Below are 115343 nucleotides of genomic sequence, written 5' to 3' on the forward strand. Positions count from 1 at the left end.
TCCGGAATCGCCGTCTCGATCCCGGTCTCGATCTCCGTTATCGCACGAGCGCGACGCCTATTCTGAACCGCGTCATGCGCCGATCATAGTCGAGCAGGTTCTCGCCATAGCCAACGAAACTCTGTCCGAACAGATAAAGGTCCGGACCACCCCCCAGCAGACGAGGCAGCGGATAGGAGAGATCGGCACTGAGCGCGCCCTTGCCGCTCGAAAAGTTGAACCGGGTGGAGGTGGAGAGGCGCAGTCCTTCATCCTCCCCGATCTCCACGAATAGCCCCGTGATGCCGCGGTATCGGCGGATATCGGGATTGTCCGACTTGTCGCCGACGAAAAGCGCCAGACGTGGTGCGACCGAGAGGCGATAGTCTCCGCCGAGCGGGATCGCCGCCATCGGCGCGACATAGACGCTGTTGATGCTGCGCGACGCCGCGCCGTCGCGCCCGTTCGATTCATGCCGGATACCGCCCTGCGCGCTCACCGAGATGCCGTTCGACAAAGTGGCGGAAGGGGTCAGATAGAAGAGTTCGGGCTGATAATCGACATTGCGGAACGGCGAGGAGTTCCCGCCCAGGTCCCAGAACATACGCTGGCTATAGGCGAAGTGAAGCCCATCACGCCAGGACCCCGGCAGCCCATCAGCCCGTCTCGATCCGAACAGCTGGTATTTGAAGCTGATCTGGATCCTTGCCTCACTGTTGGTGCCAGGCCCGTAGACGGCGTAGATCGGCTCATAGGCCGAGAGATTGACGAGAAAGGCATTGCCAGCCGAACGGTCGGCGGGCGGCGGCGCCGCTTCCCGCTCCGGCTCGGAAGGCGCCTGCGGTGCGGATATGGCTTGCGCCACTTGCGTCGCCGACCGCAAAGCAACAGTGATCTGCTGCGAACGCCACGCCGGAATGGAAAGCGTCGCGCCATCCAGCGTCAGGTCGGAAGGCGCGCGAAAGCAATAGCGAGCGCGCATGAACCCGCCAGGCGGCACGGTCAGGCTGGCCGGGACATTCGCAGCGCGTTCGAGCCAGACGGTCCGGACAGATCCGGCAGCCCCGATCCGTGCCTCGATTCGGTCGGGCAAGGATACCGTTTGTGGATCTCGGTCCCCGTTGAGCAATCGCAGATCGACCAGAATGGCGCCGTCCTGGTCGCGCTGGCCGGCGTCGCCGATCAGGATCTCGACCGGCGAGGCGGCATGGGCCGTCGGCGCGAGGAGAATCGATGCGCCAGCCATGAACCAGAAGTGCGGACGGATCGTCATGCGCGCAGGTGCCAACCGCTGTCGCCTGCACCACGGACCGGATAATCGGACAGCCGCGTATGTTCGCGCGCGATCCTGGCGTTGCGCCGCGGTCGCTTGCCCGGCGGGAGGGCGAGGTGAAATGTCCGGTCGGAGAAGACCTGGAGGAGCATTGCGGGCGGAAAAGCCGAGGCGAGCCGGGTAACCGCGGCGCGAATGAATGTCTCTGCAACGTCTTCCAACGGGTCTGGTGGCGAAGTGGCGGCGGATGTGTCCATGTTCCTCATCTCCAATCGGACATGCCCTTCCATCGCCTGACAGCGAGGAACACGCACTACGCGATGACGTAGCCTGACTCAGCATCCTCCCCTGAAACCGCCTCCGATTATACCATCGTTATCAAGCGGCTACTCTCATCTTACCACCACGCATGTCTTTCCGAGAGTCGCCAATTTCACAGAACGGTACTGCAGGGGAGAGATAAGGCGCAACCCCGGCCATCAGTATATTTGCGCCTGGCCCGACACAGAATATGTCCTTCGCCATCCGATTTGTGACGATCCTGCCGCTCCAGCCGTCGTCCATTCGTCACGCTTTCCCGGATGGAAAGAGGAACGAATTAGCGTCGATACGAAACGCATAAGTATAGTTCCCGATGGCGGGGTGGTGCTCCGGCGATGCACATGAACCGCATATCCCGTGGTGATCGGGAATCCAAAACGCCAGGGAGAGGTGCCGGATCGGCTTGGCGACGCCCGTTTTGGGCGGCGGCTTTCGTGCGCTCTGGAGAACCGGATGTTCGACTTCAATGACAAGGTCGCGATCGTGACCGGAGCCGCCAGCGGGCTGGGCGAGGCCATCTCCCGTGAGTTGGCCGCCTCCGGCGCCCGGCTCGTGCTCGCCGATCTCGATATCGACCGCGTACACGCTCTCGCTGCCCAGATCGATGACGGCAGGGCCTTTCCGCTTCGGACGGACGTGGCGAACGCCGCGGATGTCGAGGCGATGGTGGCTTTCGCGGTGAAGACCTTCGGCCGGCTCGATCTTGCCGTGAACAATGCCGGCGTCGGCGGCGCCTCCGCTCCGGCCGGTGAATATGATCTTGCCGAATGGCGGCGCGTGCTCAGCGTCGACATGGACGGCGTGTTCTACGGCATGCGCTATCAGATTCCCGCGATGCTCGCCTCGGGCGGCGGGGCGATCGTCAACATGAGCTCGATCTGCGGCATGCTCGGCCTGCCCGGCACCATCGCTTACGCGGCTGCCAAGCACGCCGTGGTCGGCATGACCCGGACCGCAGCCGTCGACTATGCCCGCAAGGGCATTCGCATCAACGCGGTGGGGCCAGCGGTCATCGATACGCCGCTGATCCGGGCGCAGGGCGAACCGTCGCCCGCGCTGATTGATCAGCATCCCATTGGTCGGCTCGGCCGGCCCGAGGAGGTGGCGGCGCTTGTCGCCTTTCTGCTCTCCGATCGCGCCTCGTTCATGACCGGCGGCTACTATCCCGTCGATGGCGGCTATCTCGCGCAGTGACCGCGTCGCCCACTCCCTTTTCATCAGCACCAGCAGCAAGGAATTTCTCATGTCCCGTATAGCGCTTATCACCGGCGGCGTGAGCGGTATCGGCGCCGCGACCGCACGACTCCTCAAGGCGCATGGCTACACCGTCGTCGCCAATTATTTCGGCAACGAGGCCGAAGCCCAGGCGTTTCACGACGAGACGGGCATTCCGGTCTATGGCTGGAACGTGGGCGATTTTGCCGCGAGCCAGGCGAGCGTCGCCAAGGTCGTGGCGGAGGTCGGGCCGGTCGACATCCTCGTCAACAATGCCGGCATCACCCGCGACGGCACGCTCCACAAGATGAGCGAGGAGCAATGGCGCAGCGTGATCGACGTCGACCTCGGCGGCTGCTTCAACATGTGCCGCGCGGTGATCGAGGGCATGCGTGAGCGGCGCTTCGGCCGGATCGTCAATGTGAGTTCGGTCAACGCGCTGTCGGGGCAGTTCGGCCAGACTAACTATGCCGCCGCCAAGGCGGGCGTGATCGGCTTCACCAAGGCGCTCGCGCTCGAGGGCGCGGCGCGCAACGTCACGGTCAATGCGATAGCGCCGGGCTATACCGACACCGCCATGGTCGCCGCGGTATCGGCGGAGGCGATGAAGGCTGTTCTTGGCGCCGTTCCCGTGGGCCGTCTCGGCACGCCCGATGAGATCGCGCGCGGCGTCCTCTTCCTTGTCGAGGACGAAGCCGGCTTTGTCACCGGCGCCACGCTTTCGATCAACGGCGGCAAATACATGGCCTGAAGCGGCCGAATGGAAGGAGAAGATTATGACCAGGAATGTTGTTCTTTGCGCACCCGTGCGAACCGCGATCGGAAGCTATGGCGGCAGCCTCAAGGACATGGCCGCGCCGAGACTCGGCAGTATCGCCATTGCCGAGACGCTCAAGCGCGCCGGCGTAACCGGCGACGCGATCGATACGGTCGTCATGGGCCAGGTGGTGCAGGCCGGGGCGAAGATGAACCCGGCGCGGCAGGCGGCGATCGGTGGCGGAATCCCTGACACTGTGCCGGCGATGACCGTCAACCGGGTCTGCGGCTCCGGAGCCCAGGCGATCGCCACTGCCGCGCAGGAGATCATGCTGGGCCTGACGAATGCCGCTGTCGCGGGCGGGATGGAGAATATGGACCAGGCGCCCTACCTTATCGAGAGGGGCCGCTGGGGTTATCGCATGGGCGACGGCAAGCTTTTCGACAGCATGCTCCATGACGGTCTCAACGACGCGTTCGTCGACCAGCATTCGGGCTGGGTGACCGAGGACCTCGTCACGAAATTTCAGATCTCGCGCGACGCCCAGGACAGTTGGGCAGTGCGCTCGCAACAGCGGTTCAGTACGGCCCAGGCGGCCGGCAAGTTCGACAGCGAGATCGTGGCGGTCGAAATTCCGGGACGAAAGGGGCCGACCAGCTTTTCGCGGGACGAGCAGAACCGACCGGATGCGACGCTCGAAAGCCTCGCCCACCTCAAGCCGGCCTTTCGTCCGGAAGGAACAATCACGGCAGGCAATGCGCCCGGCCTCAATACCGGCGCGGCGGCGATGATCGTGGCGAGCGAGGACTGGGCCAGCCAGCACGGCGTAGCTCCGGTCGGTCGGCTGGTCGCTTTCGGCGTGGGTGCGGTGGAGCCCGGACTGTTCGGGCTGGGGCCGGTCCCGGCCGTGCGCCAGGCGCTCACCCGTGCGGGCTGGTCGGTGTCGGATCTCGAACGGGTCGAGATCAACGAAGCCTTTGCCGCGATCGCCATCGCCGTCGTACGGGAACTCGGGCTGCCGGAGGACATCGTCAATGTCGAAGGCGGGGCGATCGCCCATGGCCATCCGATCGGCGCGACGGGCGCGGTGCTGACGACGCGGCTGCTCGAGTCGATGCGGCGCGACGGGCTCAGGCGCGGGCTTGTCACGCTTTGCATCGGGGGCGGGCAGGGCGTTGCCCTGGCTCTTGAAGCCGTCTCCTGAGCGAAGAGGCTTGGGGCGGCGATCGATCTTCCATCGACGCTGCCCTGGCCCGAACGCAACCGACAAGGTGTCGCGTGCCCATGCTCATCGCGAGCTTTCTGGAAAACCCACTCTCGCAGGGGAACCGGAGAGCCGTGGATAGCGGCACGTCTGTTCATACGGGTGGCGGTCCGGTGACCGGTCGACCAGGCGAATTGCAGAGCTCCGACGGTACGGCCCAAGGACTCTCGATTGTCGGGATCGAAAAATCATTCGGCGCCCGAAAGGTTCTCCACGGCGTTTCGCTCACCGTCAAACCGGGCGAGATCGTGGGGCTGCTTGGTCCCAACGGCGCCGGAAAGACGATCTGCTTCTATGCGATCGTCGGCCTGACGAGCGTCGATGCCGGCAGGATCCTGCTTGGCGGAGCGGATGTCACGGCGCTTCCGATGGACAGGCGCGCGGCACGGGGTCTGGGCTATCTTCCGCAGGAGCCATCGGTCTTTCGGGGAATGACGGTGGCGGAAAACATCACCGCGGTGCTCGAGTGCCGCACGGACGATCCCGCGGGGATCGCGGCGCGCCTCGATGATCTGCTCGCCGAATTCAGCATCGCCCATGTCCGCGATACGCCGGCTCCGGCTTTGTCAGGCGGAGAACGCCGCCGCACCGAGATTGCTCGTGCGATGGCCGCGAAGCCGGCCATCATGTTGCTGGACGAGCCCTTTACCGGCATCGACCCCCTGTCGATCGTCGATATCAAGCTGATGGTGCGCGACCTCAAGCAGCATGACGTCGGCGTTCTCATAACCGACCATAATGTCCACGAGATGCTCGAACTGGTCGACCGGGCCTATGTCATCCATGAGGGAAGGGTGCTGTTCGAGGGGACGCCCGACGCGGTGCTTCACAATCCCGATGTGCGCAGACTCTACCTTGGTGAGGACTATGAGCAGTGACCTGTCCTTTGGTTGATCATAGCGCTCCGTTGCCGTCGGTCAGCACAGGCCATCTTTGACGGCGTCTTGCTCGTGCTCATGCATCGGGGCGACGCCATGGTGCCAGATTTGCGGTCGGAGTCCATGTCCAACAGGATCGAACATGGAGTTAACCGGAACAGTCTTCGTCCAGGAAGGGCATTCCGCGCGCGATGAGATTCATGGTGCGCTCAAGATAGTCGGATTTGGCGCGAGACGTGTTTTCCAGCTCATGCCGCAGGAGAATGCGCTGCCGCGGGCTTGTGACGAACGCGTCGAAGAGGAAGGCCGCCAGGAACGACAGGTCGACCGAGCTGTCGCTGCCGTCGTTGCGATGGGCCTGCTCGAGAATTGACTGGATGATCGCAATTCCCGCCTTGGCTCCCATCGAAGGCTTGGCCTGGCCGGCTTCCGATTCATGATCGGCGATCCAGTTGATCAGGGAATCCAGGCCGATAACCTCACGCTTGAGCGATGCATCCAGGATTTTCCTGCCGACATGGAACAGCTTGTCCCGCGTCGAGCCGGCCGGAATGGTCGATGCGATCGGCCTGAGATGATGCGCGATTCCATGCTCGACGGCAGCGACAAGCAGCGCCGTTTTGGACCCGAACCGGGAATAGAGCGTGCGCTTGGAGACGCTGGCGGCGATCGCGATCCCCTCCATGCTGGCGCCTTCCACGCCATGGGCGATGAACTGTTCGAGCGCCACATCAAGAATATGAACGCCCAGTAGCGCCGCGATTTCCTGCGTCGGCCGGCCCCCTTTGGGGTCACGCGGCGGCAGGCGCCTGGCACGTCCGGTTGATGTTGCTCTTGTCATAAAACCGTCTCTAACCCGATCATCCAGGTCTTGCATGAGTTTTGACTTGATCCGGTATCGCCAGGAGGCGATAACAAAACCGCTAAGTATACATACGCATTGTCCGGGGAGGAGCTGTGGGGGAAACCTCGCGGCGCATCTGAAACAGGAACGGACCTGGACGATCATGACGGATATCGCACTTGTAACCGGTGGCACGCGCGGGATCGGCGCGGCCATCGCCCGATCGCTGAAGGCCGAAGGCCATGAGGTGGCGGCCGTCTATCATGGCAATGACGCCGCCGCCGCCCGGTTCAAGCAGGACACCGGCATATCGGTGTTCAAATGGGACGTTGCGGACGAGGCGGCCTGCCGGGACGGCGTGGCCCAGGTCGAAGAACGGCTTGGGCCGGTGTCCATCCTCATCAACAATGCGGGCATCACCCGCGACGGGGTCTTCCACAAGATGAGCTGGGACAATTGGCGGTCCGTGCTGGCGACCAACCTCGACTCGATGTTCACCATGACCCGCGCAATCATCGAGGGCATGCGCGAGCGGCGCTTCGGCCGGATCATCAACATCTCGTCGATCAATGGGCAGAAGGGCCAGATAGGGCAGGTCAACTATTCCGCGGCGAAGGCGGGCGTGATCGGCTTCACCAAGGCGCTGGCTCAGGAAAATGCAGCGCGCGGCATAACCGTCAACGCGGTCTGCCCCGGTTATGTCGACACCGACATGGTCGCCGCCGTCAAGGAGGAGGTGCGCGCCGGGATCATCGCCGGCATCCCTGTCGGCCGTCTCGGCGACCCCGACGAGGTCGCGCAAGCGGTCTCCTATCTCGCCTCGCCAAAGGCGGCTTTCTGCACGGGCTCGGTGCTTACCATCAACGGAGGGCAATATATCGCCAATGGCTGAGCCTCGTCTGCCATCGTGCGTAAGGACAATCCCTCATATCGCAGCGCAGCATCGCAACGGAAACTGTTTTTCCTCCCGCCTCGATTCTCGAAAGGACCTGGCCCATGAGCTATCCCCTCGATCAGATTACCGCCCTTGCCAAGGCCAATGGCGAGCTTGTCCTCAAATTCGCCGAGATCGCCCGGAGCGGTGGCGAGGACTATGCACAGATCGGCAGCAAGGCGGCGACCCTCTTCGTCGATCAGTTCAAGGAACTGAAGCCGGGGACTGTCCCGAGCTTCAGGAGCGACGCGGTCACGAGCCTGCTCGGCGAGGTCGAAAAGAGCCGGGAGGCCTCGGTGAGCAAGATCAAGGCGGCCGTCGACGAATGGCAGGGTAGCTGGAAAGATCTGCTCTCGCAGACGACCAGCCAGCAGGAACTGACCGGAACCATCCAGGCGTGGTTCCAGCCCCTGCTCAAGAAGTCGGCGGCCGAGCCGGAGAAGGCGAAGGTTCCCGCGGCCCCGGTGCGCGCGCCTGCGAAAGCTACCGAGACAGCCTGAGGGTCGCATCTCACGGCGAACAACGGCTCCCGCCCGGTTCCCGGACGGGAGCCGGCTATTTGAAGACCGAACCAGGGGCAGTGCGCGACGATATGGCCGTTCCGGAGATCATGAGGGCCAGATACCGACGGCCAGCTACAAGCGTTGCCTGTCTCGCTGCGTCCATGCTTCTGGCCGGCTGCTCGTTCGCGCCGGCACACGTCCGTCCGCCGCAGCCCGTTCCGCAGGGCTATGCCGCATCGGCCTCCGACTCGTCGTCCATCGCCCGGGTCGGCTGGTACGATTTTTTCCATGAGGAGCAGCTTCGGGCACTGATCGCTGCGGCGCTGGAGAACAACCGCGATATCCGGATCGCCTCGGGGCGTGTCGCGGAAGCGCGGGCGTCTTGGCGGATCCAAGGCTCGGCGCTCTATCCCCAGTTCGATGCCGTGGCGACCGGAACGCGGGGACGAACCCCTGCCGATCTGTCGGTGACGGGCCAGGCCGTGACGGGCAACCAGATCTATGCGCAGCTGAGCGCCGGCTGGGAGATCGACTTCTGGGGCCGGCTGCGCAACCTCAACGCGGCGGCGCGCGCGCAGTATCTGGCGACGGAAGAAGCTCGACGCGCGATCGCTACCGACCTCATCGCCCAGGTCGCCAACGGCTATCTGCTCGAGCGCGAATATGAGGAACGCGTCGCGCTGGCGAGCCGGACGATCACGACGCGCGAGGACGCGCTTCGGATCCTGCGGCGGCGTTATGAGGTGGGCTCGGGCTCCAAGCTCGAGATGACGCAGGCGCAGACCCTGCTGGCGCAGGCGCAGACGGCGCTGCAGGCGCTCGATCAGGATCGCGAGGTCAATCGCAACGCGCTGGCACTGCTGGTCGGGCGTCCGGTCGACATCCGGCCGGGGCCGCTCGGCCTTGCAGCAGCCGCGCCGGAGGTCGTGCTTCCTCCGGGCCTGCCGTCAGAGCTTCTCGTCAACCGGCCCGACATCGTGGCGGCGGAATATGTGCTTCGCGCAGCCGAAGCGAATATCGGCGCCGCGCGCGCCGCTTTCTTTCCGAATATCAGCCTGACCGGCGCCTTCGGGACGGCGAGCAGCGAACTGGACGGCTTGTTCAAGGGGGGAAGCCTTTCCTGGAATTTCACGCCGACCCTGAGCCTGCCCTTGTTCAATGCCGGACGCCTCAAGGGCAATCTCGACGTGGCGAAGGCCCGGCAGGTGATTGCGATCGCGGATTATGAAGGGACGGTACAGGCCGCGTTCCGCGATGTGTCGGATGCCTTGGTCCGGCGCCGGCAGCTCGGCCTCCAGATCGAAACGACGCGCACCATGCTCGCGGCGCTCCAGGAGCGCGCGCGCCTTGCCCAGTTGCGCTTCGATAACGGGCGCTCGGCCTATCTCGAAGTGCTCGACGCGCAGCGCGACCTGTTCGACACCGAGCAGGCGCTTGTCCAGCTTCGCCGCGCCCATCTCGGGAGCGCCGTCGCCCTCTATGCGGCGCTGGGCGGGGGCTTCATCCAGAATCCAGCCTTCGACATCAACGCAGCTGAAACCGGGAATCCAGCACAATGACGACGCCCCAGAAGAAATGGTTCATCAGGGGCGCCATCGCCGTGGCCGTCATTGCCGTCGCTCTGACCCTGTGGCAGCTGCTCAAGCCCGGCGGCCTGCCGGACGGCATCATTGGCGGCAATGGCCGGATCGAGGCGATCGAGATCGACATTTCCGCCAAGACCCCTGGGCGGATCCGCGACATCGTCGCCGACGAGGGCGACTTCGTGAAGGCGGGACAGGTCGTCGCGCATATGGACACCGATGTCCTCAACGCCCAGCGCTCCGAGGCACAGGCGCAGCTCGCCCAGGCGCAAAACGCGATCCTGATCGCGCAAAGCCAGGTGTCGCAGCGCCAGAGCGAGCGCGCGGCCGCCTTTGCCGCCGTGCGGCAGCGTGAGGCGGAGCTGAGCGCCGCGCGCAAGCGGCTCGCTCGCTCGGAAACGCTGGCGCGCGAGGGTGCGACCGCGGTTCAGGAGCGCGACGACGATCAGGCGCAGGTCGAAGGCGCGACGGCCGCCGTCGAGGCGGCGCGCGCGCAGCTGGCTGCGGTCGATGCGGCCATCGGCACCGCGCGCAGCCAGGTGATCGGCGCGCGCTCGAACGTCGATGCCGTCCGCGCGACGATCGAGCGGATCGAGGCCGATATCCGCGACAGCGACCTGCGCGCTCCGGTGGCCGGAAGGGTCCAGTATCGCGTGGCCCAGCCGGGCGAGGTCGTCGCCGGCGGCGGGCGGGTGCTCAACCTCGTCAATCTCGGCGACGTCTACATGACCTTCTTCCTGCCCGAGACGGTGGCGGGACGCGTGGCGCTGGGGAGCGACGTGCGGATCGTGCTCGATGCCGCGCCCGACTATGTGATCCCCGCCAGGGTCTCGTTCGTCGCCGATGTCGCGCAGTTCACGCCCAAGACGGTGGAAACGGAGAGCGAGCGGCAGAAGCTGATGTTCCGCGTCAAGGCGCGGATCGATCCCGCTTTGCTCGATCGCCATATCACCCAGGTCAAAACCGGGCTTCCCGGCATGGCCTATGTGCGGACCAGCCGCGATGCCGAATGGCCGGCGAAGCTGACCGTCAACGTGTCACGATGACTGAGCCCGGAATATCGGACGGGGACTCGCCCCGGTTGGCGGCACGCCTTTCGGGCGTCGCCCTGGATTATGGCAGGACGCGGGCGCTCGATGGCATCGATCTGGAAATTCCGGCCGGACGCATGGTGGCGCTGATCGGTCCCGATGGCGTCGGCAAGTCCACCCTGTTCTCGCTGCTCGCCGGCGCGCGCGTGATCCAGGAAGGCAGTGTCGAGGTTCTCGGCGGCGACATGGCGGACCGGCGGCATCGCGAAGCGGTCTGTCCACGCATCGCCTATATGCCGCAGGGCCTCGGCAAGAACCTCTATCCGACCCTCTCCATCGACGAGAATCTGGAGTTTTTCGCGCGCCTGTTCGGGCAGGATGCGCAGGAGCGCGAGCGGCGGATCGCCCAGCTCACCGAGAGCACCGGCCTTGCGCCGTTCCGCAAACGTCCGGCGGGTAAGCTTTCGGGCGGGATGAAGCAGAAGCTCGGGCTCTGCTGCGCGCTGATCCATGATCCGGATTTCCTGCTGCTCGACGAGCCGACCACCGGCGTCGATCCACTATCGCGCGCGCAGTTCTGGGACCTGATCGATCGCATCCGCGCCGACCGGCCGGGCATGAGCGTGCTTGTCGCCACCGCCTATATGGAGGAGGCGGCTCGGTTCGACTGGCTGGTGGCGATGGATGCGGGGCAAATCCTCGCAACCGGCATGCCGGCGGATTTCTATCGACGCACCGACACCGACGGGTTGGAGCAGGCGTTCATCGCGCTGCTGCCCGAGGAGCGGCGGCGCGGGCACAAACCGGTGATCATCCCTCCGCGCAACGAAGGGAGCGATGCCGAGATCGCGATCGAGGCCAAGGGACTGACGATGCGGTTCGGCGATTTCACCGCGGTCGACCATGTCGATTTCCGGATCGAGCGCGGCGAGATCTTCGGCTTCCTGGGTTCGAACGGCTGCGGCAAGTCGACGACGATGAAGATGCTGACCGGCCTGCTCAAGGCGAGCGAGGGCCAAGCGTGGCTGTTCGGGCGCGAAGTCGAGAATGACGACGTGGCGACGCGTCGGCGCGTGGGCTACATGTCCCAGGCCTTCTCGCTCTATTCCGAGCTGACGGTCCGGCAGAATCTCGAGCTGCATGCACAGCTCTTCCATGTGCCGGCGGAAGAGATTCCCGCCCGGGTCGAGGAGATGGCCGGACGCTTCGACCTGACCGACATCATGGACGCGCTGCCGGACGCGCTCCCGCTCGGCCAGCGCCAGCGCCTCAGCCTCGCGGTCGCGATGATCCACAAGCCTGAAATGCTGATCCTCGACGAGCCGACCTCGGGCGTCGATCCGATCGCGCGGGATCAGTTCTGGCAGATGATGATCGACCTGTCGCGGGGCGACAAGGTGACGATCTTCATCTCGACCCATTTCATGAACGAGGCCGAGCGTTGCGACCGGATTTCGCTGATGCATGCCGGCAAGGTGCTGGTCAGCGATACGCCGGCGGCGATCGTCGAGAAGCGCGGCAGCACGAACCTCGAGGATGCGTTCATCAGCTATCTGGAGGACGCGGCGGGCGGAGATGAAAGGGCGGAGGCGGGAGTGGCGGCCGCGGCGCCGGCCACCGAGACAAAGGCTGAGCCTGCTTCGTCCTTTTCCCGCACCTTCAGCCGCCGACGGATGCTGAGCTATTCCCGGCGCGAGGCGCTGGAGCTTCGTCGCGATCCGATCCGCGCCACGCTCGCCCTTCTGGGAAGCGTGCTGCTCATGTTCATCATGGGCTATGGCATCAGCCTGGATGTCGAGAACCTGCCGTTCGCGGTGCTCGATCGCGACGGGACGACCACCAGCCAGAATTATGCTCTGAATCTTGCGGGATCCCGCTACTTCATCGAACGCCCGCCGATCACCGATTATGCGCAGCTCGACCGGCGCATGCGCGATGGCGAGCTCAGCGTTGCGATCGAGATTCCACCGGGTTTCGCGCGCGACCTGCGCCGCGGCGATCCGGTCCAGATCGGCGTGTGGATCGATGGCGCCATGCCGATGCGGGCGGAGACCGTGCAGGGATATATCCAGGCACTGCACGCGCAATGGCTGGGAGAGATGGCCGTGCAAGAGCTTGGCGCTCGGCCCTCGGCGGGCCTCATCAATATCGAGACGCGCTACCGCTACAATCCCGACGTCAAGAGCCTGGTCGCGATCGCGCCGGCGGTCATCCCCGTCCTGCTGCTGTTGTTCCCGGCGATGCTGACGGCGCTCAGCGTCGTGCGCGAGAAGGAGCTGGGCTCGATCATCAACTTCTATGTCACGCCGATCACGCGGATCGAGTTCCTGCTCGGCAAGCAGCTTCCCTATGTCGCGCTCGCCATGCTCAACTATGTGCTGCTGGTGCTGCTGGCGCTGCTCGTCTTTCGCGTGCCGATCACCGGCAATGTGCTGGCGATGACGGTGGCGGCCTTGCTATACACGCTGTCCGCGACCGCGATCGGGCTGCTCTTCTCGATCTTCATGCGCAGCCAGATCGCGGCGCTGTTCGCCACCGCGATCGGCACCATCCTGCCGGCGGTGCAGTTTTCCGGGCTGATCAATCCGGTCTCGTCGCTGGAGGGCGTCGGCGCGTTCGTCGGGCGCATCTTCCCGACCACCCATTTCGTCACCGTCTGTCGGGGCGTCTTCTCCAAGGGGCTGGGCTTCGGCGATCTGGGTCAGCCGCTTCTGGCGCTGGCCGTGGCAGTACCGGTGCTGCTCGCACTGTCCGTCGCGCTTTTGAAAAAGCAGGAGGGCTGAGATGCGGCATATCGCCAATATCGGACGTCTGGGCGTCAAAGAACTGCGCAGCCTGTGGCGCGATCCGATGATGCTGGTCCTGATCGTCTACGCTTTCTCGCTCGGCATCTATGTGGCGGCCTCCGCCATGCCCGAGACACTGAACAAGGCGCCGATTGCGGTTGTCGACGAGGATCAGTCGCCGCTGTCCAGCCGGATCACCGGAGCGTTTTACCCGCCACACTTTACGCACCCGGCGCTGCTCGCCTTGGGTGAGGTCGATCCCGCCATGGACGCCGGGCGCTACACCTTCGCGCTCGACGTGCCGCCCGATTTCCAGCGCGACGTCCTCGCCGGCCGCCAGCCGACCGTCCAGCTCAACATCGACGCCACGCGGATGAGCCAGGCGTTCACCGGCGGCGGCTATATCCAGCAGATCGTCCAGGGCGAGGTGTCGGAGTTCATGAAGGGAACGCGGGCCACGGCCGCGCCGCCCGCCGATCTCGCCCTGCGGGCCCGCTTCAACCCGACGCTCGCGCAAAGCTGGTTCGGGTCGGTGATGGAGATCATCAACAACGTCACCATGCTCTCGATCGTGTTGACCGGCGCCGCGCTGATCCGCGAGCGCGAGCATGGCACGATCGAGCATCTGCTGGTGATGCCGATCACGCCGTTCGAGATCATGGCGAGCAAGGTCTGGGCGATGGGGCTGGTCGTCCTGCTCGCCTGCGCCTTCGCGCTGCTGGTGGTGGTCGAAGGAATATTGAAGGTGCCGATCGAGGGATCGATCCCGCTGTTCCTGACGGGTGCGGCGCTGCATTTGTTCGCCACCACGTCGATCGGCATCTTCATGGGCACGATCGCGCGCTCGATGCCTCAGTTCGGTCTGTTGCTGATGCTCGTGCTGCTGCCGCTCCAGCTGTTGTCCGGCGGTATGACCCCGCGCGAGAGCATGCCCGAGTTCGTGCAGACGGTGATGCTCGCCGCGCCCACCACCCATTTTGTGAGAATGGCGCAGGCGATTCTCTACCGGGGAGCGAGCTTCGACGTGGTCTGGCCCCAGTTCCTTGCCATCGCCGTGATCGGTGCAGTGTTTTTCCTGATCGCGCTCGCGCGGTTCCGCCGGACGATCGGAACGATGGCATAAGCAGGCACATGGTGATGGCCGCCTCAGTAACACTACCAATATGCCCAACAGCGCGGCTGCGCGAAACTTTTCTCACCACAAAGGGGAGAATCTCCATGCACGCCCTGGACAGAATTCGTCAGTCGATCGACGTCATTTTCCTGTATGGATTGACAGCAGGTCTGGTGATGGCGATCGCCGCAATCATCATGGCGAAGCTTCCCGAATGAAAAGGAAGACGCGTCTCAGGCGTCTTGCGCCGCTCGTTCTGAGTGTTCTTCTTGGGCTTTCTATTCACACCGCCGCCCAGTCGGCGCCCGCTGCCGCCGAAGCGACCGCCCCGGCGGGCTTCCGCCTCGATTCCGACGTGACCTTGGTGCATGTGGGAAGCGGTGCGCGCTTTCCCCATATGCTCGCCGGATTCACCCGCGTAGCCGAGCAGGGATATGATCCCAGCGGCCAGTATGTTTCCGTCGAATATCGTTCGCCGGTGCGCGGTTCGACGATCGTTGCGCGCATCTCGCTGGTTCACATCGAGCAAATGTCGGCGAAGGAGCATTATACGATCATGAAGTGGCTCGCACGCGGCTATTTCGATGAAAGCACGCCGCTGTCCGAGGGACCGGTTGCTCTTCCTGACATGCCAAAGGATGCCGTCTGGCGCGGGCGGTTTCGTGGCGTCCGCGAAGGCGTTCCTTTTGAATTCAGCCTCACGACGGTCGATTTAGGCTATTGGGGCGCTCGCGTCGCGACGGCCTATCCCGAGGCTGATCAAGGCGAAGCCGAACAGCGGCTCGACACGCTGATCAGTGGGTTGCGGGCGTTGGCGCCGTCCGCACAGCGCAAGTAGAGTCGATCTCATCGGAGGCGTTGCCGCCCAGCTCCCAGGGCTGGGGCAGGAAACGCCGTCGCGCGATCAGAGATTAGGTTGGATCGATTCGATTGCATATTATGTATGCCGACGATCCACTCGCTGACATTGCCCGAGCCCAACGACTCGATGGACGCCAAAGGCGAGACGATCGGAACGCCCTCCAAGCAAAGAAGAGGAAGAACCATGCTCGCAATCACCGGAGCGACAGGACAACTCGGACGGCTCGTCATCGCAGCACTGCTCAGGACGGTGCCGGCTGGCGAGATCGCGGCCCTGGTGCGTGACGTCGACAAGGCGTCCGACCTCGCTGCGAAGGGGGTCGTCGTGCGCGAAGCCGATTATAACCGGCCGGAGACCCTCGGCCCGGCTCTCGCGGGCGTCGACAAGCTGTTGCTCATTTCGGGGAACGAGGTCGGACACCGCGTGCCGCAACATAAGGCGGTTATCGACGCCGCCAAAGCCGCCGGCGTGAACCTCATTGCCTATACCAGCGTGCTGCACGCGGATACGTCACCGCTCGGCCTTGCCGAGGAGCATCGCCAGACCGAAGCGCTTCTCCGCGAAAGCGGAATACCCACCGTCTTGCTGCGAAACAGCTGGTACACCGAGAACTACACCGCCTCGATACCTGCCACTCTCGAGCACGGCGTGGTGATAGGCTCCGCCGGAGACGCCCGCATCGCCTCGGCCACCCGCGCCGACTTTGCTGAGGCATCCGCTGCCGTACTCGTGGCGCAAGAGGATCAGGCCGGTCGCATCTACGAGCTGGCGGGCGATGAGGCCTATACGCTCGCCGAATTCGCGGACGAACTCTCTCGTCGAGCGGGCAAGCCGATCATCTTCAAAAACCTGAGCGAAGCTGATCACAAGGCGGCGCTGGTTGGAGCCGGTCTTCCGGAGCCGGTTGCTGCGATGCTCGCCCAATCGGACGCGGCGGCGGGCCAGGGCGCCCTGTTCGACGACAGCCATGACCTTGGCAGGCTGATCGGCCGGCCGACCACGCCATTGAAGGACGCGATCGCCGCGGCGCTGGCAGGTTGATGCCGGGCCTCGACGGTTAGCTGGCGCGCAGTGTTTTGCTGACCAGCACCAGGGTCGAGTCCCCAGGATATTCCTCTACCGAGAACCCCATGTCGCGTTCGAGTTCGATCGCGGCGACATTGGCGCGGCTCTCGATCGATTCGATTTTCGAGAGCCCCCGCGCCTCGGCCTGATCGGCCACGAAGGACAGGAGAGTCCATCCGATGCCTCGGTGCCGATAGTCGGCGTCAACGGAGATCGCCACCTCGCCCCGCTCGCCCGCTGCATCGGAGACGAGCATCGCGCTTGCGACCACGGCGCCGCTCTCGGCATCGAACGCGAGGAAGCTTACCGCGTTGCCGTCATCTATCGGGGTCAAGGCGCGGAGTTGCTCTGGCCCGATTTCATTCAGCCCAGACAGGAACCGAAAGCGCAGATCCTCATGGCTCACATGGTGGAACAAGTGCGTCAGGATCGGCCCGTCCGTCGAGCCCGCCTGCCGCACGTAAAGGCGAAGCCCGCTCCGCGTCACGAGTTCCACGGTCTTTTCATTCATCTTTCTGGCCCTTTCCGGATGGTGGATTGGAGGACGCGCTGCGGCTGGTTTGCGCCGTCCAGTCGACGAGTTGTGCGGCATAACGGGTCACCGCCCGGTCGAAAGCCGGCACGATCCCGCTCGTGCTGTTCGCAAGCGCTGGTTCCTCGACCGAGAAACGGCGCGACGCGACCGGCTGTCTGTCATCGGCACCAAACAGGGTCACCTCCCCGGCGATGACGACGGTGGGCGGGGTCTTGCCATCGGCTTCCGGCGTGTATCGCGCCTCAAACCTGTCGATGGTGACCTGCAGGGCCTGCGAGGCTCCCGTCGCGCTTCGGGGCGAAGCGAGGCGGAGGTCGGGCGCGCGCGCACCGAACTGCCGCGTCAGCGCCTGCGTGAAAAGATCGGGGACCGATGCGACCCAGCGGGCGTCCTTGATATAGAGCGCCTGCGCGCCGCGCGTGGTGAGGATGCGATCGCCCTCGATTTCCGGTGCGAAGCGAAGCCGCAACAGCGAAAGCGGCCGGCGGGCGACCGCCGCCTGCGGGGCGGTGTCGTTCGTCCGCTCGATCACGCCGAAACGGAAGAGATCATCACGCTTGCCACCCCCCAACAGGCTCCCGCAGCCGGCCAGCAACAGCGCTCCCATCAGGGTCGCGGATGTCCGATATCCAGGGGAATGCCTCATCGCGGTAGCTCCAGTTCCTTGCCACTGTCCTTGCCCAATGCCTGACGGGGATTTTGCCGGATCTGACGGATGAGCCCGTCCAGGGATTCGGCCGTCTCCTGCAGGCTGCGCATCGTGGCGTTGATGTTGGGGAGAGTGGTCGTGCCGATGTCGCCGCTCTGGGTATCGAGCTTCGCGATGACGCCGCGGGCCTCGTGAACCGCGACCTTGAGTTCGCCAGCCGCCCCGGAGATGTCTGCAAAAGCGCGTTTGCCGTCGCCATCGGCGATGTGACGGACGGATGCCGCCGCTCCCTGAATATCGGTGGCGGCGCGGTCGAGCTTGGTCAGCGCCGAGGCGGCGTTGGCGATCATGGTCCGGTTCGCCGCAAGCTCCCCAGTCGTCGTCCTGATGTCGTGGATGGCCGCGCCGACATCGGCAATGTTGCGATCGGAGAGCAGCTTGTTCACGCGGGTCAGGGCTTCGGTCGCGCTCGCGACCATCTGCCCTCCTCCCTGCAGCAGCGACGAGAGCGCATTGGGCTTGCTCGGAATGACCGGGCGCTTGCTATGATCGACCTTCCGTAGAAGCGGCTTGATCGCGGTCCCGGCGCTGATCTGGACGATGCTGACTCCCGAAATGCCCTGCGTTTCGGTCGACGCCATCGAATCCACGCGCACGGGCGTCCCGCGGTTGACCTCGATATCGGTGACCACACGGTTGGGATCGCGCTCGTCGAGCCTGATCCGCTGGATCTGACCGACCTTGATGCCGTTGAACTGGACCTCCGCCCCCACGCTCAGCCCCCGCACGGGACCATGAAAGACGATCTGATAGGGATCGTGCTCCCGTCTGAACTGCGAGCCGCCCAGCCACACCACGAACACGAGCGTCGCGATGAGCAGCACAATCGAGACGGCGCCCACCAGGGCATAATTGGCGTGGCGTTCCATCAGCCTTCTTTCTGCTTCTTGGCGGCACGGCCGCGCGGCCCCAGGAAATAGCTTTTGATCCAGGGATGGTCCGATTGCTCGAGCTCGGCGACCGGCGCGACCGCGACGATCTTCCTGTCGGCGACGACGGCGACCCGGTCGCAGATGGCATAGAGCGTGTCGAGATCGTGGGTGATCATAAAGACTGTGAGACCGAGCGCTTCGCGCAGCGTCTTGACGAGGTCGTCGAACTCGCCCGCCGCGATCGGATCGAGACCGGCTGTCGGCTCGTCGAGGAACAGGATGTCGGGGTCGAGGGCGATCGCACGCGCGACGCCGGCGCGCTTGCGCATGCCCCCAGACAGTTCGGAGGGTTTCAGGGCACCGGCATTGTCGGGCAGGCCGGCAAGCTTGATCTTCAGCCGCGCGAGATCACGCACAAAGCCCTTGGACAGATGCGCGTGCTCCAGGAGCGGCGTCTCGACATTTTCCTGCACCGTCAGAAAAGAGAATAACGCTCCCTGCTGGAACATCACACCGATCCGCCGTTCGATATCGGCCTGCGCATCCGCATCGTCGATGTTCCGCCCGAAGATTTCGACGGTCCCGCCATCGGGCCGTTTCAACCCAAGAATGGTATTGAGCAGGACCGACTTGCCGGAGCCCGATCCCCCAACGACGCCGAGTATTTCGCCGCGCCGGACCTCGAGGTCGAGATCCTCGTGGATCACCTTGTCACCAAATGTGGTCCTGAGGCCGCTGACACGGATCGGCGCATCGCCGGCGTCGGTGGGCGATGGCGCGCTCACAGGTCCAGCACCATGAAGAGCACCGCGAAGATCGCATCGAACATGATGACCATGAAGACCGACTGGACCACCGCCGAGGTGACGTTGCGGCCGAGGCTCTGGACATCGCCGCCGACCATCAGGCCATGCCGGCAGCCCGCCGAGGCGATCACCAGCGCCAGGAACGGCGCCTTGCTCATGCCGACCCAGAAATGCGTTATGCTCACGGTCTCGAGCGTGCGCTGAACGAAGAAGACGGGGCTGATGTCGATCGTCGCCCAGCTGACCAGCAGGCCACCTGCAATACCGCCGATATCCGCGCAGAAGGTCATCAGCGGCATCATCAGCAGCGCTGCGAGAACCCGTGGAATGACAAGGGCGTCGAAACGGTCGACGCCCATCACCTGCATCGCATCGGTTTCCTGGTTCATGCGCATCGAACCGATCTGCGCGGCGAAGGACGATGCGGACCGGCCCGACAGCAGAATCGCGGCGATGACCACGCCGAACTCGCGCAGGACCGCGACGCCGACCAGCTGGACCGTGAACACCTCGACGCCAAGCGTCGTCAGCAAGTTGGTGCCGACAAGTGCGATCACCGCGCCGATGAAGAAGGTCATGATGAAGACGATCGGGAGCGCGTTGATGCCCGCGTCCTGCATCATCGCGACCAGCGGCGTCAGACGCAGACGGCGCGGGTGCACGACCGTCCGGCCGAGGGCCACGACCAGCCGGCCCGCGAATTCGAGCATGTCGTAGGCATCGCCGCCGAACTGGACGACCTGGCGGCCGAACCGGTCGAAAAAGCCTGTCCATCCCTCGAGACCCTGCTTCGCCGGGGCTTCCTTCTCAAGCGCAGGGCGCACGAGGTCGATCAACCGCCGCAGATCTTCTCTCGGGCCGCAGTCGATATCCGCGCCGGTTGGCATGGACCGCAGCAACGCCAGCGCCCCGGCCGTATCGACCCGTCCCAGTTCGGAGACGTCGAGGCGCTGCGCGCTCCCGGATTTCGTGGCCAGGCGACGGGCAGCGTCGCCCAGGTCGAGCGCCGTCCAGTCACCGCTGGGGTGAAGCGTGGGGACATCGGTGTCGTCGAGGCGCCAGTCGGCCGCGGTCACCGGACGAGCGCCACGCCGATGCGCAGGCGCGTCGTTCGCCGATTATAGTCGAGCAGGTTCTCGCCATAGCCGACAAAGCTCTGGCCGAAGGGATAGACTTCCGGTCCGTCGCCGAGCATGCAATTCAAGCAGACGGCCGCCGCGTCGGCAAGGGAATCCGCGTGCTGCCGGTTGAAACCCGTCATGCGAGCAGGTGCAGGCCGCTATCGACCGGGATGACCGTGCCGGTGATCCGCTTGGCAGCATCGCTGACCAGGAACGCTGCCAGCGCGCCGACATCGTCGACATCGACGAGCCGGCCTTCCGGGACGGCCGCCGCGGCGCGCTCGATCAGTTCATCGAAGCGTTCGATGCCGCTCGCCGCCCGCGTCGCGATCGGACCCGGGGAAATCGCATGGGCGCGGATGCCCTTGGATCCCAGTTCGGCGGCGACATAACGGGTCGCGCTTTCCAGAGCCGCTTTTACCGGCCCCATCAGATTATAGTGCTCGACCACCCGGTCCGATCCGTAGAAGGTTACGCACAGCAGGCAGCCTCCGTCGGGCATCAGCGGTTCGGCCAGTCGCGCCATGCGTAGGAAGCTGTGGCAGGAAACATCCATGGCGATTGCGAAGCCTTCCGCAGAGGAATCGACGACGCGGCCATGAAGATCCTCCCGCGGCGCGAAGGCGATCGAATGGAGCAGGAAATCGAGGCCGCCCCATTTCGTGTTCACCTCGTTGAACAGCGCCTCCAGCTCGCCGGGAACGCGGACATCGCAAGGCGCGGTCCATTCGACCCCCAGCCGTTCCGCGACCGGCGCCACATACTGTTCCGTCTTGGCGTTGAGATAGGTGGCGGCGAGCCGTGCCCCGCAACGCGCGAACGCCTCGGCACAGCCGGCCGCGATGCTGTGTTCATTCGCAATGCCAACGACGAGCCCGCGCTTGCCGGCAAGATCGACCAGCGGTTTCATGATTGTCCTCCTGCCGGGGTCAGCGCGGCGAGTGTGTGAATGGCGATCATGCGTTCCTCGTCGGTCGGAATGACACGAACGACGATCTCGCTGTCCGCCGTGCTGATGACTGGCGCGTTGCGCGCATTGGCGTCTTGGTCGATGGCGATGCCGAGCCAGGCCAGTCGCTCGCAGATCGCCGCACGGATGACGGGATCGTTTTCTCCGATCCCGGCCGTGAAAACGATGCCGTCGAGGCCGCCTAACGAAAATATGAGGGCCGACGCTTCTCGCGCCGCGCGCAAGGTAAAGAGGTCGATCGCCTCGGCCGCGCGCGGATCGTCGCTCTTGTGAAGTGCGCGCATGTCGCTGGAGATGCCGGACACGCCGAGCAGCCCCGACTGGTTGTAGAGCAGTGCCTCGACGTCGGTCGCGCTCATGCCCTCTTGCGTCTGGAGATGGATCACGACGCCGGGATCAATCGTGCCGCAGCGCGTTCCCATCATCAGCCCGTCGAGCGCTGTGAACCCCATCGTCGTATCTACGCTGCGGCAGTCCCGCATCGCGCAAAGGCTGGCACCGTTGCCGAGATGGGCGGCGATCACACGCCTCGATGCGAGCACCGGATCGGCCTCGCGGAGCGCGCGGGCGATATATTCATAGGACAGGCCATGAAACCCGTAGCGCCGGATACCCTTGTCGTGCAGCGCGCGCGGCAGCCCGAAGCGGGTGGCGACCTCGGGCAGCTCATGATGGAAGGCGGTGTCGAAGCAGGCGACCTGCGGCAGATCGGGCGCGAGCGAGCGAATGGCCCGGATCGCGGCGAGATTGTGGGGCTGATGGAGCGGCGCGAGCGGACATAGCGCTTCCAGCCCGGCAAGCAGGGCGTCGTCGACGACAAGAGGGTGGAAGAACTTTGTCCCGCCATGGACAACGCGATGCCCGACAGCAACGATGTCGGGATCTGGCAGATGATCCCCCGCCCACGCGAACAGGTCATGCAGCAGGGTCTCGTGGCCGAGCCCGCTGCCATCGTCCCAGTTCCGGTCGATCAGGATAGTTCCGTCCTTATCGCGCGCGACGAGGTGCGGCGCGGTGCCGATCCCCTCCAACTTGCCGGCGGCGGCATGCTGAGGGCCGTCCGGCCCCAGCGTGAACAGCGCGAACTTGATGCTCGACGAGCCGGAATTGAGGCTGACGACGGCGCGGCTCATGTCAGAGCCTTGCCTTCGGGCAGGCCCGGCGAAGCCTTGGTGGCGGCGCGCGCCAGCAGCACGGCCAAGGCGCAGGAAGCCAGGCGTGTTCGCGCGGAGTCGGCGCGGCTGGTGAGCACGATCGGTACCCGGGCGCCCAGGACGACGCCCGCCGCGTCCGCACCGCCCAGAAAGGTGAGCTGCTTGGCGAGCATGTTTCCGGCCTCCAGATTCGGGACGACCAGGATCTCGGCCTTGCCCGCCACGGGCGAGACGATCCCCTTTTCCTTGGCCGCCGCCTCGCTGATCGCATTGTCGAACGCCAGCGGGCCATCGAGCACGCCGCCTGAAATCTGACCGCGATCGGCCATCTTGCAGAGCGCGGCGGCGTCGAGCGTCGATCGCATCGACGGATTGACCGTCTCCACCGCCGACAGGATCGCGACCTTGGGACTTTCGATCCCGATCACATGGGCGAGGTCGATCGCATTGCGGATGATGTCCGCCTTTTCCTCAAGGCTCGGCTCGATGTTGATCGCGGCGTCGGTGATGATGAGCGGCGTCGGGTGGTCGGGCACGTCCATCAAATAGGCGTGGCTGATGCGCCGCTCCGTCCGCAGGCCAGTCGAGGAGGAGACCACCGCGCTCATCAGTTCGTCGGTGTGAAGCGATCCCTTCATGAGCAGCTTCGCTTCGCCCGAACGGACAAGCGCCACCGCGGCGGTCGCCGCGGCATGGCTGTGCGCGGCGGGGACGATGCGATAAGCGGAGATATCCTTCCCCGCTTCTTCCGCCGCCGCGCGGATTCGCGCTTCCGGCCCGACCAGAATCGGCAGGATCAGACCGGCTTCGGCGGCGTCGACCGCCGCGGTGATCGCCGCGGCGCTGCAGGGGTGGGCGACAGCGGTCGGCGGCGCTGCGTCCGCCCTCGTCCGTTCGATCAGCTTGCGATAGCCGTCATGGTCGGAGATGCGAACGTCGGGAAGCGCTATCCGTGGAAGGCGGATCTTCTCGGTCGGCGCCCTGACCTCGGCCTGGCCCGTAATGACCTCGTCGCCATTCTGGTTGACGCAGCGACAATCGAGCAAAAGCACATGATGCTCGGATCGTTTTTCGGTCACGGTCACCGAGGTTGTGATGGCGTCGCCCAGGCCCACCGGCCGGGTGAAGCGCAAAGACTGGCTGAGGTAGATTGCGCCCGGTCCCGGCAGCTCGGTGCCGAGCACGGCCGAAATCAGGCCGCCGCCCCACATGCCGTGGGCGATCACGCGGTGGAACAGGTCGGTCGCCGCATAATCGGCGTCGAGATGGGCCGGGTTCACGTCGCCCGAGACGAGCGCGAAGAGCTGGATATCCTCTTCCCGCAGCGTGCGCGTGACGCTCGCCGTATCGCCGACGGCGATCTCGTCGAAGGTGCGGTTTTCGATCATTTCCGGGACGGCCATCCCTCAATGCTCCAGCACATAGCGGCCGGGGGCGTTCTCGATCACCGGATAGTCCTTGTCCGGCGCGCCCAGCGGCGGGGGGGCGGCCGGCTCGCCCGAACGCGCGCGCAGCCACTCTTCCCAGGCGACCCACCAGGACCCGTCGCGCACGGGCGCATGCGCCATCCAGTCGTCCGGATCGAGCGCGGCGCCGTCCGTCTCGCGGGTCAGGATATGATAGCGCCGCCCCTTGTGCCCGGGCTCGGAAACGATCCCCGCATTGTGCCCGCCGCTGGTCAGAACGAAGCAGATTTCGGCATTGCTGAGCATGTGGATTTTGTGGACCGACCGCCAGGGCGCGACATGGTCGCGCTCGGTGCCCACTACGAACATCGGCTTGCGCAGCGCGCCCAAGCTGATCGTGCGGCCATCGACCTTGTAGCGCCCCTCGGCAAGATCATCGTCCAAGAACAGGCGGCGCAGATACTGGCTGTGCATGGCATAGGGCATCCGCGTCCCGTCGGCGTTCCAGGCCATCAGGTCCGACATGGGTTCGCGCTCGCCCATCAGGTAGGTGTTAAGGATCCGCGACCAGACGAGGTCGTTGGAGCGCAGGATCTGGAAGGCGCCGCCCATCTGAGCCCCGTCAAGATAGCCGCGGCTCCACATCATGTTCTCTAGCACGTTGAGCTGCGCCTCGTCGATGAACAGGCCGAGCTCGCCCGGCTCGCTAAATTCGGTCTGCGCGGCGAACAGGGTGATGGTGGCGAGCCGTTCATCCCCGTCGCGCGCCATCGCCGCCGCCGCGATGGACAGCAGCGTGCCGCCGATGCAATAGCCGACGGCGTGAACGGCCGGCGCCCCGGTGATCGCTGTCACCGCGTCGAGCGCCGCCATCGGGCCCAGGCGCCGATAGGCCTCCATGTCGAGGTCGCGGTCCGCGCTGACGGGATTGTGCCAGGAGATGATGAAGACCGTATAGCCCTGCCCGGTCAGCCAGCGGACCAGCGAGTTCTCCGGCGACAGGTCGAGAATGTAATATTTCATGATCCAGGCCGGCACGATCAGAATGGGTTCCGGCCGCACGGTGTCCGTGGTCGGCGCATATTGGATCAGCTCGATCAGCTCGTTTCGGTAGACGACCTTGCCGGGCGTGGCGGCGACGTCCTTCCCGACCTCGAACGCTTCGGTCCCCGCCGGCGGCTCGCCGCGCATCGTGCGCTGCATGTCCTCCAGCAGCAGCCTGGCACCCTCGACAAGGCATTGCCCGCCGGTCTCGAATATCCGCTTCTGGAGGACGGGATTGGTCGCGACGAAATTGGTCGGCGCCATCGTGTCGAGGATCTGCCGCGTCCCGAAGGCGACCATGTCTTCATGATGCCTCGTGACGCCCACCACGCCGGTGGTGGCCGCGTGCCACCATTGCTGGTTGAGAAGGAAAGCCTGCGCGATCAGACTGAAAGGCGCTTCCTTCCAGGCCGGATCGACGAAGCGACGATCCTGCGGCAGCGGCTCGATTGCGGGAGCGGCGTCGTGGTCACCGATGCTGCGCACCGCATATTCGCCGAGCCGCATGAATTTGCGTGTCGTCTTGGCCGCCAGCTGCAACTGCTTGCCCGGCGAGCCGGCAAGATGCATGCCCCAGTCCGAAAAGGCTTGGAAGATCGTTGCGGGCGACAGGCCGTGGGTGATCTGTGCGATGCCCGCGATCGCGGCCCGGTCCAGGGTTTCGGCAATGCCGTCGAGCGGATCGGACGCGTCCTGACGTGAATGCGCTGCTGCCATCTTGGAGCTCCTGAAAAAATCCTGTCTCTACTGCGGCTGAACACGCGCAAGCGCATTACGTAAATGCCCCATGCCGCATGTCCCACGGCATTCCATTGCTATCACTTTCGCCTGTATTCTCAGGTATTTTGGGCCAGGGCGTGATCCATGCCTTGGAAAAGAATCGCACCTTCGCAACGGCAATAAACGGTACTGCAAAGGTTAGATACAGCGCAAGTCCGTCGGTTGCTCCCGAACATTTTCGTCAGCGATCCATCGCCGCGCGCGTCCCCTGAAAAGCAGCTTGCCTTCATGGATGACATAGGTGCGACACGGCGGAATTGATCTTGGTAAACCCAATGATCGAGCAGAAGCAGACGGTCTTGCCCAGCCGTCCTTACATTGTGACCCTATAGTGCGGCACCAGATCGCGACCGGACAAATGCTCTCCGTACGGTCATCCAGAGCGCGCTTCTTGCCGCTGTCGCCAGGGGGTTCGCAGGATCGGTCGCGGATGGATTGAGATCGCTCCCCTCGGAGGGGAAATCAGCAGTGGCGCTATCCGTCACTTGGGAAATCTACGTAGTTCAGAGCGGCGACGTTGCCGTTAGACCGAATCGACCGGACGATTCCGGCAGTCCTTGGTTTGTTTGGCACGAGTGACACATAGGCCCACCGACCCGCAGATTCCTCACGCTGTGATCCTCCTTGTCGAGAGCGACACCGGATTGAGGCGCGCGTTGCACCTGTTGTTTATGGCTCGCGGCTATAGCGTGAAAGCCTATGCAGAGGAGACCCGCCTCCTGGCAGATCCGATGAGAGAGGAGGCAGCTTGCCTGATCGCCGAGCATCGGCCCGTTCATGTGGATGGAATCGACCTTCTGCGTCAGCTCCGGGCGGCGGGCTGGCAGCGCCCGGCCATTCTAACCACAGCCGATCATTCCGCGGAGACCGAACTCTGCGCACGCGGTGCGGGCTACGCGCATATTCTCCACAAGCCGTTCGCGCACCATGTGCTGCTTGGCCTTGTCGATGGAGTCCTGCCTCTGGGTCTCGGTTAGACGCAGCAATAGGCAGGGGTACGCGCTCCCATGCACGCGCTGCAGCGGCCAACGCCGCTTCGCCGCTCACGAAGATGGGGCAGGGGAGGCGCGGGGCGGGGCCGTCAATCGCGCGACAGCGTCAGCGAGCGCATGCTCGCGCAACGGTTTCTCGATGACGATGCTGAAGCCCTCCTTCATCGCCCGCTCGACAAGATCTGGCGAGCCATAGGCGGTGACGAGGATGGCCGGTCCCCGCCATCCGCGCGCACGAAGCGATTGCAAGACCTCCAGACCGTCCATTTCGGGCATGCGATAGTCGGTCACCAGGCAGATCGCGTCGTTCACAAGCGGATCGGCAAACATGGCCGTGCTCGATGCGTAAGAGCGGATGTCATAGCCTCGGGCGTGAAGGAGAAGCTGGAGAGAGCGGCGGACGGCCGGCTCGTCCTCCACCAGTAAAATCTTAGGGCGCTCCACCGGGAGAGGTGCAACAGTGCCATTCATGATCGTCTCGCATTGATCCGGTTCCTAACGTCGACCGGATGCAAGGAATCGCAGGAAAATCGCGGCAAGTCGCTACGTAGAGGTCCTATGAGCGGTCGTCGCCGAGATTGGCGGCGAATGCGATACGCAGCGCATCGGACAGGCTACGGACCCCCAGTTTCGTCATCAGATTGGCGCGATGCACCTCGACGGTCCGGGGCGATATGCCGAGATCATAGGCGATTGTCTTGTTGGGTAAACCTTCGGCCAGTCCCTTGAGCACGTCCTGTTCGCGTCCGGTCAGCGCGGAGATCATCACGGCCGCGTCGGCCGCCCTTGTCGCCCGTTTGTCGCTGCCGTCGAGCCGTTCGAAGGCGGCGGCGATAGCATCTAGTAGCACGGCCTTTTCGAAAGGCTTCTCGATGAACTCGACTGCGCCTGCCTTCATGGCCCGCACCGCAATCGAGATATCGCCGTGCCCGGTCAAGATGATGACGGGCATGGCGACGCCGCGCTCGAGAAGCGCCTGCTGCACCTCCAGTCCGTCCATCTCGGGCATGCGGACATCGAGAAGGATGCAGCCGGGCTCGGCGTGCCGCACCTCGCGCAGGAAGGCGACTCCGGACGCGTAGCTCGCCACCGTGAAACCCGATGTTTTCAACATGAATCCGGCTGATCGCCGGATCGCCTCCTCATCATCGACGATATGGATCATACGTCTTTCGGTCATTCGATAGTCTCCGGCTCGGCTTCGACGAGCGTGAAATGAAACTGAGCCCCGCCGCCGGGACGTGGCTCCAGCCATATCCGACCGCCGTTCGCCTCGACGATGGTGCGGCAGATCGAGAGCCCCAGACCCATGCCCTCGCTCTTCGTGCTGACGAAGGCGGTGAAGAGCTGTTCCGCGACTTCAGGCGAAACGCCCGGGCCAGAATCAGCAATAGTTAGCCGAATGAAGCCAGCTTTGTCACGGCGGGATGCAATCCACAGATGCCGTTCGGACGATTCCGCCATGGCCTCCACCGCATTGCGAAGGAGATTGATTAGCACCTGCTGGATCTGCACCTTGTCGAGAAGCACTTTCGAAGCGTCGGGAGCGAGATCGAACTGGGCGTCGATACCCTTCTCCCTAGCGCCCATCAGCCCGAGCGCCGCCGCCTCGCCAATGAGGGTGGGAAGATTCTCGACGGTCTTCTCAACCTCCCCGCGCGCAACGAAGTCGCGCAGCCGCCGTACGATCTGTCCGGCGCGCAGAGCCTCTCGAACCGAATCATCCAGGGCTTCGCGGATCATCGGCAGATCCTCGGGATTGGCTTCGGCGAGCAGGTCGCGCACCGCCTCCACATAGTTGGCGACGGCGGTGATCGGCTGGTTCAGCTCGTGGGCGAGCGTCGAGGCCATCGTGCCCATCGCGCTCACCCGGGCGACATGAATCAGCTTGGACTGCAGTTCATCGAGGCGCTCCTGGGTCTCCTGGCGTTCGGTCAGGTCCCGGATGAAGCCGGTGAAGACGCGCTGGGTCTCGCCAATGGCTTCGCCCACAGATAGTTCCATCGGGAAGGTCGAACCATCACGTCGCGCGCCGATGACGACGCGCCCGATCCCGATGATCCTTCGCTCGCCGGTTGCAAGATAGTGTTCGAGATAGCTGTCATGGCGTTCACGATCGGGCGACGGCATGAGCAGGCTCACGTTCGATCCGCGAATCTCAGCCTCTGAAAAGCCGAACAGCCGTTCGGCCGCGGCGCTGAACGAGAGGATGATGCCGTGTTCGTCGATCACGATCATCGCATCGGGGACCGTCGAGAGGATCGAGCGGAGATGGCTGGCGCTGGCTTTGTGCGCACTCTCGGCGGCGCGCTCCCCCGTTGCATCGCGGACCACCTTGCCGAAGCCGCGCAAGGCTCCGCTTTCATCACGCAGCGCAGTGATCGAAACATGCGCGAGGAACTCGGAACCATCCTTCCTGAGCCGCCAGTCTTCCTCCTCGAATTTGCCCTCGTCGCGCGCGCGTTTGAGGTCGGCTTCGGGCTTGCCGGCCTGGACGGCGTCCGCCGGGTAGAAGATCGAGCAATATTGGCCGACGACCTCTTGCTCTCTCCAGCCCTTCAGCCGCTCGGCGCCGTCGTTCCAGATCGTGACGCGGCCTTCGGGATCGAGCATGTAGATTGCATAACCCTGTGCTCCGTCGATCAGCAGGTTAAGTTCGTCGGCGATCTCCGAGAGCTGGTTCTGGCGTCTCCTGTCCCAGGCTGCACGCCGCCGTCGCAAGGACGCGTTGCGAGCGTCGAGCAGGGCGATGCCTGCGGCCACCAGCAGCGAAAGCAGCAGATCGAAGGGTTCAAGACCAGGCAATGGGCGCAATAGGGCAAACAAGGCCCCGACCAGAATAGCGAGAATAGCCGCGCCCGTTGCGGCGCCCGTTCCACCCAGCGCGGCTGCAACGATGATCGAAAGGATGAGCAGCAGATAGGGGCTGTGGTTGACGCCCCCCGCGCGGAGAGCAAGATCGGCGGGTACGGCGAGGAGAACGGCCACGATGCCAATCGCATAGCCCCAGCGGGCCTGCCGTGTTGAGCTATCCTGCGCGTCACTTTCCATATGGAATCCCGTCTGGCTTTGATCCATCCTCTCTGGTTGCACCTTGATTATATTCCGAGCGTCGGAACTCGTCAGTTGACTACATCAGAAAATGCTACTCGATAGAACAGAAGGACTTTTTGGAATGAGATCGTAGCCCGTCTTCGCAACTCCACTGCCGTCCTTCTAAAAGCCTCGAATCGGCCCAAGACCCTCGCAGGTTCCGTCTCACTTTGAGACCTTTATCTGGCAACCTTGCCTTGGAAAAGCATCAAAACATCCGCGATGCCAGGCATCGTTCGGGTTCGCAGCCGAGTGCAATCCTGCCAACAGTGGGCGCCAACGCATCGGTCGATGCGTGAGCAAGCCAAGAGGCATCGCGGGTCATGAGGCATACGTCATTGGCCGTCCCGTGCCTGCCGCGCGTCCCGCCAGTCGGGACGGTTGATCGCGCGCAAACATAGGAAAACGCGCCCGGCGTATTTCCCGAAGATTTTGTATTCCGCAGGCCGCCCGACCGAAGCCGAGAACCCATGTTTGCCGCGCGATGCGGACCCCTCTTCACGATCAAGATCGGACGGGCGAGGAAAGGCTATGCCGATCGCCCCTGCTTGTCCACAAGATACGACCGTGTCGTTTCCCGAATGACTGTCCGTCCGCAGAACCGATATTGGCAACGAAGATGATCGCCGGCGCATCGTTAAAACCTTCCGTATCAAGCCGCTGCATCGACCCTGGACGCTGTGGCCGCCATAAGGTCTGGTGGCAGCCTTTCAGATCTGATGCGATCGGAGCAGTTTCAGGATGTCGGTGGCGTGACGCTGGGCGAAGTCCTTGGCAATTTCCGCCAGAATATGACCCTGCATAGTCGGGTCGAGGTCGCTGCGAAGCACGCCCAGCATGCGCGGCGGCGCGATGAGGATCAGCGGCCTGCCCTGCCTGCCCAGCGATGCCACCGCCTGCAACGCCTCCTGTCCGAAACGGTCTTCCCGGCGCTGGTGATAGTCGGCATCGGCATAGGCGCTGCGCGTCGGCACCGCGCTGCCGAAGCTGCGCCCCGGAGCGTCCGTGGCCATCGCGCGGCTCGGCGGATTCTTCATCGCCTGCTCGTGCAGAAGCTCCAGTTCGGGCGCGGCGTCGGTGCCGCGATTGCGAAGCACCTGCACATGGCCGCCATCGACAACCAGAATCGTCGTATCGTGGGGAATAAGCATCGTCTCTTCCTTATCCTGGGGCCGGACCCCGTGCGCCTCGCATGGCGGTCGGACGCCCGGGCGAGCCGTGCGAGTGACCGAAAGGTGTCGCCTCTCGAACCAGCCGGACCACCTCCTCGTCCGTCGTCTGATCGAACACGGCATAGTGTGTTCCAACGGCGTAGAAAGGATCGGGCTGTGCCAGACAGACGATGTCATCGCACTCTGGCGAAATCTCGGCGATGCTGTCGCTAGGCGCGACCGGTATGCCAAGGACAAGGCGTGCCGGCCGATTCTTGCGCAGTCCTTTGAGGGCAGCCTTCACCGTGCCCCCGGTCGCGATCCCATCGTCGATCACGATGACCGTGCGGCTCGTCACCTCCACCGGGACGCGACCGCCGACATAGGATGAGCGCCGTCGCTCGATTTCCGCGAGCTGCCGCCGCATCTCGGCCCTGATATAGTCGGGGCTGGGCGCCAGCTGGCGGACGATGTCCTCGTTGAGCACGAGCTGCGGTTCGGCACCATCGACCACCGCGCCGATGCCCAACTCCTCATAGCCCGGCGCGCCGATCTTGCGGACGAACAGTAGGTCCAGTTCCGCATCAAGCGCCTTGGCCACCTCGAACGCGACCGGCACGCCGCCGCGGGGCAGCGCCAGCACCAGTGGATGCGCCCCCGCCAAGGGGGCGAGCACGATCGCCAGTCTCCGGCCGGCCTCGCGCCTGTCGTGAAACTCAGGTTTATGGCCGGCCATGGTCAAGCCTCCTGGAAATGTTGCCGGAACCATCGCGCGGCGTGGTCGATCACTGCGTCGAGCGTGCCTGGCTCTTCGAACAGGTGCGTCGCTCCCGGTACGATCAGCAGCTCGTTCTCGGCATGAAGATGGCGTTGCGCGATCCGGTTCAGCTCGATCACCGGCAGGTCCCGGCTGCCCACGATCAGCAGCGTTGGCGCGCGGACATGCGCGAGCGCGGCCGAACCCGCCAGATCCGGCCGGCCACCGCGCGAGACAATGGCGGCAATGCGTGCGTCGGGGCCGGACGCGGCCAGCAGAGCCGCGCCCGCGCCCGTGCTCGCGCCGAAATAGCCCACCGGCAGCGCCGCCATTCCTGGCAGCAATCTCACCCACCCGGTGGCGGCCTTCAGCCGGGACGCCAATAACGGAATGTCGAACACATTGACGCGGTCCTGCTCCTCGGCCGGAGTCAGCAGATCAATCAGCAATGTCCCAAGCCCCGCGTCGCGTAAGCCTTGCGCGACATGAGTGTTACGCGGGCTGAGCCGTCCGCTGCCGCTGCCATGGGCGAAGATGACGATCCCCTTGGCAGCGACGGGCACGCCCAGCAGCCCCTTGAGCCCATCGGGCTGAACGGTGACGGGAACCGGATCGTGGGCGGCGAGGGCGATCATCGTCACAGTCCGAAGGGCCAGGTTGCGGGCGCGCCATGGGGATGCTCATGTCCCAGCGGGGTCACCGCGGTCGTTTGCTCAAACCAGACCCAGGCATCGAACTGCTCAGCCAGGACCGCCTCGAAATAATGGCTGAGGCGCTCGGTTTCCGGGCGGTACAAGACGCCTATGGCGCGCTCGAGCAGGGCTCGCGCAGCAGCCCGGCGAGATTGGGCTTCCTCCGCCAATCGGTCAGCGTCCGCGCCAGTCCCGTGGACCGAAACGCATGCTCGTAGCTGTCGGCACGTGCCGACCGCACGGTCTTGATCTGCATGTCGGCGCCCCAGTCGCTGGCGGCGGCGACCGTGCCGGTATCGGTGCCAAAGCCGATCGACACCGCTTCCTCGCCATAGGCCATGCGGCAGAGCTCACCGATGTTGAATTCGCCCTGCCAGCCCATCGCGGTCGCGGCGGCGTTGCCGACATGGCTGTTATGCGCCCAGACGACAGCCTTGGCACCATCGCCGCGATGGGTGAGCAGCGCCTGCAACGTTTCGAACATATGCCGGTCACGCAGGTTCCAGCTCTCGGTCGAGCTGCGGTACATGGCACGGTAATAGCGCTCGGCAGCACGCACGATACGCGCGTTTTGTACCGCGTCGAACCAGGCTTCGCCGTCTCCGTGCAAATATTCGAGCCGATGGGTCAGAAGTTCATGAAGCTGTGCGACCGCGCGATCCTCGCAACTCGGACGGCCGCCATGAACCACGGCGCGGCCATAATGCGCCGGTTCATCCTGCCATGGTGTCAGGCACCCATAGCGCCGGCGGGCATTCCCGGCGGCCTCGGGATCGACCGTGTCGAGATAGGCGAGCACTGCGTGGATCGACTCGCTGAGGCTGTAGACATCCAGACCATGGAATGACGCGCGGCAATCTTCGTCAAGCGATGCATTATGCCCCCGCATCCAGTCGGCAAATTCCAGCACCTCGACATTGCGCCACATCCAGGTCGGAAAGCGCACGAAGCTGTCGCCGCGTCGGGGGCGCGGTGCTTGATGCCGGACATAATCGTCGATCTGCGCGGCGTCCGGCCAGTCGGCCTCGACCGCCACGATGGTAAACCCGTGGCGCTCGACCAAGCGGCGGGTGATTGCGGCGCGTGCGCGGTAGAATTCGGATGTACCGTGGGTCGCCTCGCCCAACAGGACGACGCGCGCATCGCCGAAACGATCGAAGGAGGCCCCGAACGCGTCAACGCGCTCGGGTGGCGGCAGCGGCTCGGCGTGGCGGCGCAGCGCTTCGATCAGCGCCGCCGATGCCTCCTTGCCAATACGGTCGTGCAGCGCTGCGTTCGGCATGAGAGTTTCCTTTTCAGGCCTTGTCCGCGTTCAATGCCCAAGAAGGAGCGGCACCGGACTCTCGGCGAGCATCCGGCGGGTCACGCCGCCGATCAGCCGCTCGCGCAGGCGTGAATGGCCATAGGCGCCGATAATGCAGTAGGCTGGTTGCCGGTCCCGACAGGCGGCGAGAAGCGCATCCGCCACCGTCCATTCCAGCGGAATATCACGGTCGATGCGGGCATGGATGCCATGGCGTGAGAGATAGGCGGCGGCCTCTTCCGCAGGCGGTCCATCGGTCTTGCCGATCTCAACGATCGTCACGCCTTTCGTGAGGGCGAGGAGCGGCGTGACCGCGCGAAGCGTCTCGGCGACAGCGGGAGCACCGTTCCAGGCGACCAGCGCCTGTCCATGGGCATCGAGGCTGCGGAACTGTTGTGGAACCGCGAGGACTGGCTTTCCGGCGCGCATAACGACGTCGGAAACGATCGCCCGCATGTCGGGAGGCTCATGATCGGCGAACATCGTGTTGAGCACGATGATGTCGGCGAGCCCCGCCTCGGCTTCCAGCAGACCGGCAATGTCGCCGGTCGCGTCAGCCCAGTCCCATGCGATGTCCTCGACTGAAAGGCGCGCCTCGATCCGGTCGCGATTAACCGCTTCCCGGTTGCGCGCGTCGGCGAGCAGGGCGACTTCGGCATCGGCCATCATATAGTCTGCGCCGACCAGGATTGGCGCCTGGACAATGTCGAGGCATGTGAGATGCCCGTTGGTCGCGCGGACAAGATCGAGCGCGGCCTGGAAGCGAGCCTCTTCACCGGCGTCATCGTGAATCAACAGCAGAACATTCTTCATATGAATCTCCAGCGCATGCCCGCCATCGAGGCGGAGTCGTAGCCGAACAATGGCGGTCACGTTCGCGACAATCATTACGTGAGGATACGGAGGAAGAGTTCGCGGTGCGCCACTGCGTAGACTTCCGGATGCCGAACAGGTCGTTCGTTGCGTACGACTCCGACGTTCTCCGGCCAGACCCCGGACAAAGATTAAACCCAGGAGTCCCTGATGAAGCGGTCCATCCAAACACGCCGAAACCTGCCCGACGGCGCCAACCGTTTGCGGATTGGTATAATCATGCTGTGCGGCGTGGTTGCGAGCCAGATCATGGTGTCGATGGCGACTGGGGCTGACCCCCTACCTCATTTGTCGGCGGTCTTCAGCACACGGCAAGTCCATCCCCAAATCGATGCGCGGGCATCCACGATCATGGCGCATTCCCGGTAATAGAACTCCCAGACCGAATAGCCAGTCAGCGGCTCTAATCGCTGTCGAAATTTCGGCGCGTGATGCCCAAGGAGCTTCTCGCTTGATTGTCCGCAGTCCTGGTGGCGCGCGCTCGGAGTGGCTACTTCTGGCCTGTGGATCTTGGCCAGTTCCACGCCGGTTTTGTTCATACCGTCTGAGGCGAGCCGTTGGTATCGATAGCCACGCGGGCGTCCTCGACGGCGGGCACCTCAAGGTCTAGCCCACATGCGTCGATCGCCGGGTAGGCGACATAGAAATCGAATGCCAACCCACAGATAATGTCACCGGGTCGATGTGCTCGCCGGCCGGGCTTCCTGCATAAAATGCGAAGAGGAAGGATCGCCAGGAACGGACAGGCGCGGACTTCACGTTCATCTTGAGCGATTATCGAAGCTGGCCGCCGGGATGTCCCGACGGCCGTCTGCTCGTGTGCTCGCTGCGAAGGTCAGAAAGCGACGATGATATTGTCGTCGACCGTGGTGACGCCGGGAGCGGCCCAAGCCGCACGCTCGGCGATCTGGCGCTCGTTCCACGCCTTGACCTTGCCGCCCAGCGTCACCTTGCCGCCATCGGTGAACACCGTCACCGATGCCGCATCGAGATCGGCATTGCGCTTGAACGCCGCCATGATCCGGTCCTTGATATCGCCCGACGTCGGCAGCTTGCGCACCTCGATCAGATTGCCGACGCCGACGACGCCGTTGACCTTGCCGACGACCTTCCGGGCCTCGTCGCTCTGGTAGTGCCAGTCGACCGTCCCGCTCAGCGTCACCCAGCCATGCTCGACCTTCACCGCGATCTTGTCGTCGGGGATCGAGACGTTCCAGGCGAACATGTCGAGGATGCGCTTGGCGATTTCATGATCGGCCGTCTTCGGATCGGAGGCGAAGCGCACCTTGATCTCCTCGGCGAGCGCCTTCACGCCAGCCACGCGCCGTGCCGCCTTTTCCGCCGCCAGCTTCTCGGCATAGCTCTTCACGAAACCCGACAGCGTCACCACGCCGTCGGTCACGGCCACCCCGATATCCGCATGATCGACGCTCGGCTCCCACTCCAGCTCCGCCATCACGTCACGCTGCAATTGACTGTCGCTCTTCATCTCAGCTCTCCTTGGCTCGCAAAATAACCGTCCCAGGTGGGTCGGCAGCTCATCGACGGCCATAAGCCGGGGACCATCGGCAAGTTCATCGCAGGGTCGCCAATGGATTGACCGCGCATCGGGGAATCCCTGCAACGTCCCTTGTCTGTTGCCTGGCGCTGCCACAGAATCCGTATTGTCCCGGAGGGACCAGGGTATGCCATCATCCCTGCAGGCCGGGGCTCGACTCCTTGGCCAAGCGACAAATTTCAGCCGAGTGCGGCCGCAGGACGGCGCCCGAAGATGGTCGGCTAGGTAAACTCCCCAATATAGGCGCCGATGGACCGCCTTTATCCTCAATAAGACTCGGCGAAGGAGGTCATCATGAGTGACAAGAGCACCATCCGGGCGAGCTGGCCGTCCGGTGGTCCAGACGCAGCAGCGGCGATGCTTGCCGCCCAACGCCTGTGGCAGTTGCCGCTGACGCTCTACACGAGTTGGTGGAATGTGGGCGTGGAGACACTTTGGCCACATATGCCGCATCCGCACCATCACGACGAGCATGACCAGCTCGTGGTTCCCGAACCGATCGAGGCTGAAAGCGAACATGCCCTGTTCGCCTGACGAAAGGTCTTTCCCTCGTCACGGGATCGACCATCTTTAACCTTAGGAGAAGCAAGATGAACGGTGTGACCAATGTTCCAGTGACCAAAACGCGTCCGGCGTCATCGTTGCGCGATCTCGCAACCCAGATCAGCGAGCCGGTCGGCTGGCTGCGATCGGAGATCGACCGCCTGTTCGACGATTTCGGCAGCTCCAGCCGCAGCCTTTTCCACTTCGCTCCGCGCGGCGCCGTGACAATCGTGCCGGCGCTTGAGCTGGTCGATGACGAGAAGGCCTATCGTCTTACCGCGGAGCTTCCCGGGCTCGATGAAAAGGATGTGGAGATCAACGTCGCCGATGGCGTGCTCAGCATCTCGGGCGAAAAGAAGGAAGAGGAAGAGCGCAAGGAGAAGGGCTTCCTGCTCAACGAGCGCCGCTATGGTTCCTTCCGGCGCCAGATTTCGCTTCCCGCCGATGTCGATGCCGAGGGTATCAAGGCGCAGTTCAAGGACGGAGTCCTGACAGTGACGCTGGCCAAGGACGAGAATGTGGCGGCACGCACGCGCAAGATCGCGATCGAGAAGGTCTGAGCCAATGGCGACGACATCGCCTGGCCCCGGCACGCCGGACGACCAAGCCGATGTCGTCGCCTTCCTCGACCAGGGTCACGCCTTCGAGCGAACGCGCCCCACGCGCATCGATACCCACTGCGCCAGTATTTTCCTTGTCGGCGACCGCGCCTGGAAGCTCAAGCGCGCGGTCCGGTTCGGCTATCTTGATTTCTCGACCTTCGACAAGCGCCATGCCGCGCTCGAGGCGGAGCTTCGCCTCAACCGCCGAACCGCGCCCGATCTATATCTCGCGCTTCATCCGATCACGCGGGAAGCCGGCGGTCGACTGGCGATCGACGGCGCCGGTGACGTGGTCGACTGGCTGCTCGAGATGCGACGCTTCCCCGATGATGCGCTGCTCATCCATATCGCCGATCACGGCCAGCTCGATGAGCGCCTGCTGATGCGGCTGGCGGACCACATAGGCGCTTTTCACTCGGCAGCGGAGGCTGATCGGGCTCACGCGGGTGCGATATCGTTCCGCCGCGTCATAGACGGCAATATTGCCAGCATGGGGGCCTTTCCCGATATCCTCGACCCGGACAAGGCGAAGCATCTCGGCGACAGCCTGCTCCAGATGACCGATGATATGGCACCGCTGCTCGGTGCCCGAGCGCGGGAAGGCCGGGTTAGACATGGTCATGGCGATCTCCATCTCGCCAACATCGCGCTGATCGACGGCGAGCCGACCTTGTTCGACTGCCTGGAATTCAGCGTCGAACTGGCCACGATCGATGTCCTCTACGATCTCGCCTTTCTCCTGATGGATCTCTGGCATCGCAACCTCCGCACCGAGGCGAACATCGTCTTCAACCGCTATCTCGATCTGTCGCCGGCGGATGAGAGCGGGATCGGGCTGCTGCCCTTGTTCCTGTCGGTTCGCGCCGCGATCCGCGCGCATGTGCTGGCAGCGCAGAGCCTGCGTGCTCCTGAAGACAGGGCGCTCGCGCAGAATGCGCGATCCTATCTCGAACTTGCGCTCGCCATGCTGGTGCCCGCTCCCCCGCGGCTGGTAGCGATCGGCGGACTCTCGGGAACCGGCAAGTCCAGTCTCGCACGTCGGCTCGGCGGCGCGATCGGACGCGCGCCCGGTGCCAGGATCCTTCGGAACGATGTACTGCGCAAGCGCCTCGCGGGGCTGTCTCCCGAGGCAAGGCTTCCCCGCGGCAGCTATTCGGCGCAGGCCGCCGCCCGGGTCTATGAGACAACTGACAGGATGGCCGCATCGGCGCTTGCGCTCGGTCAATCCGTCGTGGCCGATGCGGTGTTCGCGCAGCGTGTCGAGCGCGAGAGGATCGAGGCGGTCGGGCGGCAGTCGGGTGTTCCCTTCGATGGTCTCTGGTTAGAAGCGGCGGCAACCGCGCGGCTCAGCCGGGTCGGGACGCGCGGCGCCGACGCGTCGGATGCCGATGTTGCAGTCGCGCAGGCCCAATCCCAGCTGGAAATCGGCGATCTCGGCTCGTGGCATAGGGTCCATGCGGACGGATCGCTGGACGAGGTGGCTGCGGTGGCGTGCGCCAAACTGGGACTCTGCTGACGGAAACGCCTCACCTCATGCCGGTAGGCATGTTGGCCGCAGCCTTTGTCCGCGCCCGCTATTCGTCTTCGCCGGTTATAACTGTGAGCCGCCGGCCGGTTTCACTCCTTGCGAGACTGTCGTTGGTAACCAGCACCGTTGCGCCCTCGGTCAGGATCGCTGCGACGGAACGCCGGAATTCCTCGGCGACGCGCAATCGGTTCCGATCCTCGGATGGCGCCGTCTGCTGCGCCGGCGATGCCTCGCCGGACAACGGGATGTGCAGCCAGTGAAACCCGGTTTCATCGATAGCGCGCAGCGTATAAGCCGTCGTTCGGTCGACGGCGGTGTCGGGTGCTATGGGTGCGGATCCGATCTGGCGGCCGTTGCGGAGCACGATCATTCGTCGATCCGCGGTGCTGATCACGATGGATACAGATCCCGAGGGTGACAGTTCGGGACGCCATGTGAACGGCCCGGAAGGTGGAGCGTCGTCGATGTCGGAGGCGGTCGGCCGCATGGGATCGGGTACCGGCGCGACACGCGGCACTGCCGCCTCTTTCGTGATGACGACGGTCAAGCCGAGGCGGGTGACGCCATAGAGAAGCCTGGCGAAGCCCGGCGGCAGGCGGATGCAGCCATGCGACGCGGGATAGCCAGGTAGATTGCCGCCGTGCAGAGCTACGCCGCCCCAGGTCAGGCGCTGCATATAGGGCATCGGCGCATCGTCGTAGAGGTTGGACTTGTGGTCGACATGCTTTTGCAGGATCGTGAACAGCCCCGTTGGTGTCTCATGTCCGGGCTTTCCAGTCGAGACCGTGGAGACGCCGATCGGTACGCCGTTTCGGTAGGTGACGGCCCGCTGGTTGGCGAGGCTGATGATGATCAGCACGGGGCCGGCGGGAGCAATATCAGGCGCCCAGATATATTCCCCCGGCTTTAGCCGCTCGACCGTCTCAAGGACCGAACTCGTATCCAGCGTCGGTTGCTGCGCGGACAGCGGCACGGACAGCATGCCAAGGAGCAATGCCGACATCATGGCCATCCCTATGCTGCGACCCAAACGCGTCGAGGTTCGCGAAATCGGATATATCGCCAAGCTCAAACACGGCATGGCTCGCGTAGCAGAAGCATACGTGCCGGCCGAACGCATCTCATTTGATCCTCGATAATCTGTCATGTCGATCCTGCGGACAACGATCCGTATCTGGACCCGTCGCACGCGAGAATGATGTGATCGGCACCGTCCTGGGATTGGTATTATCCCCTAGTTATCCGCGCCGCCCTAACCTCTAGCGTGCGATTTCAAACGGGATCGTAGCGAAAACGAGGAGGGCGTGGTGAAATCGATACTTCTGCATATCCATGACGATCACGGACAGGCGGAGCGGCTTGCCGTGGCGCTGGACCTTGCGCGCACCCACCAGTCACATATCACCTGCGTCCAGGTCACTCCGTTCAACAGCTATGTCGTCGGCGACCCCTTCGGCGGCCTTTATGCCTCGTCACAGCTGCTTGAGGCCCTTCAGGCGCGCGACGATGAGGAGCGAGAACGCATCGAGCAGCGACTGAAAAGCGAGGATATCTCCTGGGATTGGGAGCATGCCGATGGCAATGCCGCCGATGCGCTGGTGAGCCGCGGGCGCCTGGCCGACGTCCTCATCCTGAGCCGCCAGAACAAGGGGCAGGATGACACGCCGGAGCCTCTGCCGATCGTCGCCGACGTGGCCATACACGCGCGCGCACCGGTGCTGGTCGTGCCCCCGGGCACGACCAGCTTCAACGCCAACGGGCCGGTCGTCATAGCCTGGAACGGATCGATCGAAGCCGCGCACAGCCTGCGCCTGACGCTTTCCTTCTTGCGGCTGGCGAGCGAAGTCCACATTGTCACCATATCGAGCGATACCAGCGAATTTCCACCGATGGACGCAAGCCGATACCTCGCCCGGCATGGTATAGCTTCTCAGCTGCACGAATGGCCCCAAGAGGGGCGCACTATCGCGCAGACGCTCTTGAACGCAGCGCGAGAACTGGCCGCATCTTCCCTCGTGATGGGAGCCTACGGACACTCCCGGCTGCGTGAGACGGTGCTCGGCGGGGTGACCCGCGATCTCCTGTCCGACACATCCGTTCCGCTGCTGCTGGCGCACTAGCATTCGCGCGCAAGGCGCCACGAGAATATACGGTAGCGCGGATCTGCGCGACAGGAACTCTGCGGGAATACCATAATCTAAGTACAGCTACGGAATGTTACGCAAGCGTGCGCGCGGCATACGGACCCGGGAATCGTCGCCGGCCAGCGTTGTTGACACGCAATAGAGGAAGCCCGCTTTCGCAGGTTGAGCCGTCGATCGTCCGTAAGCCCTTCCGTCAGGACTATCCGAATGCGGCTATTGGACAAATTGCTTTTACGCCTCATCAGGACTGGTGAGCTCATCCTGTTCGAGGCGGACGGCACGCGCCATGACTATGGATCTCCGCAAGAAGGGCGCGCGCCGGTGACGATCCGGTTCACCGATCGCGGCGTGCCGCGTGCTATCGCCAGAAATCCGCGTCTGGGGGCAGCCGAGACCTGGATGGATGGCAGGCTCCTTGTGGACGGTGATGACATTCTCGGCCTCGTGGACCTCATCCAGTCCAACACAGCCTGGGAGAAGGAGGAAGGCGACGCGTTGCGCGGCAACCTCTTTATGAGCGTCGCCCATTCGCTGATTTCCCGGCTGGACCGGCTCAACTGGAAGCGGCGCTCGAAACGCAACGTTGCACATCATTATGATCTCGACGGCCGCCTCTACGATGTCTTCCTCGATTCCGACCGCCAGTATAGCTGCGGCTACTTCACCGACGTGACCACGAGCCTCGAACAGGCGCAGACGGACAAGAAAGCGCATATCGCCGCCAAGCTTCATCTCAGACCAGGCCAGCAGGTGCTCGATATTGGATGCGGCTGGGGCGGCATGGCACTGTACCTCAATCGCGTGGCAGATGTCGACGTGCTGGGGATCACGCTCAGCGAGGAACAACTCGGGGTCGCCCGCCGTCGCGCCGACGAGGCCGGCGCGGCCGACCGTGTGAAGTTCGAACTGGTCGATTATCGTGACGTAACAGGGACATTCGATCGCATCGTCTCCGTTGGCATGTTCGAGCATGTCGGGCCGCCTTATTATCGGCGTTTCTTCGAGAAATGCCGGTCGCTGCTGGCGGAGGACGGCGTGATGCTGCTGCACACCATAGGCCGCATGGGCAAGCCGGGTAGCACCGATCCCTTCACCACCAAATATATCTTCCCCGGAGGCTATATTCCCGCGTTGTCGGAGATCGTCGGCTCGAGTGAAATCGTAAAGCTGATCGTCGCCGACGTGGAGACGTTGCGGCTCCATTACGCTTATACGTTGGAGCACTGGTATCATCGAACGGTCGCGGCAAAGGAGCGGATCGAAGCGCTATATGATACCCGCTTCTACCACATGTGGACGTTCTACTTGGCCGGCGCGCTGGCGGCTTTCCGGCATGGAGAATTATGCAACTATCAAATACAATATATTCGTCGTCGCAACGCACTTCCGATTGTTCGCGACTATATGAGGGCCCTTCCGGAGAGAAAATGAGGCTTTCCCATTCGGCGCACGGCTTCAACCCGGCAAGATATTGAAAGCGCAACGAGCGCGGATTGGTTCAGGGACCGCTAGTGTTTCAACCATTCAGCACCCGTGCAGTCAGCGGTACGTGAAGTCCCCGCGAGCATTTATCCCCGCTGCTTCGGTAACGGTCCTTGCCGCGACAACCGCGCAGACCGGTCAGACGACGCCTCTGCGCTACCGATTCAGATAACCTCCGTAGATACCCGTATTTCGGGTATCTCCCGGATGGGTCACCGTGGCCAGCATAGGAAATCGCGGCGTCGCAACGGGCCAGAAGATTGTGCTCGAACCCCCGGTGCAGGGCGTGGTGCCGCCAGTAACGACGCGCGCGGGAGTAAGCTGCCAAGACAACAGGAGGCCGGAATATGTCGACATCGAACGCACTCTTCCCAGTCCGCGCCGACACGCAAGCGGGAACCTGTCACGTCGTCGCGTGCCTCGATCGATCCGAGCACGCGGCCGGCGTCGTTTCCCATGCATTTGCGATCGCCCAGGCGCTCGAGGTTCCGGTAACGCTGCTGCAGGTGCTGGAAGGCCAGCCGGGAAGGGAGATGCGTCCTGACCCGATCGAATGGGACTTGCGTCGGCACGAAGCAAGGCGTCTCCTTGGAGGGCTGGCGGCGGCACCCAAGCCGTCGACCAAGATTGCAGAGGTCAAACTTGCAGAGGGTGCAACTGCCGAGGAAATCTGCCGATTCACCTGCGGACAGCCCGATTGCCTTCTCGTACTTGGCACCCAGGGCGAGAATGGCGCAAGCCAGAAAGGCATTGGCGGCACGGCCCATAATGTTCTCGATCGGGCGCCCGGTTCGATCCTGCTGGTCCCGATCGCGGCCTCCGCCGCGCCGGCGCCGAGCTATCGGCGCATCCTTGTGCCCGTGGATGGATCGACCTGGGCCGAAAGCGTTATCCCGCTTGCGGCACGGCTTGCCAAATCGGCGCAAGCGGAACTGATCCTCGCGCACGTCGTCCCGACGCCGGAACTCACCGAAACCAGGCCCCTCGAGCCGCGCGATCTCGAACTCCAACGGCATGTTGTCGAACGAAATGAAGCGACGGCGCGCGCCTATCTCGACCATGTTCGGACATATGTAGCGGCCATGGGGCTGACAGTTCGGGCGATCTCGATGCGCAGCGAGGATGTTCGCGCTGCTCTGGCCGGGTTGATCCGCGCCGAAGCGGCCGACCTCGTCGTGCTGTCGGCGCGCGGCCATGGCGGCCGCCATCACATGGACGTTCCCTATGGCAGCGTCGCCGCCTACCTCATGACCCATTCGCCGGCGCCGATGCTGATCGTTCGTCCATCCGTGACTTCAGTGGAGCCGATGGTGCTGACGAAAGTCCAGAATGCGCGCCTCCCGGCCGTAGGTCCGGTCTGAGAATGGCGGATGTCGAGGATGCGGACCCGATAGTCGCCGCTGCGCACGAGCTTGCGCGCCGTCACCGTCTTGTGGGCTTGGCCCGCAGAGCGGCACCGCTGACAACCTGGTCGCAGTTGCCGGCATTGCGTGCATGGCTGAGTATGGCCCGGATCGCCGCTGGCGCCGCGGAGCCGCAAAGCAGCTCGGCGGCCGAATGGCTGCTCGACAACGATTATCACGTTCAACGCGCAATCCTCCAGATCAAGGAGGATATGCCGGCCCAGTTCTACCGGCGCCTGCCCGGCCTCGCGGGTGAGGCGGCGAAGGGCCTGCCCCGCATCTATGCCCTGGCCCATGGGCTGCTCCACGCGTCGCATTTGCAGATATCGCTCAATACCGCGATCCCGTTCATCGAACGCTATCAGGATGAAGAGCCTCTGAGCATTGCCGAGCTCTGGGCGTTTCCGGCCATGCTTCGCCTGGCCTGCCTCGAGCTTCTGATAACAGGCTTCGGACGCATATTCCCGGACGTGGCCCCGCCGTTCGAGGTGGGTCCTGATGCCACCAAATCCGCCGCAGCGGACGATACAGAATGCGTCTCGCGCGCGATCGCCAACCTCGCGGTGATCTCGACGATCCAGTGGAAGGACTTTTTCGACCGGACAAGCCGCGTCGAGGCGATCCTGAGGCTCGACCCTGCCAAGGTCTATCCGCACATGGATTTCGACACGCGCGACCGTTACCGGCACGCAATCGAGCAGTTGTCGGACCATGGCGGCCTGCCAGAGTTGGATGTCGCCGAACGCCTGCTCGTTCAATGCCGGGCCAATGCCGACGTGCCGGCCGATCATGTCGGCTACTGGCTGGTCGGTGATGGCCGGCCGGCGTTCGAGGATGCGATCGACGTGCGGCCGCTGGCGCTGGAATCGATCGGCCGCAGGCTCCTGCGCTATCCCGCCGCGCTTTATACGGCGGCGCTGTTCCTGGCCGGATTCGTCAGCTTTGTCGTTCCGGCGCTCTACCTTGCCTTAGTCGAGGCGACCGCAATTGGGTGGCTGCTGGGCATCGCGCTCACCACGCTGCCGGCTACCATCCTGAGCGTCACGTTCGTCAACTGGGTCGCGACGCTGCTCGTGTCGCCCCAGGTGCTTCCGAAACTCGATTTCGAGAAGGGGATCGCCGACGATTGCCGGACAGCGGTCGTGATGCCGGTGCTTGTCGCGCATCCGGCGGACGTGGCGGCGCTCCTCCAGCGGCTGGAAGGCCACTATCTCGGCAATCCCGATCCAGGGCTGCAGTTCGTTCTGCTGAGCGACCATGCCGACGCTGACAGCGACAGCCTTCCTGGCGATGCGGATGTCGAGGCTGCGCTGGAAAATGGCGTGAAGCGCCTCAACGACACCTATGGCAGCGCGGGCAGCGGCCCTTTCCATATGCTGCACCGGCCGCGTCTCTATAATCCCGCCCAGTCGGTCTGGATGGGCTGGGAACGCAAACGCGGAAAGCTGGAGCAATTCAACGGCTATATCCTGCGCGGCGATCTCAGCCCTTTTTCACGCACCGCCGGCCGCATCGAAGCACTTCGCGAGGTTCGGTTCGTCGTGACCGCGGACGCCGATACCCGCCTGCCGACGGGCGTCATCAATCGGATGGTGGCGACGCTCGCCCATCCGCTCAACAAGGCTCGTTTCGATCCGCGCACCGGGCGGGTGGCAAGCGGCTACACGATCCTCCAGCCGCGGGTCGAGATCGCACCTGAAACCAGCGGACGATCGCTGTTCACGCGCTACTTCGGCGGCGACACCGCGATCGACATCTATTCACGCGCCGTATCCGACGTCTACCAGGACCTGTTCGGCTCAGGCATATTCGTCGGCAAGGGCATCTACGAAGTCGTCGCCTTCGAGCGCAGCGTCGAGGGACGAATTCCCGAGAACAACCTGCTCAGCCATGACCTGTTCGAAGGGCTGCATGGTCGCGCGGCGCTCGCCAGCGACATCATCGTCTATGAGGGCTTTCCTTCCGGCTATCTCGATTACCGCCGGCGCTGGCACCGCTGGGTGCGCGGCGATTGGCAGCTGCTGCCCTGGCTGCTTCCCCTGGTACCGGGCCGCGCGGGAACGCGCCTCCACAACCGTCTCACCTGGTTCGACCGGCTCAAGATCTTCGACAATCTTCGCCGCAGCCTCGTGCCGCCCAGCCTCGTCGCCCTGCTGCTGGGTGGATGGTTTATCCTGGGCGGCAATCCCTGGATATGGACATCGCTGGCCATCGTCGCGCCGGCAGCCTATCTGTTCACCGACGTCGTCACGGGTCTCGCGCAAGGCCGCCGCCGCGGCGTTCTCCAGGGTGTCCTGCGACGTCTGGGCGATGAACTCGGACGATGGGCGCTGTCGATCGCCTTCCTGATCAGCGATGCCGCCATCGCGCTCAATGCAATACTGATCACGCTCTGGCGGCTTGCCACCGGGCGTGGGCTGCTGGAGTGGACATCGGCCGCGCACACGACAGCGCACTTTGCCGCGCTCGATCCGCGACGGGCGGCCTGGCGCGAGATGTGGGTGTCGCCCGTATTCGCGCTTGCTGCCGGCTCGGGACTGGCGCTGACACATGCAGCGGCCCTCCTGCCCGCCGCGCCGCTTCTGATGCTATGGGTGCTGGCTCCGGAAATCGCGTACCGGATAAGCCGTCCGCGCCGCTCGTCGATCGAGACGCTGGGCGCTGAAGACCGTCTGTTCCTGCGCAGCATCGCGCGGCGGACATGGTTGTTCTTCGAAACCTTCGTGAGGCCGGAGGACAACTGGCTGCCGCCCGACAATTACCAGGAGCCGCCCGAGGAGGAGATCGCCCATCGGACGTCGCCGACCAATGTCGGCATGATGCTGCTCTCCACGCTGACGGCCTGGAAGCTGGGGCATATCGGTGTGACCGATCTCGAGATGCGACTGCGCAATGCGCTGGACGCGCTCGACCAGCTCGATCGCTACCGGGGACATATGCTCAACTGGTATGATACTCGTACATTGCAGCCGCTCGAGCCGCGCTACGTCTCCACGGTCGACAGTGGCAATCTGGCCGTCAGTCTTATCGTCGTGAACGAGGCGTGTCGCGATGCTGTTCGAGCCCCCGTGCTTTCCCCTGCACTATGGTCCGGTCTCGACGACACCCTGGACCTGCTTGCCGGCGCGCTTGCGGCCGATCGCGCCGACCCGGATCATGCCTGTCGTACTCTTGTTGCGGCGATGCGTGACGCCGCAACTGCGGCGCGGGACGACAGCGCCTGCTGGGGCGACCGGCTGGACGCGCTCTGCGATCGGGACTGCCCCGAGCTGCAGGAAAGGATCCGCAATGGCATCGCCAACGCGGGGACACTTCCGACGAACGTGATCCGCGATGTTCAGCTGTGGCTCGAGCGGGTTGATCATCATCTGCGCAGCATACGCCGCGACGTGCAGATGTTCCTCCCGTGGCTGCCGCTGTCGACGCGCCCGCCCGCCGATTGCGCCGACATCGCCGCCCGGATTGGCCCCATGCTCGCGGGCGAGCGCACGCCTGCCGAAGTCGAGGCCGCGTGCGAGGAGGCAAGCGCGCTGCTGGACGCATTCGGCGGCTCCCTCGCCCCTTGCGAAGCAAGGAGCTGGGCGGAAGAGCTCGGTTCGGCTCTCGCCCGCGCCGTGGATGCCCACAAGACCATGGGCGACCGGCTGGATGGCATCGCTCGACGAGCGGGCGCCTGGGCCCATGGCATGGATTTCGCCCTGCTGTTCGATATGAGCAGCCGGCTGTTCCATATCGGCTACAATGTCACCGCCGACCGCATCGATCAGCACCATTATGACCTGCTGGCGAGCGAGGCACGGCTCGCGAGCTTCTTTGCCATCGCCAAGGGCGATGTGCCTCCCGAGCATTGGTTCTTCCTCGGCCGCCCGATCACGAAGAAGGCCTCGGGCCTGTCGCTGGTCTCGTGGAACGGCTCGATGTTCGAATATCTCATGCCGAACCTGTTCCTGCGCAGCGATCCCGCAACACTTCTCGGCCAGAGCGACCGGACCGCCGTCGATCTTCAGCATGCCTATGGGGTCAGGCATGGCATCCCCTGGGGTATATCCGAATCCTCCTTCGCCTCGATGGGCCCCGATCGCGTGTATCGCTACCATGCTTTCGGCGTCCCAGGGCTGGGCCTGCGCCGTGGGCTCGCGCGCGATCTGGTGGTCGCCCCCTATGCGACTGTGCTCGCACTCGCTGCACGAACGGTCTTGGCAGTCCGTAACCTTCGTGATCTCGCGGGGCTGGGCATGCTCGGGCGATACGGCTTCTACGAGGCCATCGACTTCACAACCGAGCGCGTGCCGGAAGGAGAGCGCTTCGCGATCGTCCGATCCTATATGGCGCACCATCACGGAATGAGTATGGCCGCTCTCGGCAATGCGCTGTGCGGCGATATGTTCGTCAGCTGGTTCCACGCCGATCCCCATATCCGCACGATCGACCTCCTCCTCAACGAACGCATTCCCTGGGATCTCCCGCCCGAGATTTCGCGCATCGAACTCCGCGAGCCGCAGCCCGTTGCCGAGGGCGCGATCCCCCGTCTCCAGCCCTGGAACCCTGGCTCCATCGGCGGTTCCACCGCGCTGCATGCGATCGGCAATGGTCGTCTGACCAGTCGTCTGGCGGCGAATGGGGGAGGGGGGCTCTACTGGCAGCGTTATGCGCTCACCCGCCCCGATCGGATCCCTGGCGACGCCGGGCTCTGGATCTATGTCCGCGATCGGGAAACCGGCGCGCTCTGGTCGGCGACGCCGGAGCCGGTGCGCGCGCCAGCGACCGAGGCGCGCATACTCTTTCAGGCGCACCAGGTCGAATATCATCGTCGGGATCACGACATCGCTTTGACCATGGCTGTCGGCATCCCGCACGGGGACGATCTGGAGATCCGCCGGGTCACTGTCGTCAACGAGAGCGACCGGCCGCGAACGCTCGACTTCACGAGCTATGCCGAGGTCATGCTCGCGCCGCCGCTCGACGGCGCACGCCACCCGGCCTTCAGCAAACTCTTCGTCGGCAGCGAACTGCTTCCGGGTGCGAACGGCCTGCTGTTCACGCGCCGACCACGCGATGCTGGTGATCGTCCCCCCGTGCTGCTTCACCGGATCATCGCCGACGACAAGGGCTTCACGCCGCGGGGCGTCGAAACCGATCGCGCGGCCTTCTTGAAGCGCCACGGTGATCAGGCGAACCCCGCCGCGATGCACTCCGATGAACTCAATGGCACGACCGGCTGGACCCTCGATCCGATCCTGGCGATGCGCGCCGAGCTGGAGCTTCCGCCGCACGGGAGACGCGAACTCGCTTTCGTCACGATCGTCGCGGGCTCACGGGAATCCGCTCTGGAGATCGCCGAGCGCTATGCGACTTTGACGGCACTCGAATGGGCCATGAATGACGCCGTGGCGGATGCGGCACGTGAGATGCATCAACTCGGACTTGGCCCCGACCGCGTGCGGGACGCGCAGATGTTGCTGTCCGCGTTGCTCCAGCCCGTTCAGTCATCTACCGGCATGCTGAATGCGCTTGTTGCCGACCGTCATGGCAGAGGCGATCTCTGGGCGCTTGGAATATCGGGCGATCATCCCATTCTGCTGGTGCGCGCAGGCGACGGCCAGCGAACCGCCCTGCTACGGTTTCTTGCGGCAGCCCAGCAGCTGTGGCGGAGGCGCGGCATCGCGATCGATCTCGTGATCATGCATGAAGGAGCAGCGGGCTATCTCGAACCCGTCCGCGAGCGGTTGATCGAGCTCCTCCGCGAGGCGGGCGTGCAGGAGCAGCTCGGACAGAATGGCGGAATCCACCTCGTGGGGATCGGGCACGGCGACACCGATCGCGCCCAATTTCTGGAACGCGCCGCGCAGATCGTGCTCGACGAAGCGGCGGGTGCGCTCGGCGACCAACTCGCGCGCGCCGAATCTCCCCAGCTTCGGAGCCCGCGCTTCGAGCCGGTCGGCAGCACCGGGGCGTCGCCAAGCGCCGGTTCGGGGTTGCTCCCGCTCAAGGAGCTGACGTTCGACAATGGTCGCGGCGGGTTCACGCCGGATGGCGAAACCTATGTGATCCACCTGGCGCCGGACGAGACAACCCCCGCGCCCTGGTCGAACGTCCTCGCCAATGACGGCTTCGGCACGATCGTCACCGAGGCCGGTCTCGGCTTCACCTGGGCGATCAACAGCGGCGAAAACCGTCTGACCCCATGGAGCAACGATCCCGTGCGGGATCCTCAGACCGAGATCCTGTATCTGCGCGACGAGGAAAACGCGCGCCTGTGGACCCCGACGCCGCAGCCCGCAGGGAATGCAGCGGCCTGTCGCGTGTCCCATGGCGCAGGCTTCACAAGTTGGGAAAGCAGCAGCGAAGGCCTCGAACAGGAACTTCAGGTGTTCGTCCCCGTCGACGATCCGATCAAGATCGTCCGGCTGCGGCTTCGCAACCTGTTGCCCCATGCCCGCCGGCTCACGGCGACCTATTATGCCGAATGGCTGCTGGGCGCCGTTCACGGCGAACCGGCCCCGCTGCGGACCGCGCACTATGATGCCGAAGTCCATGCACTGATGGCGAACAACCCGTGGAACGAGGAATTCAGCGAGCGGACAGCGTTCCTGACAAGCAGCCATCCACCGCACAGCCTGACGACATCGCGACGGGACTTCATGGGACGCGAGGGCAATCCACGCCGGCCCGAAGCGCTTCTGAACTGGGATCTAGGCGGCCGCCAGCATTCAGCCGGTGCGGATTGCTGCAGTGCCTTGCAGGTCCATCTGGATATCGCCCCCGGGCAAACCGCCGAGGTCGTATTCGTACTGGGGCAGGGGGATCACCGTGCCCACGCCCGAACGCTGGCGCTGCGGTGGCAGGATATGGCCGAGGTAGAGCGTGCCTTCCAGCAATGCCAGCACGATTGGGACAGGCTTCTGGGCGCCGTGAAGGTGACGACGCCTGATCCCGCGTTCGACATGCTGGTCAACAGATGGCTCCCCTACCAGACAATCAGTGCGCGTCTTCGGGCCCGTGCTGGCTTCTATCAGGCCGGCGGGGCCTTCGGCTATCGCGATCAACTTCAGGACGTGCTCGCCTTGCTTCATGCCGATCCCGATCTGGCGCGACGACACATTCTTTCGGCCGCAGCACACCAGTTCGAGGAGGGCGACGTCCTCCACTGGTGGCATCCGCCGCTGGATCGGGGTGTCCGGACGCATTGCTCGGACGACCTGCTCTGGCTGCCTTATGTCACTGCCGCCTATGTGGAGGCCACGGGCGACGTGGGCATTCTCGCGGAAGAGGTGCCGTTCCTGCGCGGTCCTCCGCTGGCAGGGGACGAGGCCGACCGCTACGCGCGATTTGATATCACGGACGAACGCAGATCGCTGTTCGAGCATTGCGAGCGCGCGCTCCAATGCGGTCACCGGCTCGGGGGCCATGGGCTGCCGCTGATGGGCACCGGCGACTGGAATGACGGCATGAACCGCGTGGGCGAGCAGGGGCGGGGCGAAAGCGTCTGGCTGGCATGGTTCCTGATCGCCACGATCGATGGGTTCGTTGGCCTTTGCGGCCGGCTGCAGCGCAGTGATCTGGCTGAACACTGGAAACCCCGTGCGACGGCGCTCGCCAAGGCGGCCGAACAATCCGCCTGGGATGGCGAATGGTATTTGCGGGCCTTCGACGACGACGGTCGGGCCTGGGGCTCGGCCGCGGACAGCGAGTGCCGGATCGACTCGATCGCTCAATCCTGGGCAGTGCTGTCTGGCGCCGGCAGTCCAGAGCGGATCGCGCGCGCCATGGCTGCGGCCCAGCAGCATCTGGTCCGCGACGACGATCGGCTGGTCCGACTTCTCTCGCCCCCCTTCGATGCGACGCCACGCGACCCCGGCTATATCAAGGCCTATCCACCCGGCATCCGGGAAAATGGCGGCCAATACACGCATGCCGCCGTCTGGCTCGGCATCGCCCTTGCCCGGCTTGGCGATGCCGAGGGCGCGATGCGGGTCTTCGATCGCATCAACCCCATCAACCAGACCCGCTCGAGCGAAGACGTCGCGCGCTATCGAACGGAGCCCTATGTGCTGGCCGCGGATGTGGCCGGGACGCCGCCGCATGTCGGCCGCGGCGGATGGAGCTGGTACACGGGCGCTGCCGGCTGGACATGGCGACTGGCCGTCGAGGAAATATTGGGGCTGCGGCTGGTGGAAGGCAGATTGCATCTCGCGCCGTGCCTGCCGGCGGGGTGGAAATTCTTCGAGGCAACGATCACCAGGACGGCGGGCAGTCTGCATATCCGGGTCGAAAACCCAGATGGGCTTGCTTCAGGCGACGCTCGCATCACGGTCGATGGTGCAGAATGCTCCAAGGACGGAATCCCCTTTCCCTCTGAAGGCGAGACGCGCGAAGTCCAGTGTCTTCTGGCTCGCCGCATTGCTTTGGCATCCTGATTCCACAGGACGCGGCGGTTGCTGGCGCGTCCTACACAGCTCTCGAGCAATGGATGAAGCAATAATCCCGGCTCTTCCAGTGCGGGAATGGCAAAGTTCCATGCGCCTCGACTGGTGGAGAACGATATTCGATCATCCACCCGGTCAGCGTCGTCACCAACGCACTTCGGCTCAACCCGCAGCGGCTATGAACATAGGCGAGGCCTGGAAGGCGAGCGGGGTCTCGCAGCGGATGATCCGCCATTGCGAGATGATCTCCTCATACCCGCCGCACCGCGGCGGGACAGCGGGTACCGTGACTATCCAACGCCGACGTGAACCGGCAGCGGTTCATCGCCAATGCACGTGATCTCGGTTTTTCGATAAAGGAGATCGAATTCGCCCGCAGACTTTCGCCTTACCATTTCCTGGAACTGGAGAGCCAGCAGGACTGGCGATTACGCGCGCGGATGGACAAGTCGTTCGAGCGAAGCCTGGTTCAGCATCCGCGTCTGGTGTTGACGTTTGTGACGGCGGGACCCCGACCCGAAGGCGAGTCCCAGAAACGACCGCCGTGCGGGCTACCTAGGGTCCGGACTCGTTACAGCCACCAGATGACGGCGGCGGCGAAGCTGATGGCGCCCATGAAGTTTTGGATGTTGCGATCGAAGCGGGTTGCGATGCGGCGCCAATCCTTGAAGCGACAGAACATGCGCTCGACGACATTGCGTTGCCTGTAGATGGCACGGTCGTAATCGTATTGGATCTTGCGGTTTTTGCGCGGCGGAATGACCGGCTCGGTGCCGCGCTCGATCAGCCATTCCCGCAGCGCCTGGCTATCGTAGCCTTTGTCGGCGACGAGTTGGGCGGATGGCGGCATTGCTTGGATACAGAGCTGTGCGACCTTGCAATCGTGCACGTTTCCGGGCGTCAGGAGCAGGACGCAGGGCCGCCCTCTCTCGTCGCAGACGGCGTGGAGCTTGGTGTTGCGTCCGCCTTTCGTGCGGCCGATACCATGAGCCAAGGCCCCCCTTTTCCGCCGCCTGCGCAGCGATGAACCTTGATGCAACTGCTGTCGATGAACAGCCGGTCCGGCGCATCTCCTGCTCCTGCCAGCGCGCTGAAGAGGCCTTCCCAGATGCCGCGCTCGGACCAGCGGACGAAGCGGTTGTAGAGGGTCTTCCTGGGGCCATAGACGTCGGCACAGTCAGCCCAGCGCCCGCCACTGCGAAGCGCATGGACGATCCCACTCAGCACACGACGATCGTCCACGCGCGGCTTACCGCGCACATCGGTGGGCAACAGCGGCTCGATCCGGGCCCACTGTGCATCGGAAAACCAAAAGAAATCAGCCATATCACCGCCTCCTCAATGAGACAGTGAATCATGATCCGAGGTACAAGGGAATCCTGTTATTGGGTCCGGACCCTAGGCAGATGCTCGTCTACTACGTATCAATACGCGCTGTCTGGCCATCATATACGTCGCATGCTTCTTTGCAAGTTCAGCGCGTTGCGCGGGATGGCAATAACCTTTGCAGCGCATCTCGGTGTTGCTGCGGCCTTGATCGTCGCATCATCGATGCTGGACGCCATCGCACTGCCATTCGCGTGTGTTCGAGCCGTAGTGAAGGTGATCCATGCGACCGACCCCATTGAAGCTTGTTCCGCCCGCCCTCGCCCTGATTCTCACGGTGATCTGGTTGCTCAGCCTGCCCGACGGTGCGCTGGCGGGCGACTTCTGGGCCATTCGACACCAGCTCATCTATCTCACCGGTACTCTCGCCATCGCGTTCATGTCGGCGGGAGTGGTTCTTGCCGCGCGTCCCGTTCAGATCGAAGGCGCGCTTGGCGGGCTCGACAAATTCTACCGTCTCCACAAATGGCTCGGCGTTGGCGGGCTGCTCTTTGGGCTGATCCACTGGCTGCTTGAAATCCTCCCGCGGTGGATGGTTGATCAAGGCTGGCTCTCGCGCGCCAACCGGCCAAGAAGCAGTGATCCTCGACCCGATGCCAATATCCTGGACAGCCTGCGCGGTGCTGCTACGGAAATGGGTGAGCTTGCGCTCTACTTGCTGATCGTGTTGGTTGCGCTCGCGCTCTGGAAGCGTTTTCCGTATCACTGGTTCTTCAAAACCCACAGGCTGACGGCGCCCATATTTCTCGTGCTGGCGTTCCACGCTGTCGTGCTGATGGATCGCGCTTATTGGACCGCTCCGCTGGGCCCTCCAATGGCGATCCTGCTGGCGGCGGGCGTGGTAGCCGCGGCGACAGCGTTGTTCCGGCGCATCGGTCATTCGCGCCGCGCTGTAGGGGAAATCACCAGTCTGGTCCGCTATCCGGGCAATGCGGTGCTGGACGTGACAGTCGATGTCGGAACAGCCTGGCCCGGTCACCAAGCTGGACAATTTGCCTTCCTTAAGGCCAACGATCGGGAAGGCGCTCATCCCTTCACCATCTCCTCGACATGGCACGATGACGGCCATCTTGTGTTCAGCATCAAGGGACTAGGCGACTATACGCGCAAGCTTCCGGATTTGCTCCGACTAGGTCAGGCTGTGACGATCGAGGGCCCTTATGGGCGCTTTGACTTCCAGAGCGACCTGACCCGCCAGATCTGGATTGCTGGCGGCGTGGGCATTACGCCATTCATCGCGCGTCTGCAGGCACTCGCACCGATCCGGAACGGCAGCGACGTTGATCTGTTCTATTCCACTGCGGCGCCCGACGACGACTTCATCGCTCAGGTTCGCGATCTCGCCACTCGAGCTGGCGTTCGCGTCCATTTGCTTGTTACGCCTCGTGATGGCTTATTGACGTTGGACAGGCTGACCGAACTGATCCCCGACTGGATGGAGGCAGACATCTGGTTTTGCGGCCCGGCGCAGTTCGGAAAGAGCCTCCACGAGGCGATGGTTGCGCGCGGCCTGCCCAAGACACGCTTCCATCAAGAACTCTTCGAGATGCGATGATCAGCGATGCAGGCGACAAAGGGCCAAGAAAATGAATGACATTGCTAGGGTCCAGCCACCGCCATTCCTCCCCAGACCCAATCCGGGTCCCCTGTTTTCACGGGCATTTTTCACGGCAAGGGGAAGGAGACAAACCTCGACCATCTGTGCTGTCACTCTGTCGCGTCATTCCACGCGGCAAACGGCCCGGCGACGCCATGGTCATTTAGCATCATCCAGAATTCACACGAAGTGGATAAGCAAATCCTCCCCCCAAGGTACTAGGCGCAGCTTCCTTGCGGCGGTTCGCCCGTCGGAAGGCGGGCGTTCAATTGATCCACCGCGACTGCGGTGGTTGGCGGGGGACGAGGCCGGCGGGCGCGGCGGGATGGCCGATGATTATCGGGGCAACCGGCACGAAATCGTCAGGAACGCCCAGCGCATGCTTGCCGTCCGCAGTCTCGAGCCACCGTTGGGCAAAGCCGATCCAGCAGGATCCCAGGCCCTGTCCGTGCGCCGCCAGCATCAGATTCTCGGCCGCCAGGGTGGCATTTTCGATCGCCCATGCTCCGGCGCGTGCCGAGATAGTGATGAGGACCGGCGCATGATAAAAGATGTGGAAATCCGGACTTCCGAGAGTCTCGTGGAGATGTTCCGGAAAGGATCCGCTCGGCATCGTCTCAATCATATGGGCTTTGGCCGCCGCAGAAATCCGATCGAGCAGCGATGTGTTCTGGATAATGGTGAAGTCCCACGGCTGTTCGTTGACGGCGCTCGGGGCCTGGATGGCAGCATCGATCACGTTCTCCAGCAGGTCTTTCGAGACAGGAGCCGCTGTGTAGGCGCGTGTCGCGCGGCGTCCGTAGATCGCTTCGGTCAGGTCCATGTGATGCACTCCGCAATAGATTGAAATCTTGGTTCGTCCGATGCCGCGGGCGCGGGTCGGCAATCGTGCGCCGCGGCCTTTTGGCCGGTCCAGAGTCGATCGGAAATGCGGAAGCTCCAATCCGTATAAGAACGGAGTGTCCAAGGCGCCCGAGGGACTAGACTGGCTGTAAGATTCTCCCTTTTTGAGCGGCTGCCGGATGGATGTGATCGATATGGCTGTGAGGCTGACAGCGAGGAATAGGGCACTCTACCGTGGCATTTCGGGACCGCCACATGCGCCGGAACAGCATCTTGCCTCCGCGCGAGATGTGGCGTGACGGAGCTGAATACAGCGATCGATCAGGCTGCGTCGCCTGGTATCCCGGCTGGGAACGCCGGTCTGGTCATTCAAACCTCTGAACTGTCCAAATCCTTCGACGGCCGGGTGGTGGTGGACCGGGTGGATCTGCAAATCCACAGTAGGGAGATTTTCGGACTTATCGGTCCCAACGGTGCGGGCAAGTCGACGCTGATCAAGATGCTGACGACCTTGCTACCGCCGTCGGCTGGCAATGCCCGGGTCGCCGGCTATGATCTGGCCCGGGAACCAAGGGCAGTGCGCAGCCACATCGGCTACGTACCCCAGCTACTATCGGCCGACGGCGCCCTGACCGGCTACGAGAATCTTCTTCTCTCGGCGCGGCTGTATCTCATTCCTCGGGCTCAGCGTTCACAGCGGATCAGGGAAGCCCTCGAACGGACGGAGCTGACCGATGCCGCCGGTCGGCTGGCGCAGCATTATTCCGGCGGCATGCTGCGCCGGCTGGAGATCGCCCAGAGCACGATGCATCGGCCGGCGCTGCTCATCATGGACGAGCCCACGGTCGGTCTCGACCCGGTGGCCCGCAACACGGTGTGGGCCCATGTCCGCAATCTCCGCGACCGCTATGGGACGACGATCCTGCTGACGACGCACGTCATGGAGGAAGCCGACGCCCTGTGCGACCGCGTCGGCATCCTGCACCATGGGCGGCTAGAGCACGTGGGAACGCCGGCCGAGCTGAAGGCCGGGATCGGCCCGGACGCCACGCTCGACGATGTCTTTGCCCGGATCGCGGGCGGCGACGAGCAGACGGGCGGCAACATGCATGACGTTCTCCAGACGCGCCGGAGCGCGGCCGAGCATGGCTGACATCCTCGTCCGGATCGGCAACTATGCCACGGAAGTCCATGCGGTGGCTGACGCCGAAGTGCGGAAGCTCCGGCATGATCCGACCGAACTGCTCACCCGCGCCATCCAGCCGGCTATCTGGCTCCTATTGTTCGGCGAGGTGATGGCGCAGGTCCGCGGGCTGGCCAGCGGCAATGGCCGGTATCTCGATTTCCTGGCGCCCGGCATTCTTGCCCAGAGCGTGCTGTTTGCGGCGATCTTCTATGGCATCGCAGTGATCTGGGAGCGCGACCTTGGCGTCCTTCATCGCTATATGGTCAGTCCGGCGCCCCGCAGCGCCCTCGTCCTCGGCAAGGCGATTTCCTCAGCCGTGCGGGGGCTGTCACAGGCGATCATCGTCTATGTGCTTGCACTTGCGCTCGGCATCGCGATCGATCTCCATGTCCTGCACCTGCTCGGCGTCGCCGCCCTGATCATCCTCGGCTCGGGCCTGTTCTCGACATTTTCGCTGATCATCGCCTGCATCGTGCGGACTCGCGAGCGATTCATGGGGATCGGGCAGGTGTTGACCATGCCGATCTTCTTCGCCAGCAACGCCATCTATCCGATCGAGATCATGCCGGGATGGCTCAGGGCGATCTCGCTGGCCAATCCGCTCACCTATGAGGTCGATGCCCTGCGCGCACTCATGCTGACGGGCGAGGCGAGCAAGTTTGGGGTGGGCACCGATTGCATCGTGCTCGTCGCGATCTCCAGCCTTCTCGTCCTTATCGCTACGCGCATGTATCCTCGCATGACGATGTAGTGGCCGCACGCTCAAGAGCGCGTCGTCCCGGGGTTGGCACCCGGCCATGGGAGGCGCTGGTGATTTGGACAGAACGCCGGGCCGTTGTGCGACACCGCGCAGCATCGGCAAGACGGCAACGAGGGAACAACGGCAATGCCTGCAATCGCCGCCAACAATCGCGAACCAATGCGGCCATTCCCGTTGCCGGAGGTTTACCAGCTGCTCGAGCCCGGGCCGGTTGTCCTGCTGACGACGGCGCATCAAGGCCGAAGCAATGTGATGACCATGTCATGGCATATGATGGTCGAGTTCACGCCGCCGTTGCTGGCCTGTATCGTCAGCAGTGCCGACTTCAGCTTCACAGCACTGCGCGCGACAAGGGAGTGCGTGATCGCCGTCCCGGCCCTGGATCTTGCGCCCAAGGTCGTGGAGATCGGCAACTGCTCCGGCCGCGACATCGACAAGTTCGCCGCGATCGGACTGACGCAGCTTCCCGCTGCGCTGGTGGCGCCGCCACTGGTAGCGGAATGCTTCGCCAATCTGGAATGCAGGGTCGACGAGACACGCCTGGTCAACAAATATAATCTGTTCATTCTGGAGATCGTTGCAGCCTGGAGCAATCCGGCCCAGAATGATCCGCAGACGATCCACCATCGCGGCTACGGCAGGTTCGTTGTGGATGGTGAGACGATCGTGCTGCCGTCGAGGATGCCCTGATCGTCCACCTGGGAGCAGAGGTGAAGGATTTGGGGTCAATAACGTATGGCGCATCATCCGCGTGCGGGGGATTCTCCCAATGTCGAGAGGGGCTAAATGCCTGCACACAATTAGGAATCCTGGCGCATCGCCCATGAGGAATGCCCGCGCGGAGTAGGCGGGTTCAATCTCTTGCATCCACTTTGGTCCACCGTCGTTCACCCGCGGGAGCGTCTCGCGCGCGGCCTATGTTTCCGGATCGGGACAGATCACCGCAGCACCGGTCAATCGACCCTCGCGCAGCCGTCGCAATGCCTCGTTCGCGCGCTCCAGTGGAAAAGATTCGGTCACGGTCCTGATCCCCGCCCTTTCCACCATCTCGAAAAAGGAAGTGCCATCCTCGCGCGTCAGATTGGCGACGGAGAGGATCGCGCGCTCCCCCCACAAATCGGCGTAGGGGAAAGCAGGGATGTCACTCATGTGAATGCCCGCGCAGACAACGCGGCCGCCCTTGCGCACGACCTTTAGCGCGGCCGGCACCAGCGCTCCTACCGGCGCAAAGATCAGTGCGGCGTCGAGTGGAACGGGAGGGGCCGCCTCGGACGACCCGGCCCAGATGCAGCCGAGCGACCGCGCGAACGCCTGTCCGTCCTCATCGCCGGCCTTGGTGAAGGCATAGACCTCGCGCCCCTGCCATGTCGCGACCTGGGCGAGGATGTGCGCAGCCGCGCCAAAACCGCACAGCCCGATCCTCTGCCCGTCGCCGGCGAGACGCAGCGCGCGCCAGCCGATCAGACCGGCGCACAATAGCGGCGCGGCCTCCACGTCAGTGAAGCGATCCGGCAGCGGGAAGCAATAGCGTGCGTCCGCGACGACATGGCTGGCATAGCCCCCATCGCGAGTACAGCCGGTAAACTCCGGCTGATCGCAGAGATTCTCGTGACCGCTCCTGCAAAAGCTACAGACGCCGCAGGTGTGGCCGAGCCAGGGGACACCGACACGTTGGCCGATCGCGAAACCTGCCGTTCTCGCGCCCATAGCAATCACGCGTCCGACAATCTCGTGGCCCGGGACGATCGGATAATGGGCCGGGATTTCCCCGTCGAGCACATGGAGGTCGGTGCGGCAGACGCCACAGGCCACCACCTTGATCAGGAGCTGCGCCGGACCGGCAACGGGCAGCGGCCGCGTGACCATGCGCAACGGCTTGCCGGGTCCGTCGAGTTGCATGGCATGCATTTGGCCCATGTCACGATCCTATCGTTGGCGTTGCCGTCAATTCTCGCACGACTCGTCGGACATCGCGCTAGGTAGACTTACGCAAGCGGCCCCCCGCCAGCACCATTGTAAGCGCAAGACCAAACGCTTCGGTTTCAGAGTGGACTGCTCCCTTGGATGAACCTCGTTGGCTTACTCGCCTCAAGGCATCATTGGGCAGTCTTGCCATTCTGGCGCAGCCACGCTTGCAGGGCATCGATCTCACGGTTCTGGTCCGTAATGGATTGCGTAGCCATCCGGCTCACGGCGCCCTCAGGCTTGCCGGCGAGGACTAGCCGCGACATCTCCACCGCACCGCGATGATGTTCGATCATCTTGCGGACATAGGTTTCCGTCGCGTCGGCGCCGATCGCATGCATCATTGCCATGTGCATCTTCATCTCGACATGCGGGAAAGGATTGGCAGCGGTCGGTTCCATCATCGGCATCTGACCCATGCCCTGCATGCCACCGCCCATGCCGCCCATCGAACCGCCTGCCGCGGTGCCATCGTCATGTTCGCTGTGGGTGCCCGGTGGGGGAGCCGGTTGCGTTGGAGCGGGCTGCACCTGACCGTGGTCATGGTCCATAGCGGGCATCGGCCCGGTCTGGGCGGACGATGGAGAACTGGCCAAAGTGAGGGCCATACAGGCTGCGAGGGTGACTGCTTTCATTGTTCTGCTCCTGTGAAGTCGTTCCAGGCCATACGCAGGCGGAGCATTTGCCCCTCCAATCTCCGCGATTTTATTTCAGGAGCGACTTGGAGCAGTCGTTGAAGACGCGCTGCGTGGTTATGTGCCGCCGGACGTGGTCGCCAAAATAGGTCGACTGGTTCGGCTCGGACCGACCCTAGCTCCGCCCTCCGGTGGTGCTGCGGGTAAGCCTGGAAGAGGCTAACGCCGCGCTCGAGGCGGGACGGGAGCAGGACTCTTGAAGGCCGATGCCCTTCTCGACAGCAACCTGCTCATCGCGATGTTGGCGGAAGCCCACGATCATCATGCGCTCTCTCCGGACTTGCCGATCGGTGAGAGGCGCAGCGAATACGCCGTCGCCGCATACAGTCACGCCGAAGCCTGCAGCACTTTGAATCAGCGGGTCAAACGGGCGCAATACCGGTTCACGGCCGAGGAAGTTTGGGCGGCGTTGGAGAGCGTGCGCGCGGTGACGGTCTTGATCGGATTGAAGCTGGCGCAACCGTTCGACGCCGTTCGTGCTTTCGTGCAAGGCGATCGTTCACCACGTTCCGGTGATCGTCACCTGGAATGTCGGCCACATGCGGGGCCTATTTCCTTCGCTGACTATCGTGACACCCAAGGACGTTGGAAAAGGTCTCGTTCGCTGGGAAATGTTGCATGATCCGACCTATCGCGCTGGCTGCCCCAGGATCACTGAACCGACCTCTTTCCCCGCTAGAGCATCGAGGTTGCACGGATGCTGCCGCCACCCTTCATGAACGATGGGCAGCGCATATGTTTGGCCAGCAGGTCCGGTTCGTCGGCAATGACAAGGATACCTTCCGCCGACCCGGCTGTTGGCGCGCTCGCTTCGAAATGACGAGGCAGGTCGATCACAGACGAATGACCCGCAATCGCAAGGCATTGGTGATGACGCTTACCGATGACAGCGCCATGGCGGCCGCTGCAATGGCAGGCGAGAGCATCCAGCCAAAGGTTGGATAGAGCGCGCCGGCTGCGATCGGAATGCCCGCGACGTTATAGGCGAAGGCGAAGACCAGGTTCTGGCGAATGTTGCGCATCACGGCGCGCGACAACCGCCGCGCGCGCAGGATACCGTTGAGATCGCCTTGCAGCAGCGTAACCCCCGCGCTTTCTATGGCGACATCCGCTCCCGCTCCCATGGCAATCCCGACCTCGGCTGCCGCCAGCGCCGGGGCGTCGTTGACGCCGTCGCCTGCCATGGCGACGCTGCGGCCGTCGGAGCGCAGCTTCTGCACAACGCTGGCCTTGTCTTCGGGCAGAACCTCGGCCTCGACATTATCGATGCCAAGGCGGGCCGCGACGGCAAGAGCGGTGGTTCGATTGTCCCCGGTCATCATGACGATACGGATGCCGTCAGCCTTTAGCTCGCGGACGGCTTGAGCCGAAGTTTCCTTGATAGGATCGGCTATGCCAAGAAGTCCGGCAAGCTTGCCATCGACGCTGGCAAAGATCGCCGTCGCGCCCTCGGCGCGCATCGCCTCGGCCGCTTCGTTGAGCGCAGCCGTATCGATCTTCTGCTCCCCCATGAACCGCAGGCCACCAAGCAGGATATGCTTGCCCGACACTGTGCCGGTCACGCCGCGCCCGACAGGCGAGTCGAAATCGCTCGCCTGTTCGAGCGCCAGCTTGCGGTCCTGCGCGGCGCGCAGAATGGCGTCAGCCAGCGGATGTTCGCTGCCCCGTTCGAGACTGGCCGCAAGGCGCAGGATCTCGTTCTCGTCCCATCCGCTGACGGTGCGGATACCTGTCACAGCGGGTCGACCTTCGGTCAGCGTTCCGGTCTTGTCGACCACCAGCGTGTCGATCTTCTCGAACCGTTCCAGCGCCTCGGCATTCTTGATGAGTACGCCAGCCTGTGCGCCGCGCCCGACGCCAACCATGATCGACATCGGCGTGGCGAGACCAAGGGCACAGGGACAGGCGATGATTAGCACCGAAACGGCGGCAACAAGGGCATAAGTCAGGCGCGGGTCGGGACCGAACACCGCCCAAGCGGCGGCCGCGATCAGCGCGACCGCGATCACTACGGGCACGAACCAGCCAGAGACCTGATCGGCCATGCGTTGGATCGGCGCACGGCTGCGCTGCGCCTCGGCCACCATCTGGACGATCCGCGAAAGCAGCGTCTCGCTCCCGACCTTCTCGGCGACCATGACGAAGCTGCCCGTCTTGTTGAGCGAGCCGGCGATGACCTTGGCGCCCGCTTCCTTGGTCACCGGCATGGATTCGCCGGTCACCAGTGATTCATCGATCGATACTCGTCCTTCGGCGATGACGCCGTCCACCGGCACCTTCTCGCCGGGCCGAACCCGTAGATGATCGCCGACAACCACGAGGTCGAGCGTGACTTCCTCGTCTTGTCCGCCGGCGGTAACCCTGCGGGCGGTCTTAGGCGCCAGATCAAGCAGCGCCTTGATTGCGCCGGAGGTGCGCTCACGCGCGCGCAATTCCAACACTTGGCCGAGCAGGACCAGGACAGTGATGACGGCGGCCGCCTCGAAATAGACCGGCACCGTGCCCATCGAATCCCGGAAGGCGGGCGGAAACAGCGATGGCGCGAAATGGGCAACGAGGCTGTAGACATAGGCGACGCCTACCCCCATGGCGACCAGCGTGAACATGTTGAGATGGCGAGATTTGAGCGAGGACCAGCCGCGCGTGAAGAACGGCCAGCCCGCCCACAGCACGACCGGCGTTGCGAGGAAAAACTGGATCCAGTTCGATGTCTGCTTGCCCACGAACATCATAAGGCCGGTCAGATGCCCGCCCATCTCCAGAGCAAAGACCGGAATGGTCAAGATAAGCGCCACCCAGAAACGGCGCGTCATGTCGGCGAGCTCGGGGTTGGGGGCGCTGTCGGCCGATACCATTGCCGGCTCGAGGGTCATGCCGCAGATCGGGCAGGAGCCTGGTCCGATCTGCCGCACCTCGGGATGCATCGGGCAAGTGTAGATGACAGCGTTTGCGACCGCACGGGCCGGTGGCACGTCTTTCTTGTCCAGATACTGGCCCGGGTTTGCGACGAACGTCGACAGGCATCCTGCACCACAGAAGTGGTAGCCTTGACCCGCATGGGTCGCATGATGCTCGGTCGCTGCCGGATCGACCTTCATACCGCACACCGGATCAACGGCAGTGGCCGTACCGCTCACTTTCTTCGTGCCGCCGCCACAGCAGCCCGCACCATGATGATGCGCCTCGTGATCAGTCGATGTCATATCGATTCTCCTTCAACGCAGCGTCATGTGGGATCTGACATCATGTCAGGGTCAAGCCCTCATTTGCCGGAACGCGGTTCATCTGGGGCTTGGGGTTCGCCATTTCGGAAAGAAGCCGCCGGTGCGCGCCATATATTGGCGATAGGCATCGCCAAATTCTGCGATCGCAACCTTCTCTTCATGGTGGGCAAGGCGGACGTACATGACGACGAGAACCGGATACATGGCCAGCGTCAGCAGCGTCGGCCATTGCAGCAGGAATCCGGTCAGAATGAGGATGAAGCCGACATATTGCGGGTGCCGGAGCCGTGCATAAATGCCGGTGATCGCCATTGCGTGGTGTTGCTGCGCCGCATGGAGCACGGCCCAGCCGACCGAGATCATCCAGAAACCACCGCCGATTAGGACAAAACTGGCGATGTGGAATGGACCGAAATGCGGGTTGAGCCGCCATCCGAACATCATCTCGAGCAGATGGCCAGCATCATGCGAGAACCAGTTGACGCTGGGATAATGCGACTGGAACCAGCCCGCGAACAGGTAGATGGTGAGCGGGAAGCCGTACATTTCGGCGAAGAGCGCGACGAGAAAGGCGCTGAACGCGCTGAAACTGCGCCAGTCCCTTGCCGATTGCGGTTTGAAGAAACTCAGAGCGAACAGAATGAACACCATCGAGTTGACGAAGGCGAGGCCCCAGAGGCCGAAGCCCTGCATTTGATGCGCGCCCATGGTGCCCTCCATCATTGCACACCGGCGTCGCCGGTCCTCTGTGATTTGCTTGAAGGAGTCCCGCCGCCATGTTTGTGACCATGGTGCATGAAGAGGTGCATGACCGGGCAGGACAAGAAGAGCAGGAATGGCAGCGCGTTCAGCACATGCGCGGTATGCTCGGTGAAGAGATAATAGCCCGCGACGATGGCGAACCCGACGAAGATGAGTTTGGCGCGGCCCGACATCTTGCCGCCGTAATGGGCCTCATGATCCGACATGGGGTGTTCCTTCGGGAAGAGGGGAGGCTTGGTGGCACGCATTGCCGTGCGAAGGGGCGCTGAAGCCGGTCACCAGCCTGGCTCCAGGATTCCGAGCCACGCAACCTGTCCAAGGATCAGGACTGCGGCGGCGAACTCCACAGCGATGGTAGCCCCGATCCGCCCCAGCGCCGTTCTCGAGGCCGGAAGCACGCTCGATCGCAGGAACAAGCCGAAACCGGTGGAGCGCAGCCAGAGCCAGCATGAGGCTGAACAGCGCAAGCTTGCCGCCCATCAGAACCATATAGGTCGAGCCGAAGGGAGGGCTAAAAGGTTGTGCGCCCAGGACGGTCAAACCGTTGACCATGCCGGTCGCGATCAGCAGCGCGACGACAATCGACCCCACGATGCCGAAACCGTTGAGGGATCGCTGCGCGACCGCCAAGTCAAAGAGCGAGGCCGTTGGGCGACCCACAATGAAGAGAAGGCAGGCAATGGCGCCAATCCATGCGCCTGCGGCCATAAGATGCACGATGTCGGAAACGAGATGTGGCCATGCCAATGCGCCTTCGGTGGCGACACCCTGCCCGTTCAAGACCAGCGATGCGAGGGCGATACCGCTGAGCGCCGCCACGCCTGCCATCGTGTCTGTTCGACGCGCCGGTGCGAGCAGGGCAAGGCACAAGGCCAGCATGGTTGCGGCAAGCCGCAGCGCGAAGGCCCAGCCAACCGGAGTGTTCAGCAGGATCGAACGGGCAAGTTCGAGGTCGAGGCCGTCGATCGACGTGCCCGACATGCTGGCCAGCAACAGGGCAAAGCCGACGATGTTCAGGCCTGCGGCACATAGGCTGAGCGGAACCAGCCATGCTCGGAACGGGATCAGGCCCCGTTGCGGCGCACGCAGGGCGTAGAGGCCGAAGAGCGGGACGCCGAACAGGAGCCCCTCGATCGCAAAGAGGCCGAAGCGGACAGCAATGATCGGCCCCTCGGACATGGCCTTCAGCTGACCGTGAAGGCGAACTGGTTTTCGACCCGGTGGGTGTCTGCGGCTACCGCATGCCAGGTCACGACATAGCTACCGCGCGGCAATGCACTCGCGAAAGTCGCGATGAGGGTCTTGCCATCCGAGGAGAGTGTCGTTTTCACTGCCGGCACAGACGTCATGGCCATGTGCGCCATATGATCCGAGTGCGACATGCCAGCCATGCCGGCAAGCGTGATCTCAAGACCGGTCAACTGGGGCAATAGCCGTTCGGTGAAGCGCAGCATGACATGCCGGGTCGACGCGACGGATGCCTGGGCGGCAGGAATCGACGCAACCAGCCTCGGGTGCGCCAGCGCGGGCATGGTCGTCGTCATTGCGGTGGCAGCGAGGGCAGTGGCGATGATTTTGATGGCCTTCATGAAGCGCTCCTCGGATATCCCGCTGTCCATACGCAGGCCGAGCGCTCACCCCTCGGATCGTGCGGCTATTAATTTGAGGGGTCGGAGTATTCCTTGCGTATGACGAAGCGCGCAGTTCGGAGAAACAGAATGACAGATATAGAAAACGCGCTCGCGCGCCTGCGAGCGTTGCCGGTGGATCCCCGGCTCAACGCGATCGATGCAGCGGTACTCGATGGCTTGAATCAGCAATTGGCTGGCGATCGCTCGTCCGGGCGGCTGTTCGTCACGGCCGCCGCCGTCGCGCTTGTGACCGGCATCCTGGGATCGAGCTTTCCGGGTGAACCCGCAACTGCGGCAACCACCGCCTTTCCGTTCGGCGCTCCAGCAGCGCTCGCACCGTCAACATTGCTGGCGGGCGTGCAATGACCGATCGGTCCCGCTTCCTGTTCGTTATATTGATCGCATTCGGCGCGGCATTGGCGGGCGTCTTTGTCGGCCGCAGCTATATCGTGGCGCCGCCCCCGGTCGAAAGCGAGCTCCATCAACTGCTCCACGAGCAGCTCGATCTTGATCCCACTCAGGAAACCAGGATCGAGGCAATCGAAGCCCGGTTCGCCATCCAGAAACAGGCGCTCGAACTGGAATTGCGCGCCGACAATGCCCGTCTTGCCCAGGCCATCCAGACCGAACATGGCTACGGCCCGCAGGTCAGCGCTGCCATCGACCGCTCACACAAGGCGATGGGTGAACTGCAGAAGGAGACGCTCGAGCATATCTTCGCGATGCGTGGCGTGCTCCGGCCCGAGCAGGCCACGCGTTTTGACGACGCAGTGGTCAAGGCGCTGACCGTCGAGGCAAAATGAGCCTCGATCTCGCCGAATGTTCGGACGGCGAACTGGCGGCGCTGGCGATCGGGGGGCGGCAAAGCGCTTATACCGAATTGATGCGCCGGCATCGCGAAGCCATTTTCCGCTTCGCCCGCGCGCACACCGCCGATGACGATGCGGCGCTCGATATCACACAGCAGACCTTTATCGCCGGCTTTGCGGCGCTGAAGCGCTACGATCGGTCGCGACCGATGAAGCATTGGCTGACCCGCATTGCGCTCAACAAATGCCGGGATTGGGGACGGCGCCGGAAGGTGCGTGCGCTCTTCGCCTTTGCTGCGCCCTTGGAAGGCGCGCCCGATCCGGTTGACCCGTCCGCCGACGTCGAGCGCGAAGCCAGTGACCGCCAGGAACTGGCCGAAGTGATGCACGCAATGGTCAAACTGCCCGCCAAGCTCAAGGAGGTGCTGGTGCTGCGCGCCGTTGAGGGTGCATCGCAAGCAGAAGCTGCCGCGATCCTGGGCATCACCGAGAAAGCCGTCGAAACGCGGCTTCATCGCGCGCGGAACAAATTGCAGGAAGTTTTGAGGGCCTGAAGCGCGATTTGCGTATTGGCGCACAACAGATCCCGACACAGGCAACCCTTCCATGACGACCTCTCCCGCCTCGCTCCCGGCCCTTGATCGCCGCGCGCTTTTGCGCGGCGCGGGCCTTGCCGGTGCCGGACTTGGGCTGGCCGCGTGGATGCCCGCCTGGGCGCAGCCGGTATCGCGCGGCATCGCCAAACCCTTGCCCGAGCTTTCGGGCGACAGCATCTCCTTGCGGGTCGCGCACGAGACGGTGAAGGTCGACGGCCGGCAGGCACATGTGATCGCCATGAACGGCACCGTTCCTGCCCCATTGCTGCGCCTGCGCGAAGGGCAGACCGTTCGAATCACCGTCGATAACGGGCTGGATGAGGAGACGTCGCTGCACTGGCATGGCCTGCTGGTGCCCTTCCAGATGGACGGCGTCCCGGGCCTGAGCTTCCCCGGCATCCCCGCGCGCTCATCCTTCACCTATGAGTTTCCGATTCAGCAGTCCGGCACCTACTGGTATCACAGCCATTCGGGTTTGCAGGAAGCGATGGGGCACTACGGCCCGATCGTGATCGACCCCAGGGGCGCCGATCCAATCGCCTGTGATCGCGAACATGTCGTGATGTTCTCCGACCACAGCTTCGTGCATCCGCACACGCTGTTCACCAAGCTCAAGCAGGAGCCGGGCTACTATAACCGACAGAAGCAGACGCTGGTGGGGCTGCTCGGAGGAAAGGACCAGAAGCACGCCGATCGCCTGGAATGGGCGCGGATGCGGATGGACCCGACCGACATCCTCGATGTGACGGGTGCGGCCTATACCTATGTCGTCAACGGCTATGGTCCGCAGGACAATTGGACCGCGCTGTTCAAGCCAGGCGAGCGGGTGAGGCTGCGGCTGATCAACGCCGCCGCCATGACGATCTTCAATGTTCGCATCCCGGGCCTGACGCTGACAGTGGTGGCCGCCGACGGGCAACCGATCCGCCCGGTCGCCGTCGATGAGCTGCAGATGACGATCGCGGAGACTTATGACGTCATCGTCACGCCGACCAAGGATCGCGCCTACACCATCGTCGGCGAGGCGATCGACCGTTCAGGCATGGCCCGCGCCACACTCGCGCCACGCGAGGGCATGGCCGGCGGAGTCCCGCCGCTGCGCCAGCGGCCGCTCCTGACGATGGCGGACATGGGCATGGGCGCAATGGACGCACCCGGCGGCCACGCGGGACACGACATGGCAGGCATGGATATGCCGGGGGTGGACATGCCCGCTATGGATCATGACGCAGGCGCCGCCGCACCGACGGAGCACGGTTCCGCTGGCGGTTCGGGGCATTCGATGAAGATGCGCGATGGCGCCAATGCACCGCAGGTCGTGCTGGGGCCGGGCGTGCAGACGATAGCGCCGATGCCGATGGATCGCACCGGCGAGCCCGGAGTCGGCCTTGAGAAGGTTGGCCACAAGGTCCTGGTCTATCGCGACCTCGTCGCACTCGACCGCAATCCCGACGTGCGCGGTGCGGCCCGCGAGATCGAACTGCACCTTACGGGCAATATGGAACGCTATATGTGGTCCCTCGACGGCCAGACGCTGTCGGAAGCGCGAACGCCGATCCCGGTCCGTACCGGCGAGCGGGTGCGCATGACGCTCATCAACGACACGATGATGAACCACCCGATCCACCTGCACGGCCACTTCTTCGAGCTGGTGACGGGGCAGGGTGATCATTCACCCCGCAAGCACACTGTCAACGTGCCGCCAGGCGGCAAGGTCAGCTTCGACGTGACCGGTATCTATGGCGACTGGGCTTTCCATTGCCACATGTTCCTTCACATGCATGCGGGAATGATCCGCGTCGTGCAAGTCCGCGATGCGGGAGATCCCGCGTGAACGCGTTCAGGTTCCTGGGGCTCTCGCCGTTCCTGTTCGCAGCGTCGGTATCGGCCCAGACGATGGATCATTCAGGCCATCAGGGCCAAGATATGTCCGGCATGGCGATGCCGACACAGTCCGATCCGCACCCTGGGCATGCAATGCCTACTCCGATTGAGCCTCCGAACGGCCAGGACATGCCCAACATGGCTATGCCTGCCGCCGTACCAGCCGAACCGGCCGGCCCAGCGGGCACAGACCTCGAACCTGGCAACCTGCCGCCACCGCCGGTGGCGACTGACCGCCCAGCCGATCGCTATTTCGATCCACGCGCGATGGCCGCCGCCCAAGCCAACCTGCTCGGCGAACATGGGGGGATGACCTTCCACAAGGTCCTGTTCAATATCGCGGAATATCAGGCGCGCGAGGCTCGCGATGGCTATCGCTGGGACGCCAGCGCCTGGTTTGGCGGCGACATCGACCGGCTGGCGCTCAAGTCGGAGGGGGAGGGCAGTTTCGGCGAGGCGATCGACCATGGCGAAGTTCAGGCGCTATGGTCGCATGCGATCGATCCCTATTGGAATGTCCAGGGCGGCATCCGGCAGGATGTCGGCAGGGGGCCGGACCGCACCTATGCCAGTATCGGGATAGAGGGTCTCGCGCCCTACTGGTTCGATCTGGGGGCTTCAGCGTTTGTGTCCACCAGGGGTGACCTGCTCGCGCGAGTCGAGGGCGACATCGACCAGCGCATCACCCAGCGGCTGATTCTCCAGCCCCGCGTCGAAGCCAATTTCGCCGCACAGGATATTCCCGAAAACGGCATCGGCGCCGGCCTCTCGACTCTCGAGCTCGGATTACGGCTTCGCTACGAGGTCGCCAGGGAATTCGCGCCCTATATCGGCGTTTCCTGGGACCGCAGTTTCGGTGACACTAAGCGGATGGCGCGCGCGGCGGGCGAACAAGCGTCATCAACGAGCCTCGTGGCTGGGATTAGGTTCTGGTTCTAGCCCTACCGCCAGCCCGAAGCGCGCGGTCCGAACGTGGCGCTACGTAGGGACAGACCGATCAGCAAGAGGGCGACCCCCTGGAACAGCAGGTCGATCGACAGAATCAGTCCGAGTACCCAGATCGAATTGACCGGCCAGCCGAGTGCTATCACCAGCGCGGCCGCAATGCTCGCGACGGCCGAGACGGTCATCCATCCCCATCCGGACGGCGTGCGCGTTGTCAGTGCTATGAAGAGGCGCAGCGCGCCGGAGAGCCCGAGCGAGACGGCGAGGAACAGGGTGAGCAGGGTGGCCGCGAACAGGGGATCGAGGAACATCGCGACGGCGGCCGCAAGATAAAGCAGGCCGCTCAGGAGCCAGAATGCGAACCGCGCCCATTTTTTGACGCCGAAGGCATGTATGATCTGGAACGCGCCGGCGGCGAGCATGACGGCGCCGACGTAAAAAGTCGCTGCAACGGTCGTGATGAACAGATTCGCGGAGGCGATGGCTCCCAGCAGGATAAGTGCGATGCCGAGCACCGTGAACCAGCACCATGCGCCGCGTTGCTCCAGCGAAGCCGGACTGTCGCCGAAGCGCGATCCTTGCGTGTTGATCATGATGTTCGTCTCCTCTGGGTGTGCGGTCCAACGCCCAACGACTGCTTGCTAGGCTCCGGCAATGTCCAGCACACTCCGTTTATCTACGGATTGGCGCCCCGAGGGTCAGTTCGGCGCATCATCCAGACAATGTCGGCGCGAATGTCGACGCCGTCGCAGGAGTTGCCAGATGTCGCCGCCGATGTGGAAATCCCGACCCATGGCTTGTGACCATATGTAGCCAGCCAGAGTCTACCTTGGCGGCGGCGCGATCGTGTTCCTTGCGACGGCGGTTTTCCTGATCCGTGATGCGAATGTCCGGGACTCGATATCACCATTTTCGAGTAGCTTCACCGCCTGGTGGCAGGGGTCGCCCGGGCGATGAGCTGCTGCATGGCGACCGGATGCTCGAAAGCAAATCTGTGCACCTACGACCTGTTATCCGAGATTTTGACGCTCGACGAAAGCCGGACGGTCACCTCGAAAATATTCGAGGGCGCGGCCGTCTTGATGCCGTGAACGGCGATGCACGCCATATCGACCAGCGCATCTCGCAACGATATCGTCGCCTGTCAGAGTCCAATACCGCGCATTCACGCGATGATGATGTCGTTCCGCACATCGGTCACGCCCGGTGCGGCCCATGCCGTCGCCGCGGCGACTTGCCTGTCATGCGGCGAGTGAACCGTTCCGGCGAGCACGACATTCCCCTCCTGCGCGCTGACCGTGATGGTCTTCGGGTCGAAGAACCAGGAGCGATGGAGTGCGTGCATGATCTCGTCGCTGATATTCGAGACATCGACCTTGCGCTTGATCGTGATCTGGTCGGACATGCCGATCACGCCGAGCAGCCGCCGGATATCCTGTTCGGCGCTGTCCCTCTGATAGTGCCAGTCGACCTCGCCGGTCAGGGTGATCCACCCTTTTTCAACCTGTACCTTGATGGCGTCGCGTGGAACGGACACATCCCAGGCGAGTCGATCGATCGCGGCAGCCGCGATGTCATCGTCGTCACGCTGGTCATCGAAAGTGAGCCGGATCTCGATCTCCTCGGCCACTGCCTTGACGCCCTTCACCCTGCGGGCCGCAGCCTCGGCTGCCTGCTTTTCCGCGAAACTCTCGACATGGCCCGTGAGCGTCACGACGCCAGCGTTCGCAGTGACACCGATATGGGCGGCGGTCACGCTCGGTTCCCAGTTCAGCTCGGCGAGCACAGACTGTTGAAGATGACTATCCTGGGACATGATATTCTCCAAAGCGATCGACAAAGGGAAGCTGCGCGTCTTGATCGACGACCTTCCTTACGGGTGTCATGTGACAGACAGGCGCAAACTACCTTCGCTGCGACGGAATTTGACTCCTGTCGAAGCAACTCGTCGCGCACCGGCCTTCTAAACCGGGCTTGCAGGGCCGGCATTCCGGAGTTTTACTGGCGGGTCGTCCACGCATAAGCATCTGGGATCGGCTTTCGCATCGCCGAGATCCATCGCGCCCGTTTTGATGCGCAAGCACGGCGTTACGAGTCTCTCGGTGTTCCTGGACGTCGCGTTCCAGTATGCGACATGCCGGTGTGAGAGAATCATCTCTAGCCAGCCTCACGGGAAAGCCGAAACCCGTCGGAGGTCACGAGACATCGACAGGATTCGCCCCCTCCGTTGATTTACGGATAGGTTCGGCGCGAGTCCGGGTTCAAATCGCTGGTCTTGATCATCGGCCCTGGAGGGATGCGCCCAAGGCGCACGCCGACATTTCACCTTAGAGAGGTTTGTTCATGAAAGCGCTCGTTTATCAGGGTCCCGGCGCCAAGGCGCTCGAAGACCGGCCCAAGCCCGAAATCCGTGACGCCGGCGACGCGGTCGTCCGCATCACGCGGACGACGATCTGCGGGACGGACCTGCATATCCTGAAGGGCGACGTCGCGACCTGCGCGCCGGGCCGCATCCTCGGTCATGAAGGCGTGGGCGTGGTCGAGGCGATCGGCGCGGGCGTCACCGTCTTCAAGCCGGGCGACCGCGTGCTCATCTCGTGCGTCACCGCCTGCGGCCGGTGCGACTATTGCCGTCGCGGCATGTATTCGCATTGCACGACGGGAGGCTGGATCCTCGGCAACACAATCGACGGCACCCAGGCCGAATATGTCCGCATCCCCCATGCCGACACCAGCCTCTACCCGGTCCCCGAGGGCGCCGACGAGGAGGCTCTGGTGATGCTGAGCGACATCTTGCCAACCGGCTTCGAATGCGGCGTGCTCAACGGCAAGGTCGCGCCCGGGAGCAGCGTCGCCATCGTCGGCGCGGGTCCGATCGGGCTTGCGACATTGCTGACCGCCCAATTCTATTCGCCCGCCCAGATCATCATGATCGACCTCGACGACAACCGGCTCGAGGTCGCCCGCCGTTTCGGCGCGACGCACACCGTCAACAGCGCCGACGGCAAGGCGGCAGATGCGGTGAAGGCGCTGACCGAAGGGCGCGGCGTCGACGCCGCGATCGAGGCGGTCGGCATCCCCGCCACCTTCCTGCTGTGCCAGGATATCGTCGCGCCGGGCGGCGTGATCGCCAATATCGGCGTCCACGGCTCCAAGGTCGATCTCCATCTGGAGCGGCTCTGGTCGCACAACATCTCGATCACGACGCGGCTGGTCGACACCGCGACGACGCCGATGCTGCTCAAGACGGTCCAATCGAAGAAAATCGATCCCAAGCTGCTGATCACGCATCGTTTCGCGCTGGCGGACATTCTTGATGCCTATGACACCTTCGGCCGCGCCGCGGCGACCCAGGCGCTGAAAGTGATCATAGAAGCTTGACGACCGGGACCGATCCTGACCCTCTGCCGCGCTATCGCTCCAATCTCCAGGGCGAGGTCGACGGCGCGGCGGTCTATGCGGCTTTGGCCGAGAGCGAGGCCGACCCGAAACTGGCCGAGGTGTTCCACCGGCTCGCCGCGGTCGAGCAGGCCCATGGCGAGTTCTGGCGCAAGCGGATCGAAGCGGGCGGCGGCCATTTCTCGCCCACCCCTTCCGCAAGTGCGCGCGTGCTCGCCTGGCTCGCCCAGCGGTTCGGGCCAGCCTTCGTCCTGCCCGCGCTCGCGGCCAGCGAGGAGCGCGGCAGCACAGCCTATGACGCACAGCCCGAGGCGAAGGCCGCCGGGCTTCCCGCCGATGAGCGATCGCATGCCGTGCTGATGCGGGCCGCCGCCGGCAAAGGAGGTCTTTCAGGACCGACGATCGCGCTCCTCGAGGGACGCCACCGCGGCGGTGGCAACACATTGCGCGCCGCCGTGCTCGGAGCCAATGACGGCCTCGTCTCCAATTTCAGCCTGGTGATGGGTGTGGCCGGCGCCGCCGCGGCGGACAATACGCTGTTGCTCACGGGGCTTGCCGGTCTTGTCGCGGGCGCCTGCTCGATGGCGATGGGCGAATGGCTGTCGGTCACAAGCTCGCGCGAACTCTACCAGAGCCAGATCGCGACCGAAGCCGAAGAGTTGCGCGAGGTTCCCGAGGAAGAGGAGGAGGAGCTTGTTCTGATCTATCAGGCCAAAGGCATCGCCGAACCACAGGCGCGCGCGCTGGCGGAGCGGCTGCTGGGCAATGAAGGAACCGCGCTCGACACGCTGGCGCGCGAGGAGCTCGGGATCGATCCGGATCAGCTCGGCGGGTCCGCCTGGACGGCCGCGACATGGTCGTTCCTGCTCTTTGCGACCGGCGCGATCATCCCGGTCGCGCCGTTCCTGCTGCTCTCGGGGCGACCGGCGCTGATCGCCAGCCTGGCCGCCAGCGGCCTTGCCCTCGCGCTGATCGGCGCCGGCACGAGCCTTTTCACCGGCCGTTCCGCGCTGTTCTCGGCGGCGCGCCAACTCGTCATCGGGATTGCCGCTGCCGCAGTCACCTATGGTGCCGGGGCAATCGTCGGCGTGTCGCTCGGCTGACGGCCACGATGAAGCCGTCGCCAAGAGCCCGCGGCGTGAAACATCAATATGGAAGGACGCGAGCATGGGGGATCGACCCCTAAGTAACATTCCCGATTCTCCGGGCGCTTCCTGAGAGGGACAAGAATTGCGTCAACGGAGGGCGCCATGCACAGTGTCTCACTTCACCGGGATCCGGATATATCCACGCGTGAGACTATTCACGATCTGCGCAACCTCTTCGGCGTCGTGGCCTCCGCGCGGCACATGCTGGACGACAGGCCGACGGGCGATCGGCGGACATTGCTGCTCGACGCGATCGAGGACGCCGCGTTGCGCGGGGGACGACTTACCAGCGCGATGCTCGGGCAAGGCCGATCGGGAGGCGCCGCGACGCGCTTCGACCTCAACGAGCATCTCGCCGGCCTCGGATCGCTGATGCGCGCGCGCGCCGGTCGGCACGTCGAAATCCGGTTCGAACCGGCCGCCGGCCCGCTTCCGGTGAAGCTCGATCCCGCCGATCTGGACGCCGTGATCCTGGAGCTGGTCTCCAACGCCTGCGCGGCGTTCGTGAAGCCGGGCGTCATCCGGATCCGGACCAGGCGGCTCGGAGGCCGTGTCCGGCTCATCGTCGCCGATAATGGCCGCGGCGTGAGCGCCGCCGAACTCCACGCGGCGCTGCATGGATTCGAACAGTCCTCCGTAAACGGCTCCGGCCTCGTCCGCGTCCGGCATTTCGTCGAGACCGCCCATGGCCGCCTGCGTTTTCGAAGCCGCGAGAACCGCGGCTCCATCGCTTCCCTGAACTTGCCGCTGGTCCTCAAGGTCGCCGGCGCTGAGACCGCCGCGACGGCCCCCGCCCGGTGGAATAGAATGACCCGCAAGGAGATCAGACATGAAAAGCGACAGTCAATTACAGCGTGACGTTCTCGATGAGCTGGCGTGGGAGCCGAGCATCGACCACGCCGATATCGGCGTGGCCGTGACGGACGGCGTCGTCACACTTTCCGGATTCGTCAAAAGCTATCCGCAGAAGATGGCGGCGGAGAAGGCAACCCGGCGCGTTGCTGGGGTCAAGGCGCTCGCCGAGGAGATCAAGGTGCGCTTCGCCTCCGATCCGAAGACGGCCGATCATGAAATCGCCAAGCGCATCCTCGACATGTTCTCCTGGAACGTCTCGATCCCCGACGACAAGATCGCGGTGAAGGTCGAGCATGGCTGGGTGACGCTGAGCGGCACGGTCGACTGGTATTATCAGAGTGATGAGGCCAGAAAGGTCGCCGGCAAGGTCAACGGCGTCATCGGCGTCAGCAACTTGATCGAACTGCACACGCTGCCGACCTCCGGCGACGTCAAGGATCGGATCGTGGCGGCGATCAAGCGCAACGCCGATCTCGACGCCGCTTCGGTCACCGTGTTCACCGATGGCGGCAAGGTGACGCTGGGCGGCAAGGTCAGGGCGTGGAACGAGCGGCAGATCGCCGAGCGCGCTGCATGGGCCGCTCCCGGCGTGACCAAGGTCGAGGATAATATCGTCGTCGTCTGACCTTCGTCTGGCGAATGGCGGAGCGGCTGCCGACGATTTCCGGCGGCCGCATCCGCGCCATCTCTTCTGAATTTGAAGCTTCGTTGATCGCGGCGCCATCCGCGCCGATAGGCTGCTCAGCCAACGTCCGGATGAATGCCGCCCAGAATATCGTCCCAAATACTGTTTTCGTGGCGGCAAGTCCTGCTTGGGTTGCTTCGCTTGCAACGCGTCGGACACTCTCCGCCGAAACAATGGACATGGGCAAGTTCGAGTGGGAGAAACGACCTGTCCCCAGCCGATCCAGGACAATGATCTGATACTTCATGACTGACGACCTCACACTCGCCTTCCACGGAGCAGCCCGTACTGTCACTGGCTCATGCATGGAATTCTGCCGTGACGGGAAACGGTTGCTTGTCGATTGCGGGCTCTTCCAGGGTTCCCGTACGCTCGAAGCGCTCAACCGGAGTGCCTTCCCGTTCGACGCGGAGGAGGTCGACGCGGTCATCCTGACCCACGCCCATATCGATCATAGCGGACTATTGCCCAGGCTCGTGGCCGAAGGCTTCACGGGCGAGATCTGGTGCACGGCGCCAACGGCGGATCTGCTCGAGTTCATGCTGGCCGACGCCGGGCGCATCCAGGAGAGCGACGCAACCCGACGCAATCGACGCAAGGATCGTGCGGACCAGCCGGAGATCCTGCCGATCTTCACCGAGCAGGACGCAGTCGCCGCGTGGCGGCAGGCCCGGTCCGTTGACCTCGAGACATGGTTTGAGCCTGTCCCTGGGTTCAGGGCGCGCCTTTGGAACGCCGGGCACATCCTGGGCTCGGCGTCGGTTGAGCTCGATGTCGGTGGGACGCATGTCCTGTGTTCCGGTGACCTTGGTCCCGAGCATAAGGCGTTTCAACGCGATCCCGAGGGTCCCTCGGGATTCGATCATGTCATCTGCGAATCCACCTACGGCGACCGCAAGCGCGACCATCTCGCCATCGGCGAGCGCCGAAGCTTGCTGGAAGCCGAGATCAAGGAGGCGCTGGCCCGCGGTGGCAATCTCATCATTCCGGTGTTCGCGCTCGAGCGCACGCAGGAACTGCTGCTGGATATCGCCGCGCTGATCGACGCCAACCGCATTCCATCCACCCCCGTCTTCGTCGATTCCCCTTTGGCCAATCGCGCGACCAGCGTGTTCGCCAAATATGCCGGGTCGCTCGAGGACATGGAGGGCGAGAATGTCTTTGGTCACGCGGCTTTTCATTTCGTCGATGATGTCGCGGAATCGATCCGGCTGAACAGCTTGTCGGGCGCCATTATCATGGCGGCATCGGGCATGTGTGAAGGCGGCCGCATCCGGCACCATCTCAAGCACAATCTCTTCCGACGCGAATCCACGCTACTGTTCGTCGGCTTCCAGGCGGAGGGTTCGCTGGGCCGGATCATTCTTGACGGCGCCGAGCGTGTGCGCATTTCGGGTGAGGACATCGTCGTGCGCGCCCAGATTCGGCACATCGATACCTATTCGGCGCACGCCGATCAGGACGATCTGCTGGCGTGGATGGAGGCGCGGCGTCCTCTTGGGGGCAGTCTTTTCCTCTCGCATGGGGAAGCGACGGCGATCGAGACGTTGCGTCGCATCACCCAGGCCCGCGAATTGAGCGCTTCCATCATCGTGCCGGAGATGGGCGAAGTGTTCCGGCTGCCCGTCGGCACGCCCGCAGCCCGGATCAAGACCGGAGACCCGGAGCTTCAGCAGGCCGTGGGTCGCGACTGGCAGAACAGCTACGCTGATTTCGCCGCCGGCCTGAAACGCGAACTGGCGGAAATACAGGATGCCAGGATCCGTCAGCAGGCGCTCGACGATATGCGGGCTGTTCTGGAGAGCTACAAGAAGGTCCGGGACAAGCGCGCCGCCCGGCGGCATTGAGAGACGATGATCCGAGGGACTCGCGCTGGCTCAGGCCATCATCGTGCCTGTCTCCACGAAGCGCTGGTGCCATGACAGGGCTTCGGCCAACAGGGACGGAGAGTGCTTGCCGTAGGATGACCGCAAGGCCCGCTCGAAATAGTCGGACAGCGCAGGCTTGTAGCGAGGATGCGCGCATTTCTCGATGATCAGTCGCGCGCGCTGCTTGGGCGAGAGACCGCGCAAGTCGGCCAGGCCCTGCTCGGTCACGAGAATCTGGACGTCCTGGTTGATGTGGTCGACATGGCTCACTTGCGGCACGATGGCGGAAATCGCGCCACCCTTGGCGAGCGAGGGCGTCATGAAGATCGACACATAGGCGTTGCGGGCGAAATCGCCCGATCCGCCGATGCCGTTCTGGATGCGCGAGCCCATGACATGGGTGGAATTGACGTTGCCGTAGATGTCGGCTTCGATCAGCCCGTTCATCGCAATGCAGCCCAGCCGCCGGATCAGCTCGGGATGGTTGCTGATCTCCTGCGGACGCAGCACCATCTTGCCCCGAAAACGCTCCATGTCGGCATTGAGCCCGGCGGCGGCCTCGGGACTGAGCGAGAAGGCCGTCGCGGATGCCATCCGCAGCTTGCCGGCGGCAAGCAGGTCCAGCATCCCGTCCTGGATCACCTCGGTATAGGCGGTCATGTCCTCGAAAGGGCTGTCGACAAGGCCGGTCAGCACGGCGTTGGCGATGTTGCCTACCCCCGACTGGATCGGCAGCAGGGACGCGGGCAATCGGCCCTGTGCGACCTCATGGCGGAAGAAATCCAGCAGGTGACCGGCTATGGTCAGCGCGTCCTCGTCGGGCGCCTTGAACGGCAGATTGCGGTCGGGCGCGTCCGTTTCGACGATGGCGATGATCTTGGCGGGGTCGCACCGGAATCCGGTCTCGCCGATCCTGTCGTCCGGCCGCACGAGCGGGATCGGCACGCGGTGCGGGGGCAGGGCGGTGCCATAATAGATGTCGTGCATGCCCTCGAGCGCCGGGTTCTGCCAGCTGTTCACCTCGAGGATGACCTGGCTCGCCCTGTCCAGCCACGTCTTGTTGTTGCCGACCGACGACGAGGGGATCAGCGAGCCGTCCGGCCGGATGCCACTGATCTCCACCAGCGCCGTGTCCAGCGGACCCAGGAAGCCCTGCCACGCCATGGGTGCGACCTGGCTCAGATGCATGTCGAAATATTCCATCTCGCCGCGGTTGATCTTGTCGCGGGCGATCGGGTCGGAGTTGTAGGGCAGGCGGAATTCGATGCCATCAGCCTTGGCGAGCGCACCGTCGAGTTCCGGACCTGTCGACGCGCCGGTCCAGACGCGGAGCGAGAAGGGGTTGCCTGCGGCATGCTCGGCCTCGATCCGCTCGGCAAGGGCGAGCGGGACCGCCTTGGGATAGCCCGAACCAGTAAAGCCGCTCATGCCCACTGTGGTGCCGGGTGCGATCAACCGGGCGGCATCCTGCGCGCTCATCAGCTTCGACCGCAGCGCTTCGTAACCAATACGTCGTTCCTTCACCGTCCCGAATCTCCGATCGTGTTCAAACTGCCTGCAAGCATTCATGATACCGGGCCCGTGCGCCAGCGCCGTGCGTCCGCATGGGCGCTTACGGCCCCGGCCTATCGCTCCGCCGCGATGCCAATTGCCGGCATTTCAAACCATCCCGATAAGATCGAGGGTCGCGGTCATGCAGCCACGGCGGCCTCGTCATCAACGCGCGGACCTCGCTGGCCGCAATGCGAACCGCTTGAGGAACTCCGCGCTTGCCAGATAGCCGGCCACCAACAGCGCGATGGCGCCGAATATGGTTGCACCCGGTATCGCGAAGCCGAGCAGACCGGCCGAAGGCAGCAGCGGCAGCAGCAGCGCTGCCGCCAGGCCGGCCAGCGCGGTGACCGTCAGCACGATGTGAGGCCGGCTCGACCAGGCCGGGCGGGATGTACGGATCACGAACACGACGAGGATCTGCGTCATCATCGATTCCATGAACCAGGCCGTGCGAAACTCCGGGATGCCGACGTGGAAGACGCCGAGCAGAAGCGCGAAAGTCGCGAAGTCGAAGAGCGAGGAAAGCGGTCCCATGATCGCGGTGAAGCGTACGAGCCCCCTTATGTCCCATCCCTGCGGACGCGCCAGATCGCCGCTGTCCGCGGTGTCGAACGGGATGCCGATCTCGGAAAGGTCGTAGAGAAGGTTGTTGAGCAGCACCTGCACCGGCGTGAGCGGCAGGAACGGCAGGAACAGCGACGCGATCGCCATGGTCAGCATGTTGCCGAAGTTGGAACTCGTTCCCATCCGGACATATTTCATGATGTTGGCATAGGTCCGTCGCCCCTCCGCGACACCATCGGCGAGCACGCCGAGATCGGGCGCGAGCAGGATCATGTCGGCCGCCTCGCGGGCCACATCGGTGGCGCCGTCGACAGACAGGCCGACATCGGCGGCGCGGATCGCCGGCGCGTCGTTGATGCCGTCGCCGATGAAGCCCACCGTGTGACCGCGTGCACGGAGAGCGCGGACGATCCGCGTCTTCTGGTCGGGCGTGACCCGAGCGAAAAGGTCGACCTGTTCCACCCGGGCAGCTAGTGCTGGATCATTCAGCTTCGCGATCTCTTCGCCGGTCAAAATACCTTCGACCGGCAGGGCGAGCGCCGCCACGAGATGCTGGATCACGGGCGCCGCATCGCCCGAAATCACCTTGATGCGAATGCCCGCCGCTTCGAGCCGGGCGACTGCGGACGTGGCGCTCGGTTTGGGCGGGTCGACGAACACGCAATAGCCCGCGAACACCAGCTCGTCCTCTCCTCGGGCGTCGATTCGCTCTTGCCCGGCCGCCGGTTTCCATGCGATCGTGAGCAATCTCAGCCCCTGCGCCGCGCGATCGTCGCGCAGCGCGCACAGACGGGCGCGCAGCGCATCGTCGAGCGGCACGAACTCTCCCGATCGGTCCTGCGCTCTTGTGCACAAGGCGAGCAGCGTCTCGGGCGCGCCCTTGACGATCTCGATCCGCTCGCTTCCCTGCTCGGCAAGCACCGCGACGCGCCGCCGCTCGAAATCGAACGGCCGTTCATCCAGCTTGCGCCAGCCCTCGAGCGAGCGGCCGGTCATGTGGAGCAGCAACGCCTGGTCGAGCGGACTTTTCAGGCCGGTCTCGAAGCGGGCGTTGACCGCCGCCAACTCCGCCACCCGCTCGTCATCCTCGCCGTCGATGCCCGGGTGGCCGACGAGTGTGATCCGCGCCTCGGTGAGCGTGCCGGTCTTGTCGGTGCACAATATATCCATCTGGCCGAGGTCGTGGATCGCGGATAGCCGCTTCACCACGACTTTGGCTTTCGCCATCCGCTGAGCGCCGCGCCCGAGCGCGACGGTCATGATCATCGGCAAAAGCTCGGGTGTCAGGCCCACCGCGAGCGCCATCGCGAACAGGAAGGATTGCAGCGGCGGCCGCCCGAGCGCGAGATGGGCGAGCAGCACGAACAGCACGAGGAAGATCGTGAGCCTGACGATCAGCACGCCGAGCTTGTGGATGCCATGCTCGAAAGCAGTCGTCGGCTGTTTGCCGGCGAGCGAACGCGCGATCGCGCCGAAGCGCGTGCGCAAACCGGTCTGGACGACGAGCATTGTCGCCGTGCCGCCAATGAGCGATGTCCCGTGGAACAGCGCGTTGCGCGCGTCGGCCGGCGTCTCGGCGACCATGACGGGCTCGATCTGCTTTTCGACCGGATAGGGTTCGCCGGTCAGCAGCGCCTCGTTCACCTGCGCGCCGTTCGCCGCCAGGACGACGCCATCGGCGGGGACGAGATCGCCCGCCGCAAGCATGACGATATCGCCGGCCACCAGTTCGCGCACGGGCAACTCGATCGGCTTGCCGTCGCGCAGCACGGTCGCATGAAGGGCGATCGCCCGCTTGAGCGCTTCCGCCGTCGCTTCGGCCCTGTGCTCCTGGACGAGATCGAGGGTGGTAGACAGCGCGACGACGAGGAAAATGATGGCAAAGCTCGCCATGTCGCCGGTGGCCCCGGCTATGCCGGCGGCCACGAGCAGGATAGCGATCAGCGGATTGCCGAGGCGGCGCAGGAGGTCGAGCAGGAGATGCCGCTGCTTCGCCGCGGAGATCTCGTTCGGCCCGTCACGGTCGAGACGCGCGGCAGCCTCATTCGACGACAGCCCGTCGCAGGTCGCGGCGAGCGTGCGGAGAGAATCGTCGGGCGTGGCTTGCCAGAACGCCTGCGGCTCGGTCACCACCGCTCCCGTCCGCTGAACCGCAGCAACGACAGGAACAGGTTCAGGAAATCGAGGTAGAGCGTCAGCGCACCCAGCACCGCAGCGCCATTGCGCCCATCCGCGGCGCCCTCCTCATATTGACGCTTCAGCCGCTGTGCATCGAATGCGGTGAGCCCTGCGAACAGCAGGATGCCGACGCCCGAGGTGAGCAGATCGACAGTGCCTGAGCGCACGAACAGATTAAGCAGCATCGTCACGATGAGCCCGACGAGCGCGATCGTGAAGAAGGCGCCCAGGCCCGACAGATCCTTGTGCGTGACAGTGCCCACCAGAGCGAGCACGGCAAATCCGGCCGCAGCGGAAACGAAGGTGTAGCCGACGCTGTCGCTGCTGTAGGTGAGCAGCAAGCTGCCAAGCGACAATCCGACGAGCGCGGTGTAGAGGATGAAGATCGCGCTGGCCGTCGAGGCAGACAGCCGATCGACCCGTGCGCCGAGCAGGATCACCAGTCCCAGGGGCGCCAGCGTCACGATCCATCCAATGATGGTGAGCCCGTCGGCAGTGAACAGGGCGTCCGCGAGCGATCGGCTGTAGGAGGCCAGAAGGGCGAACGCTGCCGATAGGATCACGCCGCCGGCCATGTGGAGATAGACCGCGCTCATATAGGCGCCCAGCCCACGATACCCGCCGTTCGCATTGCCGGATGCCGGCCACTCAAATTCGTTGCTTCGATGGAGCATACGCCGGTCCTCGCCTTGGGTAAAAGCTACACTTCTACCCTGTGTCGGCACGTCGCTGCGACCAATCCGCAAAGCTACGTAAGCTGACGGGCGGCCCGGGTCCGTAGGCTTACCTAATTCGTGGCGCTGCCGAAGTCCCTATGAGCCAAGTGACAGGCAACGAGGAGCAGGCAGTGGTTTCGCTATCGACGCCCGACGGAACGGCAACAAAATGTGCTGGTGGTCCATATGACGGATGGGCCGAACTGTTCCTTCGCCCCACGAGAGCGGCCGTTGCAACCCTTACAGGCGGGCTGGCGCCGTCGTCGCTCGGTGAGGCCTTCGCAGACTGGGCGACGCATCTCGCCTTATTTCCAGGTAGCCAAATGCATATTGTTGCCGAGACCGTCCGCGAATTTATGTCGCTCGCCGGTGGTGAGTGGCGGACTGCTGCGTCCGCAGGCGCACCCAAGCCCCAAGCCGGCCCTCCAACGCGGGAACACCGCTTCGACGATCCTTCCTGGGAGGCATGGCCTTTCGATCTGATACGTCAGTCCTTTTTGCACAGCGAGAGGTGGTGGGATGAGGCGGCGTGCGATATTCTTGGGGTTACAGCGCAGCATCGGGCAATCATGCGCTTTTCGATCCACCGGATACTCGACATGCTGGCGCCCTCGAACTTTGTCGCCACCAATCCGGTCCTCCAGCACCGCATCATCGAAACCCAGGGCAAATGCCTGGTCGATGGTGTGGCAACCCTGATCGAGGACTGGCTCCGCTCGCTTGCGGGAGAGCGGCCGGCCGGCGCCGAATGCTATCGTCCTGGCGCCGACGTGGCGATCACGCCGGGCAAGGTAGTTTATCGGAACGATCTGATCGAGCTCATCCAATATGCGCCGACAACGCAGGCCGTCCGTCCGGAACCGTTGCTGATCGTTCCGGCATGGATCCTCAAATATTATGTTCTCGACCTGTCGCTTGAGAATTCCCTGGTGCGCTGGCTCGTCGGGCAGGGACAGACGGTGTTCATGATTTCATGGCGCAATGTCGGCGAAGGCGGTCGCACGCTCGACCTGGAGGATTATCGTCGGCTGGGTATCATGGCGTCGCTCGACGCGATCACCGCGATCACCGGCGGGAACAGAGTTCACGCTACGGGTTACTGTCTCGGGGGAACCTTGCTCGCGATCGCGGCGGCGGCGATGGCGCGCGATGGCGATGATCGTTTTGCGTCGATGACGCTGTTCGCCGCGCAAACCGATTTCAGCGAACCGGGCGAGGTCGGCCTGTTCATCGACGCGGCGCAGCTCGATTTTCTTGAGACGATGGCGCGCGCACGGGGTTATCTCGACAGCGCGCAAATGAGCGGCGCTTTCCAGGCGCTGCGCTCGAACGAACTTGTCTGGCCCTATTTTGTCCGCGACTATCTCATGGGCGCACGCGGCCCGATGAGCGACCTGCAAGCCTGGCACAGCGACGCCACGCGCCTGCCATTTGCAGCGCATAGCCAGTATCTTCACTCCCTGGCTCTTGCTAACGATTTGGCCGAGGGACGGTATGAGGTCGATGGTCGACCGATCCCCCTCGAAAATATCCATGTACCGGTTTTCGCGGTCGGCGCCGAAAGCGACTATGTCGCGCCCTGGCGCTCCGTCTACAAGATCCATCGGCTGATGGGTACGGAGGTGACATTTCTGCTCACCACCGGCGGCCATGACGACGGAATTGTATCCGAACCCGGCCATCCGGATCGATTCTATCGGTTGCTCGCACGACCGGCAGACGCGGACGGCGTCGATCCTGAAACCTGGATGGCCCGGACATCGTCAGAAGCTGGTTCGTGGTGGCCGGCATGGGCCGCCTGGCTCGATTTGCATTCAAGCCCTCCAGGCGTACCGCCGCCGCTCGGCGGTTCTGGCGTGAACGCTGGAACGCTCGGGAACGCGCCGGGCAGCTATGTCCTCGAAAGCTGACGAGGCGACCGCCACAAAGCCGTCGGGCGCATGGCGGTCCTGGTTTCTCGGCATCATCCTTGTGGCGGCGCTGGTCGGAGCGGTGCTGCATTTCGGCGAGATCGAGAATTTCGGCCGGCTGGTCGCTCGCGCCAATCTCTTCTGGTTGGCTCTTGCCGTCCTGTTCCAGCTTTCGACCTATGCCAGCGTGGCGGCTGGCTGGGCGGCGGTGCTGCGCAGCGCCGGCGCCTCGCGGCCGCTTTCCTGGTTGATGCGCATCGCGCTCACCAAATTGTTCGCGGACCAGGCGGTGCCAAGCGCGGGAATGGGGGGCAATGTCCTCCTCGTCGACCAACTCGTGCGGTTGCGCGTGCCGCGCGGGACGGCCGTGGCGGCGCTGCTTGTCTCGATGACAGGATATTACGCCGCCTTCGCCTTCTTCGCGGTCGCCATGCTGGTCCTGTTATGGCTCCACGACAAGGCGACGCCGCTGATGGCCGGTATGGTCACCACATTTCTGCTGGTGGCGCTCGCCATTCCGTCGCTCGCGCTCTGGCTCAGACATCGCGGCAGCCAGCCCTTGTCGCCCCGGCTCGAACGGGTGGGCGTGGTCCGTAACCTTTTGGAGATCGTCGGTCAGGCCCCGGCCCATCTGATCGGTGATCGCCCGCTTTTGCTTCGCGTCACGGGCTTCAATGCATTGGTCTTCCTTGCCGACGCCGCGACGCTCTGGGCCTGTCTTGACGCGCTGGGAGGACCCGCCGGTTTCGGAACTGCGTTCATTGCGCTGATCATGGCTTCGATCGTCGTGACGCTGGGCCCGATCCCGCTGGGCCTCGGCAGCTTCGAGGCGACGTCGACCGCAACGCTCGGTCTCCTGGGTGTGCCGATCGAGAATGCCTTTGCCGCCACCATGCTGCTGAGGATCCTGACATTGTGGCTGCCGCTTCTGCCCGGTCTTATGATGATGCGCTCGGTACTCAGGCGGCGTCCGCATCGGTCTAGGCGATCGTCTCGAACCAGCCCGCCCGGCAATCTTCCCGATTCTCGTAAGGTTTAGTACTTATCTGTGAAGTGGCTCATATCATGCTTATCATGGTCTTGATCAGCAAACAGATAGTGGTTCAAGACAAGCGTGACATTCATTTCCAGGCGCCATCTGCTTCTGGGTGGCGGTGCCGCTGCTTTGGGCATGTTACAACAGACGAACGGGCTTGCCGCCCTGCCAGGACCAGTTCCTCCGCGCCCGGCCTTGCTTCAACGCGCATTGAGTGCGCTGGACCGCCACCGCGCGACGATAAAGCATCGCGACGTGATCGGTATCGTGGATTTCAGCCAGGCGTCGCGCATTCCCCGGTTCCACCTCGTCGATGTGATGAGCGGGCGAAGCCAAAGTCTGCTGGTCGCGCACGGGCGCGGATCCGATCCGGATCATAGCGGTTGGGTCGAGCGCTTCTCGAATTCACCGGGCTCGGCGGCGTCTTCAGCGGGCGCTTATCTGGTCGGCAACGGCTATTCAGGCAAGCATGGTCGCTCGCAGCGCCTGATCGGCCTTGACCCTGAGAACAGCAACGCCGAGGCGCGCGCCATTGTCATCCATGCGGCATCCTACGTATCGGATGATATAGTTCGTGCCACCGGCAAGCTCGGGCGAAGCCAGGGGTGCTTTGCTGTTGCACAGGCCGATATAGCCCAAATTCTCGGCCGGCTCGGCCCGGGCCGAATGATCTACGCGGCCAAGCTTTAGTCAAGCGACCAAGCGTTCGCGGTACGCCGCCGTCGGTGAGGTCCGGACTCGGCTTCCCTGCACATTTCATCTCTTGTGCCGCCAAGAAGCTGAACCAGAGGGCCTGGCTTCGCGCCCGTGCACAAAGCCGTTCTCAATCATGGTCGCCATCGGGAACCCAGATGCTATGGGAATCGATCTGCAATTTCAGCAGCGCCCGCGAGGCTTCCGATCGCGCATCGATCTCGGATTGGCGAGCGTCGTTCGCCTGGCGGCGGGCATAGAGCAGGTCGACCAGATCGATTTGGCCCAGTTGATAGCCGCGCTCCGTCCGCCCGGCGGCGTCGGAAGCGCTCTGCGCCGATGCCTGCGCGCTTCGCCACGCTTCCAGCCGGGTGCGCGCATTCGACAGGTCGGCGTCGGCGATAGCCGCGACCGATCGCTGGATATTGGCGAGTTCGAGACGGGCGGCGTTTGCCTCCGCCGACGCCTGGGAGGCGGCTGCCCGGCGGTAGCCGCCTCCCAGCGGGATGGACGCCACCACGCCCGCGCCCCGCTCCATGCCGCTACGCTCACTGAACAGGCGGACACCGAAAGAGGGATCGGCGATCCGATCCGCTCGAACCCGTCGCGCAACGACGGCCAACCGCTGCGCCTCGCGGTCGGCGGCGCGGATCTCGTGACTGCGCTCGATCACCAGCGTCCGCATGGTTTCGAGTTTCTGTGGCGGCAGTTCGGGCAAGGCGAGTTCGGCTGGCTCGGGAGGAAGCGGTATCTCTGGAAAAGTTGCGACCAGGATCACGCGCGCCTGCTCGCGTGCAGAGAGAGACGCAGCGGCCTGGGCTTGAGCCTGCGCCAGTGCAGCGGAAGCCTGGTCGAGATCGAGCGCCGAGGCATCCCGTAGCTGAACGCGGCGACGCAAGGCGGTCAGGGCCGCTTCCAGCGAGCGCACCGTGTCGAGGTCGTTGCGATAATGGCTGCCGGCGGTCAGCCAGTCATGCCAGAGCCCGGTCAGGACCAACGCCGCCTGATGGCGCGCATCCTCCATCTGGTTCTCCGCAACCTCGACGCCCAGCGCGCCTGACTCGCGGTCGAGCGCCGCCTTGCCGGGGAGACGGAAGGGACGGGAGAGGGTTGCATCAAACTCGTCATAGCCGCCTTCGCGGTCAACGCTGCGGCGAATATAGCTGCCCGCGATAACCGCTTCATGGGTGCCCTTATACAGCATGTCCCCGCGCGCACGGGCGACTTCAACCCTGGCGGCGGCGGCCATGACGGTCGGATGGTTGTCGAGCGCTTCGTTGACCTTCTCGACCGGCGGGAGGTCCGCGCGCTGGGCATGGAGCATGCCAGGCGCCAGCAGCGAGAGCATGGCGAGGACGAGAATGAACGGCCTCATGCGAGCCTGCCCCGCGCCACGACCGGAACGGCGCGCCAGCGAACCGGCAGGTCGCGCCTGGATTCGGCCACGGCCCGAACCAGTTCGGTCATCGCATCGTCCGCTACGATCAGCTCGATCGCACTTCGATCAAGATTGCCCATCACGCGCTCGGCGGTGCGTGCGTCGCTGAAATCCCGGCCGCGCACCGCGATATCGTGGATGTGGATCGGCGCCTGTGATGCCGCGCGGATCGCCGCCACGACGGTTTCGACATCGCGGGTCGCGCAGTGAAAGGTCAGGAGCAGGTCAGGCATTTTCGGTTTCCCTGGCACTTTCACCAAAGCGCTCGAACAGGATGGGCAGGAGGACCAGCGTCAGCAGCGTCGAGGTGATGAGCCCGCCGATGACGACGATGGCGAGCGGGCGCTGGATTTCCGAGCCTGGGCCGCTGGCGAACAGCAGCGGGACGAGGCCGAAGGCGGTGATGCTCGCCGTCATCAGCACCGGGCGCAACCTGCGCTCCGCGCCCAGACGGACGGATTCTGTCATGCTGCGCCCTTCGGTGCGAAGCTGCCGGAAATAGGCGACCAGCACGAGACCGTTCAGCACCGCTATCCCCAGCAGCGCGATGAACCCGACCGAGGCCGGCACCGAGAGATATTCCCCCGACGCCCAAAGCGAGACGATGCCGCCCACCATCGCGAACGGGATGTTAAGCAGGATGACGATCGAGGCGCGCAGCGACCGGAGCGTCGCTAGCAGCACGAAAAAGATCAGCAGCAGCGCCACCGGGATGACGAGCATCAGCCGGGCCGAGGCGCGCTGCTGGTTCTCGAACTGGCCGCCCCAGACGATGCGATATCCAGCCGGCAGCTTGACTTTTGCCGCTACCGCCGCCCTGGCTTCGTCGACATAACCCACCAGGTCGCGGCCCGAGACGAACGCCTGCACCAGCGCGAAGCGCGAGCCGTTCTCATGGTCGAGCTTCACCGGCCCCTGGGTCCGCTCGACCCGCGCCATGTCGCTGACGCGAGCGAGAATGCCTTCGGGCGTGCGCAGTTGCAGGTCGGCGAAGCGCGTTGGGTCCGAGCGCAGGCTTTCGTCGCCGCAGATCATGATCGGAACGCGCTTCTGACCTTCCGCGACAATGCCCGCGTGAATGCCCTCGACCTGGGCGCGCAGTGCATCCTGCATCCGGTCCACCGGCATGCCGAAACGCCCGGCCGCCGCGCGATCGATGTCGAGCTGGAGATAATCGACACTGTCGTTGGCGACGGTCAGCACTTCCGACGCCCCGCTTATGCTGGAAAGGGTGCGCTGGACCTGACCGGCGAGGTCAGCGAGCGTCGCGAGGTCTGGCCCAAAAATCTTGACCGCGAGATCGCCGCGCGCGCCGGTCAGCATCTCGGACACGCGCATCTCGATCGGCTGGGTGAAGCTGGGCTGGATGCCGGGCATGCCTTCCATAGCCTTGCGCATCTCGCCGACGACGAAGTCCTTGTCGCCGCGCCATTCCGACTGCGGTTTCAAGCGCACGAAGCTGTCGGTCTCATTCGGCCCCATCGGATCGAGGCCGATCTCGTCGGCGCCGACGCGGGCGATCACGTCGCCGACCTCGGGCACCGTCAGCAACGCGCGCTGCGCCGCCATGTCGCCCTTGACCGATTGGTCGAGGCTGATCGACGGGAGCTTGGTGAGCTGCACGATCACCGAGCCCTCGTCCATGGTCGGCATGAAGGTCTTGCCGACCGCACCATAAGCGATACCGGCGATCACCAGCCCCGCCGTCGCCAGACCATAGACCAGTCGCTTGCGGGCGAATGCCGCGTCCAGCAGCGCGCGGTAACGCGGCGAGATCCGGCGCATGATCCAGGGATCGCCGTGGTGGCCGCTCTTCAGGCCGAAGGAGGACAGCACCGGAACCAGCGTCAGCGCCAGCAACAGCGAGCCAGCCAGCGCGAAGACGATGGTCAGCGCGACGGGCGCGAACAGCTTGCCCTCCAATCCCTGGAGCGCAAGCAAGGGCAGGAAGACGAGCGCGATGATGACGATGCCCGCCGACACAGGAACGACCACCTCGTTGGTCGCCTGGAAGACATGATTGAGGCGCGGATGGTCGTCATCATGAGCCCGCCCGAGCCGCTCGACGATATTCTCGACCACCACCACCGCGCCGTCGACCAGCATGCCGATGGCGATGGCGAGGCCGCCCAGGCTCATCAGGTTCGCCGACAACCCCATGCCGCGCATGAACAGGAAGGTGATGAGGGCCGCCATCGGCAGGGTCGCGGCGACGATCGCCGCCGCCCGCCAGTCGCCCAGGAACAGGATGAGCAGCACGACCACGAGGATCGTCGCTTCGAGCAGAGCTTCCTCGACCGTGCCTATGGCGCGTTCGATCAGATCGGAACGGTCGTAGAAGACGTTGACATGCGTGTCGGCGGGCAGCGTCTTTTCAACCTCGACGAGCCTGGCGCGCACGCCGTCGACCACTTGCCGCGCATCGGCGCCGCGCAAGGCGATCACCAGCCCCTCGACCGCCTCGGCCTTGCCGTTCTTGCTGACGGCGCCGTAACGGGTGAGGCTGCCGATCCCGATCGTCGCGACATCGCCCAACTGGACGATGCGGCCATCGCGACTGGCGATCACCAGCGACTGGAGATCCTCCACCGTGCGGATCGCGCCGACCGCGCGGACGATCAGCGATTCTTCTCCGCTTGTCAGGCGGCCGGCACCGTCGTTGCGGTTGCCGCTTTCGATCGCAGCGCTGATGTCTGCGGTCGACAGTCCCGTGCCGGCAAGCGCCACCAGATCGGGCCTGACCTCGAACGTCCGCACGAAACCGCCCAAGGCGTTCACGTCAGCCACACCGGGCACGGTCCTGAGCGCGGGCCGGATCGTCCAGTCGAGCAGTTCGCGCTTCTGCTGGAGCGAGAGCGGCCCTTCGATCGTGAACATGTAAACGTCGGACAGCGGCGTCGAAATCGGGGCGAGGCCGCCGCTGACCGACGCGGGCAGATCGGCCATCACGCCCGACAGGCGCTCGGCAACCTGCTGACGGGCCCAGTAGATGTCGGCGCCGTCGGTGAAGTCGATGGTGATGTCGGCAATGGCATATTTGGCGGTGGAGCGCAGGATCGCCTGGTTGGGAATGCCCAGCATCTCCATCTCGATCGGCGTGATGACGCGGCTCTCCACCTCCTCGGGTGTCATCCCTGGCGCCTTCAGGATCATCTTGACCTGCGTCTGAGCGATATTGGGATAGGCATCGACCGGCAGGTTCCCGAAGGCCCATGCACCGAGGCCCGCAACCGTCAGCGCGAGAGCCAGCACGAGCACGCGATAGGATAGAGCCGCGGCGACCAGTGAGCGCAGCATTGGCCGGTTACCGCGACAAGGCGAGCGCTTTGAGCGCGCTCGTGCCGGCGATGACGACCTGCTCGCCGGGCTTCACGCCAGACAGCAGGATGGCCTGGCTTCCATTCGCCCCGCCGCTCTTCACGTCGCGCACCGCAAAGCCGCCCTTGGTGGCGACGAAGACGACAGTCCGGCCGTTCATCGTTGCGACGGCGGCAGCAGGCACGCCGACCGCGCCCGCGGGAGCCGGGCCGGAAATCAGCAGATTGGTCGCCCGCCCCGCCACGATGCCTGGACCGGCGGCGATCTCGGCCTTCACGCTGGCCGAGCGTGTTGCAGGATCGATGGTCGACCCCACCGCCGTGACGCGGCCCTGTATGTTCGGATCGATCCGCACCAACATGCCCGGACGGACCAGCCCAACCAGCCGCTCGGGCAGCTGGCCAAGCACTTCGTAGCGGTTCGCTGCATCGATCACATAAGGCGCGCTCGTGCCCTCCACCGAATTTCCGGTCTGGATCCTGGCCGTGGTGATGCGGCCGGCGATCGGTGCCGTCAGCGTGTAGCTGCCGCTTGCACCATGGCCGTTGACCATGTGCAGGATACGCGCCTTCTCCGAAACATCGGCGCTCGTTTCCACGGCGATCGCACTGGCCTCGTCGGCACGGGCGCCGGCAATGATGCCCTCACGACTGAGTTGCGAGAGACGAGCGGCATTCGATCGAGCGGCCCCCAGCCGTACGTTCGCGCGCGTCAGGTCCGCGCCCATCATCAGCACCTCGCGGCTCGAAATCACCGCAAGTGGCTGTCCGCGCCGCACCGTGTCGCCTTCGACGACCAGGGTGCGCATCACCACGCCCGGAAAGGTTGCGGCCACAGCCACGCGCGCATTGGCGGGCGGCTGGATCAGGGCGGGCACGATCGCGAGCGGCGCTTCGCTCGCCGCAACGGCGGGTGCAAGGCGGATACCGAGTTGCGCCGCCTGCCTGGCCTCGACGCGTAGATGGCCCGGCGCCGCGCTCGCAGAGTCCACAGGGGGGCTGGACTGAGCGGCGGGCGGCGCCGTGCCGGCACGGGTGGTCAACCACCACAGGCCGGCAAGCGTCAGCGCGATCACGGCGACGCCGGCAAGGATGAAGCTGCGGTTCAACATGGCTTTCGCCTAGCGGACGAAGCTGACGACTCCCTGACGGGAGCGGAACGTCAGGCGCTGGGAAAGCGCAGCGACAACTCGCGCCTGTCCGAATCGGTCGCAAGCATCCCGCCGTGCGCCGCCATGATCCGGTCGACGATCGCGAGGCCCAGCCCCGCGCCGTCCTTGCTCGCATGGTCGGCGCGGCTGTGGCGCCGCACAAGATCGCGCAGGCGATCGGGCGAAAGGCCCGGCCCATCGTCTCGAACACCGATCGCCGCTCCGGGACCGACGCTGACATGGACAGCCCCGCCGGCGGGCGTCACGCGCACAGCATTCTCGATGAGATTGCGCAGGGCCGCCGCGATCGCCTCGCGCCGTCCACGGACGATCGGCGATTGCTCTCCGGTTTCGAGGGCGATGGTCTTGCCCGTCGCGATGATCCCCGGGGCCATGAAACTGACGACGTCGGTCGCCACATCCGTCAGCGAAACGGCTTCCGGCACCAGTTGGGCCGCCGTGGCGGCGTCGATCTGGGCGAGCAGCATGAGTTGGTCGATCAGCCGGCGCATGGCCGCGACATCTCCCTTGAGACGGCCTGCCTCGGCGTGATCGAGCCGGTCGAGTTCAAGCGACAGCACGGCGAGCGGCGTGCGCAATTCGTGCGCGACGTCGGCGGCGAAGGCCTCCTGACGCATTGCCGCATCGTCGAGCCGGGTGAGCAGATCGTTGACCGCATCGGTGAACGGCAACGCCTCGGAGGGCATTCGCGAGGTATCGATCCGGAAGCCGCGCTCATGCCCGCGTGCCGCCTCGATCTCCGCCGCCGCCTCTTCCAGCGGGGTGAAGGCCTGTCTGATGACCCGGAGACCGACGAACGCGACCGGCGCCATCAGGATAACCACCGGCAGGGCGACATGATCCAGCATCTCGTTGAGTGCGCGGGACGTCGCTTCGCCTGCGGCAAGGTCTGCGAACGACAGCCGATAGAAGAAGGCGACGGCCGCAAGCAGCAGGACCGTGCCGACCAGCCCGACCAAGCCCAGGCCACGCACCAGCCGTCGGGAAACGGACCGCCGATAGGTCATGCACCATTGTCCCGCAACATATAGCCCACGCCCCGGATGGTATGGAGGTTTCCACCCGCGCCGGCATCTTCGAGCTTGCGCCGCAGCCGCGATATCGCCGCTTCCACCGCATTGGGCGTGACGGGCTCGTTGAAATTGTAGAGCGCGTCTTCGATGGCTTCCCGGCGAACGACCGCGCCTGCGCGCCGCATCAGCAGTTCCAGCAGGTCGGCCTCGCGGCGGGACAGGTCAATCTCCCTGCCGTCATGGCGCGCCGTCCGCCCAGCGGTGTCGAACAGTAGCGGCCCGACTTGCAGCACGGTCTGGGTGCGCGGGCCGGGGCGGCGAAGCAATGCGCGAAGGCGTGCGGCCAGTTCGTCGATCTCCACGGGCTTGACGACATAATCGTCGGCGCCGGCGTCAAGTCCCGTTACCCGGTCCTCCAGCGCGCCGCGCGCGGTCTGGACGATCGCGGGCGGGACCTGCCGGTATCGCCGCCGCGCGGCCAGCCAGTCGATCCCGTCGCCGTCAGGCAGGCCCAGGTCGAGGACGATGGCGTCATAGACCGCGCTGTCCATCGCGCTGTCCGCACCCGCCAGGCAACCGGCAACGTCGCACGAAAAGCCCCGGCGCTGGAGTCCGTCCGCGACCAGCTTCGCCAGCCGGTCATTGTCTTCGACTACAAGGACACGCATAAAAATGGACCTCTCCAATATAGCCCGTTCCAGGGCTTCTGCCCCTGTTCTTTGCGTATATTGGCACGAGCGACATGGAGGTTGCGGCAGCCCAGGTCAAACCGCGCCGGGAGCTACGCTCAATCCCCGTCAGGATTTTCGCCGCGCCCGGCGGCTGTGTACTCGCCGCCCTGGCCTTCTCCCGCCTCGCCATGCGCCTGCGGGCTGAAGGCGGCGGGATCGAACCGCGTGATGCCGAACACCGCCGCGATGACGACCACGCCGCCCAGCACGACCGCCATGAAACCCGGAACCCGCGCATCCCGCGCGCCCGGGTAGAGTGCGGTGCGCTTGCGACCCGTGACCATCGCTCTGGCGAGGTTGTCGCGAGTGACTAGCGACATCACGAGAACGGCGGCGACATGGATGCCGACCAGCGCCAGCATGCCGTAGGCGAGCGCTTCGTGGATGTCTTCGTCCGCTTTGCCCGCATCGACCTGGATGCCGGTCCACAGGACTGCGCCGACCGCCGCGAACAGGGCAAGCACAGCAAGCGCGCCAAGCGGATTATGCCCGACCGTGCGCTCCGGATGGCCGGTCACGAGGCCACGGATATGCGCCACGATACCCGAAGGCCGGATGAAATTCACGAACCGCGCATGCTCGCCTCCGACAAATCCCCAGATCAGGCGAAACGCAAGGAGCACGGCCGCGACCCAGCCGGCCGCCATGTGCCAGGCGGCGATCGGACTGTCACCTTCCGAGGATAGGAAGGCCGCTGTTATCGCAGCGACGAGCAGCCAGTGAAACAGCCTGAGCGGCGCGTCCCAGACCTTGAATGTATTGCCACCAGCGGGGTTTGCCACGAGCATCGACATCTCCTTTGCCCAATCGATAGGGCCGCTTACTGACGACAGCCTGACGGCCGCGACAATGATCCCTTAGTGGGCGTCCGCTGCACGTGCGCGAAGACACTCGCGGCGGCTGAAGCTATCAGCGATGATGCTGAGCGGCCGTTCTGACGGTCCCTGAGCACGATACGCTTCGTTTGGGCAAGCAATGACGCGTTGCCCGGCGAGCAGATCTATTCGCCGCACATCGGCGCGCGCATTGTGGGCGGCACACGCGTGACAGCCCTGCGAAACGGCTATGGCGACAAACGGGAGGAAACAGATGATGATAGGTGTTGCCGGGCCTGATCAGGTTGTCGGCCGAAACGGCGAGCGGCAACTTAAAGTCCCGAGACCGCCCGCTCTTGCGTGTCGGAAACGGAACGCCATCTCGTTGGACAGCGTTTCGATTGATCCGGCAGCCGTCGGCGAGCGGATATGTGCGTCTTAGCATTGGCGTGGTGCGCGCACCCGAATTGGCGCCTCGTCGTTGCCGGCAACCGTGACGAGTTTCACGCGCGCCCTGCAGAACCGTTACGACGATGGGACGAGCCCGATCATGTGCTTGCGGGCAGGGATCTGCTATCGGGCGGCACATGGCTCGGCGCCTCGGAGCAGGGACGGTTTGCCGTGGTCACGAACCTGCGAGGCTTCGGGCCGTCGGAGCCAGGCCGACCGTCCCGCGGTCTTCTATTGAAGGATCTGTTGGCGGGGGAGGGGCGATATGCCGAACCAGCCGACGCGGACCTCGTGGATTTCAATCCGTTCAACCTCATCGTGGTCCAGCCCGGCCAGGCCGAATTCTGGTCCAACAGGCCCGGTCCCACGCGGCACATCCTGCCGCCGCAGGTCTATGGTCTGTCCAACGGCGGGCTGGACGAGCCCTGGCCCAAGACTGTTCGCCTCAAGGCCGTTCTTCGCGACTGGATCGGCGCCGGCGCGCAGCACCCCGAGAGTCTTCTGGACGGACTAATGGAAGAGACCCTTACGGAACCGTCCGATTGGCCGGTCGGCCCATCTGACGTGGTGCAGGAGCCACCTCTTTCGCCGATTTTTATCCGCGATCCGGTTTACGGGACGCGGTGCAGCACCGTCGTCGCGATTGATGGTGTCGGGCGCGGCATCATCTTCGAGCGTCGTTTCGGCGCGAGTGGAGACAGGGAGGGTGAAACGGCCATCCCATTCTCGTGGCCGCGTTGAGGCTCTGACGTGCGCCGCGGCTGGATGGAGGATCGCATCAGCCCCGGAGGCTTGCGCAGGGCATTCGCAGACATGCGCCAACCATCGCCGGTCCAGCGGCCGGCCGCGCCGCCGGTCGCCCCACACGCCGCACCTCGCGGGAGGTGAAGTTTTCCATTAGATTCAGATTACGGGGACCGCCGATATCACTCGAATGTCCCCCGGCTCGCTCCGCCGGGCCGCGACAGCCTTCGCCTTTTCGACTGCCAGCAGTCCGCGAAGAGTCGTCGCCTTGCAGGCGTCGGTTTCGCTCGCGAGCAGATTCTCGAACCGCTCGATATTGGTCTGGGTAACAAATTCCTTCATGGCCGCTGTTCCTTCGGAACGCTGCCCGGACCTGTCCGAGTCGTCTGACAGATCATAGCATGGCCCGACCCAATGGGCGCTCACATATGCCGAGAGTTCGCATTTCGGACTCCATTTCCGCGTACTTTCACATCCACATCGGTGCAAAATCTCAACGAGCGTTGCTTTGTGCGGAGATTCACTCTCTCGCGTTCGGCGTTCACGCAGGCAGCCGATAGTGTTACCGCCGCGCGTCCCGCAGCCCGTGCCGCTGTCGGCAAACTTCCCAAACCGGCCTACGTAGCATTCCCAATGCATGTCGGTTCTGCGTTTCGCCACAACGCATGCTTCCCCTTGAATTCGCACCGCAGGAGAAGACTCGATGACCTATCCCCTCGATCAACTGACCGCGACTTCCGAGGCTAATGTCCGCCTCGCGACAAGCATGGTCGAGACAGCCCGCCAGGCCGGAGAAGATTGGATGGATCTTGCGGGGAAGGCGTTCACGCATGTCGGCAAACCGGCTGAGACCAATGGCAAGGCCGGATTTTTGCCTTTTTCGCTGATCGCTCCGGGCAATCTCGGCGAAGGCGTTCTTGCCTCCGTGAACAAGAGCCGGGAGCGAACGACCCGGACGCTCGCCAGCGCGTGGGAAGCCTGGCAGCGCTCCATGGCTGATGCCTGGAATCCCGCGAAGCTGCTCGCCGGCGCGGCCAGGAACGCGGCGTCGGCCAACACGCAGCCTGCCGCCTGACGGCGTGGCTCCCGCCGGTCGTCAGGCAGCAGATTCACGCTCACATGATGCGATGCGCACCATGTGTCTGCCCAGCTGTCCAGCGGCCGGTATCGTGTCATCGTCCAATGAGCGTCTTCTCGGACAAAGGGGCCACCGCGCGAAGCCGATGGCTCGGCCGATATGCCCGGCAGGACCGCGATGATGAGCGATTTCACACCCCTCATCGATCTGGTTGCCCAGCCGGGCACTGGTCCGGTGCGCACGCGCCATCCGCTCTATCTTGATCTTCTACCGCCTTGCAATCATGCGTGCCCGGCAGGCGAGGACATCCAGGCCTGGCTCGCCCATGCCCGGGCGGGTCGCTACCGTGAGGCCTGGCTGACGCTGGTGCAGGATAATCCCTTGCCGGCCATTCACGGGCGGGTCTGCTATCACCCGTGCGAGGTGAGCTGTAATCGCAAGGACATCGACAGCGCGGTCTCGATCCACGCAGTCGAGCGCTTCCTCGGCGACGAGGCGGCCCGCGAAGGCTGGCGTCTGCCTGTCGAGGCAACCCCCTCCGGCAAGCGCGTGCTGATCGTCGGGGCGGGACCGAGCGGTCTTTCCGCCGCCTATCATCTGGCGCGGCTGGGTCACACGGTGGAAATCCGGGATGCTGGCCCGTTGCCGGGCGGGATGATGCATTTCGGCATCCCGGCCTACCGGCTACCGCGCGAGGAGCTGATGCGCGAGGTGCAGCGGATCGAGGCGATGGGCGTCAGCATCGTCCTCGATCACAAGGTCGAGGATCTGCTCGCGGAGAAGGATGCTGGCGGCTTCGACGCCGCGTTCGTCGCGATTGGAGCGCATGCCTCCAGGCATGTCGACATTCCCGCGCGCGACGCCGCGCATGTCCTCGACGCGGTCAGCCTGCTGCGCGGGGTCGGGGCCGGCGAACACCCGAAACTGGGGCGGCGGGTGGCCATCTATGGCGGCGGCAACACGGCGATGGATGCCGCCCGTACCGCCAGGCGCCTGGGCGCCGACGAAGCGCTGATCATCTATCATCGCGACCGGGCGCATATGGCGGCCCACGCGTTCGAGGCCGAGGAGGCACTCCAGGAGGGCGTGAAGATCCGGTGGCTGACCAGCATCAGGGACATCGCCGGCCCGAGCCTGACGGTCGAGGTCATGGAGCTGGGGGTCGACGGCACGCCACGCGGTACCGGCGAAATCGAAACGCTGACGGCGGACACGCTCGTGCTGGCGCTGGGGCAGCAGGCCGAAAGTGGTTTCCTCGCGAAGATCCCCGGTATCGAGGTAGCGGCGGACGGCACCGTCGTCGTCGCCCCGAACATGATGACCGGCCATCCCGGCATTTTCGCGGGCGGCGACATGGTGCCGAGCGAGCGCACCGTCACCGCCGCCGTCGGGCACGGCAAGAAGGCGGCGCGCGCCATCGACGGCTGGCTGCGCGGCGAGGACGCGCGGCCCGCACAGCCGCGCCCCGTCGTCGGCTTCGAGATGCTGCATCTGCCGATCTACAGCGACGCCGAGCAACGCGCGCAGGCCACATTGCCGGCCGCGACGCGGTCCGCCGGATTCGAGGAAGTGGTGGCCGGGCTGGGCGAAGCGGACGCTCGTTACGAAGCGCAGCGTTGCCTGTCCTGCGGCAATTGTTTCGAATGCGACCAATGCTATGCGGCCTGCCCCGAGCAGGCGATCGAGAAGCTCGGTCCCGGGCTGCGCTACCGGCTCCTCTACGATCGCTGCACCGGATGCGGCGTCTGCTACGAGAGCTGCCCCTGCCATGCGATCGAGATGATCCCCGAACCGGCGGCGAGCTGAAGGAAGGCATGATGCAGCCCGACATGCCCCGTACCGAGATCATGGACGGCAACACCGCGGTTGCCCATGTCGCCTACCGGATCAACGAGGTGTGCGCGATCTACCCGATCACGCCATCCTCGACGATGGCCGAGCTGGCCGATGAATGGTCCGCCGGGGGACTGACCAACATCTGGGGTAATGTGCCGGTCGTGCAGGAAATGCAGAGCGAAGGCGGCGCCGCAGGCGCGGTCCATGGAGCGTTGCAGTCCGGTGCGCTCACGACGACTTTCACGGCATCGCAGGGGTTGCTGCTGATGCTGCCCAACATGTTCAAGATCGCCGGCGAGCTGACCTCGACCGTGTTCCATGTCGCCGCCCGGGCGATCGCGACGCAGGCCCTCTCGATCTTCGGCGATCATTCCGATGTCATGGCGGTGCGGACGACCGGCTTTGCCCTACTGTCGTCCGCCTCAGTGCAGGAGGCCCATGACGCAGCGCTGATCGCGCAGGCGGCGACGCTCGAGGCCCGCATACCGTTCCTGCACTTCTTCGACGGCTTTCGAACCTCGCACGAGCTCAACAAGATCAGCCTGCTCTCGGATATCCAGATCCGCGCGATGATCGACCAGGATCTCGTTCGCGCGCACCGGGCCCGGGCGCTGACACCGGAGCATCCCGTCGTGCGCGGCACGGCGCATAATCCGGACACCTTCTTCCAGGCGCGCGAGACGGTGAACCCCTATTACGCCTGTCTGCCCGCGATCGTGCAGGCGACAATGGACCGCTTCGCCGCGCTGACCGGCCGGGCCTACCATCTGTTCGAATATACCGGGCCGAGCGACGCCGATCGCGTGATCGTGCTGATGGGCTCGAGCGTGGCGACTGCGTGCGAGACGGCGGCGTTCCTTGAAGCCCGGGGCGAGTCCGTCGGTGTGTTGCAGGTGCGGCTGTACCGCCCGTTCGCGACCGAGCAGTTCCTGCAGGCCCTGCCCGAGACCTGCCGCGCGATCGCGGTGATCGAGCAGACCAAGGAACCGGGCGCATCGGGCGAGCCGCTCTACCAGGACGTTGTCGCGACGTTGGCCCAGGCGGTCGCAAGCGGTACGCGCGCGGCCATGCCGCGGGTGATCGGCGGACGCTATGGTCTGGGATCGAAGAACTTCAGTCCGGCGCAGGCGAAGGCCGTGTTCGACGAACTGAAAAGCGCCAATCCCAAGCACGGCTTCACCGTCGGCATCGAGGACGACATCGCGCAGACCAGTCTTGCGGTCGATCCGGATTTCTCGCTCGAGCGCGAGGATGTCGTGCGGGCCCTGTTCTTCGGGCTCGGCGCCGATGGCACGGTCGGCGCCAACAAGGACAGCGTCAAGATCCTCGCCGAGGATGCCAACAGCTATGCTCAGGGCTATTTCGTCTATGACTCGCACAAGTCGGGCGCGCAGACGATCTCGCACCTGCGGTTCGGAAAGCATCCGATCGGATCGAGCTATCTGATCGAATCGGCCAACTTCATAGCCTGTCACCAGTCCGGCCTTCTCGACCGCCTCGATGTGCTGCGGCTGGCGGTCGATGGCGGGACATTCCTGCTCAACACGCCGCATGGGCAGGAGGCCGTCTGGCATCATCTGCCGCGCTCGCTCCAGCGCCAGATCGTCGACAAAAAGCTGCGCTTCTTCGTGATCGACGCCTCCCGGGTCGCGCGCGAGGCGGGCCTGGACGAGCGGATCAACACCGTGCTGCAGACCTGCTTCTTCGCCATTTCGGGCGTGCTGCCGCGCGACGAGGCGATCGGGCGGATCAAGCACGCGATCGAGGCGAGCTACGGGATCAAGGGCGCGGGCGTGGTGCGCGCGAATTTCGCGGCAGTCGACCATGCGCTGGCCAATCTGTTCGAGGTGGCGGTGCCGTCCACCGTGACGAGCCTGTTCGAACGACCGCCAACGGTGCCGTCGCGCGCGCCGGCGTTCGTCCAGGAAGTGACTGCCAGCATGATGCGTGGTCGCGGCGACGATCTCCGCGTCAGCCAACTGCCGATCGATGGAACCTATCCTTCGGGAACCGCGGCGTTCGAGAAGCGGAACGTCTCGGAGAGCGTCGCGCTCTGGGATCCGGACGTCTGCATCCAGTGCGGCCAATGTGGTTTTGCCTGCCCGCATAGCGTCATCCGTTCGAAATATTTCACACAGGATGCCTGCGACGGCGCGCCGGAAGGGTTCAAGCACGCGCCGGTCAACTCCCGCGGGAACCCTGAGGTTCGCTTCGCGCTGGAGGTCTATCTGGAGGACTGCACCGGTTGCGGCATCTGTGTCGAGGTCTGTCCCGCGCACAGTTCGCGCGAACCGGGCAGGAAGGCGATCAACCTTGCGGACAAGGCGCCGATCCTTGAGACGGGGAAGGCCAGCATCGCCTTCTTCGAAACGCTGCCGGTCAACGATCGCGCGCGCGTCGATTTCGCCAATGTGCGCGGCGTGCAGTTCCTCGAGCCGCTGTTCGAATTCCCGGGCGCCTGCGCCGGCTGCGGCGAGACGCCCTATCTCAAGCTCCTGTCGCAGCTGTTTGGCGATCGGTTGCAGATCGCCAACGCGACCGGCTGCTCGTCGATCTACGGCGGCAATCTTCCGGTCACGCCCTGGACGAAGGATGCCTCCGGCCGCGGCCCCGCCTGGTCGAATTCGCTGTTCGAGGACAATGCGGAGTTCGGGCTGGGCTTCCGCCTTGCGGCGGACAAGCACCTCGATCTGGCAAGGACGTTGCTGCTCGACCTGGCCGCGAGCCTGGGCGAGGAGGTCGCCCGGGCGATCCTCGACGCGCCGCAGGAGCGCGAGTCGGACCTGCGCGCCCAGCGCGCCCGTGTCGATGCCCTGAAGCAAAAGCTTGCTGCGCTGGATGACGAGCGGGCCCGTGATCTTCTTTCGGTCGTCGATCATCTCGTCAGGCGGAGCGTCTGGATCGTCGGCGGTGACGGCTGGGCCTACGACATCGGCTATGGCGGCCTCGACCACGTCCTGGCGAGCGGACGCGACGTCAATATCCTCGTGCTCGACACCGAAGTCTACTCCAACACCGGCGGCCAGGCCTCCAAGGCGACCCCACTCGGCGCCGTCGCCAAATTCGCGTCCGCGGGCAAGCGGGCGGCGCGCAAGGATCTCGCGCTGCAGGCGATCGCCTATGGCGACGTCTATGTCGCCCAGGTTGCGATGGGGGCCAACCCCCAGCATACGCTGCTCGCAATGCGGGAAGCCGAGGCTTATGCGGGTCCGTCGCTGATCATTGCCTATAGCCATTGCATCGCGCACGGCTTCGACCTGCGCCATGGCATGAAGCAGCAGGATCTGGCGACCGCCAGCGGCTACTGGCCACTGTTCCGTTTCAACCCGCCGATGCGCGCGATCGGTGAAAGGCCGTTCCTGCTCGATTCACCGCGGCCGACGATAGCGTTCAAGGACTATGCCTATAACGAGTTGCGCTATCGCGCGCTCGCCCAGAGCGATCCGGCCGTAGCCGCGGCGCTGCTCGCCCAGGCACAGCAGGTCGCCGACGAAAAATATCGCCAATACGAGGCGCTTGCGAGCCGCGGTGGCGATGGCTTCCATCCCGAAACACGCGAGGCCAGGCGACCGGCTGTCGCGCCAGCCAGGCGCGACCATTCGGGCGAGGCGGGATGACGCGGCCCGTCGCCTGCAACCGTTCGTTCGCGCGCACGCGTCTCGCGTGCGCCAAGGGGCAACATCGCTCTGGCGTGGCCGCATGGGGCCGGTCGTGGAACGGTTCGTGCCGGGCAGGCTCGCATCTCGCGCCTTTGACCGGGAGCGGCGCATGGACCTGACCACCCACTATATGGGATTGCGCCTGAACAACCCGCTGATCGCCTCGGCAGCGCCGCAGAACGGGGAAATCAAGACGCTGCGGGCGCTGGAGGACCATGGCGCGGGTGCCGTGGTGCTTCCCTCGATCTTCGAGGAGGAGATCGACGCCGAGCGCCACGCGCTCGAGCGGCAGGGCCAGCTTGCAGCGACCGGTTCGGCCGAGGCCCAGAGCTATTTCCCGCTCTATGGCGGGTACGGCTTTGGACCAGAGCGCTATCTCGATATCGTCCGACGCGCGAAGCAGGCCGTCGCAATACCGGTGATCGCCAGCCTGAACTGCGTGTCCGGCGAAGTCTGGGCCGAATACGCCCGCGATCTTGAACAGGCCGGAGCCGATGCGATCGAACTCAATATCTACTTTATCGCGGCCGACCCGACAGCGGACGGCCGCGCGGTCGAGCAGCGCTATATCGACACCCTGAAAGCCGTGAAGGCTGTCGTCGCCATTCCCGTCGCGGTCAAGCTCAGCCCCTATTTCAGCGGCATGGCGGCGATGGCGCACGCCCTCGCCGGCGAGGGCGCGGACGCTCTGGTGCTGTTCAACCGCTTCTACCAGCCCGACATCGATCTTGTTACGCTTGAACTGAAACTGGACCTCGAGCTCAGCACGCCGGCGGAGATGCGGTTGCCGCTGCTGTGGATCGCGGTGCTACACGGGCGGGTAGGGGCCTCGCTTGGCGCAAGCACCGGCGTCGAGGCGCCGGGCGATGTGCTGAAATATCTGCTGGCGGGCGCCGATACCGTGATGACGACCTCGGCGCTGCTGCGGCATGGCATCCCGCACATGAAGACATTGATCGAGGGACTGACCACGCTGCTTGCCGCGCGAGGTGTCGCCTCGCTGGCCGATGTGCGCGGCAGAATGAGCCAGCGGCACCTCAAGGATCCAGCGGCGTTCGAGCGCGCCAACTATATCCACATCCTTCATGGTCACCCGGTCCGCCGCGATGGTTGAAACGCGCACCGGAATGAGCGCGGGACGCCTCGTGGCCCAGGCGGCGCGATCACTCCCAACCGGTTTTGCCGGCGTCCCTCCCCATCGTGGCTGAATCGCCTCCCGCCCGCGCCCTGTCACGCGCGATGCCGTCGGGTGTCTGGATGCTGGGTTTCGTCAGCATGTTCATGGATATTTCTTCGGAGATGATCCACGCGTTGCTGCCGGTCTTTCTTGTGACCACGCTTGGTGCGTCCGCGCTGACACTCGGCTTGATCGAGGGCATCGCGGAAGCCATCGCCAATGTGACCAAGCTTTTTTCAGGCGGGCTGTCGGACTGGCTCGGCCGGCGCAAGCTGCTGACGACGGTGGGTTACGGTCTCGCCGCCCTGACCAAGCCCGTTTTCCCGCTCGCCGCGACGATCGGCTGGGTGGTCGCGGCGCGCTTTATCGACCGGATCGGCAAGGGCGTGCGCGACGCGCCCCGCGACGCCCTCATCGCCGACATTGCGCCGCCTGACCTGCGCGGCGCGAGCTTTGGCCTGCGTCAATCGCTCGATACGGTGGGCGCCGTCGTCGGCCCGCTTGCCGCAATCGCGCTCATGGCGCTCAGCTCCGACAATATCCGCCTGGTATTCTGGATCGCCGTAGTCCCGGCTCTTGCCTCGCTCGGGATCATGATCTTCGGCGTCCGCGAGCCGCCGCAACACCATGCCGAGGGGAAGGAGAGACTCCGGCTGTCGGATGCCGGTCTCATGCCGGTCGCCTTCTGGATGGCGACGGGCATCGCGATCATCTTCACCTTCGCACGGTTTTCCGAGGCCTTTCTCATCCTGCGCGCCCAGCATACGGGCCTGCCGCTTGCCTTTGTCCCGAGCGTGATGGTGGTGATGAACATCGTCTACGCCGGCTCGGCATATCCGGCGGGCGTGCTGTCCGACCGCATCGGCCGGACAGGTCTTCTCTCGATGGGCATTGCCTGCCTGATTAGCGCCGATCTCATTCTCGCCTTCGGCACGACGGTCGCCAGCGTCATGCTGGGCGTGCTGTTCTGGGGCCTGCACATGGGGCTGACCCAGGGGCTCTTCGCCAGCCTCGTGGCCGATACGGCGCCTGCGCGGTTGCGCGGGACGGGCTTCGGCATCTTCAGCTTTGCTCAGGGGATCGCCATGCTGGTCGCGAGCGTCGTCGCGGGTGGCCTCTGGGACGGATACGGGCCGAAACTAACATTTGCCGCCGGCTCCTGTTTCGCTGCGATCGCGCTGATCACACTCCTCCTGTGGCGCTGGCGGATCGGCAAGAACGCGGTGGGGTCCATGTAGCCATCATGGCCGTGCGGGATCCGCGGAAGGCGCGCGCGCCTGGCCGAGTATTCCTTTTGCGACCGCATAGCCTTCGGACCGGCTGGCCTCGATCGCCACATCCGAAAAATCATAGTCGCCCGAGGAATGCTCGTCCGATTGGCCGGTCCGCACGAACCGGGTGATCCTCGTCGGCGCGCCGTCCCCCATGAGCTGGATATAATCGGGCAGATGCTTGACCCGGGCCGCGCTGGCAGGATCGACATAGCTGAGAACATGGTCAATGAGCCTGCGATAGCTGTCGACCGTCTCCCGGTAGTGCAGATCGCTCCGCACCCGCTCGGAATAAACGATCTCATCGCGCCGGGCCAGAACCTCGATCATGTTGGAGGGAAGCGCCCGCTGTCCCGAATAAAGGTCGACGATGAAGACCCGCTTGCCGTCCGGGCCGCAGCGGTCGACGACGAGATCGAGCGGCGAGTTGCTGATAATGCCGCCATCCCAATAGGCCTTGCCGTCGATCACCGTCCACGGGAAGCCTGGCGGCAAGCTGCCGCTCGCCACGATATGGTCCGGCGTGAGGTCATCGACATAGCTGTCGAAGACCTCGAGTTCTGCGGTCGCCACGTTGACGGCGCTGATCAGCAGGCGCACCGGGCTCGTCTTGAGCGCGGCGAAGTCGACATGTTTCGCGATCAGCTGGCGCATGGGCGTCGTGTCATAATAGCTTGTCCAGGCCACGGGCCATTCCAGCGGGGTGAACGGCGGCAGCCACCTTGCCCTGAAGAAATTCGGCACACCGCACGTCAGGATCTGGGCCGCGGCCACCGTCTGCCGGAAAATAGCGGGCGAGAGCGCCGAGGTCAGCACGGCCAGTTCGTTCCAGAAGGCTTCCAGGGCCTGCGTCGCCTGCCGGGGATTGCTGGCAATGACGGCGCCATTGAACGCGCCGATCGAAACACCTGCGACTATGTCCGGGAAAAGCTGCTCTTCCTCCAAAGCCTTCACGACCCCGCATTCGAACGCGCCCAGCGCGCCGCCGCCCTGCAGGATCAGCGCGGTCTGCGTCGGGATCTGTTCGAGCGCGAAGTCGGCCTCCCGCAGGCGCTCCTTCACCGAGCCAAGGTTGACCCGATAACGGATGAGCCCTTCGGCAACACGTGTCTCGTCGGCGGGTCGTCCGGTCGAGAACAGCGCGCGCGGCACATCGCCCTTGAGATAGAACATCGCGAATGAGCCGTCGTCCAGCGAGCCCCGGGTAATCCATTCGTCGGCTTCCTCGGTGGCGCCCAGCACGTTGAAGCCGATGTCGCCGACCTCGCAGAAGAAATAGGAGACTTCGTCATATCTCAGGCGTCGGCCCAGCATGTTTCGCGCGGCGAGGCGGGCTTGCTTTATGGCATTGTCCCAATGCTCGATATGGCGCCGGCGCGCGAAGACCGGATCGTAGAAGCTCGTGACGTCGCCTGCCGCGAAGACATTGGGCACGCTTGTGCGCAGCAGCGCGTCGATGGCGACATAGCCGTCTTCCAGCGCGATCCCGCTGCCTTCCAAAAAGCCGCTGGTGGGCGAAACGCCGATACTGACCACGACCAGATCACAGGCTATCCGTCGACCGGCGCTCGTTTCGATTTCCTCGACCGTCGTGCTCCCGTGGAACGCGATCGCGGTGTCGTTCAGCAGCACCGTAGCGCCCTGGCTCTGCGCACGGCGTTCGAAATGGGCCGAAAGGTCCGACGCCTCGAGATGGGGAAGGAGCACGCTTCCGCGCTCGAGGACGGTGACGTCGAGCCCGCGAGCCACCAGCGACATGGCAATCTCCATACCGAGAAAGCTGGCGCCGATGACGACCGCGCGCTTTGCCGTCCCGGCGGCTTCGCGGATAACATCGGTGTCGGCCTTGGTCCGTAGCGTGTGAACGCCCGCGAGCGCCTCTCCCGGAACACCGAGAGACTTCGGCGTCGCTCCCGTGGCGATCAGAAGCTTGCCATAGGCGATTCTTTCACCTGCCGCGGTCCGCACGATCTGGCTGACGGTGTCCACGCCGACCACCGGGCTGTTGAGCCGCAGTTCGATATCACGCTCGTCGTAGAAACCTTTCGGATGGACGAAGATCCGTTCCTCGTCTTCACGTTCGGGCAGCAACTGCTTGGACAAAGGCGGGCGATGATAGGGCGGTAATTCGTCCGCCGATAGTATGAGAACAGCGCCGCTCGCACCCTCGGCGCGCAGCGTCTCGGCTGCGATCGCGCTCGCGACGCCACCGCCGACGATGAGAAAGTCAATGTGTCGGGGTACGCTGCCGGCGGTGTTGTCGGCCATCGCGGTCTCTGTCTTCACAGCTGCTCCCAGTTTCGAGTCGGTTCATGTGCGGACATCGCCGGCCGGTTCTTTGCGGCAGCCCAGGAGCGTAAGAAGGAGATCGAAGGTCTGCGGGCAATGCGCAAAAGTCCTTAGATTTCCGGCGAGGGGCGGTTGGAAGCGTTGGGGGAACGGATGGTCATGCGTGAATCATTGTCATCTGCGGCAACGACCAAGGGCCGAGCCGTCGTCGCGGTTTCGTAAACTTACGTATGCCCGCACCATCATGCCCGGGCTAACTTCTCGTTCGAAATCGCGGATCACCTGCCCTGTGCCGGTGCCCACCTTCAACAATAGCTGGGATGTAGTGTCCTGGTCGATGATGTCAGGATGGAAATATGGCTTGGGCCGCCAGGTTGCTGCTGATCATACCCGCGCTGATCGCGGGCTGGTTCGTATCGAAAGAAGATCCCCGCTTCTGGGTCGTGGCCATGGCTATAGCCCTCGTGTTCCTGGCGTTGACCTGCCTCGTCGCCTTTTATGTGCCGCCAGTGCGCCTGTGGCCGCGCCGTCGTGGACGGTGAGGTCGTCAATCGGCCGTCGATAACCAATGTCGTCGACACAAAGAATGATGTCGCAAGCAACTCCGAAGGTAGAGCGAAATCCATGACCCCGGGAGAATTCGACTGTGCGACACGGGCATCACTACCAGCACTCACCCGTTATGCGCGACGGCTCACCAATGGCGCCGACGGAGCCGAGGATCTGGTGCAGGAGGCATTGTCGCGAGCATGGAAAGCGCGCGAGCGCTTCGAAACCGGAAGCAACTTCAAGGCATGGACCTTCACGATCCTGCGCAACCTCTTCCTCTCACATGTGCGGCGCGAGCGCAGGAAGGTCGATTGGAACGATCTCGCGATGCATAGCTTGCCGGTTTCGCCACCGGATCAGGAGATTGGCCTTCTGCGCGAGGAGTTCGGCCAGGCTCTGGCAGCGCTCTCCGAATTCAACCGGCAGGCGCTGCTTGCCGTGGTCGAGGACCAGCTCGCCTATGAGGCCGCTGCCGAACAATGCGGCGTATCACTGGCAGTTCTGAAAAGCCGGGTTCACAGGGCACGGATTGCCATGCTCGCCTATCTTGGCGGGACGCATCGATCCCAACTCCAGAAATCTTCACCCCCCTATATTCATCGCGGCTTTGTCAGCCCTCCCGATGCGAGGCGATTGCCGAACAAGATATCGTTCTGCCGGGCGGCTTGAGCATGGAGGCGCTTGGTCACCAAGTCGCCTTCCGGTGGATGTCAACGTACGCGGCGACCATAGCCTCATCATAGTTGCGATAGTTGCGCTGAATGGCATCCGCACGTTGCTTCTCTGCAGCGAGCATCGCCGCACCCTGTCGGTTGAGAATGCGCACCTGGCGGCGTTCGATCTCCTCCTTCTCGTCGGTCACGCCATCGACCGAAACGCTTGAGTCGATCTCCACTGTCTGGATGGCTGCGTTCGCTCCGGCAGGTTCCTTCGGAAAAGCCATCCCGGGCGTCTGGGCGACGAGGTGAGCGCCGCTGGTCCCTGCGACCAGCATGGCCCGCGAAGAGTCGAGCGCGTTTCTTCTCAGGTATCGCCAGCTGACCTTGTCTGACCTATATCAGCCTGGTCCGTAAGGGCGACGGGCCAAGGACATAGGACCGTCGAAGCGGCTGGGAGCAGCGACTCACTCGTTGCCCCATTGAGCCAAGCCCGCCGCCAGTCCTCGCAGGCCGTCCTGCTCCGCTCCATCGTCTCCAGCCGCCATGCCTCCACATCGGCGACGATATCATCCCATTGACCGCCGCGAACATCTGTCTGACTTTCGGCATTGGGCTGGAAAAGTCGCTGCATCACCGCATCCGATTCCGTGGAACATTCGATGCTAATCTTTTCGCTGATCTGGACGAAGCGTTCCCAGGTAGCACGCGCGATATCCGTCAGGACAAGGCCAAGCTGGAAGTTCAGCTGGCCAACACGGACGAACTCATCGACTGGCGAGGCCATCTTCATCTCCCGCTTGATATCAAAATCGATACGATATCGCCCGGTCGTGGGCGGCAGGCGAAACCCCGGATCCTGCATCGCGCCTGGCGCATTTCCACCGTTGCGCCACCGACCATCCGAGCATCTGCACAAATTGTACGATCCGGATCTTCATCATCGCTTCTGATTGATCTTTGACTAGCAAGCTTTGCACGTCCAGGTCTCTACGTGCTTTTCCGCAGGGCTCGATCTTTTCAGGGTGGTTCGGACCCGATTCGGCACGCCACCATTCGACATCCGGCCAGTTTCGCGAGACGCTCCCAGCGGGATCGCCGAACGTTCTCACAATGTCGGATGGGCAGAGGATGCCGCCGGCTCTTTCTTGCACCCACCCAAGCGGGCGCAGAATCGTCTTTGTGCATCGACAATGATCTCGGGAGTGACATCGCTCACCGCCTTCTCAAGTGCCGGAACCATGAGCGTGCGGCCCTTTTCGAGCCAGGCGCGACCGGCACTGCTCTCATAGAAGGCGTTAATTCCCGTCAACTCTTCCACTGTGAAGGCCGCCGCGCAACTCTCGCGAAGCCTTGAAAGGACGGGGGCCTTCGCGGCCACCATCGCCTCTCCCAATGAGTCGCGATAGGCGGAGATTGTATCTGTGTCGTCGGGGAAGGCGGCGGACAGCGTCCGGAAGGAGTCTTCGACCGCTTCGCGGATGTTGGCGTCCATGACCTGATCGAAGCCGGAGAGCGCAATCGAGCGGGTGCACAATGCCCGACGCTGCGAAATGTCGTTCTCCGCAGCAGCGGCCTGGGCCGGAGAAATCGCCGGAGAGAGGGAAGCAGCGAGTATCAGCGCGGAGCCAAGCCAGAGGCGGCTATAGGCGGAACATCCGGCACGAGCGCGAGTGTTGTGGGTCACGATGATGGCCTCTAACTTGCCATTCTGGACGGCGTCAGGGTTGCGAGATAGTCGATGCGGCTAGTCCACGGTCACGACTTCATGCTTCCCGTGGACAGGGCGTTTTACCGGCAGCGGATGTCATTTTGCTCGATCGATCGGCCGGCAAGCGCGCCCAGCGCGCCGCCGATCAGCGTACCGGCGGTACGATGGCGACCGCCGTCGATGATGTTGCCGAGAATCCCGCCGCTCGCGGCTCCGATGATGAGACCGGTCGTCCCGTCACTCCGCTTGCAGTAATAGCGTCCATCGGATCCACGATAAACCTCGTCGCGGTCGGACAGGCGACGCTCACCATAACGGGGATCGTCCCTGTAGTAACGGGCCGCGTCATACTCCGTCGTGTAGGGATCGCTGCCGCGCCGACCGGTCGTGTCAGGATGATCGGCGCGCACGACGGCTTCATAACGATCGCGCTCCGCCTCGTAGCGGGCGACCTCCGCGCGATAGCGTTCCTGGGCGTCCGTCCATCGCCGCTGATCGACAGCGCTCTGTGCGAGCGCAGATCCGCAAACCAGGGGGAGGGCGGCGAGTGCAAGCGCGGAGAGTGCGATTTTCCATCCGCGCGCCCTTGAAGCGCTTCCCGGACAATTGATTATTGCCGCGTCGGATCGGGTGGGGCTCTCGTTCATGAGAGGAACCGGGGACATGACATTCTCCTCGTTCGGGCGGGATCTTCACCGAACGATTACAGGGCGCCATGCCGCCCCAGTATACGCAACATTACCGAACGATCAGGACTTGGCAGGTTTGACCAAAGCGGAAGGCAGCCAGTCGGGGTGCCGCGCCACAGAACGCATCGTCGCGTGGATATCAATGTCAAATGGCTGGAATCCTCTATAGATTTTTCGGTCCGGATACCATCGTCTCCCCCGGCCACCTGCTGCCTTAGTGCAGTCCCCACCCGAGCGCGCGGCCGCCACCTCCAGCCTCTCTCGTTAGCGTATCATCGATGCGAGTGACGACTTGTCGGCAGGGCTACTGAGCCACGGGAACGGTCCTCGTTCAATCATTTCCCGCTGTCGCCGGCTATTCCAGACGGCGCCGGTCACCGTTCCAACGGCGAAGCCGAACTATCGTCGTTCCGCAGATAATCTGCGAGCCAATCGAGCAGCGGACGCTGGCTTATGAGCATGCTGGGCGAGGCGCTGGAGAGAGCGAACCAGCGCGCTTCATCGATTTCCGGAAACAACTGCATCCTGCCGGATCGCGGCGGCCATTCCATTTCGAACAGATTGCTCTCCACGGCGTCGATATCGACCTGCTGCTCAAGAGCGAACGCCTCGACAGATTTGCCTCCCGCCTGCCTCAGCTGTCCAAGCCGATGGAGCTCGCCGGTAAGGCGGATGCCGAGTTCCTCCTCGACCTCGCGCCGTGCCGCAGCGGATGCTTCCTCGCCCGGCTCGATCAAGCCCTTGGGAATCTGCCATGACCCAGCATCCTTGTTACGCCAGAAAGGCCCGCCTGGATGGACAAGCAGAACCTCAACCTCCGCACCGCGGCGCCTGTACAGCAGAACTCCCGCGCTCATCGGTGCCATGACGCTGCCTCTCGGACGACTGCGCTCATGCGCCAAGCAGATGCACCGCGACGGTGCGGCGATGTGGCCGTCGCCGGTGTTCAAACAGATAGATGCCCTGCCATGTGCCGAGCGCCAGGCGCCCATCGATCAGCGGGATGGAAAGCTGCACCTGCGTCAACGCAGTCCGCAGGTGCGCTGGCATGTCGTCCAAACCTTCATCGTCATGCACATATGCTGACGGATCTTCCGGTGCGATCCGCGCGAAATAGGCCTCGAGATCGACGCGTACCTCGGGCGCCGCATTTTCCTGGATCAGCAGCGATGCCGAGGTGTGGCGGCAGAACAGGGTGAGCAGCCCCTGCCGAAATCCCGCTTCAGCGACCCAGTCGGTTACGTGCCGTGTGATCTCGACGAGCCCCTGCCGCCGCGTCGAGAATTCGAGAATGGTCGCGACCTGCTTCACGGGCCGACATTGGCACCGCAGCCGTGCATACGCACCCCCTTGATGCGGCTGTAGGGCAAATTCGACGGACCGGCGGGTGCCTGCACATCTTCCCCAGCCATGTACGGCACGATCCACCCTGCGCGTCAGCTAGGTGGGTGGCGACCGATAGGTTCAGCAGCAGGTGGTCGATCCGAGCCCGCCGCGTTCGAGCATTCGTGTTCCCAAAATAGTCCATAGGCTGTGAGACGTCTCGCCAGGATGGATCATGCGCGGGCATTGGTCCGGGGCTTGCTCCAGCAGGATATAGCGGATGCTGAAGCAGGATCGCCGGGAAGCCCGCGCCGAAGCGCGTGGATCGATAGGGCTGGCATGAACCGATCGATCACGGATCGAATTGGATCGAAGAACAGGCGCTGTTGGTCCAGCTCGATAAGGCGACTCGGGCGCGTCCCCGTTGATGCATTGCTCCGAAGAATCGACCGAAGGCGCAGCTTCGTTCGCAGTATGATGTCCAAGCGGCCAGATGGCGGCAGCTGACCTCTAAAGCGTAAGGAGGGACGGGAAGGTCGCCCGATGGACACTATGAGCCCGGCGCCTTATCCGCGAACTGGTCGAAGGCCTCCACCGCTTGCGCCGCGTACATCAGGCTCGGACCTGCACCCATGTAGAGCGCCATGCCCATCACCTCCATGATCTCCTGGCGCGTGGCGCCATTCTTGACGGCCGCCTGCGAGTGGAAGGCGACGCATCCGTCGCAGCGGATCGCAACCGAGATGGCGAGCGCGATCAATTCCTTGGTCTTGGTGTCGAGAGCACCCGCTTCGGTCGCGGCGCGCGCCATCGCCGAGAAGGCCTTCATTACCTCTGGAGTGCCCAGGCGCACTTCCTTGATCGCCCCGGTCAATTCCGAGGCCATAGCTGGCCAGTCCTTGTGCATTTTCTTTACTCCAGGCTTCAAAGGCGTCCGAGCAGCGCTGCAACCCGATAGGCTGCGACGATTCGGTCGGTGCGAGCGCGGGTGGCCCCCGCTTCGGCGGCAATCGCTTCGCGCTCGGCGTCGAGCAGATCGAGTTGCGGCTTCATACCCACCCGCACCTCGTGACGGACGCTCTCGAGCGCCTGCGCGGCCGAGGCGGCCTGTTCGGTCGCGGCCTGCTCGACGAGTTGCGCCGTCCGCACCTCCTGGAAGGCCGATATGACCTGCTCCTCGACCTGCATGCTGGCGGCGCGCATCCGCGCGTCGGCGGCGCGGACTTCGCTGCTCGCTTCGGCAACCTTGCCCGACACGCGACCGCCATTGAACAGTTCCCAGCGAGCCCGGACACCGACGGTCGCGCTGTCCGCGCGATAATCGGGAAAAAACTGGTCGCGCACCGTTCCGGCTTCGGCAAAAGCCCCGACAGTGGGCAATCGTTCGGCGCGCGCGCCACGGGACGCCGCCTGCGCCGCGCGCAGGCGGGCCTGGGCCTGGACGACCAGGGGGTTGCTGCGCATCGCCTCCTCCATCGCCTCGTCGAGCGTCGCGGGCAGCGGCGGATTGGCGGGCAAGGGCTGCAAATCGATGGGCTCAAGGCCGGTCAGGTTGGTGAAATGCGCGCGAGCCGAGACCTGCATGCCCTGCGCCCGGGCCAGACCCGCGCGCGCTTCGGCCAAGCGCGCACCAGCCTGCGCGACGTCCGTGCTGGGACTTTCACCGGCTCGATAGCGCAGTCGCGCCTGGCGCTCGATCTCGGTCGTCTCGGCGAGCAGCCGCTCATAAAGAGCCAGCATGTGCGCCGCTGTCAGGACGTCGCCATAAGCCTGGGTCACCGCCATGGCGAGTTGCGCGCGCGCGCCGCTTTGCCCGGCCTCGGCGCCTGCAATCCCTGCGCGCGCCCGATCGATGCCCGCGCCGACCCGTCCGCCGGTGAAGAGCGGCTGCTCGACCGTCACCTGGGCCGCGCGCGGGGTTACATTGGCGGCGCCCAGCCCGAAAAAGCTCTGGGGATCGAGGCGACCATAACCGATCGTCCCGCTCAGCGTTGCGGTCGGAAGCTGTCCCGACCGCGCCTGATCGAGACGCGCCTTGGCCGCGTCGGTCTCCGCATCCGCGACCACGATCTCGGGTGCATGGCGCATCGCCGCCGCAATCGCTTCATCAAGCGTCGTGGCGTTGGCCGCCGTGTTCGCCAGCAGCGAAGCGGCAAACCACAGCGTCAGGCGAGCGACCCGGC

At 64.3% G+C, this 115343-nt stretch carries 101 protein-coding genes and 2 pseudogenes (1 of these 103 only partly in view); 48 read left to right on the top strand and 55 right to left on the bottom strand.

The annotated features are described in order from the left end of the window. Positions 1-37 precede the first annotated feature (37 nt). Together HHL08_RS08865 and HHL08_RS08870 are read right to left on the bottom strand one after the other, a co-directional pair. Positions 38-1252, bottom strand: a complete 1215-nt coding sequence (locus HHL08_RS08865) for a phospholipase A (protein ID WP_043153833.1) — start codon at positions 1250-1252, stop codon at positions 38-40. Next, complete coding sequence (locus tag HHL08_RS08870) at positions 1249-1509, bottom strand: hypothetical protein (RefSeq protein ID WP_169572454.1); 261 nt, start codon at positions 1507-1509, stop codon at positions 1249-1251. The genes HHL08_RS08865 and HHL08_RS08870 overlap by 4 nt, the downstream gene beginning before the upstream one ends. Before the next feature lie 517 nt (positions 1510-2026). Between HHL08_RS08870 and HHL08_RS08875 the strand changes: the two genes are divergently transcribed. The 4 genes from HHL08_RS08875 (at position 2027) to lptB (ending at position 5687) form a co-directional block, all read left to right on the top strand. After that, positions 2027-2767, top strand: coding sequence for an SDR family NAD(P)-dependent oxidoreductase (locus HHL08_RS08875; protein WP_043153829.1), 741 nt, complete (start codon positions 2027-2029; stop codon positions 2765-2767). A gap of 49 nt (positions 2768-2816) precedes the next feature. Beyond that, positions 2817-3539: an acetoacetyl-CoA reductase gene (phbB, locus tag HHL08_RS08880; RefSeq protein ID WP_043153860.1), complete on the top strand. Its 723-nt coding sequence runs from the start codon at positions 2817-2819 to the stop codon at positions 3537-3539. Positions 3540-3564: 25 nt separating this feature from the next. Beyond that, on the top strand, positions 3565-4749 hold the full coding sequence (locus HHL08_RS08885; RefSeq protein WP_169572456.1) for an acetyl-CoA C-acyltransferase: 1185 nt from the start codon (positions 3565-3567) through the stop codon (positions 4747-4749). 80 nt (positions 4750-4829) lie between these two features. Beyond that, positions 4830-5687, top strand: a complete 858-nt coding sequence (lptB, locus tag HHL08_RS08890; RefSeq protein ID WP_169572458.1) for an LPS export ABC transporter ATP-binding protein — start codon at positions 4830-4832, stop codon at positions 5685-5687. Between the two features lie 148 nt (positions 5688-5835). On the opposite strand, the gene HHL08_RS08895 is transcribed toward lptB, so the two are convergent. Then, the gene (locus HHL08_RS08895; protein WP_235954993.1) at positions 5836-6564 is read right to left on the bottom strand and encodes a TetR/AcrR family transcriptional regulator; all 729 of its coding nucleotides are present in this window, start codon (positions 6562-6564) and stop codon (positions 5836-5838) included. Between the two features lie 130 nt (positions 6565-6694). Between HHL08_RS08895 and phbB (HHL08_RS08900) the strand changes: the two genes are divergently transcribed. The 8 genes from phbB (HHL08_RS08900) to HHL08_RS08935 all read left to right on the top strand — a co-directional run bounded on the left by phbB (HHL08_RS08900) (position 6695) and on the right by HHL08_RS08935 (position 16385). Further along, complete coding sequence (gene phbB, locus HHL08_RS08900; RefSeq protein ID WP_043153825.1) at positions 6695-7423, top strand: acetoacetyl-CoA reductase; 729 nt, start codon at positions 6695-6697, stop codon at positions 7421-7423. A 104-nt stretch (positions 7424-7527) separates the two neighbouring features. Continuing rightward, a complete protein-coding gene (locus HHL08_RS08905) occupies positions 7528-7965 on the top strand; it encodes a hypothetical protein (protein ID WP_043153823.1) in 438 nt (145 codons plus the stop codon). Between the two features lie 164 nt (positions 7966-8129). Then, positions 8130-9527: an efflux transporter outer membrane subunit gene (locus HHL08_RS08910; RefSeq protein WP_235954994.1), complete on the top strand. Its 1398-nt coding sequence runs from the start codon at positions 8130-8132 to the stop codon at positions 9525-9527. Further along, entirely contained in the window at positions 9524-10597 is a 1074-nt protein-coding gene (locus tag HHL08_RS08915) for an HlyD family secretion protein (RefSeq protein ID WP_169572460.1), read from the top strand. The genes HHL08_RS08910 and HHL08_RS08915 overlap by 4 nt, the downstream gene beginning before the upstream one ends. Beyond that, positions 10594-13365 (top strand): ribosome-associated ATPase/putative transporter RbbA, encoded by a 2772-nt coding sequence (gene rbbA / locus HHL08_RS08920; RefSeq protein ID WP_169572462.1) that lies wholly within the window; start codon positions 10594-10596, stop codon positions 13363-13365. Before HHL08_RS08915 ends, rbbA begins: the two co-directional genes overlap by 4 nt. 1 nt (position 13366) lies before the next feature. Continuing rightward, positions 13367-14491: an ABC transporter permease gene (locus HHL08_RS08925; protein ID WP_169572464.1), complete on the top strand. Its 1125-nt coding sequence runs from the start codon at positions 13367-13369 to the stop codon at positions 14489-14491. 205 nt (positions 14492-14696) lie between these two features. Beyond that, positions 14697-15320, top strand: coding sequence for a hypothetical protein (locus tag HHL08_RS08930; protein ID WP_169572466.1), 624 nt, complete (start codon positions 14697-14699; stop codon positions 15318-15320). Between the two features lie 105 nt (positions 15321-15425). Next, entirely contained in the window at positions 15426-16385 is a 960-nt protein-coding gene (locus HHL08_RS08935) for an SDR family oxidoreductase (protein WP_328804618.1), read from the top strand. Positions 16386-16401: 16 nt separating this feature from the next. On the opposite strand, the gene HHL08_RS08940 is transcribed toward HHL08_RS08935, so the two are convergent. The 10 genes and pseudogenes from HHL08_RS08940 to HHL08_RS08985 all read right to left on the bottom strand — a co-directional run bounded on the left by HHL08_RS08940 (position 16402) and on the right by HHL08_RS08985 (position 25743). Next, positions 16402-16920: a GNAT family N-acetyltransferase gene (locus HHL08_RS08940; protein WP_169572468.1), complete on the bottom strand. Its 519-nt coding sequence runs from the start codon at positions 16918-16920 to the stop codon at positions 16402-16404. Beyond that, positions 16913-17539, bottom strand: coding sequence for an ABC-type transport auxiliary lipoprotein family protein (locus HHL08_RS08945; RefSeq protein ID WP_169572470.1), 627 nt, complete (start codon positions 17537-17539; stop codon positions 16913-16915). The genes HHL08_RS08940 and HHL08_RS08945 overlap by 8 nt, the downstream gene beginning before the upstream one ends. A 47-nt stretch (positions 17540-17586) precedes the next feature. Further along, positions 17587-18522, bottom strand: coding sequence for an MlaD family protein (locus HHL08_RS08950; protein ID WP_048576331.1), 936 nt, complete (start codon positions 18520-18522; stop codon positions 17587-17589). Further along, positions 18522-19310 (bottom strand): ABC transporter ATP-binding protein, encoded by a 789-nt coding sequence (locus HHL08_RS08955; RefSeq protein ID WP_169572472.1) that lies wholly within the window; start codon positions 19308-19310, stop codon positions 18522-18524. Before HHL08_RS08955 ends, HHL08_RS08950 begins: the two co-directional genes overlap by 1 nt. After that, positions 19307-20407, bottom strand: a complete 1101-nt coding sequence (locus tag HHL08_RS08960; protein WP_169572474.1) for an ABC transporter permease — start codon at positions 20405-20407, stop codon at positions 19307-19309. Before HHL08_RS08960 ends, HHL08_RS08955 begins: the two co-directional genes overlap by 4 nt. Then, positions 20404-20526, bottom strand: a pseudogene (locus tag HHL08_RS08965) (phospholipase A); the annotation flags it as partial. The gene HHL08_RS08960 and the pseudogene HHL08_RS08965, both read right to left, overlap by 4 nt. A 62-nt stretch (positions 20527-20588) precedes the next feature. Continuing rightward, positions 20589-21362, bottom strand: coding sequence for an enoyl-ACP reductase FabI (fabI, locus tag HHL08_RS08970; RefSeq protein ID WP_169572476.1), 774 nt, complete (start codon positions 21360-21362; stop codon positions 20589-20591). Further along, a complete protein-coding gene (locus HHL08_RS08975) occupies positions 21359-22555 on the bottom strand; it encodes an acetate/propionate family kinase (RefSeq protein WP_169572478.1) in 1197 nt (398 codons plus the stop codon). Before HHL08_RS08975 ends, fabI begins: the two co-directional genes overlap by 4 nt. Further along, a complete protein-coding gene (locus HHL08_RS08980; RefSeq protein ID WP_169572480.1) occupies positions 22552-23979 on the bottom strand; it encodes a bifunctional enoyl-CoA hydratase/phosphate acetyltransferase in 1428 nt (475 codons plus the stop codon). The genes HHL08_RS08975 and HHL08_RS08980 overlap by 4 nt, the downstream gene beginning before the upstream one ends. 3 nt (positions 23980-23982) lie before the next feature. Next, complete coding sequence (locus HHL08_RS08985) at positions 23983-25743, bottom strand: PHA/PHB synthase family protein (RefSeq protein WP_048576338.1); 1761 nt, start codon at positions 25741-25743, stop codon at positions 23983-23985. A 677-nt stretch (positions 25744-26420) separates the two neighbouring features. Here HHL08_RS08985 and HHL08_RS08990 point away from each other — a divergent pair. Continuing rightward, positions 26421-26783, top strand: a complete 363-nt coding sequence (locus tag HHL08_RS08990; protein WP_257538436.1) for a response regulator — start codon at positions 26421-26423, stop codon at positions 26781-26783. 66 nt (positions 26784-26849) lie between these two features. Here the strand turns inward: HHL08_RS08990 and HHL08_RS08995 are convergent, their stop codons facing one another. From HHL08_RS08995 to HHL08_RS09040, 10 genes and pseudogenes are all read right to left on the bottom strand, one after another. Next, a complete protein-coding gene (locus tag HHL08_RS08995) occupies positions 26850-27269 on the bottom strand; it encodes a response regulator transcription factor (RefSeq protein ID WP_048576339.1) in 420 nt (139 codons plus the stop codon). An 85-nt stretch (positions 27270-27354) separates the two neighbouring features. Further along, positions 27355-27978: a response regulator transcription factor gene (locus tag HHL08_RS09000; RefSeq protein ID WP_169572482.1), complete on the bottom strand. Its 624-nt coding sequence runs from the start codon at positions 27976-27978 to the stop codon at positions 27355-27357. Next, positions 27975-29849, bottom strand: a complete 1875-nt coding sequence (locus tag HHL08_RS09005; protein ID WP_169572655.1) for a PAS domain-containing sensor histidine kinase — start codon at positions 29847-29849, stop codon at positions 27975-27977. Before HHL08_RS09005 ends, HHL08_RS09000 begins: the two co-directional genes overlap by 4 nt. A gap of 752 nt (positions 29850-30601) precedes the next feature. Next, positions 30602-31042 (bottom strand): baeRF12 domain-containing protein, encoded by a 441-nt coding sequence (locus tag HHL08_RS09010; RefSeq protein ID WP_048576341.1) that lies wholly within the window; start codon positions 31040-31042, stop codon positions 30602-30604. Between the two features lie 10 nt (positions 31043-31052). Beyond that, positions 31053-31778 (bottom strand): phosphoribosyltransferase, encoded by a 726-nt coding sequence (locus HHL08_RS09015; RefSeq protein WP_048576342.1) that lies wholly within the window; start codon positions 31776-31778, stop codon positions 31053-31055. 2 nt (positions 31779-31780) lie between these two features. Then, positions 31781-32434, bottom strand: coding sequence for a dienelactone hydrolase family protein (locus tag HHL08_RS09020; RefSeq protein WP_048576343.1), 654 nt, complete (start codon positions 32432-32434; stop codon positions 31781-31783). A gap of 2 nt (positions 32435-32436) precedes the next feature. Continuing rightward, a pseudogene (locus HHL08_RS09025) lies at positions 32437-33773 on the bottom strand (erythromycin esterase family protein). Between the two features lie 30 nt (positions 33774-33803). Next, positions 33804-34607 carry a universal stress protein gene (locus HHL08_RS09030; protein WP_169572484.1) on the bottom strand — a complete coding sequence of 268 codons (804 nt, stop codon included), beginning with the start codon at positions 34605-34607 and terminating at the stop codon, positions 33804-33806. A gap of 344 nt (positions 34608-34951) precedes the next feature. Next, complete coding sequence (locus tag HHL08_RS09035) at positions 34952-35206, bottom strand: hypothetical protein (RefSeq protein WP_148564712.1); 255 nt, start codon at positions 35204-35206, stop codon at positions 34952-34954. Positions 35207-35502: 296 nt separating this feature from the next. Next, positions 35503-36156: a BON domain-containing protein gene (locus HHL08_RS09040; protein ID WP_053085635.1), complete on the bottom strand. Its 654-nt coding sequence runs from the start codon at positions 36154-36156 to the stop codon at positions 35503-35505. Positions 36157-36519: 363 nt separating this feature from the next. Between HHL08_RS09040 and HHL08_RS09045 the strand changes: the two genes are divergently transcribed. From HHL08_RS09045 to HHL08_RS09055, 3 genes are read left to right on the top strand one after another with little or no spacing between them, the layout of a single operon-like run. After that, positions 36520-36759, top strand: coding sequence for a hypothetical protein (locus HHL08_RS09045; RefSeq protein ID WP_048576346.1), 240 nt, complete (start codon positions 36520-36522; stop codon positions 36757-36759). 56 nt (positions 36760-36815) lie between these two features. After that, entirely contained in the window at positions 36816-37328 is a 513-nt protein-coding gene (locus tag HHL08_RS09050) for an Hsp20/alpha crystallin family protein (RefSeq protein ID WP_169572486.1), read from the top strand. 4 nt (positions 37329-37332) lie between these two features. Beyond that, complete coding sequence (locus HHL08_RS09055; RefSeq protein WP_048576347.1) at positions 37333-38886, top strand: bifunctional aminoglycoside phosphotransferase/ATP-binding protein; 1554 nt, start codon at positions 37333-37335, stop codon at positions 38884-38886. Between the two features lie 58 nt (positions 38887-38944). Here HHL08_RS09055 and HHL08_RS09060 read toward each other — a convergent pair whose 3' ends face one another. Next, the gene (locus tag HHL08_RS09060) at positions 38945-39904 is read right to left on the bottom strand and encodes a L,D-transpeptidase (protein ID WP_235954999.1); all 960 of its coding nucleotides are present in this window, start codon (positions 39902-39904) and stop codon (positions 38945-38947) included. A 301-nt stretch (positions 39905-40205) separates the two neighbouring features. Between HHL08_RS09060 and HHL08_RS09065 the strand changes: the two genes are divergently transcribed. The 4 genes from HHL08_RS09065 to HHL08_RS09080 all read left to right on the top strand — a co-directional run bounded on the left by HHL08_RS09065 (position 40206) and on the right by HHL08_RS09080 (position 52344). Further along, a complete protein-coding gene (locus HHL08_RS09065; protein WP_328804619.1) occupies positions 40206-41018 on the top strand; it encodes a universal stress protein in 813 nt (270 codons plus the stop codon). A gap of 231 nt (positions 41019-41249) precedes the next feature. Beyond that, a complete protein-coding gene (locus HHL08_RS09070; RefSeq protein WP_169572489.1) occupies positions 41250-42473 on the top strand; it encodes an SAM-dependent methyltransferase in 1224 nt (407 codons plus the stop codon). Positions 42474-42871: 398 nt separating this feature from the next. Beyond that, on the top strand, positions 42872-43885 hold the full coding sequence (locus HHL08_RS09075) for a universal stress protein (protein ID WP_169572491.1): 1014 nt from the start codon (positions 42872-42874) through the stop codon (positions 43883-43885). Between the two features lie 2 nt (positions 43886-43887). Beyond that, on the top strand, positions 43888-52344 hold the full coding sequence (locus HHL08_RS09080; protein ID WP_169572493.1) for a GH36-type glycosyl hydrolase domain-containing protein: 8457 nt from the start codon (positions 43888-43890) through the stop codon (positions 52342-52344). A 580-nt stretch (positions 52345-52924) separates the two neighbouring features. On the opposite strand, the gene HHL08_RS09090 is transcribed toward HHL08_RS09080, so the two are convergent. Next, positions 52925-53679 (bottom strand): IS5 family transposase gene (locus HHL08_RS09090; protein ID WP_169572495.1). Its coding sequence is split into 2 segments (ribosomal slippage): positions 52925-53346 and positions 53346-53679, totalling 756 coding nucleotides; the frame shifts between segments, so codons are not numbered across the junction. A gap of 283 nt (positions 53680-53962) precedes the next feature. On the opposite strand from HHL08_RS09090, the gene HHL08_RS09095 reads away from it, so the two are divergent. Next, the gene (locus tag HHL08_RS09095) at positions 53963-55294 is read left to right on the top strand and encodes a ferredoxin reductase family protein (protein WP_169572497.1); all 1332 of its coding nucleotides are present in this window, start codon (positions 53963-53965) and stop codon (positions 55292-55294) included. Positions 55295-55601: 307 nt separating this feature from the next. Here HHL08_RS09095 and HHL08_RS09100 read toward each other — a convergent pair whose 3' ends face one another. Further along, a complete protein-coding gene (locus HHL08_RS09100) occupies positions 55602-56159 on the bottom strand; it encodes a nitroreductase family protein (RefSeq protein ID WP_169572499.1) in 558 nt (185 codons plus the stop codon). Positions 56160-56474: 315 nt separating this feature from the next. On the opposite strand from HHL08_RS09100, the gene HHL08_RS09105 reads away from it, so the two are divergent. The 3 genes from HHL08_RS09105 to HHL08_RS09115 all read left to right on the top strand — a co-directional run bounded on the left by HHL08_RS09105 (position 56475) and on the right by HHL08_RS09115 (position 58815). After that, complete coding sequence (locus HHL08_RS09105) at positions 56475-57332, top strand: ABC transporter ATP-binding protein (RefSeq protein WP_206377789.1); 858 nt, start codon at positions 56475-56477, stop codon at positions 57330-57332. Continuing rightward, complete coding sequence (locus HHL08_RS09110; RefSeq protein ID WP_070934787.1) at positions 57325-58116, top strand: ABC transporter permease; 792 nt, start codon at positions 57325-57327, stop codon at positions 58114-58116. The genes HHL08_RS09105 and HHL08_RS09110 overlap by 8 nt, the downstream gene beginning before the upstream one ends. Positions 58117-58251: 135 nt before the next feature. Then, the gene (locus tag HHL08_RS09115) at positions 58252-58815 is read left to right on the top strand and encodes a flavin reductase family protein (RefSeq protein ID WP_206377790.1); all 564 of its coding nucleotides are present in this window, start codon (positions 58252-58254) and stop codon (positions 58813-58815) included. A gap of 225 nt (positions 58816-59040) precedes the next feature. Here HHL08_RS09115 and HHL08_RS09120 read toward each other — a convergent pair whose 3' ends face one another. Together HHL08_RS09120 and HHL08_RS09125 are read right to left on the bottom strand one after the other, a co-directional pair. Then, entirely contained in the window at positions 59041-60042 is a 1002-nt protein-coding gene (locus tag HHL08_RS09120; protein ID WP_206377791.1) for a zinc-dependent alcohol dehydrogenase family protein, read from the bottom strand. A gap of 179 nt (positions 60043-60221) precedes the next feature. Beyond that, complete coding sequence (locus HHL08_RS09125) at positions 60222-60725, bottom strand: DUF305 domain-containing protein (RefSeq protein ID WP_235955000.1); 504 nt, start codon at positions 60723-60725, stop codon at positions 60222-60224. A 256-nt stretch (positions 60726-60981) separates the two neighbouring features. On the opposite strand from HHL08_RS09125, the gene HHL08_RS09130 reads away from it, so the two are divergent. Then, positions 60982-61407, top strand: coding sequence for a hypothetical protein (locus HHL08_RS09130; RefSeq protein WP_169572501.1), 426 nt, complete (start codon positions 60982-60984; stop codon positions 61405-61407). Positions 61408-61460: 53 nt separating this feature from the next. On the opposite strand, the gene HHL08_RS09135 is transcribed toward HHL08_RS09130, so the two are convergent. The 6 genes from HHL08_RS09135 to HHL08_RS09160 all read right to left on the bottom strand — a co-directional run bounded on the left by HHL08_RS09135 (position 61461) and on the right by HHL08_RS09160 (position 66360). Continuing rightward, positions 61461-61622 carry a hypothetical protein gene (locus tag HHL08_RS09135; protein ID WP_169572503.1) on the bottom strand — a complete coding sequence of 54 codons (162 nt, stop codon included), beginning with the start codon at positions 61620-61622 and terminating at the stop codon, positions 61461-61463. Beyond that, positions 61619-63988 carry a heavy metal translocating P-type ATPase gene (locus HHL08_RS09140; protein WP_206377792.1) on the bottom strand — a complete coding sequence of 790 codons (2370 nt, stop codon included), beginning with the start codon at positions 63986-63988 and terminating at the stop codon, positions 61619-61621. Before HHL08_RS09140 ends, HHL08_RS09135 begins: the two co-directional genes overlap by 4 nt. 78 nt (positions 63989-64066) lie before the next feature. Then, on the bottom strand, positions 64067-64732 hold the full coding sequence (locus HHL08_RS09145) for a methyltransferase family protein (protein ID WP_268932707.1): 666 nt from the start codon (positions 64730-64732) through the stop codon (positions 64067-64069). Next, the gene (locus tag HHL08_RS09150; RefSeq protein WP_169572505.1) at positions 64729-64977 is read right to left on the bottom strand and encodes a DUF2933 domain-containing protein; all 249 of its coding nucleotides are present in this window, start codon (positions 64975-64977) and stop codon (positions 64729-64731) included. Before HHL08_RS09150 ends, HHL08_RS09145 begins: the two co-directional genes overlap by 4 nt. Next, complete coding sequence (locus tag HHL08_RS09155; protein ID WP_169572507.1) at positions 64964-65950, bottom strand: CopD family protein; 987 nt, start codon at positions 65948-65950, stop codon at positions 64964-64966. Before HHL08_RS09155 ends, HHL08_RS09150 begins: the two co-directional genes overlap by 14 nt. Positions 65951-65955: 5 nt before the next feature. Continuing rightward, complete coding sequence (locus tag HHL08_RS09160) at positions 65956-66360, bottom strand: copper resistance protein CopC (protein WP_070936121.1); 405 nt, start codon at positions 66358-66360, stop codon at positions 65956-65958. A 129-nt stretch (positions 66361-66489) separates the two neighbouring features. Here HHL08_RS09160 and HHL08_RS09165 point away from each other — a divergent pair, with 129 nt between their 5' ends. The 5 genes from HHL08_RS09165 (at position 66490) to HHL08_RS09185 (ending at position 70630) form a co-directional block, all read left to right on the top strand. Beyond that, positions 66490-66768: a hypothetical protein gene (locus HHL08_RS09165; RefSeq protein ID WP_070934783.1), complete on the top strand. Its 279-nt coding sequence runs from the start codon at positions 66490-66492 to the stop codon at positions 66766-66768. Beyond that, a complete protein-coding gene (locus tag HHL08_RS09170) occupies positions 66765-67205 on the top strand; it encodes a periplasmic heavy metal sensor (RefSeq protein ID WP_169572509.1) in 441 nt (146 codons plus the stop codon). Before HHL08_RS09165 ends, HHL08_RS09170 begins: the two co-directional genes overlap by 4 nt. After that, entirely contained in the window at positions 67202-67765 is a 564-nt protein-coding gene (locus HHL08_RS09175; RefSeq protein ID WP_070934781.1) for an RNA polymerase sigma factor, read from the top strand. Before HHL08_RS09170 ends, HHL08_RS09175 begins: the two co-directional genes overlap by 4 nt. 52 nt (positions 67766-67817) lie before the next feature. Continuing rightward, positions 67818-69641, top strand: coding sequence for a copper resistance system multicopper oxidase (locus tag HHL08_RS09180; RefSeq protein ID WP_169572511.1), 1824 nt, complete (start codon positions 67818-67820; stop codon positions 69639-69641). A 188-nt stretch (positions 69642-69829) separates the two neighbouring features. Next, a complete protein-coding gene (locus HHL08_RS09185; protein ID WP_408021764.1) occupies positions 69830-70630 on the top strand; it encodes a copper resistance protein B in 801 nt (266 codons plus the stop codon). Positions 70631-70632: 2 nt separating this feature from the next. On the opposite strand, the gene HHL08_RS09190 is transcribed toward HHL08_RS09185, so the two are convergent. Further along, positions 70633-71229 (bottom strand): HdeD family acid-resistance protein, encoded by a 597-nt coding sequence (locus HHL08_RS09190; protein ID WP_084653343.1) that lies wholly within the window; start codon positions 71227-71229, stop codon positions 70633-70635. Between the two features lie 572 nt (positions 71230-71801). Further along, positions 71802-72464 (bottom strand): BON domain-containing protein, encoded by a 663-nt coding sequence (locus HHL08_RS09195; RefSeq protein WP_235955001.1) that lies wholly within the window; start codon positions 72462-72464, stop codon positions 71802-71804. A gap of 515 nt (positions 72465-72979) precedes the next feature. Between HHL08_RS09195 and HHL08_RS09200 the strand changes: the two genes are divergently transcribed. The 6 genes from HHL08_RS09200 to HHL08_RS09225 all read left to right on the top strand — a co-directional run bounded on the left by HHL08_RS09200 (position 72980) and on the right by HHL08_RS09225 (position 78570). Further along, positions 72980-74017: a zinc-dependent alcohol dehydrogenase family protein gene (locus tag HHL08_RS09200; RefSeq protein WP_169572513.1), complete on the top strand. Its 1038-nt coding sequence runs from the start codon at positions 72980-72982 to the stop codon at positions 74015-74017. Then, on the top strand, positions 74014-75138 hold the full coding sequence (locus HHL08_RS09205; protein ID WP_191225224.1) for a VIT1/CCC1 transporter family protein: 1125 nt from the start codon (positions 74014-74016) through the stop codon (positions 75136-75138). The genes HHL08_RS09200 and HHL08_RS09205 overlap by 4 nt, the downstream gene beginning before the upstream one ends. Positions 75139-75285: 147 nt before the next feature. Beyond that, positions 75286-76041 (top strand): ATP-binding protein, encoded by a 756-nt coding sequence (locus HHL08_RS09210; RefSeq protein ID WP_169572515.1) that lies wholly within the window; start codon positions 75286-75288, stop codon positions 76039-76041. Beyond that, positions 76013-76663: a BON domain-containing protein gene (locus tag HHL08_RS09215; RefSeq protein WP_169572517.1), complete on the top strand. Its 651-nt coding sequence runs from the start codon at positions 76013-76015 to the stop codon at positions 76661-76663. Before HHL08_RS09210 ends, HHL08_RS09215 begins: the two co-directional genes overlap by 29 nt. Positions 76664-76677: 14 nt before the next feature. Beyond that, positions 76678-76962, top strand: a complete 285-nt coding sequence (locus HHL08_RS09220) for a hypothetical protein (protein ID WP_169572519.1) — start codon at positions 76678-76680, stop codon at positions 76960-76962. A gap of 6 nt (positions 76963-76968) precedes the next feature. Next, positions 76969-78570 (top strand): MBL fold metallo-hydrolase, encoded by a 1602-nt coding sequence (locus tag HHL08_RS09225; protein WP_169572520.1) that lies wholly within the window; start codon positions 76969-76971, stop codon positions 78568-78570. A 30-nt stretch (positions 78571-78600) separates the two neighbouring features. Here the strand turns inward: HHL08_RS09225 and HHL08_RS09230 are convergent, their stop codons facing one another. The 3 genes from HHL08_RS09230 to HHL08_RS09240 all read right to left on the bottom strand — a co-directional run bounded on the left by HHL08_RS09230 (position 78601) and on the right by HHL08_RS09240 (position 83483). Next, the gene (locus HHL08_RS09230) at positions 78601-80115 is read right to left on the bottom strand and encodes an acetyl-CoA hydrolase/transferase family protein (protein ID WP_239659723.1); all 1515 of its coding nucleotides are present in this window, start codon (positions 80113-80115) and stop codon (positions 78601-78603) included. Positions 80116-80307: 192 nt separating this feature from the next. Further along, complete coding sequence (gene mgtA, locus HHL08_RS09235; protein ID WP_169572522.1) at positions 80308-82839, bottom strand: magnesium-translocating P-type ATPase; 2532 nt, start codon at positions 82837-82839, stop codon at positions 80308-80310. Then, complete coding sequence (locus HHL08_RS09240; RefSeq protein WP_235955002.1) at positions 82836-83483, bottom strand: Bax inhibitor-1/YccA family protein; 648 nt, start codon at positions 83481-83483, stop codon at positions 82836-82838. The genes mgtA and HHL08_RS09240 overlap by 4 nt, the downstream gene beginning before the upstream one ends. A 218-nt stretch (positions 83484-83701) precedes the next feature. Between HHL08_RS09240 and HHL08_RS09245 the strand changes: the two genes are divergently transcribed. From HHL08_RS09245 to HHL08_RS09255, 3 genes are all read left to right on the top strand, one after another. Next, positions 83702-85513 carry a PHA/PHB synthase family protein gene (locus tag HHL08_RS09245; protein WP_169572526.1) on the top strand — a complete coding sequence of 604 codons (1812 nt, stop codon included), beginning with the start codon at positions 83702-83704 and terminating at the stop codon, positions 85511-85513. Further along, positions 85497-86552 (top strand): lysylphosphatidylglycerol synthase transmembrane domain-containing protein, encoded by a 1056-nt coding sequence (locus tag HHL08_RS09250; protein WP_169572528.1) that lies wholly within the window; start codon positions 85497-85499, stop codon positions 86550-86552. The genes HHL08_RS09245 and HHL08_RS09250 overlap by 17 nt, the downstream gene beginning before the upstream one ends. Positions 86553-86627: 75 nt before the next feature. Further along, positions 86628-87239 (top strand): murein L,D-transpeptidase catalytic domain family protein, encoded by a 612-nt coding sequence (locus HHL08_RS09255; RefSeq protein WP_043151079.1) that lies wholly within the window; start codon positions 86628-86630, stop codon positions 87237-87239. Positions 87240-87372: 133 nt separating this feature from the next. On the opposite strand, the gene HHL08_RS09260 is transcribed toward HHL08_RS09255, so the two are convergent. The 7 genes from HHL08_RS09260 to HHL08_RS09290 all read right to left on the bottom strand — a co-directional run bounded on the left by HHL08_RS09260 (position 87373) and on the right by HHL08_RS09290 (position 95701). Then, positions 87373-88617, bottom strand: coding sequence for a TolC family protein (locus HHL08_RS09260; protein WP_169572529.1), 1245 nt, complete (start codon positions 88615-88617; stop codon positions 87373-87375). Further along, positions 88614-88913, bottom strand: a complete 300-nt coding sequence (locus HHL08_RS09265; RefSeq protein WP_169572531.1) for a DUF3240 family protein — start codon at positions 88911-88913, stop codon at positions 88614-88616. The genes HHL08_RS09260 and HHL08_RS09265 overlap by 4 nt, the downstream gene beginning before the upstream one ends. Continuing rightward, positions 88906-91977: an efflux RND transporter permease subunit gene (locus tag HHL08_RS09270; protein WP_169572533.1), complete on the bottom strand. Its 3072-nt coding sequence runs from the start codon at positions 91975-91977 to the stop codon at positions 88906-88908. The genes HHL08_RS09265 and HHL08_RS09270 overlap by 8 nt, the downstream gene beginning before the upstream one ends. Positions 91978-91984: 7 nt before the next feature. Further along, positions 91985-93109, bottom strand: coding sequence for an efflux RND transporter periplasmic adaptor subunit (locus HHL08_RS09275; RefSeq protein WP_169572535.1), 1125 nt, complete (start codon positions 93107-93109; stop codon positions 91985-91987). A 50-nt stretch (positions 93110-93159) separates the two neighbouring features. Continuing rightward, on the bottom strand, positions 93160-94176 hold the full coding sequence (locus tag HHL08_RS09280) for a sensor histidine kinase (protein WP_169572537.1): 1017 nt from the start codon (positions 94174-94176) through the stop codon (positions 93160-93162). Then, positions 94173-94850, bottom strand: a complete 678-nt coding sequence (locus HHL08_RS09285; RefSeq protein ID WP_169572539.1) for a response regulator transcription factor — start codon at positions 94848-94850, stop codon at positions 94173-94175. Before HHL08_RS09285 ends, HHL08_RS09280 begins: the two co-directional genes overlap by 4 nt. Positions 94851-94969: 119 nt before the next feature. Then, positions 94970-95701: a cytochrome b/b6 domain-containing protein gene (locus HHL08_RS09290; protein WP_169572541.1), complete on the bottom strand. Its 732-nt coding sequence runs from the start codon at positions 95699-95701 to the stop codon at positions 94970-94972. A 456-nt stretch (positions 95702-96157) separates the two neighbouring features. Between HHL08_RS09290 and HHL08_RS09295 the strand changes: the two genes are divergently transcribed. Beyond that, positions 96158-96919 (top strand): NRDE family protein, encoded by a 762-nt coding sequence (locus HHL08_RS09295; RefSeq protein WP_169572543.1) that lies wholly within the window; start codon positions 96158-96160, stop codon positions 96917-96919. Positions 96920-97081: 162 nt separating this feature from the next. Here the strand turns inward: HHL08_RS09295 and HHL08_RS09300 are convergent, their stop codons facing one another. Beyond that, positions 97082-97264: a hypothetical protein gene (locus HHL08_RS09300; protein WP_043151069.1), complete on the bottom strand. Its 183-nt coding sequence runs from the start codon at positions 97262-97264 to the stop codon at positions 97082-97084. Between the two features lie 361 nt (positions 97265-97625). Between HHL08_RS09300 and HHL08_RS09305 the strand changes: the two genes are divergently transcribed. The 5 genes from HHL08_RS09305 to HHL08_RS09325 all read left to right on the top strand — a co-directional run bounded on the left by HHL08_RS09305 (position 97626) and on the right by HHL08_RS09325 (position 105910). Continuing rightward, entirely contained in the window at positions 97626-97997 is a 372-nt protein-coding gene (locus tag HHL08_RS09305; RefSeq protein WP_169572545.1) for a hypothetical protein, read from the top strand. A gap of 183 nt (positions 97998-98180) precedes the next feature. Further along, positions 98181-99806, top strand: coding sequence for an NAD(P)-binding protein (locus HHL08_RS09310; protein WP_206377793.1), 1626 nt, complete (start codon positions 98181-98183; stop codon positions 99804-99806). An 8-nt stretch (positions 99807-99814) separates the two neighbouring features. After that, positions 99815-103453, top strand: coding sequence for a pyruvate:ferredoxin (flavodoxin) oxidoreductase (nifJ, locus tag HHL08_RS09315; RefSeq protein WP_235955003.1), 3639 nt, complete (start codon positions 99815-99817; stop codon positions 103451-103453). Between the two features lie 46 nt (positions 103454-103499). After that, complete coding sequence (locus HHL08_RS09320) at positions 103500-104609, top strand: dihydroorotate dehydrogenase-like protein (protein WP_206377794.1); 1110 nt, start codon at positions 103500-103502, stop codon at positions 104607-104609. A gap of 143 nt (positions 104610-104752) precedes the next feature. Beyond that, complete coding sequence (locus HHL08_RS09325; RefSeq protein WP_206377795.1) at positions 104753-105910, top strand: MFS transporter; 1158 nt, start codon at positions 104753-104755, stop codon at positions 105908-105910. 3 nt (positions 105911-105913) lie between these two features. Here the strand turns inward: HHL08_RS09325 and HHL08_RS09330 are convergent, their stop codons facing one another. Further along, positions 105914-108211, bottom strand: coding sequence for an FAD-dependent oxidoreductase (locus tag HHL08_RS09330; protein WP_169572547.1), 2298 nt, complete (start codon positions 108209-108211; stop codon positions 105914-105916). 377 nt (positions 108212-108588) lie between these two features. On the opposite strand from HHL08_RS09330, the gene HHL08_RS09335 reads away from it, so the two are divergent. After that, positions 108589-108774, top strand: a complete 186-nt coding sequence (locus tag HHL08_RS09335) for a hypothetical protein (RefSeq protein WP_084653327.1) — start codon at positions 108589-108591, stop codon at positions 108772-108774. Further along, positions 108764-109450: a sigma-70 family RNA polymerase sigma factor gene (locus HHL08_RS09340; RefSeq protein WP_169572548.1), complete on the top strand. Its 687-nt coding sequence runs from the start codon at positions 108764-108766 to the stop codon at positions 109448-109450. Before HHL08_RS09335 ends, HHL08_RS09340 begins: the two co-directional genes overlap by 11 nt. A 16-nt stretch (positions 109451-109466) precedes the next feature. Here HHL08_RS09340 and HHL08_RS09345 read toward each other — a convergent pair whose 3' ends face one another. Then, entirely contained in the window at positions 109467-109775 is a 309-nt protein-coding gene (locus HHL08_RS09345) for a hypothetical protein (RefSeq protein ID WP_169572550.1), read from the bottom strand. A gap of 239 nt (positions 109776-110014) precedes the next feature. On the opposite strand from HHL08_RS09345, the gene HHL08_RS09350 reads away from it, so the two are divergent. Next, a complete protein-coding gene (locus HHL08_RS09350) occupies positions 110015-110401 on the top strand; it encodes a hypothetical protein (RefSeq protein WP_169572552.1) in 387 nt (128 codons plus the stop codon). Positions 110402-110545: 144 nt separating this feature from the next. Here the strand turns inward: HHL08_RS09350 and HHL08_RS26115 are convergent, their stop codons facing one another. From HHL08_RS26115 to HHL08_RS09380, 6 genes are all read right to left on the bottom strand, one after another. Then, complete coding sequence (locus HHL08_RS26115; protein WP_169572554.1) at positions 110546-111124, bottom strand: DUF2059 domain-containing protein; 579 nt, start codon at positions 111122-111124, stop codon at positions 110546-110548. A 104-nt stretch (positions 111125-111228) separates the two neighbouring features. Continuing rightward, positions 111229-111795 (bottom strand): glycine zipper 2TM domain-containing protein, encoded by a 567-nt coding sequence (locus tag HHL08_RS09360; protein ID WP_169572556.1) that lies wholly within the window; start codon positions 111793-111795, stop codon positions 111229-111231. 416 nt (positions 111796-112211) lie between these two features. Then, entirely contained in the window at positions 112212-112829 is a 618-nt protein-coding gene (locus HHL08_RS09365) for an NUDIX domain-containing protein (RefSeq protein WP_328804620.1), read from the bottom strand. Next, a complete protein-coding gene (locus HHL08_RS09370; protein WP_169572558.1) occupies positions 112729-113148 on the bottom strand; it encodes a secondary thiamine-phosphate synthase enzyme YjbQ in 420 nt (139 codons plus the stop codon). The genes HHL08_RS09365 and HHL08_RS09370 overlap by 101 nt, the downstream gene beginning before the upstream one ends. Positions 113149-113710: 562 nt before the next feature. Then, positions 113711-114067 carry a carboxymuconolactone decarboxylase family protein gene (locus HHL08_RS09375; protein ID WP_169572560.1) on the bottom strand — a complete coding sequence of 119 codons (357 nt, stop codon included), beginning with the start codon at positions 114065-114067 and terminating at the stop codon, positions 113711-113713. 17 nt (positions 114068-114084) lie between these two features. Further along, positions 114085-115343 carry the 3' portion of a TolC family outer membrane protein gene (locus HHL08_RS09380; protein ID WP_169572562.1) on the bottom strand. The gene runs 13 nt beyond the window's last position, so only the last 1259 of its 1272 coding nucleotides appear in the window; the start codon falls outside the window, past its right edge — the gene reads right to left on this strand; the stop codon is at positions 114085-114087.

This window comes from Sphingobium psychrophilum, assembly GCF_012927105.1.
GTDB classification, from domain to species: domain Bacteria; phylum Pseudomonadota; class Alphaproteobacteria; order Sphingomonadales; family Sphingomonadaceae; genus Sphingobium; species Sphingobium psychrophilum.

Bases quoted from the DNA above. Each gene is read 5' to 3' on its own strand.
- HHL08_RS09300 (WP_043151069.1), bottom strand. From the start codon at position 97,264: ATGAAGGAATTTGTTACCCAGACCAATATCGAGCGGTTCGAGAATCTG.
- HHL08_RS09275 (WP_169572535.1), bottom strand. From the start codon at position 93,109: ATGTTGAACCGCAGCTTCATCCTTGCCGGCGTCGCCGTGATCGCGCTG.
- HHL08_RS09250 (WP_169572528.1), top strand. From the start codon at position 85,497: ATGTCCTCGAAAGCTGACGAGGCGACCGCCACAAAGCCGTCGGGCGCA.
- HHL08_RS09160 (WP_070936121.1), bottom strand. From the start codon at position 66,360: ATGAAGGCCATCAAAATCATCGCCACTGCCCTCGCTGCCACCGCAATG.
- HHL08_RS09155 (WP_169572507.1), bottom strand. From the start codon at position 65,950: ATGTCCGAGGGGCCGATCATTGCTGTCCGCTTCGGCCTCTTTGCGATC.
- phbB (WP_043153860.1), top strand. From the start codon at position 2,817: ATGTCCCGTATAGCGCTTATCACCGGCGGCGTGAGCGGTATCGGCGCC.
- phbB (WP_043153825.1), top strand. From the start codon at position 6,695: ATGACGGATATCGCACTTGTAACCGGTGGCACGCGCGGGATCGGCGCG.
- HHL08_RS08995 (WP_048576339.1), bottom strand. From the start codon at position 27,269: ATGAATGGCACTGTTGCACCTCTCCCGGTGGAGCGCCCTAAGATTTTA.
- HHL08_RS08915 (WP_169572460.1), top strand. From the start codon at position 9,524: ATGACGACGCCCCAGAAGAAATGGTTCATCAGGGGCGCCATCGCCGTG.
- HHL08_RS09200 (WP_169572513.1), top strand. From the start codon at position 72,980: ATGAAAGCGCTCGTTTATCAGGGTCCCGGCGCCAAGGCGCTCGAAGAC.
- HHL08_RS09185 (WP_408021764.1), top strand. From the start codon at position 69,830: ATGGCTATGCCTGCCGCCGTACCAGCCGAACCGGCCGGCCCAGCGGGC.
- HHL08_RS09190 (WP_084653343.1), bottom strand. From the start codon at position 71,229: ATGATCAACACGCAAGGATCGCGCTTCGGCGACAGTCCGGCTTCGCTG.
- HHL08_RS09375 (WP_169572560.1), bottom strand. From the start codon at position 114,067: ATGCACAAGGACTGGCCAGCTATGGCCTCGGAATTGACCGGGGCGATC.
- HHL08_RS09165 (WP_070934783.1), top strand. From the start codon at position 66,490: ATGACAGATATAGAAAACGCGCTCGCGCGCCTGCGAGCGTTGCCGGTG.
- HHL08_RS09285 (WP_169572539.1), bottom strand. From the start codon at position 94,850: ATGCGTGTCCTTGTAGTCGAAGACAATGACCGGCTGGCGAAGCTGGTC.
- HHL08_RS09210 (WP_169572515.1), top strand. From the start codon at position 75,286: ATGCACAGTGTCTCACTTCACCGGGATCCGGATATATCCACGCGTGAG.
- HHL08_RS09335 (WP_084653327.1), top strand. From the start codon at position 108,589: ATGGCTTGGGCCGCCAGGTTGCTGCTGATCATACCCGCGCTGATCGCG.
- HHL08_RS09055 (WP_048576347.1), top strand. From the start codon at position 37,333: ATGGCGACGACATCGCCTGGCCCCGGCACGCCGGACGACCAAGCCGAT.
- HHL08_RS09035 (WP_148564712.1), bottom strand. From the start codon at position 35,206: ATGAACAAAACCGGCGTGGAACTGGCCAAGATCCACAGGCCAGAAGTA.
- lptB (WP_169572458.1), top strand. From the start codon at position 4,830: ATGCTCATCGCGAGCTTTCTGGAAAACCCACTCTCGCAGGGGAACCGG.
- HHL08_RS09030 (WP_169572484.1), bottom strand. From the start codon at position 34,607: ATGAAGAATGTTCTGCTGTTGATTCACGATGACGCCGGTGAAGAGGCT.
- HHL08_RS09060 (WP_235954999.1), bottom strand. From the start codon at position 39,904: ATGATGTCGGCATTGCTCCTTGGCATGCTGTCCGTGCCGCTGTCCGCG.
- HHL08_RS09070 (WP_169572489.1), top strand. From the start codon at position 41,250: ATGCGGCTATTGGACAAATTGCTTTTACGCCTCATCAGGACTGGTGAG.
- fabI (WP_169572476.1), bottom strand. From the start codon at position 21,362: ATGAAACCGCTGGTCGATCTTGCCGGCAAGCGCGGGCTCGTCGTTGGC.
- HHL08_RS09170 (WP_169572509.1), top strand. From the start codon at position 66,765: ATGACCGATCGGTCCCGCTTCCTGTTCGTTATATTGATCGCATTCGGC.
- HHL08_RS08985 (WP_048576338.1), bottom strand. From the start codon at position 25,743: ATGGCAGCAGCGCATTCACGTCAGGACGCGTCCGATCCGCTCGACGGC.
- HHL08_RS08930 (WP_169572466.1), top strand. From the start codon at position 14,697: ATGAAAAGGAAGACGCGTCTCAGGCGTCTTGCGCCGCTCGTTCTGAGT.
- HHL08_RS09050 (WP_169572486.1), top strand. From the start codon at position 36,816: ATGAACGGTGTGACCAATGTTCCAGTGACCAAAACGCGTCCGGCGTCA.
- HHL08_RS08925 (WP_169572464.1), top strand. From the start codon at position 13,367: ATGCGGCATATCGCCAATATCGGACGTCTGGGCGTCAAAGAACTGCGC.
- HHL08_RS08975 (WP_169572478.1), bottom strand. From the start codon at position 22,555: ATGAGCCGCGCCGTCGTCAGCCTCAATTCCGGCTCGTCGAGCATCAAG.
- HHL08_RS09345 (WP_169572550.1), bottom strand. From the start codon at position 109,775: ATGCTGGTCGCAGGGACCAGCGGCGCTCACCTCGTCGCCCAGACGCCC.
- HHL08_RS09215 (WP_169572517.1), top strand. From the start codon at position 76,013: ATGAAAAGCGACAGTCAATTACAGCGTGACGTTCTCGATGAGCTGGCG.
- HHL08_RS09000 (WP_169572482.1), bottom strand. From the start codon at position 27,978: ATGACCGAAAGACGTATGATCCATATCGTCGATGATGAGGAGGCGATC.
- HHL08_RS09095 (WP_169572497.1), top strand. From the start codon at position 53,963: ATGCGACCGACCCCATTGAAGCTTGTTCCGCCCGCCCTCGCCCTGATT.
- HHL08_RS09365 (WP_328804620.1), bottom strand. From the start codon at position 112,829: ATGGGCGCCTGGCGCTCGGCACATGGCAGGGCATCTATCTGTTTGAAC.
- HHL08_RS08980 (WP_169572480.1), bottom strand. From the start codon at position 23,979: ATGGCCGTCCCGGAAATGATCGAAAACCGCACCTTCGACGAGATCGCC.
- HHL08_RS09305 (WP_169572545.1), top strand. From the start codon at position 97,626: ATGACCTATCCCCTCGATCAACTGACCGCGACTTCCGAGGCTAATGTC.
- HHL08_RS08935 (WP_328804618.1), top strand. From the start codon at position 15,426: ATGCCGACGATCCACTCGCTGACATTGCCCGAGCCCAACGACTCGATG.
- HHL08_RS08870 (WP_169572454.1), bottom strand. From the start codon at position 1,509: ATGGACACATCCGCCGCCACTTCGCCACCAGACCCGTTGGAAGACGTT.
- HHL08_RS09295 (WP_169572543.1), top strand. From the start codon at position 96,158: ATGTGCGTCTTAGCATTGGCGTGGTGCGCGCACCCGAATTGGCGCCTC.
- HHL08_RS09110 (WP_070934787.1), top strand. From the start codon at position 57,325: ATGGCTGACATCCTCGTCCGGATCGGCAACTATGCCACGGAAGTCCAT.
- HHL08_RS08875 (WP_043153829.1), top strand. From the start codon at position 2,027: ATGTTCGACTTCAATGACAAGGTCGCGATCGTGACCGGAGCCGCCAGC.
- HHL08_RS09270 (WP_169572533.1), bottom strand. From the start codon at position 91,977: ATGCTGCGCTCACTGGTCGCCGCGGCTCTATCCTATCGCGTGCTCGTG.
- HHL08_RS08865 (WP_043153833.1), bottom strand. From the start codon at position 1,252: ATGACGATCCGTCCGCACTTCTGGTTCATGGCTGGCGCATCGATTCTC.
- HHL08_RS09040 (WP_053085635.1), bottom strand. From the start codon at position 36,156: ATGAAGAGCGACAGTCAATTGCAGCGTGACGTGATGGCGGAGCTGGAG.
- HHL08_RS09010 (WP_048576341.1), bottom strand. From the start codon at position 31,042: ATGCTTATTCCCCACGATACGACGATTCTGGTTGTCGATGGCGGCCAT.
- HHL08_RS09325 (WP_206377795.1), top strand. From the start codon at position 104,753: ATGCTGGGTTTCGTCAGCATGTTCATGGATATTTCTTCGGAGATGATC.
- rbbA (WP_169572462.1), top strand. From the start codon at position 10,594: ATGACTGAGCCCGGAATATCGGACGGGGACTCGCCCCGGTTGGCGGCA.
- HHL08_RS09220 (WP_169572519.1), top strand. From the start codon at position 76,678: ATGGCGGAGCGGCTGCCGACGATTTCCGGCGGCCGCATCCGCGCCATC.
- HHL08_RS08940 (WP_169572468.1), bottom strand. From the start codon at position 16,920: ATGAATGAAAAGACCGTGGAACTCGTGACGCGGAGCGGGCTTCGCCTT.
- HHL08_RS09145 (WP_268932707.1), bottom strand. From the start codon at position 64,732: ATGATGGAGGGCACCATGGGCGCGCATCAAATGCAGGGCTTCGGCCTC.
- HHL08_RS09115 (WP_206377790.1), top strand. From the start codon at position 58,252: ATGCCTGCAATCGCCGCCAACAATCGCGAACCAATGCGGCCATTCCCG.
- HHL08_RS09020 (WP_048576343.1), bottom strand. From the start codon at position 32,434: ATGATCGCCCTCGCCGCCCACGATCCGGTTCCCGTCACCGTTCAGCCC.
- HHL08_RS08895 (WP_235954993.1), bottom strand. From the start codon at position 6,564: ATGCAAGACCTGGATGATCGGGTTAGAGACGGTTTTATGACAAGAGCA.
- HHL08_RS09150 (WP_169572505.1), bottom strand. From the start codon at position 64,977: ATGTCGGATCATGAGGCCCATTACGGCGGCAAGATGTCGGGCCGCGCC.
- HHL08_RS09240 (WP_235955002.1), bottom strand. From the start codon at position 83,483: ATGAGCGCGGTCTATCTCCACATGGCCGGCGGCGTGATCCTATCGGCA.
- HHL08_RS09360 (WP_169572556.1), bottom strand. From the start codon at position 111,795: ATGAACGAGAGCCCCACCCGATCCGACGCGGCAATAATCAATTGTCCG.
- HHL08_RS09245 (WP_169572526.1), top strand. From the start codon at position 83,702: ATGAGCCAAGTGACAGGCAACGAGGAGCAGGCAGTGGTTTCGCTATCG.
- HHL08_RS09140 (WP_206377792.1), bottom strand. From the start codon at position 63,988: ATGACATCGACTGATCACGAGGCGCATCATCATGGTGCGGGCTGCTGT.
- HHL08_RS09045 (WP_048576346.1), top strand. From the start codon at position 36,520: ATGAGTGACAAGAGCACCATCCGGGCGAGCTGGCCGTCCGGTGGTCCA.
- HHL08_RS09180 (WP_169572511.1), top strand. From the start codon at position 67,818: ATGACGACCTCTCCCGCCTCGCTCCCGGCCCTTGATCGCCGCGCGCTT.
- HHL08_RS09080 (WP_169572493.1), top strand. From the start codon at position 43,888: ATGGCGGATGTCGAGGATGCGGACCCGATAGTCGCCGCTGCGCACGAG.
- HHL08_RS09225 (WP_169572520.1), top strand. From the start codon at position 76,969: ATGACTGACGACCTCACACTCGCCTTCCACGGAGCAGCCCGTACTGTC.
- HHL08_RS08910 (WP_235954994.1), top strand. From the start codon at position 8,130: ATGCTTCTGGCCGGCTGCTCGTTCGCGCCGGCACACGTCCGTCCGCCG.
- HHL08_RS09015 (WP_048576342.1), bottom strand. From the start codon at position 31,778: ATGGCCGGCCATAAACCTGAGTTTCACGACAGGCGCGAGGCCGGCCGG.
- HHL08_RS09125 (WP_235955000.1), bottom strand. From the start codon at position 60,725: ATGAAAGCAGTCACCCTCGCAGCCTGTATGGCCCTCACTTTGGCCAGT.
- HHL08_RS09005 (WP_169572655.1), bottom strand. From the start codon at position 29,849: ATGGAAAGTGACGCGCAGGATAGCTCAACACGGCAGGCCCGCTGGGGC.
- HHL08_RS09075 (WP_169572491.1), top strand. From the start codon at position 42,872: ATGTCGACATCGAACGCACTCTTCCCAGTCCGCGCCGACACGCAAGCG.
- HHL08_RS09330 (WP_169572547.1), bottom strand. From the start codon at position 108,211: ATGGCCGACAACACCGCCGGCAGCGTACCCCGACACATTGACTTTCTC.
- HHL08_RS09175 (WP_070934781.1), top strand. From the start codon at position 67,202: ATGAGCCTCGATCTCGCCGAATGTTCGGACGGCGAACTGGCGGCGCTG.
- HHL08_RS08950 (WP_048576331.1), bottom strand. From the start codon at position 18,522: ATGGAACGCCACGCCAATTATGCCCTGGTGGGCGCCGTCTCGATTGTG.
- HHL08_RS09280 (WP_169572537.1), bottom strand. From the start codon at position 94,176: ATGACCTATCGGCGGTCCGTTTCCCGACGGCTGGTGCGTGGCCTGGGC.
- HHL08_RS09265 (WP_169572531.1), bottom strand. From the start codon at position 88,913: ATGCCTGACCTGCTCCTGACCTTTCACTGCGCGACCCGCGATGTCGAA.
- HHL08_RS09310 (WP_206377793.1), top strand. From the start codon at position 98,181: ATGAGCGATTTCACACCCCTCATCGATCTGGTTGCCCAGCCGGGCACT.
- HHL08_RS09120 (WP_206377791.1), bottom strand. From the start codon at position 60,042: ATGGGCCAAATGCATGCCATGCAACTCGACGGACCCGGCAAGCCGTTG.
- HHL08_RS08885 (WP_169572456.1), top strand. From the start codon at position 3,565: ATGACCAGGAATGTTGTTCTTTGCGCACCCGTGCGAACCGCGATCGGA.
- HHL08_RS08905 (WP_043153823.1), top strand. From the start codon at position 7,528: ATGAGCTATCCCCTCGATCAGATTACCGCCCTTGCCAAGGCCAATGGC.
- HHL08_RS09290 (WP_169572541.1), bottom strand. From the start codon at position 95,701: ATGCTCGTGGCAAACCCCGCTGGTGGCAATACATTCAAGGTCTGGGAC.
- HHL08_RS09260 (WP_169572529.1), bottom strand. From the start codon at position 88,617: ATGAGGCCGTTCATTCTCGTCCTCGCCATGCTCTCGCTGCTGGCGCCT.
- HHL08_RS09100 (WP_169572499.1), bottom strand. From the start codon at position 56,159: ATGGACCTGACCGAAGCGATCTACGGACGCCGCGCGACACGCGCCTAC.
- nifJ (WP_235955003.1), top strand. From the start codon at position 99,815: ATGATGCAGCCCGACATGCCCCGTACCGAGATCATGGACGGCAACACC.